General features: G+C 71.9%; 81 protein-coding genes and 1 tRNA gene (1 of these 82 only partly in view). 25 read left to right on the forward strand and 57 right to left on the reverse strand.

Annotation, left to right across the window (positions count from 1 at the left end; genetic code table 11):
• Nucleotides 1–78 precede the first annotated feature (78 nt).
• Nucleotides 79–1,308, forward strand: coding sequence for a YibE/F family protein (locus tag ACG83_RS01990; RefSeq protein WP_054565350.1), 1,230 nt, complete (start codon nt 79–81; stop codon nt 1,306–1,308).
• A 29-nt stretch (nt 1,309–1,337) separates the two neighbouring features.
• Here the strand turns inward: ACG83_RS01990 and ACG83_RS01995 are convergent, their stop codons facing one another.
• On the reverse strand, nt 1,338–2,186 hold the full coding sequence (locus ACG83_RS01995) for a DNA polymerase beta superfamily protein (protein WP_054564435.1): 849 nt from the start codon (nt 2,184–2,186) through the stop codon (nt 1,338–1,340).
• Between the two features lie 783 nt (nt 2,187–2,969).
• On the opposite strand from ACG83_RS01995, the gene ACG83_RS43795 reads away from it, so the two are divergent.
• The 3 genes from ACG83_RS43795 to ACG83_RS02010 all read left to right on the forward strand — a co-directional run bounded on the left by ACG83_RS43795 (nt 2,970) and on the right by ACG83_RS02010 (nt 6,143).
• Nucleotides 2,970–3,488 carry a hypothetical protein gene (locus ACG83_RS43795; protein ID WP_152991232.1) on the forward strand — a complete coding sequence of 173 codons (519 nt, stop codon included), beginning with the start codon at nt 2,970–2,972 and terminating at the stop codon, nt 3,486–3,488.
• A gap of 100 nt (nt 3,489–3,588) precedes the next feature.
• Nucleotides 3,589–4,896 carry a MoxR family ATPase gene (locus ACG83_RS02005; RefSeq protein ID WP_152991270.1) on the forward strand — a complete coding sequence of 436 codons (1,308 nt, stop codon included), beginning with the start codon at nt 3,589–3,591 and terminating at the stop codon, nt 4,894–4,896.
• Nucleotides 4,893–6,143 carry a VWA-like domain-containing protein gene (locus ACG83_RS02010; RefSeq protein WP_054564437.1) on the forward strand — a complete coding sequence of 417 codons (1,251 nt, stop codon included), beginning with the start codon at nt 4,893–4,895 and terminating at the stop codon, nt 6,141–6,143. The genes ACG83_RS02005 and ACG83_RS02010 overlap by 4 nt, the downstream gene beginning before the upstream one ends.
• A gap of 23 nt (nt 6,144–6,166) precedes the next feature.
• Here the strand turns inward: ACG83_RS02010 and ACG83_RS02015 are convergent, their stop codons facing one another.
• Together ACG83_RS02015 and ACG83_RS02020 are read right to left on the reverse strand one after the other, a co-directional pair.
• Complete coding sequence (locus tag ACG83_RS02015; RefSeq protein WP_054564438.1) at nt 6,167–6,982, reverse strand: class I SAM-dependent methyltransferase; 816 nt, start codon at nt 6,980–6,982, stop codon at nt 6,167–6,169.
• Nucleotides 6,979–7,464, reverse strand: coding sequence for a hypothetical protein (locus ACG83_RS02020; RefSeq protein ID WP_054564439.1), 486 nt, complete (start codon nt 7,462–7,464; stop codon nt 6,979–6,981). The genes ACG83_RS02015 and ACG83_RS02020 overlap by 4 nt, the downstream gene beginning before the upstream one ends.
• A 3-nt stretch (nt 7,465–7,467) precedes the next feature.
• Here ACG83_RS02020 and ACG83_RS02025 point away from each other — a divergent pair, with 3 nt between their 5' ends.
• Together ACG83_RS02025 and ACG83_RS02030 are read left to right on the forward strand one after the other, a co-directional pair.
• Nucleotides 7,468–8,013 carry a hypothetical protein gene (locus tag ACG83_RS02025; protein WP_054564440.1) on the forward strand — a complete coding sequence of 182 codons (546 nt, stop codon included), beginning with the start codon at nt 7,468–7,470 and terminating at the stop codon, nt 8,011–8,013.
• A gap of 18 nt (nt 8,014–8,031) precedes the next feature.
• The gene (locus ACG83_RS02030; RefSeq protein ID WP_054564441.1) at nt 8,032–10,224 is read left to right on the forward strand and encodes a DUF262 domain-containing protein; all 2,193 of its coding nucleotides are present in this window, start codon (nt 8,032–8,034) and stop codon (nt 10,222–10,224) included.
• Between the two features lie 440 nt (nt 10,225–10,664).
• Here the strand turns inward: ACG83_RS02030 and ACG83_RS02035 are convergent, their stop codons facing one another.
• Nucleotides 10,665–11,183 (reverse strand): hypothetical protein, encoded by a 519-nt coding sequence (locus ACG83_RS02035; protein ID WP_054564442.1) that lies wholly within the window; start codon nt 11,181–11,183, stop codon nt 10,665–10,667.
• Nucleotides 11,184–11,360: 177 nt separating this feature from the next.
• Entirely contained in the window at nt 11,361–12,002 is a 642-nt protein-coding gene (locus ACG83_RS02040; protein ID WP_152991233.1) for a hypothetical protein, read from the reverse strand.
• Between the two features lie 24 nt (nt 12,003–12,026).
• Here ACG83_RS02040 and fxsT point away from each other — a divergent pair, with 24 nt between their 5' ends.
• A complete protein-coding gene (gene fxsT / locus ACG83_RS02045; RefSeq protein ID WP_054564444.1) occupies nt 12,027–14,360 on the forward strand; it encodes an FxSxx-COOH system tetratricopeptide repeat protein in 2,334 nt (777 codons plus the stop codon).
• A 533-nt stretch (nt 14,361–14,893) separates the two neighbouring features.
• Here the strand turns inward: fxsT and ACG83_RS02050 are convergent.
• Nucleotides 14,894–14,966 (reverse strand) — tRNA-Lys (locus ACG83_RS02050).
• A 310-nt stretch (nt 14,967–15,276) separates the two neighbouring features.
• Here ACG83_RS02050 and ACG83_RS02055 point away from each other — a divergent pair.
• Both ACG83_RS02055 and ACG83_RS02060 read left to right on the forward strand, forming a co-directional pair.
• On the forward strand, nt 15,277–15,750 hold the full coding sequence (locus tag ACG83_RS02055; RefSeq protein ID WP_054564445.1) for a PPOX class F420-dependent oxidoreductase: 474 nt from the start codon (nt 15,277–15,279) through the stop codon (nt 15,748–15,750).
• 54 nt (nt 15,751–15,804) lie between these two features.
• Nucleotides 15,805–16,731: a ribonuclease BN gene (locus tag ACG83_RS02060; RefSeq protein ID WP_235497524.1), complete on the forward strand. Its 927-nt coding sequence runs from the start codon at nt 15,805–15,807 to the stop codon at nt 16,729–16,731.
• A gap of 106 nt (nt 16,732–16,837) precedes the next feature.
• On the opposite strand, the gene ACG83_RS02065 is transcribed toward ACG83_RS02060, so the two are convergent.
• From ACG83_RS02065 to ACG83_RS02080, 4 genes are all read right to left on the reverse strand, one after another.
• Nucleotides 16,838–17,662, reverse strand: coding sequence for a DUF3710 domain-containing protein (locus ACG83_RS02065; RefSeq protein WP_054564446.1), 825 nt, complete (start codon nt 17,660–17,662; stop codon nt 16,838–16,840).
• A gap of 147 nt (nt 17,663–17,809) precedes the next feature.
• Nucleotides 17,810–18,727 carry a TauD/TfdA family dioxygenase gene (locus ACG83_RS02070; RefSeq protein WP_152991234.1) on the reverse strand — a complete coding sequence of 306 codons (918 nt, stop codon included), beginning with the start codon at nt 18,725–18,727 and terminating at the stop codon, nt 17,810–17,812.
• A 199-nt stretch (nt 18,728–18,926) separates the two neighbouring features.
• Nucleotides 18,927–20,366 (reverse strand): PP2C family protein-serine/threonine phosphatase, encoded by a 1,440-nt coding sequence (locus tag ACG83_RS02075; RefSeq protein WP_235497525.1) that lies wholly within the window; start codon nt 20,364–20,366, stop codon nt 18,927–18,929.
• Nucleotides 20,367–20,801: 435 nt separating this feature from the next.
• The gene (locus tag ACG83_RS02080; RefSeq protein WP_054564449.1) at nt 20,802–22,667 is read right to left on the reverse strand and encodes a hypothetical protein; all 1,866 of its coding nucleotides are present in this window, start codon (nt 22,665–22,667) and stop codon (nt 20,802–20,804) included.
• 335 nt (nt 22,668–23,002) lie between these two features.
• Here ACG83_RS02080 and ACG83_RS02085 point away from each other — a divergent pair, with 335 nt between their 5' ends.
• Complete coding sequence (locus ACG83_RS02085; protein WP_083472971.1) at nt 23,003–25,045, forward strand: phosphatase PAP2 family protein; 2,043 nt, start codon at nt 23,003–23,005, stop codon at nt 25,043–25,045.
• A 46-nt stretch (nt 25,046–25,091) separates the two neighbouring features.
• On the opposite strand, the gene ACG83_RS02090 is transcribed toward ACG83_RS02085, so the two are convergent.
• Both ACG83_RS02090 and ACG83_RS02095 read right to left on the reverse strand, forming a co-directional pair.
• Entirely contained in the window at nt 25,092–26,225 is a 1,134-nt protein-coding gene (locus ACG83_RS02090) for a zinc ribbon domain-containing protein (protein ID WP_054564450.1), read from the reverse strand.
• A gap of 335 nt (nt 26,226–26,560) precedes the next feature.
• Entirely contained in the window at nt 26,561–26,950 is a 390-nt protein-coding gene (locus ACG83_RS02095) for a hypothetical protein (protein ID WP_054564451.1), read from the reverse strand.
• Between the two features lie 1,214 nt (nt 26,951–28,164).
• Here ACG83_RS02095 and ACG83_RS02105 point away from each other — a divergent pair.
• Complete coding sequence (locus ACG83_RS02105) at nt 28,165–31,539, forward strand: winged helix-turn-helix domain-containing protein (protein WP_235497527.1); 3,375 nt, start codon at nt 28,165–28,167, stop codon at nt 31,537–31,539.
• A gap of 9 nt (nt 31,540–31,548) precedes the next feature.
• Here the strand turns inward: ACG83_RS02105 and ACG83_RS02110 are convergent, their stop codons facing one another.
• The 15 genes from ACG83_RS02110 to ACG83_RS02180 all read right to left on the reverse strand — a co-directional run bounded on the left by ACG83_RS02110 (nt 31,549) and on the right by ACG83_RS02180 (nt 50,733).
• On the reverse strand, nt 31,549–32,067 hold the full coding sequence (locus tag ACG83_RS02110) for a phage tail protein (protein WP_054564454.1): 519 nt from the start codon (nt 32,065–32,067) through the stop codon (nt 31,549–31,551).
• A complete protein-coding gene (locus tag ACG83_RS02115) occupies nt 32,064–34,082 on the reverse strand; it encodes a putative baseplate assembly protein (protein WP_054564455.1) in 2,019 nt (672 codons plus the stop codon). The genes ACG83_RS02110 and ACG83_RS02115 overlap by 4 nt, the downstream gene beginning before the upstream one ends.
• On the reverse strand, nt 34,079–34,513 hold the full coding sequence (locus ACG83_RS02120) for a GPW/gp25 family protein (RefSeq protein ID WP_054564456.1): 435 nt from the start codon (nt 34,511–34,513) through the stop codon (nt 34,079–34,081). The genes ACG83_RS02115 and ACG83_RS02120 overlap by 4 nt, the downstream gene beginning before the upstream one ends.
• The gene (locus tag ACG83_RS02125) at nt 34,510–34,902 is read right to left on the reverse strand and encodes a PAAR domain-containing protein (RefSeq protein WP_054564457.1); all 393 of its coding nucleotides are present in this window, start codon (nt 34,900–34,902) and stop codon (nt 34,510–34,512) included. Before ACG83_RS02125 ends, ACG83_RS02120 begins: the two co-directional genes overlap by 4 nt.
• Before the next feature lie 65 nt (nt 34,903–34,967).
• Nucleotides 34,968–36,704 carry a VgrG-related protein gene (locus ACG83_RS02130; RefSeq protein ID WP_054564458.1) on the reverse strand — a complete coding sequence of 579 codons (1,737 nt, stop codon included), beginning with the start codon at nt 36,702–36,704 and terminating at the stop codon, nt 34,968–34,970.
• The gene (locus tag ACG83_RS02135) at nt 36,704–37,414 is read right to left on the reverse strand and encodes a LysM peptidoglycan-binding domain-containing protein (RefSeq protein ID WP_235497529.1); all 711 of its coding nucleotides are present in this window, start codon (nt 37,412–37,414) and stop codon (nt 36,704–36,706) included. The genes ACG83_RS02130 and ACG83_RS02135 overlap by 1 nt, the downstream gene beginning before the upstream one ends.
• Before the next feature lie 7 nt (nt 37,415–37,421).
• Nucleotides 37,422–37,904: a phage tail protein gene (locus ACG83_RS02140; protein WP_054564459.1), complete on the reverse strand. Its 483-nt coding sequence runs from the start codon at nt 37,902–37,904 to the stop codon at nt 37,422–37,424.
• A 38-nt stretch (nt 37,905–37,942) separates the two neighbouring features.
• Nucleotides 37,943–38,260, reverse strand: a complete 318-nt coding sequence (locus ACG83_RS41890; RefSeq protein WP_083472974.1) for a hypothetical protein — start codon at nt 38,258–38,260, stop codon at nt 37,943–37,945.
• A 2,609-nt stretch (nt 38,261–40,869) separates the two neighbouring features.
• A complete protein-coding gene (locus ACG83_RS02150; protein WP_054564461.1) occupies nt 40,870–41,259 on the reverse strand; it encodes a hypothetical protein in 390 nt (129 codons plus the stop codon).
• Nucleotides 41,256–41,696 (reverse strand): phage tail protein, encoded by a 441-nt coding sequence (locus ACG83_RS02155; protein WP_006539663.1) that lies wholly within the window; start codon nt 41,694–41,696, stop codon nt 41,256–41,258. The genes ACG83_RS02150 and ACG83_RS02155 overlap by 4 nt, the downstream gene beginning before the upstream one ends.
• A 65-nt stretch (nt 41,697–41,761) precedes the next feature.
• Entirely contained in the window at nt 41,762–43,396 is a 1,635-nt protein-coding gene (locus ACG83_RS02160) for a phage tail sheath subtilisin-like domain-containing protein (protein ID WP_054564462.1), read from the reverse strand.
• 193 nt (nt 43,397–43,589) lie between these two features.
• A complete protein-coding gene (locus ACG83_RS02165) occupies nt 43,590–46,229 on the reverse strand; it encodes a hypothetical protein (RefSeq protein ID WP_152991235.1) in 2,640 nt (879 codons plus the stop codon).
• A 392-nt stretch (nt 46,230–46,621) separates the two neighbouring features.
• Nucleotides 46,622–47,260 (reverse strand): DUF4157 domain-containing protein, encoded by a 639-nt coding sequence (locus ACG83_RS02170; RefSeq protein ID WP_054564464.1) that lies wholly within the window; start codon nt 47,258–47,260, stop codon nt 46,622–46,624.
• 216 nt (nt 47,261–47,476) lie between these two features.
• Nucleotides 47,477–50,044: an ATP-binding protein gene (locus ACG83_RS45920; RefSeq protein WP_054564465.1), complete on the reverse strand. Its 2,568-nt coding sequence runs from the start codon at nt 50,042–50,044 to the stop codon at nt 47,477–47,479.
• 8 nt (nt 50,045–50,052) lie between these two features.
• The gene (locus ACG83_RS02180) at nt 50,053–50,733 is read right to left on the reverse strand and encodes a DUF4255 domain-containing protein (RefSeq protein WP_054564466.1); all 681 of its coding nucleotides are present in this window, start codon (nt 50,731–50,733) and stop codon (nt 50,053–50,055) included.
• Nucleotides 50,734–50,898: 165 nt separating this feature from the next.
• Between ACG83_RS02180 and ACG83_RS02185 the strand changes: the two genes are divergently transcribed.
• Complete coding sequence (locus ACG83_RS02185; RefSeq protein ID WP_054564467.1) at nt 50,899–52,338, forward strand: NlpC/P60 family protein; 1,440 nt, start codon at nt 50,899–50,901, stop codon at nt 52,336–52,338.
• An 8-nt stretch (nt 52,339–52,346) separates the two neighbouring features.
• Here ACG83_RS02185 and ACG83_RS02190 read toward each other — a convergent pair whose 3' ends face one another.
• On the reverse strand, nt 52,347–53,195 hold the full coding sequence (locus ACG83_RS02190; protein ID WP_054564468.1) for a response regulator transcription factor: 849 nt from the start codon (nt 53,193–53,195) through the stop codon (nt 52,347–52,349).
• A gap of 86 nt (nt 53,196–53,281) precedes the next feature.
• On the opposite strand from ACG83_RS02190, the gene ACG83_RS02195 reads away from it, so the two are divergent.
• Nucleotides 53,282–55,387, forward strand: coding sequence for a dynamin family protein (locus tag ACG83_RS02195; RefSeq protein WP_063792965.1), 2,106 nt, complete (start codon nt 53,282–53,284; stop codon nt 55,385–55,387).
• Complete coding sequence (locus ACG83_RS02200; protein ID WP_054564469.1) at nt 55,384–57,099, forward strand: dynamin family protein; 1,716 nt, start codon at nt 55,384–55,386, stop codon at nt 57,097–57,099. The genes ACG83_RS02195 and ACG83_RS02200 overlap by 4 nt, the downstream gene beginning before the upstream one ends.
• A gap of 68 nt (nt 57,100–57,167) precedes the next feature.
• Here ACG83_RS02200 and ACG83_RS02205 read toward each other — a convergent pair whose 3' ends face one another.
• The 5 genes from ACG83_RS02205 to ACG83_RS02225 all read right to left on the reverse strand — a co-directional run bounded on the left by ACG83_RS02205 (nt 57,168) and on the right by ACG83_RS02225 (nt 67,861).
• Nucleotides 57,168–59,921: a PKD domain-containing protein gene (locus ACG83_RS02205; RefSeq protein ID WP_152991236.1), complete on the reverse strand. Its 2,754-nt coding sequence runs from the start codon at nt 59,919–59,921 to the stop codon at nt 57,168–57,170.
• 19 nt (nt 59,922–59,940) lie between these two features.
• Nucleotides 59,941–62,676 carry a PKD domain-containing protein gene (locus ACG83_RS02210; protein WP_054564471.1) on the reverse strand — a complete coding sequence of 912 codons (2,736 nt, stop codon included), beginning with the start codon at nt 62,674–62,676 and terminating at the stop codon, nt 59,941–59,943.
• The gene (locus tag ACG83_RS02215) at nt 62,676–65,051 is read right to left on the reverse strand and encodes a transglutaminase domain-containing protein (RefSeq protein WP_054564472.1); all 2,376 of its coding nucleotides are present in this window, start codon (nt 65,049–65,051) and stop codon (nt 62,676–62,678) included. Before ACG83_RS02215 ends, ACG83_RS02210 begins: the two co-directional genes overlap by 1 nt.
• Before the next feature lie 617 nt (nt 65,052–65,668).
• Nucleotides 65,669–66,841 (reverse strand): DUF58 domain-containing protein, encoded by a 1,173-nt coding sequence (locus ACG83_RS02220; RefSeq protein WP_054564473.1) that lies wholly within the window; start codon nt 66,839–66,841, stop codon nt 65,669–65,671.
• A 15-nt stretch (nt 66,842–66,856) separates the two neighbouring features.
• Nucleotides 66,857–67,861: a MoxR family ATPase gene (locus ACG83_RS02225; protein ID WP_054564474.1), complete on the reverse strand. Its 1,005-nt coding sequence runs from the start codon at nt 67,859–67,861 to the stop codon at nt 66,857–66,859.
• 225 nt (nt 67,862–68,086) lie between these two features.
• Here ACG83_RS02225 and ACG83_RS02230 point away from each other — a divergent pair, with 225 nt between their 5' ends.
• The 4 genes from ACG83_RS02230 (at nt 68,087) to ACG83_RS02245 (ending at nt 75,461) form a co-directional block, all read left to right on the forward strand.
• A complete protein-coding gene (locus tag ACG83_RS02230) occupies nt 68,087–69,652 on the forward strand; it encodes a fibronectin type III domain-containing protein (protein ID WP_054564475.1) in 1,566 nt (521 codons plus the stop codon).
• A gap of 3 nt (nt 69,653–69,655) precedes the next feature.
• Nucleotides 69,656–72,433: an Hsp70 family protein gene (locus ACG83_RS02235; RefSeq protein ID WP_054564476.1), complete on the forward strand. Its 2,778-nt coding sequence runs from the start codon at nt 69,656–69,658 to the stop codon at nt 72,431–72,433.
• A 365-nt stretch (nt 72,434–72,798) separates the two neighbouring features.
• Entirely contained in the window at nt 72,799–74,025 is a 1,227-nt protein-coding gene (locus ACG83_RS02240; protein ID WP_161934718.1) for a DUF3500 domain-containing protein, read from the forward strand.
• Nucleotides 74,022–75,461, forward strand: coding sequence for a nickel/cobalt transporter (locus ACG83_RS02245; RefSeq protein ID WP_083472978.1), 1,440 nt, complete (start codon nt 74,022–74,024; stop codon nt 75,459–75,461). Before ACG83_RS02240 ends, ACG83_RS02245 begins: the two co-directional genes overlap by 4 nt.
• A 187-nt stretch (nt 75,462–75,648) precedes the next feature.
• Here the strand turns inward: ACG83_RS02245 and ACG83_RS02250 are convergent, their stop codons facing one another.
• Nucleotides 75,649–77,007, reverse strand: a complete 1,359-nt coding sequence (locus ACG83_RS02250) for a jacalin-like lectin (protein WP_054564479.1) — start codon at nt 77,005–77,007, stop codon at nt 75,649–75,651.
• Nucleotides 77,008–77,377: 370 nt separating this feature from the next.
• Between ACG83_RS02250 and ACG83_RS02255 the strand changes: the two genes are divergently transcribed.
• Together ACG83_RS02255 and ACG83_RS02260 are read left to right on the forward strand one after the other, a co-directional pair.
• Complete coding sequence (locus ACG83_RS02255) at nt 77,378–78,034, forward strand: hypothetical protein (RefSeq protein ID WP_054564480.1); 657 nt, start codon at nt 77,378–77,380, stop codon at nt 78,032–78,034.
• Nucleotides 78,035–78,052: 18 nt separating this feature from the next.
• Nucleotides 78,053–78,586, forward strand: coding sequence for a DinB family protein (locus ACG83_RS02260; protein ID WP_054564481.1), 534 nt, complete (start codon nt 78,053–78,055; stop codon nt 78,584–78,586).
• Here the strand turns inward: ACG83_RS02260 and ACG83_RS02265 are convergent.
• The 3 genes from ACG83_RS02265 to ACG83_RS02275 form a co-directional block, all read right to left on the reverse strand.
• The gene (locus ACG83_RS02265) at nt 78,570–79,571 is read right to left on the reverse strand and encodes an LLM class flavin-dependent oxidoreductase (RefSeq protein WP_054564482.1); all 1,002 of its coding nucleotides are present in this window, start codon (nt 79,569–79,571) and stop codon (nt 78,570–78,572) included. The two genes, ACG83_RS02260 and ACG83_RS02265, sit on opposite strands and share 17 nt — an antisense overlap.
• Before the next feature lie 101 nt (nt 79,572–79,672).
• Complete coding sequence (locus tag ACG83_RS02270; RefSeq protein ID WP_054564483.1) at nt 79,673–80,359, reverse strand: VWA domain-containing protein; 687 nt, start codon at nt 80,357–80,359, stop codon at nt 79,673–79,675.
• Nucleotides 80,360–80,486: 127 nt separating this feature from the next.
• The gene (locus ACG83_RS02275) at nt 80,487–81,554 is read right to left on the reverse strand and encodes a dihydrodipicolinate reductase (protein WP_054564484.1); all 1,068 of its coding nucleotides are present in this window, start codon (nt 81,552–81,554) and stop codon (nt 80,487–80,489) included.
• Between the two features lie 1,168 nt (nt 81,555–82,722).
• Here ACG83_RS02275 and ACG83_RS02280 point away from each other — a divergent pair.
• Nucleotides 82,723–83,652: a ribokinase gene (locus ACG83_RS02280; RefSeq protein WP_054564485.1), complete on the forward strand. Its 930-nt coding sequence runs from the start codon at nt 82,723–82,725 to the stop codon at nt 83,650–83,652.
• A 211-nt stretch (nt 83,653–83,863) separates the two neighbouring features.
• Nucleotides 83,864–84,553: a hypothetical protein gene (locus ACG83_RS43805; protein WP_131831191.1), complete on the forward strand. Its 690-nt coding sequence runs from the start codon at nt 83,864–83,866 to the stop codon at nt 84,551–84,553.
• 208 nt (nt 84,554–84,761) lie between these two features.
• Here the strand turns inward: ACG83_RS43805 and ACG83_RS02285 are convergent, their stop codons facing one another.
• The 11 genes from ACG83_RS02285 to ACG83_RS02335 form a co-directional block, all read right to left on the reverse strand.
• Complete coding sequence (locus tag ACG83_RS02285; protein ID WP_054564486.1) at nt 84,762–85,952, reverse strand: LLM class flavin-dependent oxidoreductase; 1,191 nt, start codon at nt 85,950–85,952, stop codon at nt 84,762–84,764.
• Entirely contained in the window at nt 85,952–87,997 is a 2,046-nt protein-coding gene (locus ACG83_RS02290; RefSeq protein ID WP_054564487.1) for an ABC transporter ATP-binding protein, read from the reverse strand. The genes ACG83_RS02285 and ACG83_RS02290 overlap by 1 nt, the downstream gene beginning before the upstream one ends.
• Nucleotides 87,990–89,951, reverse strand: a complete 1,962-nt coding sequence (locus ACG83_RS02295) for an ABC transporter ATP-binding protein (protein WP_369812844.1) — start codon at nt 89,949–89,951, stop codon at nt 87,990–87,992. The genes ACG83_RS02290 and ACG83_RS02295 overlap by 8 nt, the downstream gene beginning before the upstream one ends.
• Nucleotides 89,944–91,776, reverse strand: a complete 1,833-nt coding sequence (locus ACG83_RS02300; protein ID WP_235497530.1) for an ABC transporter ATP-binding protein — start codon at nt 91,774–91,776, stop codon at nt 89,944–89,946. Before ACG83_RS02300 ends, ACG83_RS02295 begins: the two co-directional genes overlap by 8 nt.
• Nucleotides 91,773–92,771, reverse strand: coding sequence for an ABC transporter permease (locus ACG83_RS02305; RefSeq protein WP_054564488.1), 999 nt, complete (start codon nt 92,769–92,771; stop codon nt 91,773–91,775). The genes ACG83_RS02300 and ACG83_RS02305 overlap by 4 nt, the downstream gene beginning before the upstream one ends.
• A complete protein-coding gene (locus tag ACG83_RS02310; protein WP_054564489.1) occupies nt 92,768–93,727 on the reverse strand; it encodes an ABC transporter permease in 960 nt (319 codons plus the stop codon). Before ACG83_RS02310 ends, ACG83_RS02305 begins: the two co-directional genes overlap by 4 nt.
• Nucleotides 93,728–93,750: 23 nt before the next feature.
• A complete protein-coding gene (locus ACG83_RS02315) occupies nt 93,751–95,415 on the reverse strand; it encodes an ABC transporter substrate-binding protein (protein ID WP_235497532.1) in 1,665 nt (554 codons plus the stop codon).
• 62 nt (nt 95,416–95,477) lie between these two features.
• Nucleotides 95,478–96,701 (reverse strand): acyl-CoA dehydrogenase family protein, encoded by a 1,224-nt coding sequence (locus tag ACG83_RS02320; RefSeq protein ID WP_083472979.1) that lies wholly within the window; start codon nt 96,699–96,701, stop codon nt 95,478–95,480.
• On the reverse strand, nt 96,698–97,912 hold the full coding sequence (locus ACG83_RS02325; RefSeq protein ID WP_054564491.1) for an LLM class flavin-dependent oxidoreductase: 1,215 nt from the start codon (nt 97,910–97,912) through the stop codon (nt 96,698–96,700). The genes ACG83_RS02320 and ACG83_RS02325 overlap by 4 nt, the downstream gene beginning before the upstream one ends.
• Nucleotides 97,909–99,096 (reverse strand): LLM class flavin-dependent oxidoreductase, encoded by a 1,188-nt coding sequence (locus ACG83_RS02330; protein WP_054564492.1) that lies wholly within the window; start codon nt 99,094–99,096, stop codon nt 97,909–97,911. Before ACG83_RS02330 ends, ACG83_RS02325 begins: the two co-directional genes overlap by 4 nt.
• A 1,409-nt stretch (nt 99,097–100,505) precedes the next feature.
• A complete protein-coding gene (locus tag ACG83_RS02335; protein WP_131831190.1) occupies nt 100,506–100,988 on the reverse strand; it encodes a hypothetical protein in 483 nt (160 codons plus the stop codon).
• 325 nt (nt 100,989–101,313) lie between these two features.
• Here ACG83_RS02335 and ACG83_RS02340 point away from each other — a divergent pair, with 325 nt between their 5' ends.
• On the forward strand, nt 101,314–101,706 hold the full coding sequence (locus tag ACG83_RS02340) for a hypothetical protein (protein WP_152991237.1): 393 nt from the start codon (nt 101,314–101,316) through the stop codon (nt 101,704–101,706).
• A gap of 125 nt (nt 101,707–101,831) precedes the next feature.
• Here ACG83_RS02340 and ACG83_RS02345 read toward each other — a convergent pair whose 3' ends face one another.
• The 7 genes from ACG83_RS02345 to ACG83_RS02375 all read right to left on the reverse strand — a co-directional run bounded on the left by ACG83_RS02345 (nt 101,832) and on the right by ACG83_RS02375 (nt 109,374).
• On the reverse strand, nt 101,832–103,100 hold the full coding sequence (locus tag ACG83_RS02345) for a hypothetical protein (protein WP_152991238.1): 1,269 nt from the start codon (nt 103,098–103,100) through the stop codon (nt 101,832–101,834).
• Nucleotides 103,101–103,177: 77 nt separating this feature from the next.
• On the reverse strand, nt 103,178–104,350 hold the full coding sequence (locus tag ACG83_RS02350; protein ID WP_235497534.1) for an acyl-CoA dehydrogenase family protein: 1,173 nt from the start codon (nt 104,348–104,350) through the stop codon (nt 103,178–103,180).
• 2 nt (nt 104,351–104,352) lie between these two features.
• Nucleotides 104,353–105,213: an STM4011 family radical SAM protein gene (locus tag ACG83_RS02355; protein WP_054564497.1), complete on the reverse strand. Its 861-nt coding sequence runs from the start codon at nt 105,211–105,213 to the stop codon at nt 104,353–104,355.
• Complete coding sequence (locus tag ACG83_RS02360) at nt 105,213–106,508, reverse strand: STM4012 family radical SAM protein (protein ID WP_054564498.1); 1,296 nt, start codon at nt 106,506–106,508, stop codon at nt 105,213–105,215. The genes ACG83_RS02355 and ACG83_RS02360 overlap by 1 nt, the downstream gene beginning before the upstream one ends.
• Nucleotides 106,505–107,311 carry an STM4013/SEN3800 family hydrolase gene (locus ACG83_RS02365; protein WP_054564499.1) on the reverse strand — a complete coding sequence of 269 codons (807 nt, stop codon included), beginning with the start codon at nt 107,309–107,311 and terminating at the stop codon, nt 106,505–106,507. Before ACG83_RS02365 ends, ACG83_RS02360 begins: the two co-directional genes overlap by 4 nt.
• Before the next feature lie 21 nt (nt 107,312–107,332).
• Nucleotides 107,333–108,412, reverse strand: coding sequence for an STM4014 family protein (locus ACG83_RS02370; protein ID WP_054564500.1), 1,080 nt, complete (start codon nt 108,410–108,412; stop codon nt 107,333–107,335).
• A complete protein-coding gene (locus ACG83_RS02375) occupies nt 108,409–109,374 on the reverse strand; it encodes an STM4015 family protein (protein ID WP_054564501.1) in 966 nt (321 codons plus the stop codon). Before ACG83_RS02375 ends, ACG83_RS02370 begins: the two co-directional genes overlap by 4 nt.
• Nucleotides 109,375–109,874: 500 nt before the next feature.
• Here ACG83_RS02375 and ACG83_RS46425 point away from each other — a divergent pair, with 500 nt between their 5' ends.
• On the forward strand, nt 109,875–110,954 hold the full coding sequence (locus ACG83_RS46425) for an expansin EXLX1 family cellulose-binding protein (RefSeq protein WP_235497535.1): 1,080 nt from the start codon (nt 109,875–109,877) through the stop codon (nt 110,952–110,954).
• 362 nt (nt 110,955–111,316) lie between these two features.
• Here the strand turns inward: ACG83_RS46425 and ACG83_RS02385 are convergent, their stop codons facing one another.
• On the reverse strand, nt 111,317–112,525 hold the full coding sequence (locus ACG83_RS02385) for an ABC transporter substrate-binding protein (RefSeq protein WP_235497537.1): 1,209 nt from the start codon (nt 112,523–112,525) through the stop codon (nt 111,317–111,319).
• An 89-nt stretch (nt 112,526–112,614) separates the two neighbouring features.
• Nucleotides 112,615–113,391 carry an ABC transporter ATP-binding protein gene (locus ACG83_RS02390; protein ID WP_116437510.1) on the reverse strand — a complete coding sequence of 259 codons (777 nt, stop codon included), beginning with the start codon at nt 113,389–113,391 and terminating at the stop codon, nt 112,615–112,617.
• 233 nt (nt 113,392–113,624) lie between these two features.
• Between ACG83_RS02390 and ACG83_RS02395 the strand changes: the two genes are divergently transcribed.
• On the forward strand, nt 113,625–115,343 hold the 5' portion of the coding sequence (locus ACG83_RS02395; protein WP_054564503.1) for an ATP-binding cassette domain-containing protein. The gene runs 963 nt beyond the window's last position; only the first 1,719 of its 2,682 coding nucleotides appear in the window; it begins with the start codon at nt 113,625–113,627; the stop codon falls past the right edge of the window.

The following is a 115,343-nucleotide window of genomic DNA, read 5'->3' on the forward strand; positions in this document are numbered from 1 at the left end:
CCTATGGGACATGGGCATCACCACGGCGGAGGCGGCGGAGCCGGAACCGGTGAGACGTCGCGGCCAGCCACGATCGTCATGGCGGTGGCGGTCACGCTGTTCCTGATCCTCACAGGTGCCGGTGTGGTGATGCTCTGGCCGTCTGGCGGCGCCCACGAGACGCCGGAGGATCTGCGTGGTCTGGTCGGCGGTGCCGGCCAGCTCGTCGACGCCACCATCGAACGCGCCGGCCGGGGGCCCTGCCCCGACCTGGCCGGCACCGGGACGCCGCAGGGGACCTGCGACCAGATCGACGCCGTCCTGGACGATGCGCCGGAAGCCGACGCCCGGGTCCATCTCGACACCCTCGTCGACCCCACCGGCCCGGTCCTGAAGGCCGGGGACGAGGTCCGTCTCGCCGCCACGACGAACATCGCGGGCCAGGCGACCTACTATGTCGCGGACTTCCAGCGCTCCGCCCCCATCGGCTGGATCGCGTTCCTCGCCGCCGCCGTGGTCGTCGCGGTCGCCCGTTGGCGCGGGCTGGCGGCACTCGCCGGCCTCGTCCTCAGCTATCTCGTGATCGTCGAGTTCACGTTGCCGTCCCTGCTCGACGGGCATCCTCCCGTCGCGGTCGCCCTGACCACCGGCGCCGCCCTGGTCATCGTCCTGCTCTACCTCGCCCACGGTGTCTCGGCCCGCACGACCGCCGCACTGCTGGGAACCCTGGCCAGCATGGCCCTGGCCGGCGCCTTCGGTGCACTGGCGATCAGGTTCGCCCACATCACCGGGCTCGGCTCCGACGAGGACGTGATGCTCAAGGCGTTCGCCGGGCAGCTGAGCCTGCCAGGCCTCGTGCTCGCCAGTGTCATCATCGGCTCACTCGGCCTGATCAACGACATGACGATCACGCAGGCCGCCGCGGTCTGGGAGGTTTCCGAGGCGGCCCCGCACGCCTCGCTGCGGCACCTGTACCGCTCCGGGATGCGGGTCGGACGCGACCACATCGCCTCCAGCGTCTACACCCTGGTGCTCGCCTACGCCGGTGCCGCCCTGCCGACCCTGCTCCTGTTCACCCTCGCCGACCGCAGCAGCACGGACCTGGCCGGCACCGATCTCGTCGGGGCCGAGATCGTGCGAACCGCCGCCGGCACCGTCGCCCTGGTCGCCTCGGTCCCCCTCACCACCGCCATCGCCGCCCTGGCCGCATCACGACGCCCGCTACCGCCAAGCCCGGAATCCCCACCGCCGACCGACGCGGATACAGCCGACCCGGCCGGCGGCGGTCACCTCGATGCCGACACCCAACCCCTCACCCGCCGTCGATGACCGGTCGTCCAGCCCACCCAGAAGCGTGCTCAGGCGGCCCATCCCCAGGCCCGGCGGTGTGCCTGGGCGAGGTAGTCGTTGACCGCGTCGAGGTCCGGCCGCAGCGGAAGCGGGGACGACGCGGGGAGATCCGGGCTGTCGAGCAGGTCGGCGAGGTCTCGCGCCACCATGTCGATCATTTCGCGGGCGGTGGCCTTGTCTACGTCGCCGCGGCGGATGGCCATCACCTGCTCACGGTCCTCGTCCCGCATAGGCAGGGACAGCCGGCCGGTGGTCATCAGCTCGAACCCCTGCAGGCCCAGGCGGAGGGCCTGCGCGGCGTATTTCGTGTCATAGCCGTGGGCGGCGACGAGCTCCGGACGGTTCGGAACCCGGTTGCGCCGGCCCAGGCCGTCCATGCGTTCGGCCTGGTTCCTCAGGTAGCGGAGAAACCGCTCGCCGGCCTGCTGCGACACCACCGCGGGGGCGAGCGCGCGCAGCCGGTCCCCCTCCTCGGTGCGGACGATCAGGGCGTCGTCGGGCACCCAGAACAGCAGGAGCACCGACGGGTTCCCGGAGACGGCGAGGCTCAGCCACCGTCGCAGGCTGTAGATCACCAGATCGGTGTCGCCGGGGCCCGAGCGGGCGCCTTCCGGCTGGGTGCGGAACACGTAGCGGGTGAACGAGTCGTCGGTCGACCCGTTGTGCACATCCACGGCGTGCAGGCCGAGGGCGTACGCCGGGGGTTCGATCGAGATCCCCATCTCGTCCCGGTCGTCCTGGCCGTCCAGCGCGGTGCCGTGAAGTGTGGAGCCGACCAGGCCGCGGAGGATCTCGTTTTCGCGGGCGACCTCCCCAGGGCCGTAGTCGACGTTCGGACGGGCGTCAGAGCGGACCATCGTCAGTGTTCCGTTCAGTAGCAGAGCGATCGTCGCTTCGGGGCGTCGTGTTCGTCGATGTTTTTCCACTGCCGGCAGCGACGCTCGGCAGCCCCGCGGTGACCGAAATGGAGATCCGCTGCGTGGAAGATCGCCATGGGTGCAGCCTGCCATGGGGCAGGCGGACGGTCGATTGAATTTCCCTCGGAGCCTGACCAGGTGGGCTCTTCGAAAATGTCGTGGTCCGCGAGCCAGCGGCGCCGCAGCGAAATTATGAGCGACTTCTGGAATCTTGACTGATACGATCGCGCGGTGTGCCGGTACGCACAGCAGCCCTACAAGGTTCATTACGTCTGTGTGCGCTGCCGGCAGTCTCACAAGTCCCGGTGGGACAGTGCGGAGCACCTCTGCACGCGGTGCCGTGCGCCGATGGTGTTTGCGGGTCATGACTTCGCGGCGCCTCGCAGAACAGATGACGAGGGATGGGCGGCGGTCGCGGCCGTGCTCGGGTCCGGCCTGCGCTACGAGGGATTCCAGACATGTGGATGCGGCAGAGAGCCGAGGTATCGGCCGCGAAGCAAAGCTGAGGTGCGGGCGCAACAGGCGGAGGCTGCCCGCAAGGGCATCAATGACACCCAGGCGTTTTCGTTGCGTGATCTGGAGTAGCGCTCACGGGTCTCCGACCCGAGCGGACCCGGCCGCGGGCGGGGTCTTGACCGCCGCCGCAGGGCTGGCGGTACGCTACGCCGCGATGACTACCTCCAAGCACGGATTGGGGGCCTGGTTCACCGAAGGTGAGTGCTGATGCACTCACCGGTGACCGACGCCTTCCCGTCCGATCTGCCGCGGCCTGCGCGTGACCGTTCCGCTTCGTCGCCCCCCGTCGAGATCGCGAATGCCCCCGAGGGCGCCGAGGAGCACCTCGGTCCAGCCTCGGGGACTGTCTGGCATGTGGACTGCCGAGGCACCCCGCACCTGGTCATCCTGCTGGACGGTTTGCCGGTCGCGCTCGACCATGGCCCGGCGGAACTCCGCCGTGAACGGCTCCTCGCCGAGCTGACCGGCGCGCCGCTGCCGTGCGTACGGGTGCTCGACCAGGCACTTCGTCTGACAATCCCTGCCGGCGGCGTTCCGGGTGATCCGCCGGAGGCTGCTCCGGACGGCGCCGAACTGTTCGGCGCGGCGCCGCACACTTCCCTCCCCCGCCCAGCGACCTGGAGGGTCACCGGCAGATCCTGGCCATCGAGCGCACACGGGCGTCCCAACCGCCCCGACCGCCGGGCGCGCCGGGCCCGCCGGGCACACGCCCGACCTTCCCGCTGACCACAGGTCACCGCACGGCGGGCCACTGCCCGCGACCCCTTACAAGCTTCGCGCGGCCGACAGCCGCGCCCGCACACCCGCCAGGTGATGACGCATGCCCATGACCGCCACCCTGCCCGACGAGAACAAGCCCGACGGCAACGAACCCCTGATTCCGCTGACCACGCTGTCCTTCGATGCCGTCCACGACAGCGCGCAGCCACGCACCCCCGACCCGCTCGCGGTGGCCGACGAGCTGATCGCGTTCCTGTCCGAAACATCCACCGAACCGCGCCCCGACCCCCAGCTCGAGGCGCTGATGCTCGCCGTCGCCGCGGATCTTCCGGTCCTGCTCTGGGGTGAGCCGGGGATCGGCAAGACCTCGGCGATCACCCAGCTTGCCGAGGCCCTCGACCTGCCGCTGACCACGGTGATCGCCAGCGTGCACGAGCCGTCGGACTTCTCCGGGCTGCCGGTCGTAGGCGAGGACCCCGCCGTCCATGGAGTGCCGCTGGCACCGCCGGACTGGGCGGTGCGGCTCGTCCGGGAGGGCCGCGGCCTGCTGTTCCTCGACGAGCTCTCGACCGCCCCGCCGGCCGTACAGGCCGCGCTGCTGCGCCTCGTGCTGGAGCGCAGGGTCGGCGCGCTGAGGCTGCCCCCAGGGGTGCGGATCATCGCCGCCGCCAACCCGAAGGCGTCCGCGGCCGACGGCTGGGATCTCAGCGCGCCGCTCGGCAACCGGTTCGTCCACCTGCCCTGGGTCCACGACGCCGGTGTCGTCGTCCGCGGCCTCGGCGGCACCTGGCCACGCGCGGTCCTCCCGCGGCTCGACCCGGACCGGCTCCGCGGCGCGGTGGCCTACGCCCGTCGCGCCGTTTGCGGCCTGCTGACCGCCCGCCCGAAGCTCGTCCACAAGCTCCCGGACGGTGAGACCCGGCGCGGCGGGGCCTGGCCGTCGCCACGCAGCTGGGAGATGACGCTGCGCCTCGTCGCCTTCGCCACCGCTGCCGGCGCCTCCCGAGACGTGCTCTCGCTACTGGTCCGTGGCACCGTCGGTGACGGTCCCGGGCTGGAGCTGCTCGCCAGTCTCGACCGGCTCGACCTTCCCGACCCGGAGACACTGCTCGCCGACCCGACCGCCGCTGATCTGCCCGACCGTGGCGACCTGCGGCAGGCCGTGCTCGACGCCGTCGTCGACGCGGTCCGGCGCCGACCCGACAGAAGCCGCTGGGACGCCGCCTGGGCAGTGCTCGCCCACGCCCTGGACACCGGCGCCCCGGACCTTCTCGTCGTCCCCGCCTCGACCCTCGCCGCGCTGCGCCAGCCCGACTGGGACCTTCCCGAGGCGATCGACCGCTTCAACGGGGTCGTCGCGCTGCGCCGGCGCGCCGACTCCCTCACCGACTCCCCCACCCGGGGACGCCGATGAACGCCCCGCGCCCCGTCCCGGACCCCGCCGCGGCCATCGACGGCGAGAAGCTCTTCGCCGCCAGGCTGCACGCGGCCCAGGTACGGCCCTACCTCGCCACAGCACTCTTCGCGCTCTGCCCCGTGCCGTCCTGGCGGGTCCCGACAATGGGCGTCGACCGGCACTGGCGCTGCTACGTCTCCCCGCGGTTCGTCACCGAGACGCCGGTGGACCAGCTCGCCGGTGTCTGGGTGCACGAGATCTCCCACCTGCTGCGCGACCACCACGGCCGCAGCGACCGTTACATCGCCGAACACGGCGGGGACAGCCCGGCCGAGCGGCTGCGGATGAACATCGCCGCCGACTGCGAGATCAACGACGACATCTACGGCGACGGCCTCGCCCGGCCCCTGGACTGCGTCGACCCGGAATGGCTGCAACGCCCGCCGGGCAAGCTGATGGAGGAGTACCTCGCCGGCTTCCGGCTGACCACCTACAGCCGGACCCTCGCCTGGCTGGACTGCGGCTCCGGAGCAGACGGGCTCGACCGCCCCTGGGAGCTCGGCCCGGACGGCGCACACGGCCTGAGCGAACAGGAACGCGACCTCGTCCGCCATCGAGTCGCCCGCGGCATCATCGGCGCGCCAGGGACCATGCCGGCGGGGTGGCGGCGCTGGGCCGAACGGGTCACACACCCGGCCCAGCCCTGGCGGGCCCTCCTCGGCGCGGCGCTACGGGCAGCCATCTCCGGCGCGGGCGCCGGCGACGACTACACCTACACCCGTCCCTCCCGGCGCGCCGCCGCGCTGCCAGGAGTCATCGCGCCGAGCCTGCGCCGCGTGCCGCCCCGGGTGGCCGTCGTCGTGGACACCTCCGGCTCCGTGAGCGACACCGAACTGGGCAGCGCGCTCCTCGAGATCGCCGCGATCGGCCGAGCCGTCGGCGGCCGGCGCGACAGCGTCCTGGTCGTGCCCTGCGACGCCGCGGCCGGCCCGGTCACGACGCTGTGCCGCGGAGAGGATCTCCCGCTCGTGGGCGGCGGCGGGACGGACCTGCGAGCCGGCTTCGCCGCGGCACTCCGGCACCGGCCAGACGTCATCGTCGCGCTCACCGACGGCCAGACACCCTGGCCGCGCCGCCCGCCCAGCCGGACCGTGATCGGCCTCTTCGACCGGCCCGGAACCTGGTCCGAGAACAGCGAGTACGTGCCCGAGGCCCCGCCAGCCTGGGCCCGCCTCGTCCAGATCGGCGACCAACCCAGCAGATGATCTCCAACCCTCCGCGGCACCGGTCAGGGCAATCGAGCGTGCAGGGCGTACTCCACCGGGATCTCTCGCCCGGCGAGAAACAGCCGCCACCGGCCGTCCGACCCTCGGACCATCAGCTCCTGACGCCCCTGAGGGCCTTCGGCGTCGAGGTACTCGGAGAGCCTGGTGACACGCAGACCGGCCGCCGCGGCGGCTGTCACGATCTCCCCCAGCCCGTGGGGGTACTGCACGGTGTGTGTGGTCCGCAGGCGGGTCGCACTGTCGGCGTAGAAGGTCGTCGAGGGCAGGCGGTGCGCTGCGCCGCCCTGATAGGGAAAGTCGAACCGGACCGGCTCCGCGGTCTCGACCATCTGGGTCAGCGGATGCCCGTCGATCAGCACCATGGCCCCACCGGGGCGCAGAGCGGTGGCCGCGCTGTTCATCCAGGCGGCCACGTCCGAGATCCAGGGAAGCACCCCGTAGGAGGCGACCACCAGATCAAACGACGCGGCGAGGTCGCTGGGCAGCCGCTGCGCGTCCGCCTGGACGAACCGCGCGCCCAGCCCGGCCGCGGCGGCCAGGGCGCTGGCGCGCTCCACCGCGACACCGGAGAAGTCCAGCCCCGTCACGCGGGCACCGAGCCGTGCCCAGGACAAGGTGCCCAACCCGAAGTGGCATTGCACATGGAGCAGATCGACATCGGACAGCGCCCCGACCGCCGCCGTCACCTCGTCCCGCTCCCGGGCAGACAGCGCGCACCGCCCGGCGAGGAAACCTTCGACGTCGTAGTAGTCGTCCTGCCCGTGCAGACGAGCCAGTTCGTCCCACCGCGCCCGGTTCAGCTCCAGCGCCTCGCTCACAGCGTCGTCTCGTCAATTCTGAAAGGCGTATAGCCCGCCGGAACCTCCGTCACCGTCAGATCACTGAACACGAGTTTCAGGTTGTGCCCATTGCTGTCGATGTGGACTTCGTGAAAATTGATCCCGAGCGCGTTGGACCAGGCTCGGGCGCGCGGGGAATCATCGACGACGACTGCGCCGGGATACAGGGGCTGCCACCTGACACCCCAGACGTAGCCATCGAGATCCTTCCCGGTCTCGTAGTCGACGAGTTGGTCACTGAGCGACCTCTTCCAGGTCTCCGACGTGACAGCGGTCCGCACATCGACCTCAACGCAGTGACGGAACAGGTAGCGCAGGTGCGTCGGCGGGATGGCGCTGCGTGGTTCGGCACCGACGTACACGATCATCTCGTAGTCGCGCATGTAATCGGTGAAGGCGTGATAGACGATGGCGTCGTCGAACACGTCATCGAGGGCGCGCCGGATGGCGACAACATCCACCCCTTGGTTGTACACCTGGGTAGTCGCCTTGCCTCAGCCATCGGAGTCGTCGGCTGGACGCAGGAACGCGGCGGCAGGCGCTTCCTGGGCTACCTCGACTCACAGCTCGAGGCCGCCCATGCACTCCGCCTCGGCCTGCAGGGCGTCGAGCCGCTTCTCACCGGCCGCCTCGTCCGGCCGATGGAGTCACCGGACCGGGAGATGGTCCTCGCCGTTCGCCGCGGTGACGTCGCGAAGGACGCCGCACGGGCGGTGATCGTCAACACGCGGGAGCGTCTCGCCGAGCTCCTCGACAGTCCGCGCACGGCGGAGCTCTCCCCGCTGCGCTCGGCCCCCGACCTCTCGACATCGGACGACGCGTGGTCACATCACGAAGTTCACACATCGCAGCTGGTCACGGGGGTGGACAGGCTGACCGCCCGCGCCGACATGTCCACATCCGCCCATCTTGGCCGCATGTCTGTACAATTCCCCAGCCGCTTGGACTGCCACCCTCCCATCCCTAGTCCCAACGAGGGTCGGGCAAAATGGGTCGAATCACCGCGATGATCAGTATGGGGGCTGAGGATGAAGACTGACGTAGTCAAGCCGAAGGAGGTCTTCTACAACCCGACTCAGCTCGTCGTCCCCCTCTTTCAGCGGCCCTACGTCTGGTCGAAGGAGACGCAGTGGGAGCCGCTCTGGCAGGACATCGTTCGGCTCATCCAGGTGATCTCGGAGCACAACCCGTCGGCGACACACTTCCTCGGCGCGATCGTCATCCAGCAGGCGCCGACCACGCTCGGAGCCCTCCCGGCGTGGAATGTCATCGATGGTCAGCAGCGCCTCACAACGCTTCAGCTCCTCCTCGACGCGCTCCGCTCAGAGCTGTTGCGTCGCCAGTGGCCGGCCCTCGCCGAGCAGATCGAACCGCTCGTAGTGAATCCCCCCGCCTACCGCGAGACCGAGACCGACCGGTATAAAATTTGGCCGACGAACCGCGACCGCGATGGGTTCGCCTCGGTCATGTCCGCCGCCACCCCGGTCGATTACTCAAAGGTCGTGAAGTCCCGGCTTGGTGACGCCCACAGGTTTTTCGCCGAGTCCATCGCGGTCTGGCTTGGTGACGGAACGGCCGCTGAACGTCGTGCCCGAATTCTCGTCGCCACTATTATGGACCGGCTTGAGATCGCGAGCATTCGGCTCGACTCGAACGAGGACGCCCAAGCGATCTTCGAGACTCTGAACGCCCGCGGAACACCGCTCTCAGCCGCCGATCTCATCAAGAACTTCGTCTTCCAGAACCTCCCAGGCACCTCAGTCGAGATAGAGAAGGCGTACCTGAAATACTGGGCCGATTTTGAGACGCCATGGTGGGAGGCGGAGATCACCACCGGTCGGATCAAGAATCCTCGCGCCTCGCTCTTCCTCTGGCAGTGGCTCACCGCCCGCACGCTGCTCGACTTCCCGATCCGTGAGGTCTTTACACAGTTCAAGCACTACGTCTTCACTGTCGAGAAGAACATCGGCGCACTCCTCCCACAGGTCAAGGCCGCCGCCGACCGCTACCGGGCGATCATCGAGAACGCGGAGCGGCCGAACGGTCCGCTCGCCCGTGTGGAGCTGTTCAGCTACCGGGTCGGCACGCTCGACTCGGAGATCGCCCGCCCGCTCCTCATCTGGCTGGACGAGCCCGAACAGGCCACCGTCCCGCCGGCGGACCAGAACCGCATCCTTGAAATAATGGAGAGCTGGTTCGTGCGCCGCGCCCTTGTCAAAGCTCCGTCACAGGGCTCGAACCGCTTCGTCATCGACCTCCTCCAGCACCTCAGCGATCAACCCAAGGAAGCCCTCGCCAACGCAGCCGAGGCCTACCTTGTCAGTAACCACACGGCGGTCGGCTACTGGCCGGGTGACGGCGAGGTCCGCGATGCGCTGACGGGCGCCACCGCGTACAGGAAGTATCTGCGCGCCCGCCTCCGTATGGTGCTTGAAGCGCTTGAAGACGCCAAGCGTGGTTACCCGACCGGCGCGAAACTCGCGATGGGGCCGATCGCCCGGGGTAAGGGCAGCATCGAGCACCTCATGCCGCAGAAGTGGCGAAAGAACTGGCCGGCTTCGCTTACCCCAGACGAGGAGGCTGAGCGTGACCGCGTCGTGCACCAGCTTGGCAACCTGACCTTGGTAACGTCGCCGTTGAACGCCAAGATTTCGAACGGCCCGTGGAGAACAAAGAGGTTTCACCTCGATTTGGTCAACGACGTTCTTATCACGAACGAGGCGCTGAAGCTCGGCGATCCAGTGTGGGACGAGACGAAGGTCCAGCGGCGTACCACCCTTTTGATTGATAGGATCCTTCAGGTGTGGCCGGCTCCCACGGGACACGTCGGGCTCACGGCGGCAACGACCTCCGTGCCGAGTACGGTGACCGTCGATGTCGCGCAACTCGTCGCCGAAGGTTGGCTAGCGGCGGGGACCGTGCTCAAGCAGAGTTACCAGGCCGCATATATCGAGGATCGCGAAGCCGTGGCAGTCGTCGCGCAGGACGGGCGCATCTACATCGGTGAGAAGGCGTTCGGTACCCCCTCGGGGGCGGCCCAGTGGCTCAACGGTGGTCGTTCGATCAACGGCTGGTGGCTTTGGATGATTGCCGACTCCGGAAAACGACTTTATGACCTCCGTAACGAGTACCTGCAGAGCATCGGCGAGGGTGACGCGCAGGTCGTCGACGAGGTACCGCCCGATGCGGGGCACACGTTCGTCGACGAGGCGGTCGAGTGACATTCCCGCGCGTGCAGGTGATCATTTTTCACGCGGGTGCGTCGCCAGGGAATTTAACCCGAACCCGCAAATTTGGAGATCTTCGGCGTTGCATCGATCGGTGTCCCAGACGTCTCCTAGTGCAGGTCACGGGCTCGGTCTCATCCGCAGAGTCCCGTGGCCGTCCACCGTTGCCCGCCGCCTTGGCTACCAGCCTGGCCGCCTCACCATGCGTGCCGGCCAGGGCCGCGACCTGCAAGGCGTCCTGGCCAGCTAACCCCGTCGCAGCGGTGTAGGGGCCAGGCTGGTCGAGCTTGATCCGCAACTCACCGCCGACGCCGAGCAGGCCGCTCGTTCCGCCGGACTCGACCGGGCCGAGGTGCCGCTCAAACGCACCATCCTGTCCTCGCGAGGACGGCCGTGGTCCGCCCGCTCTCCCAGAGGGTCGCCGCCAGGGGGAATCACCGCTCGGGGAAGTCGGCCAGATTCTCCTCCCAGGCCACGGCAGCCGCCTGCAGGTCGGCGGCGGTCAGACTGAGGTCGAGGTCGCTGGCCGCCTGGCGGCGGCCGTCGGGCGAAGGTGGCGCGGCTTCGGCAGCCAGGTGAACCCGGAGGGTCAGGGTGTCGCGGCCACGGGCGGCGACGCTGAACCCGACGTTGGGTTCGACAAAGACAAGGCGATCGGCGGCACCGGACGTCCCGGTGAGGCGGTCAGCGACGGCCTCACGGAGCCAGCGCACCAGACGGCGAGCTCCGGTGGGGCGGTCAGCGGCGGCCTCACGGAGCCAACGCGCCAGATCGCGGGCCTCCCACGTCGTCAGACAGGGATCAACAAACAACCACGGCGCCCCGCTCACGGCACGCACGACGCCGGCGATGACGAGCCAGTTCCCGTCCCAACCCCCAGTCTTCGTAGCCGGGTACTGGTAGCCGACGACCCGCAACTCGACCGACGCGCCATCATCCGACGAGAGCAGCACCCGCCCAGCATTCCATGCGGATTCCTGTAGTCAGGCCGGTTTCCTTCCCGTAGCGATACCCCTGACGAAGGCGACGACGCTCCTGGCCGTCTTCTGGAGCCGTACCCGGGCGGTCCCCCTTGCGGCGAGGACCGCCGTAGACGCTCATCGCGCCAGCGAAGCGAGAGGCCCGCCGGCTCAGGTCTCATCTTGGTAGACGTTGATCATGGTTGGACTGAGCTCGTCCAGGATCGCCCATTCCGATCGACGCGCGATGGCCTGCGCCCAGTCGCTCAACTCGATGCTGTCATCGGAGAACCACCACTCGGAGTGCTTGCCGAGGGCGGCGAGATCGGCGCTTGGGGCGAACTGAATCTCAAGGTGCACCTGGATGTATTCGTCATCGTCGAAGCGGGCGAACTGCCGAACGGGCGCGAGGCGGAACGCGGATCCACCACCGAAGTCAAAGATCCCGAACTGGTAGAGCAGACCGTCGGCGTTCGGCTCGTCTGGGACGTCGAAGCGGACGGCAGCGAAATCCAGGAACACGGCCCACGCCTGCCGCACGGTGAGTTCGTGGGCAGCTGTTCTCTGCGCATCGACCTTGGCAAGCAACACCTGCGCTGCGTTCTCTGTAGGCACCGCCCGGGCAGACATCACCTGCACATCATTGCAGCCAGGCAACCGGCGGCCCGATGCGATGGTGGCAGCCTGGGACGCGCCGGGCGAGCACGGTGCGCCAGCGTCGCGCGGCGCGGTCCTTCCCTGGCGGCTTCTGGACACGGCGAGCGCGAGCCGACGAGGGATGATGTTCGTCTGGGTGACGGCTCGTGTCGTCATGGTGGGGCCTGGCGGGGGTGGCTGGTGGTCGAGGGTCTGAGCGGTGAGCAGGTGCGTGCGCTGGCCGAGGTGTTCTCGGATGAGCGGTCGGCGCGGTCGGTGCTGGAGCAGGCGGGGTTTGCGGCGGGTCGGTTTCCGTGGGGTGCATGGAACGCGGTGCAGTTCTGGTGGTCGGTGGCGGGCGAGCTCAAGGCTGGCGCGGTCGTCGGGGGCACGGCCCGTCTGCTGACGGCGGTGCGGGAGCTGTATCCGGGTAACGCGGTGTTCGCGGGCGGTGTGGGTGGCCGTGGGCCTGGTGGCCGGTTGGCGTGGAATGTTCCCGGCCGGCCGGTGCGGTTCGTCGGCCGGGAAAGTCTGTTGGAGCGGGTGCACGGGGCGCTTTCGGGGTCGGCGCGGGTGGCGTTGGTGGCGTTGGACGGGATGGGTGGGGTGGGCAAGACGTCGGTGGCGTTGGAGTACGCGCACCGGTATGCGGACGGGTTCGAGGTGGTGTGGTGGGTGCCGTCGGAGCGGGCGGAACTCGTCGGCCAGCATGTGGCCGGGTTGGCGGGGTCGCTGGGTCTGCCGGTCGGGTCGGAGCCGGGGACGGTGTGGTCGGCGCTGGGCCAGCTGGGGTCGTGGCTGGTGGTGTTCGACAACGTCGATGACGACGAGAGCGTCCGTGCGGTGGCGGGGTTCGTGCCGTCGGCGGGGGGCCGGGTGCTGGTGACGTCGCGGCATCGGGCGGTGCGGGGGCTGGGTGTGCCGGTGCCGGTGCTGGACCGGGCGGCCTCCGTCGAGCTGATCACCGGTCGGGTGCCGGGAGTGGACACCACGGCGGCGGGTCGGCTCGCGGAGCTGATGGGGGATCTCCCGCTGGGGGTAGAGGCGGCCGCGGGTTTCCTCGACGAGACCGACACCCCCGCCGGGGAGTACGCGGCGCTGTTGGCGGAGCGGCCGGGTAGTGCGGTCGAGGATGTGTGGGGGCGGTCGGTGGAGCGGCTGCGGGTGGGGATGCCGGCGGCGGTGGAGCTGCTGGAGCTGTGCGCCTGGTGTGACGCGGAACCGATCCCGCTGGACCTGTTCACCGGCCATCCCGACCGGCTCGGCGGAACGCTCGGCGGGCTGGCCAGGGATCGGCGGGGGTGGGCTGAGGTGGTCGGGGCGCTGGTCCGGTTCAGCCTGGCGCGTCGCGACGGTGACCGGCTGATCGTGCACCGCCTGGTCGGTGCCGCGGTCCGCGACGCGATGTCCGACACGCACGCCGCAGACACCGTGGCGCTCGTCGCCGGACTGCTCGTCGAGGAGCTCCCAGGAGACGTGTGGGGAGACCCGGCGTCCTGGCCGCGGTGGGAGGCCCTGCTCGCGCACGTGCTCACCGTGACCGACCGCGGCCGGCACCGATCGGCGGCGGCGTTCGGCGACCTGTGCTGGCTGGCGGACCGCGCCGCCACCTACCTTGAAGGACGAGGCCATCTCCCCACGGCGGTCGACCTGTTCGAGCGGGTCCTCACCGACCGGCTGCGGGTCCTGGGAACCGACCACCCGAACACACTGGCGTCGCGGAGCAACCTCGCCGGCGCCTACGAGACGGCGGGACGGGTGGGCGAGGCGATCGACCTGTACGAACAGGTGCTCACCGGCAGCCTGCGGATCCTGGGAGCCGACCACCCGGACACGCTGGCGTCGCGGCTCAACCTCGCCTACGCCTACCGGGCTGCGGGACGGGCAGGTGAGGCGATCGGCCTGTTCAAGCAGGTCCTGAGCGACAGCCTGCGGGTCCTGGGAACCGACCACCCGAACACGCTGATGTCGCGGCACAACCTCGCCTACGCCTACCAGATGACGGGACAGGCAGGTAAGGCGATCGACCTGTACGAACAGGTCCTCATCGACCGCCTGCGGATCCTGGGCCCCGACCACACGGACACGCTGACATCGTGGAACAACCTCGCCCACGCCTACCAGACGACGGGACAGGCAGGTAAGGCGATCGACCTGTTCAAGCAAGTCCTCACCGACAGCCTGCGGGCCCTGGGAACCGACCACCCGAACACGCTGGCGTCGCGGCACGACCTCGCCCGCGCTTACCAGGCGACGGGGCGGGTGAACGAGGCGATCGACCTGTACGAACAGGTCCTCACCGACAGCCTGCGGATCCTGGGAACCGACCACCCGAACACGCTGGCATCGCGGAGCAACCTCGCCGGTGCCTACGAGACGGCCGGACGGGTGGCCGAGGCGGTCGACCTGTACGAACAGGTCCTCACCGACAGCCTGCGGGCCCTGGGAACCGACCACCCCATCACACGCGTCATCAGCGAGAATCTGACCGCCGCCCGCACCTCCGACAACCCATCTCCCCCACCGCAACGGTGACCGCAGAAGAGCCATCCGTGCCGGACCGTACCGTTTGCCCCTGCTTCCCTGGATGGGTCGAACTGCGGTGCCTCTGGGACTTGCAGGGTGGCCACAGAGGGTGCCCCGGCTGACCGGCCAGGCGGGGCAGGCTGTGCGGTGAACGAAGCGACCTGGGATACGTGCATGGGCTTTGCGCCGGTGTCCGTTACTCGTTCTTCCGCCACCCGGCGTGCGCTGCGGCCGGCCGGCTTACGGGTGGACGGCGGTGCCTTGTCCCCGGACGCGGACCGCGTGGGCGCAGGGCGCCGGTGTCCGTGGACGTCCACCGGCGCCAGTCACGGGTTTGATCTCGTTCGCCGAGTCCGCCGTCCGCTGATGTTCGCAGGCTTGGCTGCCGCCCTGGCCGCCGTCCATTGCCACTCGCAACAGCCGTGAAGGCACACGAGAAACACACCCACGACTGTCCGTGAAATGCGGGGTATAAGCGGGATGGCCTCAATAGAAGCGAGACCATCTATCTTGTGAAAAACGCCCTGACCAGGGGCTACGGGTGCGCCGCCAGGGACTTGAACCCCGAACCCGCGGATTAAGAGTCCGCTGCTCTGCCAATTGAGCTAGCGGCGCATGCCTCCGCGTTTCCGCGGCGACGTGGACAACCATACCAGGCCTGCAGGGCGTTTGACGCCGAGGGGGCAACCAATTTTGTCGGCGGTCGATCGGAGGCCCAGGCGGCCTCGGATCCGGCCCCGGGTGCAGCCCGGGTGCGGCGTGTCGCCGGGGTTGGCCGATCGTTGAGGGCCTGGACGCGCGCAGTCGCAGGCGGCCCCCAGGACGGCTCCCCCCGGGTGCGGGACAGCCGGGACGAGGCGCGGGGCGCGAGCGGGCGGTCGCGGGTTGACCGAAGGTGCCTGGTGGCGGCGTTAGCATCGGGCGCGTGAGCCCGACCGCCGCACGTGATCTCGTTGTCGACCGGACCGCTCTGCTCGAGTTCGTCCGTCCTCGACACCATGGCATTCTCGTCACCACCCGAAGTGACGGAAGGCCACAGTTGTCGCCCGTGACCATGGGTGTGGACAGGGCCGACGACATCGTCATCTCGACCTATCCCGATCGTGCCAAGGCACGTAACGCACGCCGGGACGAACGGGCGTCGGTCTGTGTGCTGTCGGACGAGTTCAGCGGTGACTGGGTGCAGGTCGACGGAAGCATCACGGTGGTGGATCAGCCGGCGGCGGTGGAGGAACTCGTCGAGTACTACCGCTGCATCAGCGGGGAGCATCCGGACTGGGAGGAGTACCGCGAGGCGATGCGGCGCCAGGGCAAGGTGCTGCTGCGGCTGCGGATCGACCGCTGGGGGCCGATCAGCCGCGGCGGCTTCCCGCCTCACCTGCTCGCCGGGACGAACTGACCTCCGGGTATCCGTCCCGGTAGCCGCGGAACGCCGTCCGGAAGCCGTCCAGGAGTGACGTCGAACCGCTTCGGGCCTTTCGGGCGCGTCGGTGCGAGGATTCGCGACACGCTTCGCCTCGGTGTGGCGCGGCGGCGGATGCGGCGGGCGCTGCGTGGCGATCTGGCTTCGCGGCTCCGCGCGGCGGATCTGATCAACGGGGCGATGAACCTCGCCGCGCTGATTCTGATGATGTTCTTTCCGTTCGTGATCGCGTTGGCGGCGGCATCGCCTCTGGGTGCCGGCGGGGCGGCGGACATCATCATCAGGCGGATGGGCCTGAACCATGATGCGGCGATGGCCGTCGAGCGGCTTTTCACGCCGCGGGGTGGGACGACGGTCTCCGGTTGGTCCGTGCTGGGTGTGCTCTGGCTGGTGCTGGGTGGGGTGAGCCTGGCCGCGTCCATCCAGATGGTGTACGAGCGGGTGTTCCGGCTGAGCCCGGCGGGTCTGCGCGGTCTACGCCATCAGGTCATCTGGCTGTCTGGGCTGCTCGTGTTCCTGGCCGGTTCGACGGCGCTCGGAGCGGTGCTTACCGGCACCGCGGTCGGTCAGGTCGGCTACGCACTGGTCGTCGTCGTGATGACGGCGATGTTCCTGTGGGCGGGTGCCTGGGTACTCACGATGGGCCGGCTGAGCTGGCGGGCGGTCTGGCCGGTGGCCTTCTTCACGACGATCGGGCTGACCGGGCTGGGTGGGTTCAGCCGGCTGGCGTTCTCTGCGACGATCGTGTCGAACGAAAGCACCTACGGGCCGATCGGTGTCGTGTTCACCATCCTGTCCTGGCTGATCGGGTTCGGTGTGGTGATGATCGGTGGCGCGGTGGTCGGCAGCTGGTACGTCGAGGCGGGGGTTTCGGTCATCGACGTCCTGAAGCGGATTTCGACCGACAGCCGGCCACGGCACGGCCAGGCGCACGGGCAGAGACATCGAGAACCCTGATCCGGCGGGCCCCGGGCCGAGCCGGGCACCGCGGGACACCAGCCTCAGGTGCGGGCACCAGCCCAGGTGCGGACGCGAGCCACAGGCAGAGCTACAGGCGGCAAGGTCAGCCCCAGGTGGAGAGGTTGCGGCTCAGGGAGCCGGTGAAGACACCGGTGGACTCGTAGACGTCGCGCCGGCGTTCGAGGGTGCCGGTGCCGGCCGTGGTCGGCTCGTCCGTCCACAGATCGGACACGGCGACGCGGTGCTGGCCGGCGGGCTGGCGGTGGTCCAGCGGGAGGGCCGCTCCGGCCGGCATGGCGCCCGTTCCGCGCACGACCACCGTGCCGCGCAGGATCTCGTCCAGAACGGGCAGCGAGGTACCGGCGCCGGCGTCCGCGGCCTCGCCCTCCCCGGCCGGGGTGATGACGATCCGCAGGTACCAGCGCGGGCCTGAGATCCCGATCAGCCGGCTGCCGCCGCTGCTGAACTCCGGCCCGTACCGGCCGGAGGTGACGGTCGGCGTGCCGACCGGGGTGGCGCAGGCGGGTACGGCAGTCGTGCCGGGCGCGTCGGCTGCGCTGGGCACGTCGGCCGCGCTGGGCACGTCGGTCGCGGCGGTCGCGGCGGCCAGGTCGGCGCGGAATCCGTCCCAGGTGCCGCGGCTCTTCGGAGCGGCGAAGGCGGCCAGCCGAATCGTCAGCTGATCGGCCCGCAGGACGAGTTCCTGGACCTCGGGCCGGCCGGGGGCCGGCTGGATCTCGGCCGTCACGGCATCCGGCACGGCGACGCGCAGCGCGCCGTAGTCGACCAGCGGCGGCCAGTCCCACTCGGGCAGGCCGAGGTCCGGTGCGTCGGCCTCGTCGTAGGGGCCGGGGCCGGGCATGGGCGGCGCGGCCGGCGGGCCCGGGTCGGCGGCCCTGTCGCTCGCGGACCTGCGATGACCGAACATCAGCAACCTCCGCCGCGCCGGACCGTGATGGTCACAACCGAATCGTGAGCTCACTGGGAGTGTCACGCGGGACGTCCCAGGCCTGCAAGGCGTGCGTGCCTGTCGGCCACCGGACTCCGGCCGGTGCCCTGCCCTCGGATCGGTTCCTCAGATCAGCTCCTCGACGAAGTCCTGCGGCCGCGCGGTGACGAGCACGCGTTCCAGCTCCCGCGGGGAGTCGCCGTAGTCACGTACTCCGTAGTGCAGCAGGACGCGGTTGTCCCAGAGCGCGACATCACCGGCGGACCAGCTGAGTCTTACCTGGCACTCGGGCCTCGTGGCCTCGGCGAGCAGCACGCGGACGAGGTCCGCGCTGCTCGACCGGTCCCAGCCGACCACGACGGGGTCGAGCATGAAGCAGACGTAGAGGTGGCGTTCGCCGGTGCGTGGGTGTTCCTGCACCAGCGAACGCACGACGGCCGGGTAGTTCTGCCGGTCGATCGGCCGGCGCCTGGCCATGTGGGTCGTGTAGAGGTCCTCGATGGACTCCTTCACCGCCGGGCTGAGGCGGCGGTAGCAGTCGACGAGGTTCGAGAACACGGTGTCACCGCCGACCGGTGGCACCTGGACGGCGCGCAGCTCCGAGTAGTCCGGCGCGGTGACGAGGCTGCTCGCGTCGAGGTGCCAGCTGCCGGCGTCGTCGGGTTCCGGCGTGCGGTCGCGGTTGTGGACGAGATGTACGCCCGGCGTCGTGGGGTGGTTCGGGAGCACGGAGGGGAAGGAGATGAGCGAGCCGAAGTTCCGGCAGAACGCCACGTACTGGGATGTGTCGAGACGCTGGTCGCGGAAGACCAGGAGCTTGTGGGTGTCGAGAAGGCTCCTCAGGACGTCCACATCGAGCTGCGACAGGGGAACACGCAGGTCGGCGCCGTGGAGCTGCACGCCCGTCGTGGGGCCGATCATGCTCACCGACGCCCGCTCGAGCACTGTGCCCGCGGCCGGGCCCGGCACCGGTTTCCACGCCCCTGCGGAGGGCGTGGCCGCCGCGGAGCTCCGGTCAGCTGGTGGGTGTGGGTAGGCGCGCACGTCGTCCTTCACGGTCGGGGCGCGTAACGCGGGCCGCGAGTTGTCGACCGCTGGCCATCGGCCGCGCACGCACTGTCAGTGACCGGCCCCGGAGCTGAACCGGTCGGCGTGCGACGCCGCACGAGATCCGCAGACACGGAATAACCTTGGACTATAGACCGTATCTGCGGATATGCCGACGGTTTGTACGCCTTCGGGCTCAGGTCAGCGTGACGCCGAGGACGCAGACATCGTCCTCTCGTTCGCCCGGCCCGGCGATCTCGGCCAGCAGCGCGTCGCACAGCTGGTCGAGGTCGGTGCTGGCGGCGGCTGCGGCGATGTCCGCCCGATCGAGCGCCGGCTCGGACGGCACCCGTCCCGACGGCTTTCGTCCCGACGGCACCCGTCCCGACGAGTCTCGTCCGGCCACCCGGGCGGCGCTCGCGGCCAAGGCCTCGAGGCGCTGGGAGATGGAGACGTCACGGCGCTCGACGAGCCCGTCGGTGTACAGCAGCAGGCCCGGGCCGGCCAGCCGCAGGCCGCTCTGCCCGTACCGGTGGTCGGACAGCACGCCGAGCATCGGGCCGTGGACCTCGGGCAGGTAACGCGGGCGGCCGCCCTCCCCCGCGAGGTGCAGCGGCGGTGGATGACCCGCGCACGACCAGCTGAAACGCCCGGTGGCCGGATCGAGCTGGGCGATCACCGCGGTGGCCAGGATCTCGCTGCCGGAGCCGGCGAGGTTGGCCGACAGCTGGGTGGTGATCGCCGCGGGCGACAGGCCGTGCAGCGCATAGGCCCGGGCCGAGTGGCTGAGCTCGGCCATGAGCGCGGTGGCGCGCAGCCCGTGGCCGCCGACGTCGCCGACGGCGAGGGCCAGCGTCCCGTCGGGCAGGACGGTCGCGTCGTACCAGTCGCCGCCGAGGCCGACGTCGCGGCCGGCGGGCAGGTAGCGGGCGGTCAGCTGGACGCCGGGCACGACCGGCAGCTGCTGCGGCAGGATGGCGCGCTGCAGGGTCTCCACGGTGCACATCTGGCGTTCGTAGCGACGGGCACGCCCGATCGCCCGCCCGTAGGCGGAGGCCATCGCGCGGAGGAAGGCCTGGCAGTCCGGCCCGAACTGCCTGGGCTCGGGCCAGGCGAGCAGCAGCACCCCGAGCGGGCCGTCGCCGCCGTCGGCGACGACCGGGAGGCTGGCGCAGGCCTCGATGCCGAGCTCGGCGAAGACCTCGGCACGGTCGGGAAAGTCGCGCAGGTAGCGTGCCGCCGAGGTGTCGAAGCGGGCGCGGCCCGTCTGCATGACCTGGGTCGCGACGGCGGGGCCCCAACTGCCCGGAGCAGCCCAGGCGCGGTCGACGGCGGGTGGGCGGGGCCAGGTGATGACCCTCGTCCGCAGCGGCGCGCCCGGTGGGCCGCCGCGTGGGCCGAGGTCGCCGTCCTCCTCGAACAGCACCATGCCGGCGAAGGTGACACCGAGGCGGGTGACCGTCCCGAAGGCGACCCGGGCAACGTCCTCCACGGTCAGTGCCGTGCTGAGCCCGTCGGTGAAGTCGAGCAGTTCCAGGGATGCCTCCAGCGGCGACAGCGATCGGCCACCGCGGCATCTGCCCGCGTCATCCAGCGCCGCGCCCAAGGTCGGCACGGACTCGTGCCGGTCTGCCATCCCCGGCACCTGCACCTGCACCGGTTGCCCCATTTGTCGAATATCCCTCCGTGGACGAGACGGCCCCAGCCGGCAGCCGCCCGGCTCTCTTCAGGGGAACGAGCGAGCACCCGGGGGAATGCCGGTTGACCCCGCCGCGGCGCCAGAAAAGGGGTTACCGGACGAAGCCACCTCGACCGGGAGAGTGATGCGCCGCCGGCATGGGCCCTTGTAATGATCTCCGGAACGGAAAAGGGCCGGCGGGCGTAGCCCAATTCGCGAACCGACCGACGTTCGCCGCTGTAGGGGCACCTGACCGGAGCGTCACCCGTATCACCTGCCCCGGGCATTCTCGGCGGTTGACCAGAAGTCGCCCATGTCAGTCGTGTCTGTCAGGCATCGTGCTTGTCAGGTATCACCCAGGTCAGGCAGCACGAACAGGCGGCGGGACGACGGTCACGGACGTCCCCCGAGGGAAAGTCGCTGGCGCTCGGCGCGCAGGCCGACGGCGAGAGCGCCGACGGGTGGGCGCCGGGCCGGGTCCGGGTGCAGGGCGCGCGCCAGCAGATCGTTGAACTCGGCCGAATGGCCCGGCAGCGGCACGTCCGGCGCGGACGCGAGCCCACCGAGAGTCTCCCGGACCAGCGCCGCGACCTGGTGGACGTCCGCCGGTGGCCCGGGACGAGCCCCCAGGCCCCGGATGGGACGCGGGCTCAGGCTGCCGCCCGCCGGCACGGAATGGTGCCAGCGGCCGAGCCCCTGGTGACGTTGCTCGGGTGCCTGCCAGGGGCCGCCCTCGCCGGGGACCTCGGTCAGGCCGAGCAGGCCGAGATCGCGCAGCGCGACGGCCCGCCGGCCGCGGCCGGGGGCGGTGATGACGATCGCGTCGGGGGTCAGGCAGCGGTGCGCCTGCCCCTGCTGGTGCAGTGTCTGCAGGACGAGGCAGAGTTCGGCCGCCGCGGCGAGCGCCCCCGCGGCGGCGATGCGGTCCAGCCCGCCGACCGGCCCGCCCGCGCCGAATCCGCGCACACCGAACCCGCCTGGGACGGGACGGGTACGGGCCGGGCCGCCGCGGGTGACCGCGGAACGGGAGAGGCGGGAGAGGCCGGAGAGGCCGGAGAGGCTCGCCCCGGGGGTGTGGACGTCGCGCCAGGGCCGGCCGGTCGGCGCCGACAGCACCAGCGTCGCCGTGTCGCACCGGGTGAGCGCCTGCCGGTACCTGTGCTCGTGTTCGTACTCGTGTTCCTGCCCACGCCCGGGGCCAGGGCCGTGGCCATGGCCGTCACCGCTGCCGCTGCCGATGCCGCTGCCGTCACCGCTGCCGCTGCCGTCACCGCTGCCGCTGTCCTCACCGTTGCCGGCCAGGCCGTGCCGGGTGAGCGTGCGCGGCAGACCGGCGGCGCCGGCGAACTGGTCCAGCAGGTCGGCCTGGGCACGTAGGCCGGCGCGGCGGGCCTCGGCGTCAGCTGTCGGGCGATGTACCTGCAGGTGCCTGATCCGCACCGGCCGGGCCGTCGGCACCAGCTCCCGGGCGTCGGCGTCGTACTGCGCCCAGGACCGGTCCGGCGCGACGGTCTCGGTGACCGGATCATGCAGGAGATAGCAGGCGTGGCCGAGGCGGACCTCCGCTCCCCCGTACCAGCGACCGGCCGCCGGATCAGTCGCGTCGAGCGCCTCGTCGTCGTGGCGGGCACGCAACCGCGGCTGCCCGGTCGGGAGCCGCCTCCCACCGGTCGACGGCCACCCCTCGCCGGTACCGGCCGAGGGCCGTACCTCGCCAGTCGCCGGCTGCCGCTCGCCAGTCGACGTCCGCCGCTCGGCCTGGACGTCGTCGTAGTAAGCACGGCGGATGTCGTCGGTGTCGGGACGCATCAGCAGGGAGCGCAGGCGCGTCTCGTCCCACAGCTCGATGGCGATGTTCATCTCCCGCTGGCGGCCGTCGCGCCAGGCCGTCCAACGCCGGCGGGCTTCCGGCGGAAGGCTCACCGGGACGCACAGCACCCAGCTTTCGATCCCGTAGCCGTTCTCGCGCGCCGCCCGGCAGGCCCGCGCGAAGGAGTGCTCGACGTTGCGCAGCTGGTCGGCGGCCAGGCGGTCGATGACGTAGCGGACCTGCCAGATCCGGACCTGGCTGGTGAGATCGCCGAGGAAGACATCGACGCCCCGGTCGCCCTGGATCGGGGCGACGCCGTGCGCCGGGCCGTGCAGGCGGTCGACGAGTGAGGTCACCATCCGCTCGAACGCGGCCCGGCCGCCCTCGACGCCGAGCCGGGACCGGTGAACGTGGAAGTCGACGGGCCCGCCCCCCGCCGGAAGGTCCACGGCCGCACCCCCTCGCCGATTTCACCGGCTTCACCGAGCCCGGCTACTCCCGGCACAACACGAACTGTCGCCAGCGGACTCTACCCTCGCCGCTTTCGGTGAAAGCGGCGAATAGCGAAAGTCATCGATAGGCGGGCGGGTGCACCGGTCACTGCCCACCAGAATCCCCGATGCTCCCGGGGAACCGAAACAGTGACGGCTTCCGTTCATGTCGCAACAACGTTTCGTTCCGGCCGCCGTCGCAGATCATCTGCATACTGCCAGCTGCGGGTGGGGCGAGCACGGGGCCGGCGGCGCGTCCCCTTCTCCGAACCGGCCGGTGGAGCGCTTCTTTCATGCACGAGGAAAAGCACGACGCAGCGGTGGCGGACGGGGCGGCGGGCAGGGTGGCAGCGGACGGCCTGCGGGCACTCGACCGGCGGAGCGTTCTGCGCGGATCCGCGGCGGCCGCCGTCGGAACGCTGATGGCACCGGCCTGGCTCACGGCATCCGCCGGCACCGCCGCGGCCGCCTCCACCACGACCACCGGCGCCGCCGAAGGCACAGCCGGTGGCAGCGCAGCCGCCGCGTTCGTCGACGCCTACCGGACGAACACGACCGCGGACCTGACCGCGGCGGGCAACGCGGCCGTGCGGATCCTCGACGGGATGGCGAAGCTGTGGCAGACCGGGACGGCCTGGAACACCGGCAGCCCGCTGCGGCCGGACGTGCTGCGCGAGAACATGCGCTACACCGCCGAGGTGACCCGTCGGCGCACCGACGCGCAGGCCCGTGACGCGTTCATCTACGACCGGCAGCACCAGAGCTACGCCGTGATCGCCGCGCTCGGCCCGCTGGCCGCGCTGTACAAGGAGGGGGCGCTGGCCGTCACCAGCATCACCTCCGCTCCGGACGGCACCCCGCCCGCGAAGATCGACGATGCCGTCCCCGCGGGCGCGCCGGCCGGTTCGGCGATCGGGGCCGGTTCGGTGAGCTCCGCGCTGGGCAACGTCGTCACTCTCGTGAACACGGTGCGCGGCCCGTTCGCGTCCAGTAATCCGAGCAAGTTCAGCTACCTGTACCCGCGCCCGTGGCGGATGACCGAGCGCAGCGAGATCGTCGACACCGGCGCCGTCGACGACCTGGGATTCCCGGTGTACCGCTCGGAGGTGACGGTCGCCGCGCAGCTGTTGCGCCAGCGGTCGACGGTGCCCGCCGAGGACGGCGGTTTCCCCAGCGGGCACACGAACGCCTTCCACCTGGCCGCGCTCGCCCTCGCCTACGCCGTGCCCGAGCGGTTCCAGGAGCTGGTGGCCCGGGCGTACGAGCTGAGCAACACCCGGATCCTCGCCGGTATGCACTCCCCCGTCGACGTGATCGGCGGGCGGATCCTGGCGACCGCACTCGCCGCGGCGACGCTCGGCGACCCGGCCAACGCGGCGCTCAAGGTGGCCGCACGAGCCCAGGCCACGCAGTACTTCACCGGACGGACCGGCACGACCGCCGACACCCTGTTCGCCTACGCGCATACGGCGGCGCCCGGCACCGGCACCGGCACCGGCACCGGCACCGGCACCGATGCCTACGCGAGCCGGGAGGCCAACGCCCGCAGGATCGCCCCGTTCTACACGTACATGCTGCGCCGCAGCGGGCCGGACCGGCCGCTGGTCGTCCCGAAGGGCGCCGAGGTGCTGCTGGAGACCCGGCTGCCGTACCTGAGCGCGGACCAGCGCCGCGCGGTGCTGCGCAGCACCGCGCTCCCCGGCGGCTACCCGCTGCTGGACGGCACCGAGCAGTGGGGCCGGCTCGACCTGTTCACCGCGGCCGACGGCTACGGCGCCTTCGACGGTGACGTGTCCGCCGACCTGGACGCCTCCCTCGGTGGCTTCCACGCCCACGACACCTGGCGCAACGACATCGGCGGGCGCGGCGGGCTGGTCAAGACCGGCAGCGGCACGCTCGCGCTGACCGGCGCGAACAGCTTCACCGGCACCACCACGGTTCGGGCCGGCACCCTCACCGCCGGTTCGGCTGCGGCGCTCGGCCGCGGCGACGTCCGGGTGGAAGGCGGTGTACTGCGGGTCGAAGCCACGAAGACGGTGCAGGTCAGGGGCGACCTCGCGCAGACCGGCGGCGCGCTGGAGGTGACGGTGGGAGCCGCGGGAGCTGGGCGCGAGGCGCCGCTGCGGGTCGAGCGGGCGGTTCGGCTCGGCGGCGCGGCGACGTTGACGATCCGGCTGGATCCGGCGGTTCGTTCGCTGCCGCGAGGCTCGGTGCCGGTGCTCACCGCGGCGTCGGTGCGCGGCCGGTTCACCCAGGTGACGGTGCTTGCCGACGGTGTGCGGGCGGTCGTGGAGCACGGCGCCCGCGAGGTCTCGGTGCGGCTTCTCCCGGTCTGAGCCTGGCCCGGCCCCGGCCCCGGCCCCGGCCTGGGCCGGGCCGGTGTCATCCGCCGGTCGAGAAGTCGATCTCGCTGATCGCCACGAAGGTACCCGAGCCATTCGAATGGTCGAAGGTATCGACGATCCACACCCGCGCGATGCGGACATCCCGGCCGGCCACGCCCTTCAGCACCTGCGGTTCACCGCTGTCGCTGAGGTCCTTCGTCCAGCACTGGTCGTCGAGTTGGATCCCGATCTGTTTCGGCTGTGCCTGGACCGGTGCCTCCGGATCGTTCTTGGGCAGGCCGGCCCGGATCGAGACCCGATCGACACGAACCGCGCTGGTGAATCGCAGCACCAGGGTCGCGCTCCGGCCGGCGGTCTTCGGGCAGCTCTCACCGATCTCGGCGGTGGGGTCCCAGGCTGTCATCCAGGCCCGGTTGCGGGATCCGTCCACGGCACGTTGCGCCAGGTAGCCGGGCCGCTCGTCCATCTCCGGATCGACGCGCACCGAGGCGAACTCGTCGATCTCGCGGTAGGAACCCGGCAACACCGTCGAGAGCCGGTCAGCGGCCCAGCTCCGGGTGGTGGTGCTGGCCGACGCCAGCACCACCGCGATGAGGGCGACCACCAGCGTCGTCCGGAAGGCAACGACCCGTAGCGCGAGCGGTCGGCTGTAACCGGACCGCCCGGTCGCGGCGCGGCGCATCTCCCGGTCGAACCTGCGCCGCTCGCCGGCCCGTTCGAGGCTCGAGCCGAGCCCCCGCGACGGGACGGGCGCGGCGGCGGGCCGTGGGTCGTCCGGCCGCAGGTCGGACTGCGCGGGAACCAGCATCTGGCCGCAGCGGCAGAAGCGGCTCTGCGGCGGGCTCTCTCGCCCACAGTGGCAGCGTACCGGCGCGTCGGCCAGGCCGGAATCGCTCGGGAGCACGCGTGGGGCGGCCAGCGACTGGGAGGACGTCGCGGAGGACGTCTCCTCGCCGGGATGCCCACCACGACTTCCGTGCAGGGACGATTCGCCGGCGGCGTCGGTGCCGAGGAGCTGGGTGATGGGGATGGGTGTCAGGCCGTCGGGACGTGTGCCCCGACCGATCCGGATACGCCCCTGCGGTGTGCGCGAGGCCCCTGCCGGCGCGCCCGGCAGGCGGGGGGACCGATCCTGCTGACTGGCGCCGGGGCCGGCCGGAGGTGATGACATTGTGGTCTCCGGCCCCGGCCCCGGCCTCACCTCGTAAGCGGACCCGGTGCCCGCCCACCCGCCGTCGCGCTGAAGGTTGCGCGGAGCAGGACCAGGAGCCGGGGCGGGGGCTGGCGGCGGTTCCGCCCGAGGATGCCGCGCATTCGCGGCATCTGCCGGATTTGCGGGACCACCGCCCTCGCCTGACCGGGCAGCGCGCCCGGCCAGGCGCACCGCACCCGGACTGTCGGCCCGCGGCTGGGAGCCCTCGCCCCGCGCGGACCAGAGAATCCGACCGCACCCGGCGCAGAACTCGGCCGCGCTGTCGTTCCCCCGATGGCAGTGCGCACAGGTGGTCACCGAAGGACACCCCAGCCGCCGACCGCACCCCGGTACCCGGAGAGCAGGTCGTCGTGCCGGTCGACGGCGACAAGCTCGGGATCGGTGCCCTCCGTCAGGTCGACGTACGCCGCCGGGTCGGCCAGGCCGGCGAACAGGCCGTACCCGTCCAGCGGACGGCCGTCCGCCCCGGTGACCTCGACGTCGAGGACCGCCGACCTCGACGGCCCGCCACCGCTGTGACCGGCCACCACCGCCACCACCTGCCCGACGCGGACCCGGGAACCGCTCTCGACCAGCGCACGGACCCCGGCGAACCGGTATTCGCGGCCGTCATCCCCTCGCAGCGCCAGCTGCGATTCCGGTGGCGGCCAGGTGGTGACCGCACCGGCCACCACGGCGTGCACGGGTTCCTCGGCGCGGGCCGGGATCCGAACCGCTCGCCCAGTGCTGGGCGCCACCAGCAGGGCGCCCGACAACGGCTGGCACCGAGGTCCGCTGCACGGCTGCGGCTGCGGCTGCGGCTGCGGCTGCGACTGCGACTGCGACTGCGACTGCGACTGCGACTGCGGCTCTGGCTGTGGCTCTGGCTGTGGCTCGGCGCGGTTCGGTGAGCGCGCGGGGGACGGCGCCGACGGCCGGTCTCCGGGGTTCCGCTCCTGCGGCGGCCCGTCCGGCGGATGTGACCAGGCTGGCCCGCCCACCGGGCTCGACCCGCCCGCCCCGGTCCGGACAGGGGGCGAATCAGCGGACGCAGGGACGAGGCCCGGTTCCGAACCGGGATCCGCGCAGCCCTGCGCAACCTCCGCTTCCTCCGCCGGGTAGGAAGCGAACAGCGCCGAAAGTCGGTCATTGTCGTCCCCCCGCGGACCACTCGCCGTGACGTCGGCCCCCATCCGGCATCTCCCCCGTAATCACGAGTGGTGCGCGCGGCGTCACAGCGCATTCCGGACGGCGGCCGCACCTTGTATCGGCAACGGTATACCGCACGCACCGGCCACCCATCCGAAATAGTGCGTTGTTCCACGATGCCGGGATTGGACGAAGTCCACGCCCCGCCGGTCAGGAACCATGTCGGGCGGGATGGTGCAGTGCTACCAGGAGCACCACGTTTCTCGAACTGTTCGAACGAAAGGTGCGAGTTGGTGGCCGCGACCTCGGGTGCCACGGCCTCGGGTGCCACGGTCTCACCGAACCGTCATCCGCCACGAGCATCCTTGCGTACGAGCAAGTTCTCCACATCGGCGCCCCGCACCCCAGCCGGACAGCTCCCCCGACCCGGACTCCCTCGACACCGCACCGACCTCGGATGATCTGTCTGGTCCGCCGCCTCGACAGGTTTGCTTATCCGCTTCCGGCAAACCACCGAGAATCACCCGCCGGCCGGCCCACCCGGCCTGCAACGTCGCATCCGCAGAAAGGGACCACCTGGCGACCACCAGCACTGCAATAGTAGCGATGTCTCGGCCGGCGCGGACGCCGGTGCAGACAATGGCGTCAGGCCGGCGTATGGGCGCGGAAAGCGCCGGCCTGAAGGAACGCGGGGGGCGATGCGTCGCAGCATGGGCGTGTGCAGGTACGGCTGGCCGATGTTCAGGCCCGGCCAACGTCGGAGGGCGCTGTGACGGCTGAGAGCGCGCCGCCGCGGGTCATCCCGGCACGATTTCGTCCGCCGCCGGCCGCGAGAATGCGCCGGGAACGCCTGACCAGGGAGTTCGCCGGCTCGCCGGCCTACCGCGTCGGCCTCGTGGTCGCTCCGGCCGGAGCGGGGAAGTCCACACTCCTGGCCGAGATCGCCCAGCACCTGCGCCATCCCACCGCCTGGCTGACACTCGATGATCGGATCGGCACCAGCGGTGCGTTCCTCGCCCACCTCCAGGCAGCCGTCAGGAACGCGAGCCAGCCGGCAGCGGCACAGGCCTCTCCGGCGGCACAGCACACCCCGGCGGCGCGGGCGCCCTCGGCGGAGGGCACGACCCACGCCGGCCAGGCCACCGAGCGGCCCTGGACCGACATCGAGATGGCGATCACTGATCTCGAACAGCGGCTGCGGAGCGATCTGCTGATCGTTCTCGACGACCTGCACACGGTTCAGGGCCAGCCGGCCGAGGCCGCGGCGCAGACCTTCCTCGACTACCTGCCGTCCCACGTGCGGGTGCTCGTCTCCGCCCGGTGGCGTCCCGATCTCGACCTGCACCGGCTCCGGCTTGCCGGGCGGATCCTGGAGCTGGACGCGGACGCGCTGCGGTTCCGCGTCTGGGAGGTCGAGGAGCTGTTCCGGGACTGCCATGGGGTCCGGCTTCGTCCCGACGAGGTCGCCGCGCTCACCCGCAGCACGTCCGGCTGGGCCGCCGGGCTGCAGCTGTTTCACCTGGCCACGTCGGGGCGCCCGCAGCGTGAGCGGGCCCGGATCCTCTCCGGGCTGGCCAAGGCCAGAGTCGTCCGGGAGTACCTGACCACCCACGTCCTGGACACGGTCCGCCCGGAGGAGCGGGACTTCCTCATCCGGACCTGTGTCTTCGACCGGCTCACCGACCGGCGCTGCGATGACCTGCTCGGCCGCACGGGCAGCGACGCCCAGCTCGCCGGCCTGGAACGCCGCGGGCTTTTCACCGTCGTCGACGATGACGGGATCAGCTATCGCTACCACGAGGTCCTGCGGATGCACCTGCTCGCCCAGCTCGTCGACGAGCTCGGCGAGGCCGGCGCGAACGAGATACACCACGCGGCGGCCACCCTGTGCGAACGTGACGGAGCTTTGAGTGAGGCAGTGCTGTGTTACTGCCGATGCGGCGACTGGAACCAGGTCCGGCGGCTGCTCGAGCAGGGCGGCGAACGGCTGGCGGAGGATCCGGCCGACTGGTTCGAGCTGCTTCCGCCGTCGATTCGGGACTCCGACCCGTGGGTGCTGCTCGCGGTGGCACGCCGGCTGACCGCGAACGGATCACTGAACGCCGCGGCCGACGCCTACCGGGGCGCCGTCGCCGCCTTCGGCCCGCAGGCCCCCGTCTGGGTTGCCCGGGAGCAGGCCGGCCTCGACGACTGGCGCCATCCGGCTTTGCGGCGGACGACGAGCTGGAGCGGGATGATCCGGAAGGTGCTGGAGGATCCCGGTGCCCACATCGACCGCCCGGCCGACAGCCCGCACGCCCTGCTCACCAGCGGGATCGCCGCCTTCGTCGGCGGCCGGATCCCGCTGGCACGCCGCCGGTTCGACCTGATCACCGACGGAGCCGACGGAGCCGACGGAGCAGGTGGAGCTGGAGGAGCCGGTGGAGGCCCGGTCGTCGAGGCTGTCGCCGCGATCGGCAGCGCCGCCTGCGCCATGCTCATGGCGGACGAACGAGTCCAGCCGGACGACCGCGGAGGCAGGACGCCGGACGACGTCGTCGACGCGGCGATGGCAGCCGCCGAGCGGCTCGGCTATCCGGCCTTCCTGCGGGTCGCAACCGGTATCCGGGCGATGCGCCTGCCTACCGGGCACCGCCGCGTCCTGCACCTGCTCAACGCCGCCGAGGTCGCCGATGACCAGTGGGGTGCAGCGATACTCCGCCTGATCGGCGCGCTCGTCACGCTGACCGCGCCTCCCAGCGCTGACGACGGGGCCGACGCGGGGAGCGAGCAGGCCCTCGCCGCCCTCGCCCTGGCGGCCTCGGTGCGCCACCCGGCCATCGGCGGGCTCGGCGAAACGGCGCAGGCCCGCACGCGCGCCAGGCCGACCGGATCGTGGGCCGCCCAGCAGGCGGCGGCGACGTTGGAGACCGCAGCGCGGGACTTCGACGAGCTCTCCGCGCCGGCACTGGCCACCTGGGCCCGCGTCCTGCGACTGATCGCGGGACGCCACACCGGAACAGCGCTGCCCGAACGGGAGACGGCGCGGACCGTGCGGGCGGCGGCCCGCATCGGCCCAGCCCCGTACGCGCTCGCGCTGGCCGGCAGCGCACCATCGCGCGGCGCCGGCCACCTGCCCGACGGGCCCGGTCACGCCTCCGCGGACGAGATGGCCGCCCGGATCGCGGCCGACGCCGGTATCGGCCCCCTGCTCCGCCGGCTCACCGGGGCGCACGACGAGCACGGGGGCACCCCCACCGACGTCGTGCGCCCGGCCGTCGGCCCGCCAACACCCGCGACGAACACGACCGCCGACCGGCCGGCCAGAAACCAGCCAACCGCCGAGCGGCCAGCCGCGGACCAGCGCGCCGCGGTCGAGCCCGGGCCGCCGAACCCGCGGACCGCAGCCGCGGGCCGGCTGACCATCCGTTGCCTGGGCGGCTTCGAGATCAGCCGCGGTGGCACGGCGATCAGCCTCGACGGGGTGCAGCCACGCAACCTCGAGCTTCTCCACATCCTCGCGGTCCACGCGGACCGTGCCGTATCCCGGGACCGGCTCACCGAGCTGATCTGGCCGGACGCATCACCCAGCCGCGCCAACCACAGTCTGCAGGTGGCCATCAGCGCGCTGCGCGGCCTGCTGGAGCCGGACGTACCACGAGAACAGCGCCGGCTGCTGCGCCGCGCGGGCCAGGGGTACCTGCTGGTCGTCACCGACCACGCCGACCACGATCTTCTCCGGTTCGGGCAGCTGCTCACCGCGGCGGACGAGGCCCGCCAGCGCGGCGATCGCGAAACCGAGGCCGACCGCCTGATGACGGCGATCGAGCGCCACGGCGGTGAGCTGCTTCCGGCCGGCCGGCCGACGGACTGGTTGCTGACCGAGCGAGAACGCCTTCGCGTCGTGCTCGCCACCGCCTGCGAGCGGGTCAGCCGCCTCCTCACCGAGGCCGGTCGGCACGCCGAGGCCGCTCGGCTCGCCGAGCGCGGGCTCGACGTCGACCGGTACCGGGACGGGCTCTGGCAGGTGCTGGCACTCGCCCTGCGCGCAGGCGGGCAACCGGCCGCGGCCGCGCTGGCCGAGGTCCGCTACCGCTCGATGCTCGCGGAGCTGGGGGTCAGCGACGGTCCCGGAGACGGTCCCGGCGGCGGCGGCGGTCGGTGACCAGCGGCGTCAGCCGGTCTCGATCCGGTGTGGGACGTGCGCGGGTTTCGCACCGCGCACCGCCGCCTCCACCGCGCGCAGGTCGGCGTCGCGCGGCACCCGCACCCGCAGCAGCGGCGCCCGGCTGCCCGGCGGGATCCCGTACGGGCGCGGCGACCACTGCGTCCCTCCGCTGTCGATGACCTCGGCCTCCACCTCGGCCAGCACCCTGACGGCGGCGATCACCCCACGCACGGTGCCCCGCCAACGCAGCAGCTCCGGGGTGTGCCGCAGCACCCTTCGGACGTGCTCCGGTGGCCACCGGTCGTCCACCGCGACGCCGAGCCAGCCGGCAAGCCAGCCGAGGAAGTCCGCCGGGGTCAGATCCGGGTCGAGGTAGGCGTCGATGTTGTCGATCGTGGCCAGTGCCGGTGCGAGCACCTGGTCGAACGCGGCGAGCAGATCCCCGAGCGCACCTGCTTCGAGCAGCACTCCCGGCACTCCGCGGGCCAGCGGGAACGGCGTCGGCAGATCGGCGGCCTGCCTCATCGGATGACATCCACCTGATGCTCGAAACCGATCACCAGGCCGTTCGCCGGCACGTCGATCCGCTCTGTGCGGACGGGCCGCTGCTCCGCGGCCGGCGAGTTGGCCCGGGCGATCGGGTTGGCCCGGTAGAGCCGGACCTCCTCCAGGTAGGCGACACCGGGCACCGCCTGGAGCACACCGTGGATGTCACCGATGGTGACCGCCCGGCCGAAGGGCCATCCGGTGCCGTCCGGCCCTCCGGTGACCGGGTGCAGGCGCCGGTGCAGCAGGCGAAGCGCCTCGTCGCGCACCTGCTCGGGGGCCGCCGTGGCGGTTGCCCGCACCCGGGCAGCGACGGTGAAGCCCAGGTAGATCGGGGGTTCCACGACGAGGCGCACCCCGATGACCCGGCGGGCGTCGAGGTAGCGCCGCACCGCCTCACCGGTGCGGTCCGAGACGAGGAGCCCGGTGGGGTCGAGCTGGCCGTCGGCGGCGACGTCGGCGACCCGCGGGACGAGCAGCACGCGCACCACACCCGCGTTCTCGCCGGACTCGTCGACGACGCAGCGCGCCCGGGCGATCTCCGGCGCGGCCTGGCGGGCGAGGATCTCGTAGTCCTCCGTGGTCACCGCGCGGTCGCGGTGGCGCAGTGTCAGTGGGCCGCGAACCCTGGCCTCCTCCACGGTCTCCCCGTCCTGGCCGCCGGCGGCCGGCTCCCGGTTGTAGACCGCCGCCACGTAGGGGATGGAGGTGCGCAGGGTGTTGAGCGACCGGGCCACCACGTTGCCGTCGCGCCCGCCGCCGGTCTGGTAGGGACGAACCCGCACGGTGGCGCCCTTCGCCGGCACCGCGCCGAACGTGCGCACCGTGCCGTCGGCCAGCCGGACCAGCGGCCCGAAGCGGATCTCCCCGGAAGTCGGATCCACGGTGACGTGGTGGTCGGCGGGCCCGCTGGCCGCGAACGACTCGACGGCCTCCCACACCGTCCATTCGAGCTCCGGGGCAGGCTCGGGCAGCGCCTCGGGAGCATCGCCCGGGGCCCGCCGGGCGGCGCCGACCTCGACGACGATCGGCTCCGAGGTCGTCGGCACCGGCGCCTGGCTGAGGGTGAACGCCTGCCCGGCCACCCCTTCGGCGAGCCCGAGGATCTCACCGGGTACCTGCGCCCCGTGCACGGCGTCGACATCTCCGCCGACGGCCATGCCGGTCACCGACACGATCTTCGGCGAATCCCGGTAGCCGCGCACGCCTCGGCGCTCGACGACCCGGCAGCGCACCCAGGCCGCGGACCGCCCGCCGATGTCCCGGACGGCATGGCCGCGGGGCAGATGGAGTTCGATCACACCGGAGGTGTTCAGGCCGTTGGTGGTGTCCTGTTCCTGCGGGCACCGACGCCACCGCTCGCCGTCCCAGGCCTCCCAGCGCAGCGGCGGGTTGTCCGGGTCGATGCCGTGCCCGCTGACCGTGCAGGCGAAACGCAGCAGGACGATCAGCGACGGGGCCGGCCGGTCGAAGCCGATGTACAGCGCGTCGCCCGGCTTCGGGTGCTGGTCGAAACAGGCGAACCCGGTGCCCAGGCCGAGCTCCTCGGTGTGGTCACGCCACGTCTGGCCGTCGATGACGGACCCGACCCGTACCGAGCGGGCGGGCACCACGTCGAGGTCGACCATCGTGGTGAACTCGATGGCCGGCTCGGTGGCGGTACGCCGGGTGGAGACGACGGTCCCCTTCGGGATGCGCACCGTGGCGTCCTGCGGCGCGGACAGCCGGAACGACACCTCGGCCCGCGCGGCGACCGGCGGGAACAGCCGGACCCCGACGAGGTCGAGGAAGCGCAGGTAGTTGCGCTCGGGGACCCGGTTGAGCCGGTACAGCATCAGGTCGGTCATCCAGGCGAAGGTCTCGACGAGGGTGATGCCCGGATCGCTGACGTTGTGGTTCGTCCACGTCGGGCAGCGATCGGCGATGAAGCGCTTGGCGTCGTCGACGAGCTGCTGGAAGGTGCGGTCGTCGAGATTCGGTGCCGGCAGGGTCATCGGAGGGCCTCCGTCTCGTCGTCGGGGATCACGTAGAACGGGACGACGAGGTTGCGCCGGTCGTAGTCGTCGCGGATCCGGTAGGCGATGTCGATCCACAGCGTCGACGCGGCGACGTCCGGCGTGACCACGACCTCGAGGACCTCGACCCGCGGCTCCCACCGGGTGAGCGAGCGCTGCACCTCGTAGGCGATCAGACCGGCCGTGTTCGCGTCGGCCGGCGCGAACACGTGGTCGGCGAGCGGGCACCCGAACTCCGGGCGCATCGGCCGTTCCCCCGGGGTGGTGCTGAGGATCAGGTACATGGCCTGCTCCACCTCGGCGGCGCCCGTCGTCATCGCGAACGCGCCGGCCGCGTCGACCGCCACCGGCCAGCGCCACCCGGCTCCGAGGAAGCCACCCGCCGCGGGGCCCACCGGCTGCACCGTCATGGCCCCACCAGCACCGTCGCGCCCGAACCGACGATCATGGCCGTCATCTGCGCGCACTGGGTGACCGGGCAGCCCGAGTAGGCCACGCCGCGCCCCTCGACGCGGACGGTGCCGCTGCCGGAGAGCACCCGGCCCTGCTGTGTGGCCGGCACAAGGTAGGGATCGGAGACATGCAGGCCGACGTGCGGCGGCAGGTTCGTGCCCGTGGACGACTCCAGCGCCACCGGCTTCCCGCCGACGAACACGGTGGCGGAAAGACCCATGGTCAACGGCGCCGAGAACGGCAGCGGCGCCGGTGAGAGGATCGGGGCACCGGCGGGCCCCGGTATCTGGTGGACCGCGCACATACCGGTGATCTTGTCCCCGGCGACGACGACGGGAGCGCTCACCGAGTCACCTCCCTCACGCCGATCTCGGATTCGTCCATCTCGCCTGCCGCCCGTGGCCCGCGAGGTCAGTTCAACTTGATCTGGGAGCCCTGCACCGTGACGTCGGCGCTGCTGGTCACCGCGACGCCGCCGTCCGCCGACAGCGATGCCGAGCCACGCGCGGAGATCTCCAGATCCCCGTTGGCGGTCATCCGCAGATTTCCCCCGGCCCGGATCTCCACGTCGGAGTCCGTCTCGACGGTCAGCCCACCGGCGTCGTGGTCGAGACGGATCCGGACCCGGCCGTCCCGGGTGCGGATCTCGACGTGCTCGTCACCGTCGGCGTCGCTGATCATGATTTCGTGGCCCTGGCGGGTCCGCAGCCCGCGGCGCACCGCCAGGCCCGTGGCGGTGTCGACCCCGCCCTCGAACGGCGGCGCGTCCACCCCGTTGTAAAGGCCGGCGAGGACGAAGGGGCGGCGGGGATCGCCCTGCTCGAAGGCGACCAGCACCTCGTCGTCGACCTCCGGCGGGATGAGCAGGCCGCGGTCCGGGCCGGCGCCGGCGAACGCGACCCGCGCCCAGTACGTCTCGTACTCGGCGGACAGCCAGGGCAGGCGGACCCGCACCCGGCCCCGCGCCTCCGGATCGTTGATGTTGGAGACGATGCCCGGCACCACCCCGGGGATCGTCGGGTTGCCTCCTCGTGCGCCGCCCGCCGCGGCGACCAGGCCGAGCAGCGAACGGTCATGCCCACCCGCGACGGTGAAACGGGTCCGGTAGCCGGAATGGTCGAAGACATGCTCGGCGTGTGAGACCGTGAGCTTCCCGTCGAAACGGCCACCGGTGCGCCCGACGCTGAGCGCCACACCGGCGAGGATGCGCGGGTCGCCGTGGGCCACCCCCTCCGCGGCCGCCGAGGTACTGGCGATCCGCTCGGCGAGCGCGGCGACCATCGCGTCGCATTCGGCCTGGGTCGCCAGCGGCCTTGCCGCGGCGGTGAAGCGGGCGTTGGCGTTCCCCGCGCCGAGCGTCGCCGGCTCGTCGGGAAGCTGTGCCGAACTCGTCCGTGCCCGGGCCGTCGCCACCACCTCCTGCTTGGCCCGGTCGTCCCAGCCGCGAACCTCCACCTCGGTGACCTGCTGGGCCGCGGTCACCCGGGCGGTGAACACCTCCAGGTCACCACCCGGGGTCAGCTGCAGATGGTCCCGGCTGTCGAAACCACCGGGGCCCGGCGCCTCGTCGGCCGGGGCCGGCCGGTCGAACTCGAGCCGGTTCCCGCGGACCCGCAGCACGTAGCCGATCTCACGGGCGCGCCGGGTGAGGAAATCCCAGTACGTCTCGCTGATCTGCCCGACGTGGTCGTGCACGACGGAGGTCGCCGCGATCGTCCCGGTCTCGATCCCCGCCTTCCCGGCGATCATGGAGACGAGATCGGAGTCGGTGACGTTGTGGTAGGTCGCGGTGTGGACGCCGTTGAACAGCGCGTACGAGCTGTCGAACGCGACGATCACGGTGTGTGAGCCGAGCTCGTCGTAGGAGATCCCGAGGCTGTAGACGCGCCCCTCGAACAGGGTCGTCTCGGCCGCGGCGCCCGTCGGGTCGGCCGCCGGCGGCGCGGTGACCCGCAGCGTCTTGTGGAAGTCGAACCCGCCGACGGTGAGCAGCTCACGGCCCGGATCGTCGAGGACCACCCGGCAGGCGTCCGGCGCGGCGAGATCGCTGTCGATGACCACCCGGCGGATCGCGGTGATGACCGCGGGTGGCACCCTGGCCGAGTCGAGGTAGAGAACGGGCAGCGCCCCGTAGGTCTCCGCCGCCATCACCGACCACCCCGCCGGCCCGGCCCGGGCGTGAGGTCGGCGCGGTCCGGCAGCAGCAGCCGGGCGCCGGAGGTCAGCCGGGTCGGATCGTCGAGCCCGTTGAGCTCCGCGATCGCCCGCCAGCAACCGGCGTCGCCGTAGGTGCGGTACGCGATGCCGGCGAGGGTCTCGCCGTCGATCACCCGGTGGGCGCGGCGCGCGCTCACCCCGCCCGAGGTCGGATTGGTCCCCTTCGGCTCCTCCGGGACAGCCCTCATCGCCAGCGACACCTCGGCCCTGGTGGGCGCCCCGCTCGGCGCGAACAGGTTGCAGGTCGCGTCGACGCTGGTGAGCAGGCCGATGAACTGGCCGCTGGCGCCGAGCTTGAACTCACCCCAGGTGAACATCAGCACCGGCGGGCTCGGTGACGTCCCCTCACGCGAATCCCTGGTCGGGTTCGTCCACTCCAGCAGCTGCTGGATCTCGGCCAGCACCGATCGGTCCTGCCCGCGGCCGGCATCGAGCAGGAGACTGAACTGGAGATCGGCGGCCCGGGCGCCGAGGAAGGTCGGACGGGACGACTCCCGGGCCGCCTGCGTGGGCTGCTCCCGGTACTCCGCCCGTTTCCCGATCTTGATCGTGGACGGGTTGAAATGGAAGGTCACCCGCGTGTTCTGGTTGTCCTGCTCGCACAGCCGGGCCCTGACGAAACTCCCGCGCGCCGGGCTCACCGCCCGATCACCGGCCCGGCCACTGCGCCCGGAACCCCTGGTGGGCGAACTCCAGGGTCTCCGTCGCCACCTTCGCGTCGGCGCTGGAGAAACGCGGCCCCGAATAGCGGACCGGGCACACCCCGACCATCGTCCACTCGGCGATCCGGCGCAGGTTGTCATCGAACGCGGTGATCGTGGCCGTCGTCTCCCGCCCATCGCCCTCCCGCGCGAAGGTGCTGAACCAGCCGCTGAGGTTGCGGCTGTCCGCGTCGATCGGCCGGGTCAGCTTGACGTTCTGGTAGTGGACGCGCCCGAGGAGCTGATGCTGGAAGCCGTTCTGGCCGCCCTCGTCGTAGGTCTTGATCTCGTAGCTGGCATCCAGGCCCTCGATCGCGGTGAAGGCACCGAGCTCGAACGCGCCGATGGTCACGTCGAAACGCAGCCCGTTGGCCGGCCCGGGCCTGGATGGCCGGGGTCTGGCCGGCACGGGTCTGGCCGGTACGGGCATCGGAGTCCTCCTCTGCTGCAGTGACGACGACGCGGCGTTCACAGCGGGTCCGCCAACAGGCCGCGACGTTCCCGGTCGGCGAGCAGCTCCGCGCGTAGCCGACGGGCCAGATACTCGTAGATCCGCTCGGCGAGCCCGGCGATCTCGGCATCCGGAATCCGCCCACCGCTCCCGCTCCCGGTCCCGGCTGTGGCGCCCGCGGCTCCGGCTCCGGCAGGTTCTGGGGCTGCCGGCTGCTCATCCGCCGTCACCCTGGCCACGTTCGGCGCGGATGCGCTGAACCTGGTGACCAGCGTGGATGGTGCGGCCGCCGGCGGCAGGGATGCACCGGCGGCCGACTCGGGCTCCCGCGACACGGCGATCTGCTCCGGGTGGAGCGACCGGGCTGGCTGGAGTGCCGGGAAGGGCTGGAACGCTGGGATCGGCCGACGTTGAAGGGGCTGATGCGCCGGCCCGGCCGGATCCGATGCCACCCCCGCAAGGCGTGCCACGGACGGTGCCGACAACGGGGCGGGCGCCTGTGCGGGCCCAGGCGGGCGCCCCCACGCCGGAACGATCACGGGTGGCGTTCCGCCGGCACCGTCGGCACCGTCCGACGCGGACGCTGCGGAGGCGGCACCCCCCCGTCCGAACGCAGGGGACGTGCCAGGGCCACCACCGCGCTCGGCCGGCGCGGACCACACCGTGTCGGCCGGGCCGCCGGAACGGGGCGGATCGGAGACACCGCTGTCTGCCCGCGCCGCGGCACGAGCCACCCGCTGGACGCGCGGAACCAGCGGGACCGGGCCCGCCAGCGGAGGCTGGACGACACGTGCCACCGGACGGTCCCTCGACGAGGTCGTGGCTCGCTGCTGCGGCGTCCCGCCGGTGGCCCTGCCCGCCATTCCCGTCAGGTCCGCCGGCCCGCTCGAAGCCGCCCGCCAATCCGACTGTGCCCGCCCATCCGACACCGCCCGGCCGTCGGACACCGCCGGCGCCCCCGGCATGGCTGGGAAACCCGGAGGCAGCGGCGGGGCGTCCCGGAACACCGGAGCGTCCGGGGGCGGCACAGCCGGGACGTCCAACGCCGGTGCGACGCCTGGCAGCGGTGGAACGTCCAGATCCGCCGACACGGACGGTGCCGGCGGTCGTCCCACCGATTCCGGTGTGGATGTGGCCGGTGACAGGGGTTCCGCGGACGGGACGACGTCCGTGGAACGCGCCGCCCGGCTCACCGGTGGCACCGATCTGGCGGGTGGCCGCGAGGGCGGTGACAGGAGCTGCTGCTCCGGGAGCCCGGCCCGCCACACGGCGGACGTGCCCCCCGCGCTCTGCGTGGGCGGCGTTCCTCCAGGCGTTGCGGTCAGCTCCGACGGCGACGGAGCGCCGGGCTGCCGCCCACCGCCTCCAGAATCAGACCCGCCAGTGCCACCGCCTCCCGGACTCTCGTTTCCGGGGCCATCGCCTCCAGAGCCGCCGCTTCCGGAGTCGTTGCCTCCGGAGTCGTTGCTTCCGGGATCGACGAGGGGGCGGCGCGAGACCGGCAGGCCGAGGCCGGCCCGGCGGGCAGCCGGACGGCCGCCGGGGCCCGTCCCCTCTGGGGAACGGGTGACTGACGGCGTCTCGATGACCCGACCCCGCCGTGGACGATCATCTCGTGTCGGCCCGATCGGGACACCGAGGCCACGGCGCCCGGCGGGCGCGTCCGGCGATCCCACGCCGGACGGCGCCGCCTCCGTGCTGGCCGACGACGGTGGCGGCGGGTTCGTAGCCGCTCGTGCCACGGGCATGGCCGGCCACCCGCCGGCGTCACTGCCGTGATCGCCGAGACCGAGGTCGCCCCCGCCGCTGCGAGGCATGTCTGACGACAGGCCGTCGTTCTCGGCGGTCGTGCCTTCCCGCGGCTGCGGAGTGCGCGCACCGGCACCGATGATGTCCCCGTCCGCCGCGGTGGCTGGCTGCGGCCGGCGCAGCACACGGACCACCGGGGGCGGCAGCTCGGCGGCAAGGCGCATGGGCTGTACCGACCCGGTGCTGGCAACCAGCCGGCGGGGCGGCGGCGTGGGAGCAGCGGGTACGGATGCCGGAACCGACACCGGCAGCGGAGCCGCGGCGAACGGAGTCGCGGCAGGCGGAACCACACCATCCGACGTCAGGCCGCCGGCAACCGCCGCACCGGGCGCCCCGTCGGGTGCCGAGGACGCGGAAGGTGCGGTCGATGATGGCGGGGCGCCGGTCGACGGAAGGTCACCGACCGATCGGGCGAGCCGCTGGCGCCGCCAGCCGAACGAGGCCTGACCAGCCGGCGGCATCGCCTCGGCGCCCGATCCGACGGCCGTCCTGCCGATCGACTCGCCCGTCGATCGAGCGACCGCGGGACGGTCGGCGACCGGCGGTGGCGGGGTGACCGGCGGCGGTGTGGCGACTGACGGCGGTGTGGCGGCTGACGGCGGTGTGGCGACTGGCCGCGTGGGGATCCGCGCCGCGGAGGCCGGCCCGATGGGGCTGGGCCGGAATGTTCCGGACGGCGCGAGCGGGTCCACGCCGTGGGCCAGGGCACGCAGGACGATCGGGGCCGGGCTGCGACTTCCGAGCCCCCGGGCGAAGCCGGTGGCATCGGCGGTCACCGGATGGTCCGCGGGCCGGATCGGCGGTAGCGAACGCCACGCGGCCGGTGCTGGCAGGGCAGCACGGCCCGAAGCCTCGCCTGGGCCGCTGCCACCGGAGGCGGTCTCCCCCTCCGTGCTTCCATCCCCGCCGACCGCACCGCCCGACGAGGGGCGATCCGATCGACGGCGCAGCCATGCGCCCAGGCCCGAACCCAGCATCGCCTAGTCCAGCCCTCCGGATTCGTCGGTCAGTTTCGTCAGCGCGGTGAGGAAATACCGCCGGTCGGGATGCTCGAGGTCGAGGATGTCCGCGAGCGACCAGTGGTAGCCGGCGGCCAGGTACGCGACCTCCTCGAGCAGGTCCTCGGCCGCGTACGTCAGGATTCCCCCGGTGCACCACCTGCCACGTCGACCGTGAAGGCGTGCTCGCAGGAGGGGCAGCTCACCGCGGCGTGGGTGTGCCCCTCCTGGTTGATCCGGCGGTAGAGGTCCTGCAGGAACGCGAGATCAGGGGCGAACAGCCCCTCGACGACCGCCGGGGTGATCGTGGTGAGCGATCCGAGGCGGGTGATCACCCGGGACAGCAGGAGCACAGTCAGGTACGCCTCGTTGTCCCGCACTCGCGGATCACGCAGCGGGAGGATCTCGTCCCGCGCCGTCGCGAGCCGCATGACGCCTTCGCGGTGTAGCTGGCCGTCGGCGTCCAGATAGCCGCGCGGCAGCGCGAAGGCGAACTCGGTGACCAGCCCGGCGGCGCCTGTGGTCACGCCAGCTCCAGGCCTTCGTGGACGAGCGTGACCTCCTCGATGGTGATCTCGCTGCCGCCGGCCTGCAGGCTGCCGATGCTCACCTTGGACGGCCAGGCGTTGATGAAGTTGAAACGGGCCTTCTCACCGCGGGTGTAGTCGTAGAGGACCACCGAGCCGTTCTTGCGCGCCTCGTCGATCTTCCCCTCCTGCACCTGCTTGATCCACTTCCACCAGCCCGGATCATCGGTCTTGCCGCGCTTGAGCTGGATGTCGCCCCATTTGCGGGCCCCGGGCAGTTTCTTGATGACCGGGATACCGCCCTTCTTGTTCTCCTTGTGCTCGATCACCTGGATCTCCGCGCTGAGCCCGGAGACCTCCTTGAACTGGGCGATCGCCACACCGTCGATCTCGATCTGGTAGGCGTAGTTGCCGAGCGCGTCCTCGCCGATGGGCACGACGTCTCTCCTGTCCGGGTTTCCGGTGAACTCGTCGGGTGGTCAGGTGGCCGGGCGGCGGCCGGTTATTCGGCGCCGAGGGTGATCTGGGCGACCTTGAACACGACGAACTCGGCCGGCTTCACCGGCGCGACCCCGATCTCGATGATCACCTGGCCGGAGTCGACGACGCCCGGCGGGTTCGTCTCCTCGTCGCACTTGACGTAGAAGGCCTCGTCCGGGGTGACCCCGAAGAGCGCACCGTCCCGCCAGAGGCCGAGCAGGAAGGCCGACACCGTGCGCCGCAGCCGCTGCCACAGATCGAGGTCGTTCGGCTCGAACACCGCCCACTGGGTGCCACCGAGAATCGACGCCTCCAGGTAGTTGAACAGCCGCCGGACGTTGACGTAGCGCCAGGCCGGGTCCGAGGAGAGGGTGCGCGCCCCCCACACCCGGATGCCTCGGCCCGGGAACGCCCGGATCACGTTGACGCCCACCGGGTTGAGCTCGTCGTGCTCCACCTTGGTGATGTTCAGCTCCAGGCCGAGCGCGCCGCGCACCACCTCGTTGGCCGGCGCCTTGTGCACACCGCGGGTGTCATCGCTGCGGCTCCAGATGCCGGCCGCCGAACCGGACGGTGGAACGAACCGGCTGCGGCCCTCCACCGGGTCGAAGACGGACACCCAGGGCCAGTACAGGGTGGCGTACTTGGAGTCGAAGTTGGCCTGCTCCCGCCGCCAGTCCCGGATGGCCTGGGCGTTCAGCCCCGGGGGCGGGTCGAGGATGGCCATCCGGTCACCGGCGCTCTCGCAGTGGTCGATGACCGCCCGCTGGACGGCCTGCACCACGTCCAGGCTGATCTGCTGCTGCTGGAAGGCGAACCACAGGTCCGGCACCAGCACCATGGTCACGTCGTCGCAGGCGGCGAGGCCGGCGACGCCGGTGCGCTCGGCGACCTTCCCGATGAAGTCGTCGGCGCCGGCTCGCGGCACGGGCGACGGAGCGGGCGCCTGCAACGCCACCACACCGGACGTCGGCGCCCGGTCGAGTGCCGTGACCCCTTCGAGCTCGGTCACCCGGACGAGCTCCGACCCCTCGTTGACGACGGTCGCCAGGTTGCGCCGCCCGCGCCGGGTGGTGACGTCCTCGAAGACCTCGACGTGCTCACCGTCCCGGATGACCGTGACGGTGAGATGCCGGCCGGCGTCCCCGGCACCGCCGCTGGAGCCGGCTCCCGTGGGGCCGTTCGCACCGGATGCCTCCGCGCCACCGCCACCGTCGGACGCGCCGCCGTCAGGCCCGGCGGACGTCTCCTGGGCAGGCCGGCCAGCCGGAGTGATCTGCACGGACAGGCTGCCACGCACGTCCGGGTCGACCGCCTCGATCCGGTAGACACCCACCCCGGGCCTGCTCGCGCTGGTCAGCTCCGCGACCGGCCCGGCGGCGGCGCCCTCCCCGCCGGAGCCGACGCTCACCACGTAGCAGGCCCCACCGCCGTTGTTGAAGTACTGGAAGACCGCCAGCGGCAGGTACGCACCGGGCACGAAGTCGCCGAAGTTCTCGACGTACTGCCCCCAGTTCGCCAGCCGGATCGCGGTGTTGCGCGGCCCGCGCGCGGTGAAGCCGATGAATGCCGCCACCGCCGTGCCGACGCCCTCGATCGGCCGGGACCCCGCCTCGACCTCCTGAACGTAGACGCCGGGCGACCGGTAGTTCGGCATGCCATGCCCTCCTCGACCTGACCGGGAATGTTCCGATCATCACCGGCCGGCAGGTTGGAACCAACGTCCGACGGCGCATCGTCCCGGGCACAGCCCGTCGCCCGATAGGGCAGCCGGGAAGGCGGCCGGCACCGGACGCCGCCAGAGGCCAGCCGGGCGGGCAGCGCCTGTACGGCTTTCCAACCGGGCCCGTCTACCTGGTTCGGGCCTCGCGGGCTGCGCGCGCTTCGCGATCACGTCTTTCCCGGATCTCGCTCCTGATTCTCGCCGCCAGATCCACCGAACGCCCGACCATGCGCCGGTACCGGGCTTCATCCGAGCCGAAGAGACGCCATCCGCTCCATGAGCCCCAGGGGGTGTCACTTCTCGTGCCGTTGGCACGGGCGTTCAACGGAGCGAAGTTGTCGAGCATGTTGGCGACCTCAAGCTGCGATGCGGGGAGCAGCTCGACGAAGCCTGGCATGTTGACGATCTCGATCAGCGGCACGATGTGATCCGCTTCGAGATCATCGACCGGCGCACCGAGGCAGTCCCGCTGGTCGTCGGCAGCCGCGAGTGCGCGCACATGCGCCCTCGCAGCTCTGTCCGGGGAGAGGTTCCCGCCCCGGATGCGGGCGTAGGCCGCGCTCGGCGCCTCGTGGGTCAGGAGCCGCGCATCATCTCCCATGTCTCCCAACAGGTTCCGCTCGGCATCCTCGATCCCGGCGACCAGAGCGGCAAGCTGCTGGTTGAGCTCCCGCGCTCGGGTGTTGTCGTTGGCGTCGAGCGCCGCCTTGCGTTCGGCGGCAGCAGTCAGCACCGCCGCACGATCGCGCAGTACGCGGGCGACCTCCGCGTTCCAGGCCGGCCAGCGCGCCTCGATTCTGGCCTGGGCGGCGCCGACCCGGTCACGGAACGCCCGGTCGGCCTCGTCCTTGCGCCTGGCGGCTTCCGACAGCTTCCGAGGCTTCGGAGCAGCGACCAGCAACGCGTCCGCGCGGGTCTGGGCGGGAACGGGCCCGGTCTCCGAGTCCTTCTCGGGGGCCTCGGCATCCAGCCTGGCGGATGCCTCCAGGTGGCGCCCGACCTGCCGCATCAGTTCCTGGACCCTCGGGTCCGAGAGACCTCGCAGCTCTCTGATCTCGTTGACCTTCGCGATCAGCTCGCGGAGCTCGGCCCTTGCCTCCTCGCTGGCGGTCAGTTCGGCGCTTGCCCGGGCCGCCGGCAACGCCCTGACCTCGCTTCGCTGGATGTGGACATCCAGGCCGGACCCCGCGGTCACGGCACGTCCGCTGTAGGTGTGACCGGCCGCCGTCACGCTGATCGAGGCGACAACGCGACCATCCCCAGCGGCATCCGGGGAAGCCACGGGTTGACCACCTGCCGTGGCGCCGGTCGGAACGGCGGCGCTGGTCTGGCCAGCCGCGCCCTCCGCACCGGGCCCGTCCGTGGAATCACGCCCGGGACGAAGCCGGCCGAGGATGCGCCGGCCCAGGGAGGCCAGCCAGTCGGCGACGCGGTCGAGGGCGCCGTCGACGACACCGCGGACGCGGCCGACGACGTCCCGTACCGGGCCGGCGATGTCGCCGAGGCCGAGCAGGCGGGCGAGGAAGCCGAGGACGACCGGGACGCTGCGGGCGAGCGCCTGCTCGACGGCGTTCGCGGCGTCCCCGATCGAGCCGGCGGCGATCTTGGCGATGGAGTCGAAGACCGAGCTGGCGAAGGCGGCGAGCTGCTGGGCTCGTTCGATGAAGAACTGGACGGTGTTGTACGCGGCGATGATCGCCTGGATGACGGCGCCGGCCGGGTTGAACATCGAGATCAGCCGGGTGACGGCGGCGCCGACCACGGAGCGGGCCACCCAGTCGCGGATGCCGCCGAGCACGGTGTCGAGCAGGCCCGTCGCCGATTCCATGATCTTGTCGACGACGGCGCCGAGCCCGCCGGTGATGATCCGCTGCACCCAGTCGACGGCGGTCTCCATCGCGCGCACGACCCGCTCGCCGAGCAGCCGGACCAGCCGGGTACGCAGCGCCGACCAGCTCAGCCCGAGCAGGTCCAGCACCACCGAGACGATGCCGTTCAGGTCGAGGCGGGCGGGTATGCGCACCGCGCCGCGCAGGGCGCCTGTCAGCCAGCCGAGCAGCCCGGACTGCAGATGCGTCCCGATGTTGCCGACGAACTGCCCCAGGCCGGTGCGTACGGCGGCGGCGAGGTTGCCGGCGAAGCGCACCGGGTCGTTCACGATCGTGCCGAGTACGTCACCGGCGCGCCGGATGATGGCCATCACCTGCTCGCCGGCACCGCCGGCCAGCGCGAGCGCGCCCTCGAAGACGAACTCCATGACCTTGCCGGCCGCCGAGCGGGCGAAGCCGAGCAGGGCCTGCAGCGGCGGCCCGAAGACGCCGGCGATCTTCGCCCAGGCACCGGCCGGGTCGGCGAGGTCGGTGATGTCGAGCGCGTCCCAGGCCCGGCTGAACAGGGCGCGGATCGCCTCCCAGCTGAGCCCGAGCTTCGGTACCTCGGCCTCGAACCAGGCGGACGCCCGCTCCAGCGCGCCCGACCGGTTCAGGTTCTCGAAGATCTCCTGGCCGCGCGGCACCAGCTCGAGGAAGCCTCCGACCACGGTTGCCGCGGAGCGCGGCACCTCCGCCCCGGTGAGCACGTCCCGGCCGAGGACAACACCGAGCAGCTTGTAGCCGGGCATCCGGTGCGCGTAGGACGTCAGCCCGGACAGTGCCCTGTCCCGCGCCCCCGCCGCCAGGTCGGACACTCCGGCGGTCACGTCGTCGAGCAGGCCGCGCGACACCGTCACCGCCGCGCCGTTCGCCGCGGGCGCCGGCCGGCGGGACACCGCCGGATCCCGGGACACCGCCGGTTGGCGGGACGGTGAAGGCCGCCGAGGTGCCGTAGCGGGCTGGGACGCCGAGGAGTGACGGTACGCCGACGGCTGGCAGGAAACCGGCGGCTTTGCCACGGCCAGCCCCGGCACCCCGGTGCGAAGCCGCCCGTCCGAGTCTGCCTGCTCGCGCTGCTCACGCAGCAAGGTGGCCGCCGCCCGGTTCCCGGCGCTGCGCTGCAGGCCGAGCAGCGGATGCCCCGGGGGTGGAACTGACCGGGGTGATGCCAGCCGGTTGGCAGCCGGCCCTGGCCGGTCAGCCGCCGGGTGCCGGACCGCTGCCGGGTGCCGGCCGGCTGGCGAACGCCGGTCAGCCGCGGTGGGCGGCATCAGAGTCGATGCCGTGGTCACATGCCCTCCGCGGGCTCTTCCTCCTCCGGCAGCGGAGCGGCCTCACGGGCCACCTGGGCGCCGACCGCGGCGGCCTCCCGCTCGGCAGGGTCGTCCGGATGGCTGACCGTGCCGCCGGGCCCGCCGGCACCGCTCGTCTGCTGCACGACGTGGGTGAGCTCGTGGGCCAGCAGACCGCGCCCGGTCGGCGAGGTCGGGTCGTACCGCCCGGGCGAGAAGAAGACGTCGGAGCCAGTGGTGAACGCCTCCGCCTGCACCGCTCGGTTCAGGGTCGCCGCCGCGCCGTCGGTGTGGATCCGCACGGCGGACAGGTCGGCACCGAGATGGCCTTCCATCTCCGCCCGCACCGGCTCCGGAAGCGGTGAGCCGGCACCCCGCCGCGCCTCGATCGCCGCTCCGATCTCCGGGTCCAGCGGACCGGCGCCCTGCGAGCGCAGGGCACTGCGCAGCACCGCCATCGCGGCCCCGGATGACCGGCCGCCCTCGACCAGCGAGGAGCCGGCCCGCAGCATGTTCCCGACCGCCGCGTTACCCACCTGTGCGTGGAGGGCTGCCGGAACCCGCTCCCGGCCGACCGCGGCGGGCCGACGCGCGGCCGGCGCCACCGAGCGGCCGTCAAGCTGCTCGTGTTCCATGGAAGGCTCCTCCCGGAGACGGACGCATCGATCGGTTCCCACGGCAGGCAGCGCCGTCCCGCGCGCGGACAATGGACGTCCAGAAGGCGGCCGGCTTTCCGTAGGCCGACATCTCCACCGAACAGTGTGGCCGTTCTGCCAGCACGCGAAAACCTCGGTGCCCGTCCGCACGCCGGAGGATGCCCGAACGGGCAGCCACCGGTTCACTCGCGGTGTTCAGCGTGGGATCAGCGGGAAATAAGGGCCGAACTCGTCGGCGAGGCAGAGGCGGCCGAGTTTGCGGTATTCGAGCGCGACCGCGGTGACGATCTCGCGCATGTCCACCACCTGGCCGTTCGCCGCGCCCAGGTAAGCCGCGGTCACCGCCGCGTTCCGGATGTCGCCGCCGGCCAGCCCGAACGCCTTCGCGCAGAACTCCAGGTCGACGTCGGTGGCCAGCGGCACCCCGGCGAGCATCCGCCGCCACAGGGCGAGGCGCTGCTCGGCGTCCGGCCGGGTGAACTCCGCGACCACCGACAGCCGGCGGCGGAACGCGTCGTCGAGGTTCGCGGCCAGGTTCGTCGCCAGGACGGCCACCCCGTCAAACGACTCGATTCGCTGCAGCAGGTAGGCGACCTCGACATTGGCGTAACGGTCGCGGGCGTCGGAGACCTCGGAACGTTTCCCGAACAACGCGTCGGCCTCGTCGAAGAACAGCACCGCGTTCAGCCCCTCCGCGCCGACGAAGATGCGTTCCAGGTTCTTCTCTGTCTCGCCGATGTACTTGTCGACGACCCCGGACAGGTCGATGACGTACATGTCGACACCGAGGGCGCCCGCGACGACCTCCGCGGCCATGGTCTTACCGGTGCCCGACTCTCCGACGAAAAGTGCGGTGACGGCCTCACCTCGCCCACCGCCGCGACGCAGCCCCCAGTCGTCGAGAACCCGGCCGCGGTGGGCCGCCCGTCCGGCCAGATGGCGCAGGGTGGTGAGGGTGCGCGGCGGCAGCACCAGATCATCCCAGCCGACCGCCGGGCTGATCCGGCGGGCCAGCCGCTCCAGACCGGTGGCGTTCTGCGCCCGTGCCGCCGCCACCAGCCACTCGACCCGCGGCGGCGCGGCCGGCCGCGCCGCCTGCGACCCCTGTCGCTCCGGCGACGGCTGCGGCTCCAGCGGCTCCGGCAGCTCCTGCAGCTCCGGCAGCTCCTGCAGCTCCGGCAGCTCCGGCAGCTCCGGCAGCTCCGGCAGCTCCGGCAGCTCCGGCGAATCGTGCTCCGGGCCGCCTTCCAGGACGCGGGCGGACAGCCGGGAGGCGGCGACCGCCCGGCGCACCTGGCGGGGCGCGAGCCGCAGGGACGCGAGCTCGGCGGGCATCGGCGCGCCCAGCTCGGCGGCCCACACCGCGGCCTGCGCGCCGGCCCCCAGCGCGAGCACGTCATCGATCAACGGCACCGGTCCGGGGGTCTCCGGATCCCACGCGCCCCGCCCGTACAGCACCACCGGCAGCGGCGGCAGCGTCCCATCGCCTCCGGCCGCGGCGCGGACCACCAGCCCGCGCGCCGCGGGGTCGAGCATTCCGGTTGGGCCGGCGACCAGTACGGCCCCGGCCAGTCGTGCCTCCCGGACGGCGGCAGCGAGCGTCGCCGCCACACCGCCGAACCGGTCGGCGGCCGGCACGGCACCGGAGCCTGAGCCACCGCCCGTGCCGATCTCCCCGCCCTCGCCCGCCCCGACGTCACCGCTGCCGGTGGCCCCTCCGGCCGGGTCCGCGACACGGGCCAGGCCCGGCGCGGAGAGATCCAGGCCGAGGGCGCGGCGCCCGGCCCGGCGGCAGGCGGACAGCGCGGCAGCGAGGCCGTCCGCACCGGGCGTGGTCCGCAGGTACACGAGCCTCGGGTCAACAAGCCCGGCGTCAACATGCCTGACGCCGTCCGGCCCCGCTTCGTCCAGCCCGGTGTCGGACGGCCGGGCGTCGGCCGCCGGACGATCCTGGCGCACCGGCGGGTCCGGCGGGCTCGGTGGGCTCGGTGGGCTCGGTGGGCTCGGTGGGCTCGCTGGGCTCGGTGCCGTGCTGAGGAAACGGGCCACCCGCCGGACCACCGGATCGTCGACGTCCGGTGCGTCGGTCAGCACCTCGGCCAGCGCCGGGCCCGGGTCATCCACGCCGAGCAGGTGGGCGGTGACCCGGTCCGGCACGCGCAGCGACCTGGTCAGGAACGGGCGGTCGGCGTCCTCCACGACGAGCAGCCCAGTGGCGAGCAGCGGGGCGCCGGGCGCGCACCGGGCGCGGGCCGCGCCGTCGAGCGGCGAACGCCCGCACAGTTCCAGGGCGAGGCCGGGACTGGCCCGGCGGCGGGTCACGTCGTCGTGCAGATAGCCGTAGAGCTTCTCGAACCGGGCGTCCAGGTCCGGGGCCAGCGCGACCAGCAGGATGTCGACATCGAGCCCGCTCAGCCCGCAGCTGCCCGCGAGCTCTCGAAGCCGCAGCCGGCTGCCCCGCTCCCGCGCCGCCGCGGCGGCCCGCTCCACCTCGGCCGCGAGATCACCCGAACCCGCGTTCTGATCGCCTGGAGCGGGAACGGCCGGATCGGCCGGGCCGGGTGCTTCCGGCGGAGCTGGCGCGGCCTGGGCCGGGGTGCGGAGCAGGAGGGCGTCGATGTGGCCGTCGCTGAGGTAGAGGCCGCGGAAGGCGTCGTCGGGCTCCGGGTCGACGGCGCGCCGGGCGGCGACGGCGCCGCGGACCCGGGCCTCGACCACGGCGAGCCGGCCCAGCAGATCGGCCAGCGAGTCGTCCCCGTGCACGGTGGCGCTCAGAGCTCCTGGACGCGCCGGGTCCGCGGACCGGCGCCCGCCGGCCTGCTCCCGGGCGGTGGCGGCACGGCCGGCGCGCGCGGGTCGGTGGCCGAGGCGCGCAGGTGCACCTCGGGGTCGGCCGCGACCAGCCTGCGCACCGGTTCGACCCGGGCGGGGTCGAACGGCGCGACCACGACGAGGTCCAAGGAGGGTTTGAGCTCACCACCGAGGGCGTTCCACACGTCGGCGATGCCGCGGTCCGCGCCGGTGGGCAGCGCGAGCTGCAGCAGCACCGGGATCGGCTGGTCGACCAGTGCCCCGCGCAGGTACTCGGCGGGCACCGCGTCGTGCCGCAGCAGGGCGGCGAGCAGGACGGAAAGGAGCCGGTGCTCGTCCTCCGGGCGGGACGTCCACGCGGTGAGCAGGTAGGACAGCCGCAGCCGGCGCGGCGGCGGCCGGCGCGCGACGATCCGGCCGGCGCCGTCCCGGACCTGCTCGAAGGCGATCTCGCGGCGCGCCACATCCTCCCGGATGTCGTAGAGGAACGCGTCGATGCACGGCCCACCGCGCCGGGCCGCCCATTCCCGGGTCGGAGCGTCGAAGAGGACCTCCGTGTCACCGCCGGCCACGGCTTCGGCGGCGAGCAGCGCGGCGAGCGTCGCGTCCACGTCATGGATCATCGCCTCAGACGGTGGCATCCGGGCACCGACCGCCGCAAGGACGCACCCGGCCCGTCCGCGCTGCCCGTTCGGGCTGCGTCTTCGGGCTGCGTCTTCGGGCTGCGTGTTCGGGCAACGAGACGAGGCGAAACATCTGCGCGTGCGACGGTTCCGCCCGCCGCGTGATCGACGTAGCGTCGGCTCATGGCGAGGTACAACGCCGCGGACATCTACGGCTACGCCCGCGCGGCGGGTTTCACCCCGGACCAGGCGGTGACGATGACCGCCATCGCCCTGGCCGAGTCGGGCGGTGACAGCTCCGCCCACGCGACCCGCGGGGAGGACTCCCGCGGACTGTGGCAGATCAACATGGACGCCCACCGCCAGTGGGCCGACCAGAAAGCCTACGACCCCGCGGTCAACGCGAAGCTCGCCTACGAGGTCTCCCGCGGCGGCCGGGACGTCTCGCCGTGGACCACCACCCACGGCCTGGATGACGCCCGTTACCTCGACTACCGGGCCCAGGCCGAGCGGGCGGCCCAGCTGGCCGGTGAAGGCGAGGCCCACGGCAACTGGGCCGGGACGGCCGGCTACGGCCATCAGCTCACCGCCGCCGGGGACGCCGGCGGCGGCCACCTCGACGAGACGACGGCCCGTTTTCTGCAGGCAGCGCTCGCGCAGGCCGGTGACAAGTACGTCTACGGGGCCGAGGCGCACCTCGACGACTCCGACCCGACCGCGTTCGACTGTTCGGAGCTGACCCAGTGGGCGGCCGCGCAGGCGGGTGTCGAGATCCCCGACGGGGCCGCGGCCCAGTACGAGGAGCTGCGCACCCACGGGCAGGAGATCTCCGTCGACGACGCGCTGCGCACCCCGGGCGCGCTGCTGTTCCGCGCCGACCCGAACGGCTACATCAGCCATGTGGCGATCAGCCTGGGTGACGGCCGCACGATCGAGGCGCGCAACTCGCGCCTGGGGGTCGGTGTGTTCGACAACCGCGGTGACTGGCTGAACCGGGCCGCGGTGCTGCCGGGGCTGTCCGGCCCGGTCGGCGCCGGGGCACCGCCCGGCGGGTACTCGAGCAGCTCCCTGGCCCTGGCCGGCGGGGTCGGCACCGAGGCCGGCGGGGCGGACAACGACGGCGACGGCCTCACCGACGCGCTGGAGAGCCAGCTCGGTACGGACTCCGCTGCCGTCGACAGCGACCACGACAACCTGTCGGACATCTACGAGCTGCTGCGCGTGGGCTCGGACCCGACGTCCGCCGACTCCGACCATGACGGCCTGCCCGACTCCGCCGAGCTCGCCCTCGGGAGCAGCCCCACGAACCCGGACAGCCTCGGTGCCGGTCACCTCGACGGGGCGACCGGGCCGACGGCGACGCTCGACAGCGATCACGACGGGCTCAGCGACGATCTGGAGCGGGTGCTGGGGACGGATCCGAGCCGGATGGACTCCGACGGTGACGGCCTGCTCGACGGCGCGGAGCACCAGCTCGGCCTCGACCCGCTGGCCTTCGACCACCTCGACCCCGCCGGCACCGATGCCGCCTCCGGTTCCGGTTCCGGTTCCGGAAGCAGTACATCCCTCACCCATCATGTGGACACGGGTACCGGCGGCCTCGACGGACACACGGTCCTTTGACTCGCCAGTCAGAGCAGGCCCTGGCGGAGGGCGAAGGCGACCGCGTGGGAGCGGTTGCGCAGCCCGAACCGCCGCGTGACGTCCTGCAGGACGTTCTTCACGGTCCGTTCCGAGTAGTTGAGGCGCCGCCCGATCTCCTGGGTGTCGTGCCCTTCGGCGACCAGGCGCAGCACCGTCAGCTCACGTTCGGAGAGCCCGGAGAAGGTGAGCCCGCGCGGCGCCAGCACCTGCGTGGACACCTGCTGGACCTGTCTCAGCAGCGAGCCGAGCATGTCCGGTGGCAGGTAGCCCTCACCGGCGGCGGCCCCGCGCACGGCGGCCAGCACCGCTTCCGGGGTGGCGGTGGCGCGGCGCAGAAGCCCGACGACGCCCGCCTCAACGGCGGCGGTCAGGTCGTGAGCCTCCAGCTCCGCGACGACGAGCACGACGGGCACCCCACCCTGCTGCAGCTCACGCACCATTCGCAGGGTGCGCTCGTCGGTGCCCTGCGCGCTCACCAGGACCACGTCGGCCGCCCTCGGATCACCGCCGGCACCGGACGGGTTCGGCCCACCCGGCGCCGCACCGTCGTGGGCCGGCCGCACCGGTGTGGCGCCATGCTCGCGGCCCCGATCGGGTTCCGCGGTGAGCTGGACGGGACGCAGGTACGACGGCCGCCCAGCCGCACCCGGCCCGGCACCGCCGGCGCCGGCCACGGCCACCGCCGCCTCGGAACCACCCCCACCCGCGCTCACGGCGACAGCTCCGGGCAGCCTCTCGACGATCTCGATGTCCGGGCAGCCACCCAGCTGGGCCGCCAGACCGGCCTGGGTGATCGGATCGCTGGCACGGAGCAGCACTCGGATGCGGTGGGGCATGGTCCGTCCTCCCTGTCGTTGACGACCACGTATCGCACAGCGCACTCAAGGTCGGCTCGTCCTCACGAACCGCTCAAGGAACGCTCATGACGGGCCTCGGCGCGGACTCAAATCCGGCGCGTCCGGCATCGGCACGTCCGGCGCACCCGGCGCACCCGGCACACCCGGCCGCCGGCGGGCCTTCGGCCGCGATCCGGCTGCTCGACGCGGTGGCCGCCGAGGCCGGGCGGCGAGGCCGGCCGGACCTGCAGGTGCGGCTTGCCCGGGAACGCGGCCGGCTGGTCACACCGGACGCCCTGGTGGTCGTCGCGGGCGAGTTCAAGAAAGGCAAGGGCACCCTGGTCAACGCCCTGCTGGGGGCGGCGGTGTGCGGCACCGACCCGATCTCGACCACGCTGGTGCCGACCGTGGTCGGCTACGCCCCGCACCCGGCCGCGACGGTGCGGCGCGCCGCCCGATCCTCCCCGGGTGACGCACCGACCGGCGGGTCACCGCCCACAGCGGCACCACCGGCCGAGGCTCGGTCTGTCGAGGAGCCGTCCCTCGAGGCGGTGTCCATCGAGGCGCTGCACGACCTCGTCCAGGGCCCGCCGGCGGCGACGCGCCTCGCGATCGGCTCCAGTTCCGGCACCGGCACCGGCCTTGGTACCGGCCTCGGCTCCGACACCGGTCCGGTGAGTTCGGCGCAGGTCGGGGTCCCGCGGCAGCTGTTGGCGCAGGGTCTGACCCTGCTCGACACCCCGGGGCTGAACGGCGGACTGGCCGACGGCCACGCGGCGGCGACGCTGGACGCGGCCGTCAGCGCCGACGCCGTCCTGTTCGTCTCCGACGCCGGGCAGGAACTCACCGCCCCAGAGCTGGACCTGATCCGCCGGCTCGTCCGGCAGGGCGCGACCGTGCTGCTCGCGATCACCAAGATCGACGCCTGCCCGCACTGGCGCCGTGTGGTCGCGGCCAACCGGGAGCATCTGCGGCGCGCGGGTCTGGACCTCACCGTCTTCCCCCTCGGCGCGCCGCTGCGGCTGCGCGCCCTGCGCGACCACCGGCCTGATCTCGACACCGAGTCCGGCTACCCGGCGCTGGTGACCCATCTGCGCCACGAGATCGTCGCACCGCGCCGGGCCCGCCTTGAACGGCTGGCCCGCGCCACCGCCGCCGACGCGCTGCGCCAGCTGCTCACCGAGCTGGAGACCGAACGGACAGCACTCGCCGATCCGCGGCATGACGCGGGCGACCGGGCGACCGGCCTGGCCGCCGCCGTCCGCGACGCGAGTCGGATGGGTGAGCCCGCCGCGGTCTGGCGGCAGGAGCTGTCGCAGCAGTACCCGGAGATGACCCTGCGGTGCAGGGACGGCCTGGCGGCCAGCATCCGGACGTTGCACGCCAGAGCGGAGGAGAAGATCACCGCGAGTGATCCGTCCGAGCAGTGGGACGAGCTGCGCAGCTGGCTGTTCCAGGCGGTCAACGAGACCCTGCTGGACCACCGCCAGCAGATCCGCTCCGAAGGCACGACTCTCGTCGACACCGTCACGCAGGCGTTCGAGGCCGCCGCCGGCCCCGTCCGGGAGCTGCTGGCCACGGCGGTCGACCGGCCACTGCCCACGGTCGAGGACGTCCGCGGCCTCGAGTTCACCCAGTCGACCGGTTTCGATCTGCTGGCACAGGGCGCACGCGGCGGGAGTGTCGGGATGGTCATCGTCTCGGCTGGTGGGGCGCTTGCCAGCATCGCCGGGCTCGCCGCCCTCACAACGGTGCTCGCCCCGGTCGGAATCGGGGCGCTCGTGATGCTCGGGCGGCGCACGATCGCCTCCGTCCGCGCGAACGAACGCCGCGCCCACCAGGCACATGCCAAGGAAGCCGCGCGGCAGTACATCGAACAGGCTGGAAGGATCATCGCGCAGGACGCGACCGTCGTCTGCGAACAGCTCCGCGTCAGCCTGCACCAGGCCCTGACCGGGCTGGCCACGGAGCTGACGACCGAGGCGCGGCGCAATCTGGCGGCCGCCGAGCGGGCCGGTCGGGAGACCGAGGAATCGCGCCAGGCCCGGCTCGCCGTGCTGGACAGGGACATCGCCCGGCTGCGCGCCGTGACGGAGGCCGCCGGCGCACCCGGCGCCGGCGACCCGGCCGGCGCCGCCCGAGCGGCCCGAGCGGGCAGAACGGGACGGGCAGGACGGGGAGCTGCCAGGTGACCGGCCACACCGGTCACACCGGTCACACCGGTCCAGGCGACCCCGCCGGCCGCCCTGGGAGCCTGCGTGCGCTGGTTCGCGCTCTGCTCCTCGACACGCTCGACGCCTGTCAGGGATGCCCCGCCGAACCGGTCCTGCGCGAGGAGGTAGACCGCTTCGACGGGCCGCTGCGGGTCGCGCTCGCCGGCCGGGTCAAGGCCGGCAAGTCCACACTGCTCAACGCCCTCGCGGGCGAGCAGATCGCGGCGACCGACGCCACGGAGTGCACCCGGATCGTGACCTCCTACGCCGCCGGTACGCGCGAGGCGGCCTGGGCCTACCTGCGGGACGGGTCGGTGGTCGAGGCCCGGCTAAGCCGCACGGCGGGCAGCGCACATGTCGACCTGGCGGGGCTGCCCGGTGGGGCCGGTTCCGCGGGCACGGCAGCCCCCGGAGCCGGCGCGGCCGGTCCCGGCGTGGAGGCTCTGCGGGTCGAGCTGCCGGGCCCGCGGCTGCACGGCCTCACCCTCATCGACACGCCGGGCATCGCCTCGTTGTCCGTGGAGCTCTCCCGGCGCACCGAGAGTTTCCTGACCAGGGGCGCCCGCCGGCCAGCGGCCCGCCGGCCCGGCGGCAGGCCTGCTGGCGACGTGCCCCCCGGTCTCGGCACGGCCGGCTCCGGAGCCGCCGGCCCCACACTGGCCGGTGCGGACGCGATCATCTACCTGCTGCGTCACCTGCACGCGGCCGACGTCGACTTCCTGGCCTCGTTCCGGCGGACCGGGCTCGGCGAGGCCACCCCGGCGCATGCCATCGGGGTGCTCTCCCGGGCCGACGAGATCGCTCCCGGACGCACCGATTCCGTGGACGTGGCCCGCCGGGCCGCCGCCGCCATCGGCCGCGACGAACGGGTCCGCGCCCTGGTGCAGACCGTCGTACCGGTCGCCGGCCTGCTCGCCCAGGCCGGCACCCGGCTGTCGGGCGACGAGCTCGGCCAGCTGCTGGCACTCGCCGCCGAGCCCGCCGCGGACACCGACGACCTGCTGCTGTCCGTCGACCGGTTCGTCGCCCCGGCCGCGTCGACATCCGTCGCCGCGCCGGTGCGGGCGCTCCTGATCGACGGCCTCGGCCTCGCCGGCGTACGTCTCGCCGTGGCACTGGCCCGGCTCGGGTACGCCCGTGACCCGGCCGAGCTCGCCGCGGAACTCACCGCGCGCAGCGGCCTGCCCGAGCTGACCGAGCTGCTCCGCGGGCAGTTCACCGACCGCGCCGACGTCCTCAAAGCCCAGCATGCGCTGCGCGTCCTGGACGGAGTTCTCGGCGAAGGCGCCACGGGCGAGGCCACCGGCGCGGACGGGCCGGTGGGCCCGCCGCCCCGACTGCTGGCACTGTTGCGGGCCCGCCGCGAGCAGATCGAGGCCGGCGCGCACGAGCTCGCCGAGCTGCGCCTGATCGGCGAGCTGCGCACCGGCACGGCCGACCTGCGCGGCCTGGACGGTGGGCGGCGCGACGAGATGGAACGGTTGCTCGGCGCCGCCGGGGTGGACGTGCGGACCCGACTCGGCCTGCCCGCCGACGCCGACGCCGCCGAGATCCGGCCGGCGGTGCTGGCCGTCCTGGGCAGCTACCGCCAGCTGGCGGAGAACCGCCTGCTCCCCCAGCCGACCCGCCGCGCCGCGGCCATCCTGCGCCGCACCTGCGAGGGCCTGCTGCACGCCACCACCGGCGGCTGATCCGCCGTCGTCCACCCGACGCCCGCGCGCCGTCGGCGACGGCGACGGCGACGGCGACGGCGACGGCGCTATTCGACCCGGGGGTTCACCCAGGCAGCCCAGTCCTGTGCGGCGTCGCCGAGCGCATCCACCCGGATAACTATCGCGGTGGCGCCGCTGACACCGGACAGGTCGACGTCGACGGTCGGCATGTAGCCGTCGGACTGGATGTCTTCCTGACTTACCAGCGAGGCCGAGACCCGGCCGTCCGGATAAACGGCTTTGACACTGAACAGGACGCGGCCGACATTACCTTGCTGAGCCTTGACGAATCCTATCTGGGCACGGAATCTCTGGCCGTCGACGATTGCCTGCGGAAGGTCGAACTGACCGGTTATCCAGCCGTCCGAAGCCCAGTTCGGATGCGTTGCCATATAGGTCGGGGAGGTGTTGTTCTCCAACAGGTACCCGCCGTTGCTGACGTTGACATCGCCCTGGGTCTGGCCCTCCTGTCCGAACGCCGGCGTGCCCGCGCCACTGCGCCAGAGTGCGCTGCTGGCGTGTGGAATCAGCTCGAAGGGCTCCGGGCGGGCGACCGTGACCACGACGTCCTGCGAGGTGTCCGTCGCGGTCAGCCCCGCCGTGTCGGTGACCTTGACCGTGACCCGGTAGGTGCCGGCGGCGGGAACCGTGAACCGCGCGGTGTTCACCCCCTGCGGCTGCGCGCTTTCGGGCGATCCCGCGGGGGCGATGCTGAACTCGTAGTCGCGCAGCGCCGCGGTGCCCTGGGTCGCGGCGGCGGTCGCGTTCACCACCAGCTCTCCTGGCACCGTCGAGGCTGTGACCTGCACCGTCGGCGCCACCGACGCCGCGGCGACCGTCACCGGCCGCGTCACCGAATCACTCCGGCCGGCCCGATCCGTGACGGTGAGCCGGACGGTGTAGGTCCCGGCGGCGGCATAGCGGTGGGTACCGGTCCGCGAGGTCGCGACCGCGCCGTTGTCGTCGAAGTCGATCCGGTAGTCGCTGATCGGCTCCGAGCCGGCTGTCGATCGGGAGGCGTCGACGTTGACGACCAGCGGCGCACCGCCCGAGGCCGGTGTCACGGCCAGCACCGCCGTCGGGCCCCGTTTCCCGTTCTCCTGCGTCTGCGTCGGGCTGGTGGGGAGGGTTGGAACGGTCGGGGTGGTTGGGATGGTCGGGGTGGTTGGGATGGTCGGGGTCGAGAGGTGCGTGGGTGGGGGCGTCGGGGTGGGTGTGGGCTGCGCCGTGACGGTGATTCCGGCGACCGGTGCGGCCCTACGGCCGTCGGCGAGGGTGACCTGGGCCGAGACCGTGTACTGCCCGGCTCGTGACCAGCTGTGCGACACCGCGGTGCCGCGGCCCCCACTGTCGTCGCCGAAATCCCAACGCACGGCGCTGATCCGGGCCCCGTCCGCCGCGACCACCCGCAGTGCCACCGGCTTCCCGACCGCGACCACGCCCGCCGACCGCTCGATCGCCACGGCGCCGCTGGCCGGATCTGACGGGCGCCGGGTGGGCGAGGGCGTCGAGGGCTGGCTCTGCGCCGGGGTGGTCGGCCCGCCCGACGAGCCGGGCGACCCCGACTGCCCTGACCCCGGCGGCCCCGGCTCGCTCCCCTGGCCGTTGATCAGGTCGACCTCCGGCCGGTCGGGGTCGTACTTGTTGATCGAGGTCGTCGTGCCGTCGATGTGGACCACCCCGGACCGTTCGCTGGCCGGATCGTTGTAGAACACGAACGAGCCGCCGGGTACGAGCTCGAAGCGGGTGCCGGGCGGCAGGACCTTCGCCCGGCGCGGCTGGTCACGGGGCCGGCTGAGATCCACGACGAAGATCTCGCCGGTGGTGAAGTCCGGCACGAACACCCGGCCCGCCACCTCCAGCGGCGGGCCGAGCTCGTCATCGGCCGCGCCGAGATCGGCCGCGACGTCACAGGACCGCCGGGCCAGGTCGCTGACCAGCAGCACACCACGCCGCCCCGAGGCGGTGTAGAGGCGTGCGCTCTCCGGGGAGCCGGTCACCACGGCCGTCGTGTCGGCGGGGTTCTCCGCCAGGCAGGTCGCCGCCCCGAGGCTGCCGTCGGCCTCCAACGGCCGTACCGAGCTCCCGGCGACGACCACCGCCCTGCCGCCGGCGACCACCAGCCGGGCGCCGTCAGGGTCGACCGCCGCGGCCCGGCGGTCCGCCTTGCCACGATCCAGCCAGACCAGGTCACCCGAACCGGCCTCGATCAGCCACAGCCGGCCGGATCCGTCCACCGCCCCGCCGCCGGGCACGATCCTCGAAGCCAGAGCCTGGCTCGGCCGGGGCTGCAGTGACCGGCTGTCCGCCGCCGTGACCAGGCCGGACTGTTCGGTGAAGGCGAACAGTCCGGCGCCGTCGCCGCTGGGAAAGAGCTTCATCCGCTGGCCGGGCTGGGCGAACCTGACCGGCTTGGACGGCTCGTAGGTGATGCCGTCCACGCGTACCACGCTGCCGGTGACGCCGTCGGCGACGAAGGCGTCGGCCCCGGCCTGAGCCGAGGTCAGATCCGCGTTGGCTCCGGCGACCGGCACCTGCGTCACCACCTGCGCGGACGCCCCGTCGATCAGGGCGGCCTGCCCGACCTTCGACGACACGAGCCAGGCCGCGCCGTCCTGCAGCGACACCTTCACCGTGCGGTCACCGCGCCCCGACAGGACGACCGCGACCGCGCCGAGAACGACCACGAGCGCGAGCAACGTCGATCCCAACCGCGCCGGTCCCAACCGCGCCCAGACGACCCGCGCCGGCCCAGGGCCGGCGCGGCCTGGGCCGCCGAAGGATCGCCGCCGCGTTGTCATTCTCGGTATCCCCCGAGCGTCAGCAGCATTTGACGTAGATCGACGTCGTCGCGGACTTCTCCCGACCCGAACTGTCACGTACGGTCACCGTCGCCGTCCAGCTGGTGCCCGGCGGGCCCTCCGTGTTGTAGGCGTGCCGCGGGGCCCGCGAGCTCGTGATCCATCCGGTGGATCCGGTGCCGTCGCCGTAGTCGAAGTTGTACGAGACGGCGCCACTCGACGCCGACGCGTCGAGAACCGCGTAGATCGGGCCGTAGGGTGGCAGCGGCGAGCCGTCGTCCACCCATCGCAGGGACGCCACCAGCGAGTCCACGAACGTCGCCGTCGCGGAACGGTCGCCGCCGGAGAGCGTTACGGTGCAGCTCTGCGTGCCGGAGCAGTCGCCGGACCAGCCGGTGAAGTCGCCGCCGTCACCGGTCGCCGTCAGGGTGACCTGCGTGCCGTCCGCGACGGAGACCGAGCAGGTTCCCGGGCAGGAGATGCCACCGCCGGTCACCCGGCCCGGTCCGTTGGCCGTCACCGACAACGTCCGGTTCGGCGTCGGCTCGGCGAAGGTGGCGGTCACGCTCATATCGGGGCGATTAGGAACGACCGTGCAGGTGAGGCTCTGGCCGGTGCAGTCACCGGACCAGCCGACAAACGTCGCTCCGGAGTTGGGAACCGCGGTCAGTGTGACCGTATCGCTCAGGTCCCAGGTTCCCCTGCACTCCCTCGCCCCCGCCACGAGGCACATCTGGCCTCGAGAATCCCTGACTCCGCCGGGCCCTTCGGGGGTGATGGTGAGACCGAAGGACGAATCCCGGACGAGGATGGTGCGGGTGGTCTCGGCCGTAAGGCCGGCGGTGTCGGTCACCCGAACGCCGATCTGATAGGTCCCGTAACCGTAGACCTTGCTGGCTTGCGGGGCCGACTGGGGTGCCCCGAAAGTCCCGGTGAAATTGAAGGCATAGCTGGCGATCTGCTCGCCGGGCACGTTCGATTTCGAAGCGCTCGCGTCGGCGGTGACAGTGCCGGCGTACTCGGTCAGGGAGAGTTCGGCGGTGGGCGGTTCCGACCTCGGTGTTGTCTGGGACGGGGTCGGCCCGGTTGATGTGATGGTCGGGTCGGGTTGGCCTGACCCGCTCGATGTCGGGTCCGGCCGCGATGTCGGATCCGGCCCTGGCGTCGGTGTCGGGTCCGGCCGCGGGATGCCGGCGACGACGGTGATCCGGGCGGTGGGGGCGGCCTGTCGGCCGTCGGCGAGGGTGACCCGTGCCGTGATGGTGAACTGCCCTGCCCTCGACCAGCTGTGTGAGACCTGGACGCCGCCGCCGGCGGAACCGTCGCCGAACTCCCAACGCACGGCACCCAACCGTGTGCGGTCGGTCGCCACAGCCCGCATCGTCACCTGCTCGCCGATGGCGGCCCGATCCGCCGACAGCTCGATCGCGACCGTCCCGGTGGTGCCGGGGGTCGAGGGGGTGGGGGTCGAACGGGTCGGGGTCGGCGTGATGGTGGGCGGCGCGGTGGTGGGCGGAGTGGTCGGTGGTGCGGATGACGACCCGGATCCGCCCGGCCCGGAGGACGGGCCCGATGCGCCGCCGCCGGGGACGAGCCCGGCGTCGGGCCGCTCCGGGTCGTACTTCTGGATCTCCACCGTGGTCCCGTCGAGGCGGATCACCCCGGCCCGCTCGCTGGCGGGGTCGTTGTAGAACACGAACGACCCGCTCGGAACGAGCTCGAAGACCGTCTCGTCCCCACCGGCCAGCACCTCGGGGCGGGCCACCACCCGGCCGCTGGCCAGGTCGATCACCGCGACCTCGCCGGTCGTGTAGTCGGGGACGAACACCCGGCCGGCCGCCTCCTGTGCCGGGCCCAGACGATGGCGGGCGGCACCGAGATCCACCGCCCGGTCGCAGGACCTCCGGTCCAGGTCGCTCACCAGCAGCACACCGCGATCACCGGACACGGCGTACACCCGGTCCTGTGTCGGCGAGCCGGTCACCGCCGCCTCGTCGCCCTGGCGGACGTCCAGGCAGGTCGCCGGCCCAGGCACGCCGTCGGCGCCCACCGGGCGGACGGTCCGCGCCGCGGTGTCCACCACCGCGACCCGCCCGCCGGCCAGCACGAGGGTGGCCGCGGCGGGGTCGGCACCGGACGGCTTCGGGTGCTTGCCGGAGTCATCGACACGGATCAGGTCACCGGAGTCACTGTCGATGAGCCACAGCAGCCCGGCACCGTCGACCAGCGCGGCACCCTCGCGGACCCGGGCGCCGAGTGACTGCTCGGGTCCGCGGACCTGCAGCGTCGCCGGGTCCGCGACTGTCACCAGCCCAGCGGTCGCGCTGACGGCGTAGAGGGCTGACCTGCCGGGGAACAGGGCGAGCGGCTCGCCGGCCCGCCCGAGCGGCGCGGGCGCCGTGGTCTTGCGGTACGTCGCGCCGTCGATGCGGGTCACGCTGTTCGCGGTGGCGTTGGCGACGAACGCGTCCGCGCCGGAGCGGGCCGCGGTCAGCTCACCGCGCCCCACCGCGACCTGCGCCACCACCTGGGCGGACGCCCCGTCGGTCAACGCGGAGGCGCCGTCGAGCAGGGCTGCCTGGCCGACCGCCGAGGACACCAGCCAGGTGGTGCCGTCATCAAGGGCCACCGTGCGGGCCTTCGGTCCGTCGGCGGCCGTGACGACCACCGCGGCGGTGCCGAGCAGGACGGCGCACAGCGCCCACCAGACGGCGGGTATGCGGACCACCGGCGGCCAGCCGCCCGTTCTGCTCATCAGCGGCGACGTCGTGGCAGCAGTGGCACCGGGCTGAGTGTCGCGGTGACCCGGCGCCGGACGCCGTCACTGCGGCGCAGCTCGCGACTCGCCGCCGCGGTGAGCTCCCAGGCCCGGCGCGCATCGGTGTCGTCCGGCTCGGTCGCGCCGAACAGGGCGGTGCCGACCAGCGGGGCCAGCAGCGCGAGCTGGTCGCCGACCAGCGGACCGCGCCGCGCGGCGGCCAGGTCGGCGACCTGGTCCGCGGACAGTGACAGGGAGCGGGCCAGCCCGCGTTCGGCGAGCCGGTCACGGACCTCGCGCCAGGCACCGGCCACCCGTGCCGCGGGTGGCCCGGCCCGCGCCCGGCGACGGCGGCGCCGGGCCTTCTCCCCCACGATCCCGGCCGGCACGGCGACGGCCACCACGAGCAGCACCAGCAACAGCACCCACCACAGGCTGCTGGCGCCGGATCCGCCGCCGGTGGCGCCGAGGTCCGCGGACCGGTCGAGCTCCGGGCGGACGACGGCGTCCGCCGCCTGGGCCTCGGGGGCCTGAGCCGCGCCGTCGCCGCCGGTCGGGTCGTCGGGGTCGGGCGGGGGAAGCCGATCCTTGAGTTTGGAGATGTCGGTGGGGTCGAAGGCGACCCAGCCGATTCCCTCGAGGGCGACCTCCGGCCAGGCGAACGCCTGACGGGACGTCACGGTGAACTCTCCCGCCTGTGACGAGGTGCGCCCATCGAGCAGATACCCGACGGCGATCCGGCTCGGCAGGCTCTCGATCCTGGCCAGCAGCACGAACGCGGTCACGAACTGCTCGACGTAGCCGTGATGGTCGGCCTTCACGCCGCCTGGATCAAGGAACCTCTTCAGCGCGCCCAGGGAGTGGCCGGGACGGGCGTCGAGGTCGACCGGGAACATCGTGGAGTTGTTCAGGTAGGCGGTGAGCGAGGTGATCTTGCCGAACGCGGTGGTCTCGGTGCCCACCGCGTCCGCGGCGGCGTAGGTGATCTCCTCCGGGATGTTGGCGGGCAGCGCCAGGTAGGGAAGTATCTCCGTGCCGCGGGCGACGTGGGCGTCCGGGAGTCTGGGGTCGTCCGCGACAGGTACCTGGGCGGTGAGCACGTACCGGTCGCCGGCCCGCAGCGGGTCCGTCGCGGCCAGCGACCCGGAGCTGGGCTGGTACGCGTAGCTGACGGTGGCGTCGCGGATGCCCGTCGGCTGGCCGAGCGTGGGCAGGAACGGGCCGCCCGGGGCCTGGGCGGTGACGTCCATCTGGATCTCGCGGCCGGTCGTGGTCACCGGGGTGTCGTCCGTACCGAGAACGCTGCCGGTGCGGACGAAGACGCTGTCGTCCCGCCAGGTCGCACCGTCGAAGTCCGTGAGCACGGCGGTGCGGATCCGGTCGGTGACGACCTTCCCGTCGTTGCTCGGCAGCCGCACCGTGAAAAGCTTCCGCTCGGCGCCGCCGCGTGCGGACTTGACCTGGACGAGCGGGTTGAGCGTCGAGGTGATGTCGACGGGCGGATGCCGGTGGTCGCGCGGGTCGAACCTGTCGTTCCCCTCGGCGATCGGCGACAGGACGGCGAGGCCGGTGCCGAGCGCCGCCATGAGCGCCACCGCCGGGATCCCGACGGCCAGCTGGCCGGCTCGCGGCCGGCGCCAGGACGGAGCACCGGCCAGCGACCGGGACCGCAGGCCGGACGGTGACCGTCCACGGCCTGGCCGGCTGGTCGGACCACTCGCGTCACTGCCCGCCTGGTCCGCCTCGCCCGAGGCCCCGGCGCCGCCTGGAGCACCCGGGCCGTCCTCGGTCAGGCCTACCGCGACCGCGGCGATCCGGCCACGGCCGGGCAGTTGGGCCGCGCGCACCACGGCGAGCGCCAGCCCGACGACGGCGATCAGCCCGGTGAGCACGAACAGCGAGCGGCCACGGCTGGCGACCAGCAGCAACGCGACGATGTAGCCGAGCAGCGGCGGAAGGAGCGGGGCAAGCACCGCCTCGGCCCGCACGACCAGCACCGCCGCGCTGAACGCCGCCAGCCACACCAGGAGTACGGGCAGCAACAGCAGATCGCCGTCGGGGGCGGCCGGCAGGCCTACGGTGAGCAGCCGCGCCCAGCCGTCCCGGGCGGCGGCACCGAAGTCGGTGACGACTGACGCCCCGTCCGTGAGCCGGCCCGCGAACAGTACGAGAACGCTGAAGGCGAGCGCGCCGGCCAGCCCGGCCAGGCCGACCAGCGGCGCCGGCCGCAGGCGCGCGCCGGCCAGGCAGCCCAGTGCCGCGGCGCAGGCCGCCGCCGCGACCAGTTCGAGGGCGGCGCGCCCGGCCGGGCCGCCGGCGAAAAGCCCGCCGAACGCGAGCCCGACCAGGGCGGTGAGGACCCCGGCGAGCACGACCTGGGCCGGCCGGAAGGACCTGACGGCCGGCGGCGGCGGACGGAAGGTGGTCCGCCGGGCAGGGCGCGGGCGACGCGGGCGCAGCCCCCGCCGCGCCGGGCCGCCCGATCCGGATTCCTCCGGCGCGCCCTGCTCCGGGGGGACCGGTGGGACTGGCCGATCACCCGGTGGGCCGGGCCGGGCAGGCCGCGCGGCCTGAGCCGGAGCCGGAGGCGCAGAGCCGGCCGGCGCCCCGTAAGGAGCCGGTGGAGCGTACGGCGCCGGTGGGGCCGGTGGGGCCGGTGGGGCGAACGGAGCCGGCGGGAACGCCGGCGGCGGGGCCGATGGCGCGGACCCGGCGGCCGGCCGGGTGGGCGGCGGAGCAGCCGGCCGCGGGCGCTGCGGCTGCCCCGGGCCCTGCGGCTGTCGCGGACTCGGCGCCGGCGGAGGGGCCTGTGCCGGCCGCGGGCTCCGCGGGGGCGAAGGCGTCTGCGGTTGGCGGGGCAGTGGTCGGGGTGCGCGGGCCGGCTGTGGCGGTGGCGCGGGGGGCAGATTGAGCACCGGGAGTGGCTGGGTCGTCTCGGCCAGTGAGGGCTCGTCCCGCCGCCGGCCCGGTGGCGGGGTCTCCTGGCCGCTCACCGCCGGACCCAGGAGTTCCAGACCGCGGCGAAGTCGTCGCTGGTCCGCACGTTCACCGTGAGCGCCCCGCGGACGGGTAGCCCCGGGCGCCCGTGCTCCTCCCCGACGCACACCACGCTCGCCATCGCGAACCGCGACCGCACTGCGGACACGGCGCCGAGCCTGGCGCCGGGCGGCTGACCGGTGACCACGCCGAGGACCATGCCGTCCTCACCGGGCGTCATCCGGGTCAGTTCGGCGAGCCCCGGGTCGTCGTCGGCGGGCGCTACGGCGGCAAGCAGGTCAAGCAGGCCGGCCACATCGCGGCTGCTCTCGGCGGCACCACGCCGCCCACCGGTGGTCCACAGCTCCACCGGGAAGCCGTGCTGGGCGCCCGACACCGCCAGCGACGCGGCGACCCGCACCGCGTCCTCGAAGTAGTCGCCCGCGTAGGGGGCGGCGCTGGTGTCGAGCACCACCGTCATCCGCGGTTCGTTGGGAACGACGTTGTGCCGGACCATCATCTTTCCGGTGCGTGCGGTGGACCGCCAGTGGATCAGCCGCAGGTCGTCCCCGCGGACGTACTCGCGCAGGCTGTGGAACGCGACGCCGCCCAGCGGCGAGGTCGCGCTGGTCGGGCCGTCCATGTCCGGCGAGCCGCCGGTCGGCAGCGGGTCCACCGTGTGGATGCGGGGATGCACCCGCAAGGTGGAACGGTCCGGGAAGGCCCGCCCGACGTGCAGCAGGCGCAACGGGTCGGTGTGCCCGACGACGAGCGGGCCGACCTCGAACACCCCGCGTCGGTCGGTCGGCAGCGGGTACGCCGCCTGGAACCGGGCGCCGGGCGCGAGGCTGGGCAGCGCCACGGCCACGGTCTGCTCCCCCACCGTCTCGGCCGCCAGGATCGGCGGGCTGCGCCGCCGCGCCGCGTTGGTGACGGTGACCAGGGCCCGGGCGCCGTCACCCTGGAACACGCTGGGCGGGTGGATCTCCCGGATCAGGGTCACGTCCGGTGTCACCGTCATCCAGCCGGCGGCACACAGCAGCGCCACCCCGGCCACCAGGCCGAGGGCGAGCAGCTCCGGGTAGTCCAGCACCAGCCCGGCCGCGATGAGCACGGCGGTGGCCGCCGCCATCGCGACACCGGAACCGGTGATCCGCGTACTGCCCGTTGCCTGTGAGGACCCCATCGGTTCCCTGCCGGGCTAGTAGGAGGACACGCGCTGGTCGGGAACCGGCATCGAGGTCATGATCGCGCCGAGCAGGCTCTCACTCGTCGCCCCGGACAGTTCCGCCTCGGGCCGCAGCAGCATCCGGTGCCCCAGCACATAGGGGGCGAGGGCCTGCACGTCCTCGGGCTTGACGAACGACCGCCCGGCGGCCGCGGCGTGGGCCTGAGCGGCGACGGCGAGGGCCATCCCGCCGCGGGGGCTGACACCGAGGCGCAGCTCACCAATCCGCCGGGTCTCCGAGACGATCATCACGATGTAGCCGAGCAGGGCCGGCGCGAGGTGGATCCGGCGCACGATCTGCGTCATCCGCTGGACGTCCGCGATGCTCACCACCGGCGACAGCGACCGGGGGGTCACCCCGCGGGCACCGTTGGCGAGGATCTCCACCTCGGCCTCGTACCGCGGGTAGCCGATGTGCAGGCGCGCCATGAACCGGTCGATCTGCGCCTCGGGCAGGTCGTACGTCCCGCCGTGCTCGACGGGGTTCTGGGTGGCGATCACGATGAACGGCCGGGGCACCTCGTACGGGATGCTGTCCGTGGTGGTGACCTGCCGTTCCTCCATCACCTCAAGCAGCGCGGACTGCGTCTTGGGCGAGGCCCGGTTGATCTCGTCGGCCAGGACGACGTTGCCGAACACCGCGCCCGGCTGGAACTCGAACTCCCGGCTCTCGGCGTTCCAGATCTGCACCCCGGTGACGTCGGTCGGCAGCAGGTCGGGGGTGAACTGGATGCGGCGCATCAGGCCGCCCTCGATCGAGCTCGCGATCGCCTTCGCCAACGAGGTCTTGCCGACTCCGGGGACGTCGTCGATCAGGATGTGCCCTTCGGCGGCCAGGCACACCAGCGCAAGCCTGATGACCTCCGGCTTCCCCCGGACGAAACGCCCGATGTTGCCGTGCAGTGCTTCGAAGCACTCGCGGAACCAGGTCACCTCGGCGTCTCCCGCCGCGGCGCCGGCCGCCGGGGGGCTGGTCATGAGCCGCTCCGAACGATCACGCGGCGAACGCTAGGGGAGGTCGAGCGCCCCGGTAAACGGCCTCGCGGTTGTGGTCCCGAAAGGGCAGCACACCCCGCCCTGGCGGGCGATCTCCGGATACCTGCGGGCAGGCGACGTCCCGCGCCGGCCCCGCTGGCCGTACCGGCCGTACCGTGCGGGACGTCACCGGTGCGGAGCACACCGTACGGACGCGGGCGGAGCGTGATGGATCCGGTTGTGGAACTGCGGGACCGCCGGCTTCAGGTCCGTCCCGGGGAGACGGTGCAGACATCCGCGACGGTGCACAACGCCACCGATGTCATCGCCCAGTACACGTTCGAGGTCCTCGGCCCGGCCGCTGCCTGGGCCGAGGTCGTCCCTCCGACGGTCTCCGTCGTGCGCAACGGGCGGAACACCGTCCAGATCCGGTTCCGGCCGCCGGTCGGGCCGGTGGGGAGCGTGCCGTTCGCGCTGCGCTGCGTCTCCCAGGATCATCCCGACAGCGCGGCGGTCGACGAGGGCGAGCTGGTCGTCGGGGCGATCCACGACATCGTTCCCACGGTTACCCCGACCATCTCGCGCGGTCGCTGGACCGGCCGGTGGACGGCGCGGTTCGAGAACCGGGGCACGGTCGCGGCCCGGCTGCGGGTGACGGCGTCCGACAAGCGCCGCGAGCTCGGATTCGCCCTCGCCCCGCACGAGATCGTCGTCGATCCCGGCCAGACCGGCGAGGTCTACCTGAAGGCGCGGGCCAGCGTGCCGACGCTGCTCGGCACCGTCACCCCCCGACCGGTGCAGCTGACCTACACCAGGGCCACCGGCCCGGACGAGAAGGCGGACGAGGGAACCGTCGAGCTGGTGTTCGAGCAGGTCCCCGTACTCTCACGGGCCGTCGCCGCGGTCGGCGCGCTGGCACTCGTCGGCGGTGCCGCGGCCGTCCTCCTGCTGGCCCGGGCCGCGCCGAGCGACAAGCTCGCCTCGGACAAGGTCTCCCGGCCGGACCAGCCCACCGGGCTGACCGCCGAGCCCGCCGGAGCCGGCGCGATCAGCCTGAACTGGTCGGCGGTGCCCAGCGCGGAGAACTACCTGCTCTACAAGCTGGTCGGTGCGGACGCGGACGGAGCCGCCAACGAACTCCATCCGGTGAAGGCCCCCCTGACGGCGCACACCTGGGAGGGACTGGCGGCCGGGGCCCACACCTGCTTCCGCCTCGTCGCCTCCAACGAGGGCGGTGAATCCAAGGCCTCCGAGATGGTGTGCCAGGACGCCGGGGCCAGCCCGGCCACGCCGGAGCCGACCGGCTCGTCGACCCCACCGACGACGCCCACACCCGACCCGAACGTCACCGGCACCACTCCCACCGACCCGGGCGGGAAGACCGGGCAGGGACGTGAGCCTCAGGGCTTCTACGTCGTGCTCGGCAGCTTCTGGAAGGAGGACAAGCAGGAGCAGGACGCTCAGAAGCCACTCCTGCGCAAGACGGAGATCGACCGGGCGCTCGGCGTCACGACGGTGCTGGCGGACGCGGACGCCTCGAAGCGCCTGGGCAGCCAGTTCCCAGGGCAGGTCATCATCTACCTCGACGGGCAGTTCGCCTCCTGGGCAGAAGCCGACGCCTACTGCACGGAGAAGAAGGCCAGTGGGCTGCTCGGCCGGGACCCGGTCTGTTTCGCTCCGCTGGAGGCCGGCAGCGCCACCGTGCGTCCCGTGCCGTCACCCACCCCGGCAGGCAACGGACCGCCGTCGGGGACGCCCAGCGCGCGGCCGACCTCGCTGGTGTTGGGCCGGTAGCCGATGGCCTACGCCCTGGGCATCGACGTCGGCACGACCTTCACCGCCGCCGCGGTCTGGCGTGACAACAGGGCCGAGACGGTCGGCCTCGGCGACCATTCCCCGGTCATCCCCAGCGTGCTCTTCCGGCGGGAGGACGGGCTGATGCTCGTCGGCGCGGCCGCCGAGGCGCGGGCCGTGACCGAGCCCGACCGGGTCGCCCGCGGGTTCAAGCGCCGGCTCGGTGACGACGTGCCGATCTGGCTCGGCGACACGAAGGTCGACGCGACCGACCTCACCGCCGACATGATCCGCTACGTCGTCGCCAAGGTCACCGAGCGGGAATCCCAGGCTCCGGCACACGTGACGTTGGCCTGCCCCGCGACCTGGTCCACGCACCGCCGCGGCCTGCTGGAACAGGCCGCCAGTCGCGCCGGGCTCGGCGAGCGCACACATGTGGGCCTGCTCGACGAGCCGACCGCGGCCGCGGTCTGGTACGCGGCACAGCCGGACCGACAGCTCGGCCCCGGCGAACTGCTCGCCGTCTACGACTTCGGCGGTGGCACCTTCGACGCCACCGTGCTGCGGCGGACCGTCGACGGATTCGAGCTGTGCGGGGCTCCCGGCGGCGAGGACAGCATCGGCGGCGCCGATGTCGACGACGCCGTCCTCGAGCACGTCGCCCGAGCCGTCGGCCCAGGCTGGTACGAGCTGGACGTCGCCGACCCGGCGACAGCGCGGGCGATGGCCGCCGTGGCCGCCGCCGCGGTGACGGCCAAGGAGCTGCTCTCCGACGACACCCGGGCCGAGATCCCGGTCATCCTGCCCGGGGTGAACAGGGTCGTCCCGATCACGCGGGACGACCTGGAGGACTCGGTGCGGGTCCTGATCCTGCGCACCGTCGACGCGTTGCGCAGGACGATAGCCGCGGCCGGGTGCCGGGAGACCGACCTCACCCAGGTGCTGCTCGTCGGCGGGTCGAGCCGCATTCCGATGATCGGCCGGCTGCTGGCGGACCACCTCGGGGTGACCGTCACGGCCGATGCGCACCCGAAGCTGGCCGTCTGCCTCGGTGCGGCGATCTCCGCGGGTGCCCGGCTGGCCGCGGCCTCCGTCCCGGATCAGGCAGCAGCGCCGCGCCGAGACCCCGCGGCACCAGGCTGGCACGACGGCGACTGGCACGACAGCGGCTGGCACGACAGCGGCTGGCACGACGGCGCCGAGCCCTCCCGCACCGCCCCACCGGACGAACTCTCCCGCACCGCCCCACCGGACGAGCTCTTCCGCACCGCCCCGCCGGACGACGTCCCGGTGGAATCCACTAGTACGACGACGGGCGGGTGGAGCAGGACCGGTCCCGGCAGCCAGGTTGATCCCCCGGCGGAACAGGAGGCCCGTCGGGCCGCCGACCTGATCGCCCCGGTACACGGCGGCCCGGCACCCGCCGAGGCCGCGCCCGCGGCGGTGAGCCTGCGGGTCGATCTCGACCGGGCTGGTCTCACCGCCGCGACCGACCAGCTGCTGCGCCCCGCCGCGAGCGTCCCGCGACGGGTCCCGCTCGCCGATCGGGACGCGCCGCTGGTGGTGCGGACCGCGGGCGACAGCGACTACCGAAAGGCCGGTCGACGTGGCGCGGTCGTGTACGCCGCCGTCGCGGCAGTGGTGCTCCTGGTCGCCGTCATCGTCGGGGTCGGCATCGGCCTTGGCGGTGCTACGGGCGATCCCAACCTGGCCGGTGGCGCTCCGCCGTCCACCAGGCAGGGAACCGCCGGCGCCGGTGCCGGCACGGCCCTTCCGGCCACCGAACAGGTCGCCCGGCTGACCGGTGGCCCGTTGGCGGGAGCGGGCATGGGCCCAGGCACGGGCTCGGGCACAGGTGCTGGCACAGGCGGACAGGCAGGCGGCTCCGCGCGCGGAATCGCCCCACGGCCGGGCGGCGGCTGGGTCGCGGTGGGGAGCGAGATCGGCTCAGGCTCGACGGACGAGACGCCCGCCGCCTGGTGGACCGCCGACGGGGCAACCTGGCAGCGCGCCGCGACCGCCGGCTCGGGCGGTGGCGTCACCGGCGGCCTGGGTGCCGTGACCGCGACGTCCGATGGCGCCCGGCTGGTCGCGGTCGGCTGGGACGACAGCGCCGCGGGCGTGTTCACCGCCACGGCCTGGACCTCCACGGACGGGCGAAGCTGGCAGCCGGCCTCGGTCGAACGGGCGTCGAACGCCACATTGCGCGACGTGGTGGCTGTCCCCGGTGGCCTGCTGGCCGTCGGCCAGGATCTCGCGCTCGACCGTGAGGGCGACGGCACCGTATGGACGTCGTCCGATGGCACGTCGTGGAGACGGCTGACCGTCACCGGCGTCGACGGGTTGGGCGTCCAGAGCCTCGACCGGGTCGCCCGGCTTGCCGATGGCAGCCTGCTCGCGGTGGGCCGGGAACCATCCGGGGCTGGCTCGGTGAGCCGGGTCCGGCGTTCGACGGACGGCGGGGCGGCCTGGGCCGCCGTCGAGACGGATCTTCCTGACGGGGCCGAAGTCACCGGCCTGGCGGCACTCCCCGGCGGACGGCTCGTCGGCACGGGCTCCACGCCGGCCGCGGGGCACCGCGAGCCTCGCCTCTGGGTGACCGACGCCGGTGCACGGCGATGGACGCCGCAAGAGCCAGTCGTCGCCGGGAGCACCGGAGGCACCGCGGACGCCGAGGTGGACCTGCTCGGGGTGGTCGCGCCCGGGGCGGTCCTCGCGACCGGAACAGTCGCCGGCTCGACGCCGGCGTCGTGGACGATCGACCTCGACCAGCCCCGCTGAGCGCACCCGGCGCGGGTTCCCCGGTTGCCGTGCTCACCTCACGCTTCCGCCAACATTTATCCGGTCACGCTGCGTCCATATCGGGTCCGACGCCGACCGGAAATCCACAGAATATTCACAGCTACGATCATCCCCTCTCGCGCAGATTCATCGGCGACGTCGAGCCGGGGCGCCCACCTGTGCATCTGATATGAGTTTTCCGGTGATGCCCCGACATTCCGCTAGCATTTGGCGAAGCCGGTCACCGGGGAGAGCCCGCGAGGACCGCGATGCAGCTTTTTCGAGGTGGGAAGGTGCCCCAGATTCTGATCCGTCCAGCCTTCGGCGACCGGCCGCGTCGGCCACTGCGACGAGCAGTGGCGACCGTGGGAGCCGTTGCGGCCCTGCTCATCCCGTCCGCCTGCTCGTCGTCCGACGGCTCCGCGGACCCGTCGGCCACAACGGCCGCGACGGCGCCTGCCGGGAAGTCGGTGACGCCCGAGGTCACCGCCGCGGCGAAAGAATTCCTCGCCACGCTGGACGACTCGAAGAAGGACACGGTCTCGTTCGAGTGGAGCGACGACGAGCAGAAGAAGAAATGGTCGAACTTCCCGGCCGCTCTCTACTCACGGTCGGGTCTTCGCTGGGGCGACATGAGCGAAACCCAGCAGAAGGCCTGGCTGAAAATCATGAAGGTCTCGCTGAGCACCGAGGGCTACAACCGCGTCCTGAGCGAATGGGACGCGGACGAGGCGCTCGCGAAGCAGACCGGCCAGACGGACCAGTACGGCAAGCAGTACTACTACCTGGCCGTGATCGGCACGCCTTCGGACAGCAGCCCCTGGATGTGGCAGTGGGGCGGGCACCATGTGACCGTCAACGCCACCATCGCCTCCGGCGTCGTGTCGGTGACCCCGAGCTTCATCGGTGACCAGCCGGCCTCCTACACCGACGCCGACGGAAAGACCGTGCGCCCGCTCGGCGACATCGAGGACGAGGCCTTCGCTCTGGTCGACTCGCTCGATGACGACCAGAAAAAGGCCGCCGTGCTCGGCGACACGCCGATCGACCTCGTTCTCGGCCCCGGCGAGGACGGCAAGACGATCGCTGCGGAAGGGCTTGCCCTGTCCGAGCTGAACAGCGACCAGCAGGCCGCCGCGCTGAAGGTGATCGGCCACTACACCGGACTGGTCGACGACACCGATGCCGCCATCCGGATGAACGAGGTCAGGTCCGTGCTCGACCAGACCTACCTGGCCTGGTATGGACCAACCACCAAGGGCAGCGCCGCCTATTTCCGCTTCAGCGGCCCGAACCTCGTCATCGAATACTCGCCGCAAGGGGGAATGGCTGGCGTGCCGGGGGCCGGCGGCAGCCTGCCCGGCGGCGGGACCCCGCCGAGCGGAGCTCCGCAGAACGGTGGAACACCGCCGAGCGGAGCTCCGCAGAACGGCGCCGGTCTGCCGAACGGCGGGACCCCGCCCAGTGGCGCCCCGCAGAACGGTGGCGCGGCCGGCCAGAGCGGAGGGCAGACCTCCGGAGCCTCGACAAACCACATCCACGGCGTCTACCGCGACCCGAGCAACGAGTACGGCGCGAAGTACACGTCATGAGCCCCGCGGCCGGTGGCCATCCCGCCCGGAGGGCATTGGCCCGGCTGATTGTGCTGGGCCTGCTGCTCGGCGCCGGCGTGGCGGGGCTCGCCGCACCCGCGTCGGCACATCCCACCGACGAGATCGTCCAGCAGCTCTACGTGACGCCGGAGCGGCCCGGGCTGGCCGTCGAGCTCGACATCACCCCGGGTGTGCTCGTCGGCGCCGCGTACGTCCAGCAGCTCGACAGCGATGGCGACGGCACAATCGGCCCGGCGGAAGGCAACGCGCTGGCGGAGGCCGTCCGCGCCGACCTGTCCATCCAGATCGACACGGCGACGGTCGAGCTCAGGCAGGTCGGCGTCCGCGTCCCCGAGGCGGAGCTGCTCGCCGCGGGAGTCGGCACGATCCAGCTTTTCTGGGCCGCGGATCTGCCGGCGGGCTCCCGCGGCCTGCGCATCCACGATTCCTACGATCCCGGTGCGGTGCCCAAGGTCCAGATGAGCATGCTCGTCGGCGCCGACGCGGTGCCGGTCGGCGCCATCCAGCACACCGACGGCGGGCGCACGATCAGCGCCGCGCTCAACGAGGCCGCGACCGCGGCCGGCGACAGCAGCTCGGGGACCTCCACCGACGATCGCGACGGGCGCGGCGGGCCGGGCGGCGCGACGATGATCGAGGGTCTGCGCCGCCCGCTGACCAGTCCGTGGGCGCTGGTGAGCCTGCTGGGCGCCTGCGTGCTGCTGGGTGCGCTGCACGCTCTCACCCCCGGCCATGGGAAGGCACTGCTGGCGTCCTACCTGGTCGGCGAGTCGGGAACCGGCCGGCACGCGGTCGGCCTCGGCGTGGCCATCACGTTCACGCATACGGCCGCTGTCCTCACCTTGGGCGTCGCGGTCCTGGCCGCGGGCAATCACTTCGTTCCCGGGGCGGTCGTGCCCGCGCTGACGGTCGCGGCCGGGCTGTCGGTACTCGCGCTCGGCGCCCGCCTCGTCCGCCGCCGTTGGCAGTCCAGCCTCGCTCCCGTCACCGCCACGCACGACCACTCGCACGGGCAGGACCACCACCCCGGCCACGCGCACACGCACTCCCACGGGCGCGGGGACGGAAATGGCGCGGCGGGGCGGGCCGGTGGGCCGCGCGGGGTGTTGGCGATGGGCTTCTCCGCGGGTCTCATCCCCTGCCCGGAGGCGTTGAGCGTGATGCTCCTCGCCGCCGGGCTTCACCGCGCGGCGCTCGGCATCGTGATGATCATCGCGTTCAGTGTGGGCCTGGCCGGGGTACTCGTCGGGATCGGGCTTGCGCTTGTCAGGAGCGCGCCCCTGCTGGCCCGCGTCACCGACCGCGTCCCGGCCCGCCTCGGTCGAGCGGTCCCGCTCCTGTCCGCGCTGGTGGTGTCGGCGCTGGGTGCGGTCATGGCGGTCACCGGGGCGACCCAGCTCGCCGTCGCCATCTGAACTTCGCGACCAGCGCTACCGCCGTGAACCGCGGCGCCTGGTACTCCTACAGCTGACCGCAGCTCCCCAGCCAACCGAAAACAATCCCGATGACGGAATTTCTGGACAACAGCTGCCAATGGCAGGGCCGGGACGGTGGAAACCGTCCCGGCCCTGTTTTTTCATGCGTGGTGGTTCCGGACCGCGCTCAGCGCTGGGTGTAGAAGACGCCGATCTTGTCGTTCTCGGTGGCGGCACGGCCGTGGAATCCAGCGATCTGCCAGCCGGACGGCGCCGTGTACGTGACGCAGGTGGACGTCGTGGCCCCACCGGCGAGGGTGCGCCCGAGGTTGGTGGTGAACCTGGTGTAGAAGACCCGGGTGCTGCTGTCCTTCACGCCTGAGCACAGGTAGACGGACGTCAGGTACTCACCGCTGCCCAGGGTCAGCGACTGGGCGGTTCCGCCGGTGCCGCCGTGGTTCAGTGTGGTGCCGTTCGTCAGGGTCAGGCCGACCTGGTCGACGCGGGAGCCGGAACGCAGGCGCACGGTGCTTACCGTGGCGCCGGCAGGAATGGCGTTGATGTCGGTGTAGGCCGTGCCACCGGAACCACCGAACTGGTCGCTGGCCTGGTAGGCGCTGTTACGGGTCCAGCTGAAGTCGACGGCGATCGGGAAGTGGTCGGAAAGCATGACGCCGGCGGAGTTCAGGAAGTCGGCGTTGCGGTTGGCGTAGCCGGTGGCGTTGAGGGTGACGAAGCTGCTGCTGCGGTACAGGACCTTGTCGACGACCTCGCAGGTGTCGGTGGGCGCAGCCTCGTCGCAGACCAGCGCGGTGCTGCCGGTCGCGGGTGCGACCCCGCCGCGCTCCAGCTTCACCCAGGCGTCGGTCAGTCCGTTCGCCGCGGCGAAGGCGGCGATGGTGTCGCCGGTGCGGGTGTAGCGGGCGTTGGTGTCACCCATCACCACCACGGCGTTGCCGGCCGAATGCGACGAGATGTACGAGGCCAGCTGGCTCAGGTTCGAGGCCCGGGCGCTGGTGTCCGCGCTGGTGGTCCCGGCGTCCGCGTGCAGGTTGTAGAAGTCGACGTAGACGCCCTCGCCGAGGCGGATCCGCTTGAAGGTGAAGCCCTTCGGCGTCAGGCAGTCGGCGCTGTCGAAGGTGCTGCAGTCATCCCAGGTCACCCGGTCGAGGTCGCTGTAGCTGACCTTCGAGAGGGTGTTGAGCCCGCTGCCGAACGGGACGCCGCCGCTGGTCGGCGTCCGGTACGCGTGGGTGGTGTCGCCGTCATAGAGGTAGGAGTGGTAGTTGAAGTCCTCCTGCACCTGGACGATGTCGTAGGGGCCGAGGCGCTGGCCGATGGTGGTCGTGCTCTCCGCGCGCGGGGTCTCCGCGCTGGAAAGCGCTTCGGGCAGGCCCGCGATGTTGTAGGTCAGGGCGGAGAAGGAGCCTCCGGCCGGTGAGGCGGCGTTCGCGGCCGGAGTGGCCACAGCTGCGGCACCGATCGCGAGTGGCAGGGCCAGGGCAGCCGCGAGCAGGGCACGGCTCGGGCGGGAAAACAAACGCATCAGTTCTCCGCATCGGCAGATGTCGGACGGAATCTGGCGTCGGAAAACTATGGCCCGCGTTACAGAACGGTCAACGGTCCACAATCGAAACAATCAGGCAACAATTGACAACCCGCCAGCGGCGATACCACACAAACCCGCACCCAGACCTGACGGACGTACTCGTCGAACTCGGGGCACCCGGCGACGGTGAACGGCATTCCGCTTTCGACCTCTATACGCGTTCACCCCGTCACGCTACGCTCATATCACGAGCTCGCCTGTTCCACACTCGCCGCCCCCGGCTCCGGACGGTGCCACCCCCAGGGGCAGGCAGTGGCCGGCAGGAGGAGCTGCAATGGGATGTTGCTGCGGAGGCGGGAGCGAGCCGGTGAAGAATCTGTCCGCCCCTGCCCTTGCCCTGCTACTGCTGCTCGCGCTGAGCGCGAGCGGGATCTCGGCCGGCGACTCCACCGCCACGCGCCCGGCGTCCGGGTCGGTGCACAGCCGGCAACCACAGCCGTCCGGCGAGAGCGGCGAGGCCACCGAGCCCGGCGAGGGCAGGGTCGCCGAGGCCGCGGGTCGCACCGACGAGATCCGGAAGATCGAGCGGATCGAGAACAGGTTCCGGCGGAACCATCTCGGCACCCAGAGCCGATTCCAGGCCGATACGGACGGCTGCGCGGCGCATTCCTACGGCGAGGTCCACGTCTTCTTCCTGCAGCAGCCGTGCTCCGCGCTGAGCCGGGCGCAGTTCACGATCACCGACGGCAGGGGAAACATCGCGCTGGTCGCCGTCTCCTGGGTGGAGATGCCCGATCTTGACAGTGCCCGGGCCTTCCAGGAACTGGTCGACGACGCCCAGGGCACGGGGAACATCACCGAACTCTCGCGAGAGGCGGGCCCCTACCAGGCCGTCGCGTACAGCGGCGACGCCTACGGGTCACGCCGCCGCGGCCTCGTCGTCACGAGCGCTCAGGCCGAACCGGTCACTCTCGGCTGGGCAGGAATCCCACTCGCCACGGTCGCCGCCGACGCCGTCCGCTGACCGGCCATCATTCTCGGTATGGAGCTGTGGGGTGCGGCGCTGTACGGGGATCCTTGTGGCGAATGCCAGTTCGACTGGCGGATCGACATGGTGCACGCTGTCGTGCTGGTAGCGGCGTCACCCGCCGAGGTCGATCGACGGTCCAGGGATGCGGTTGGCGGCGAGCGGCTGTCCGCCGGAGCGTGGAGCGTCGCCGAGTACGTCAGCCACATGGCCGACAACCTGCGGAACTGGGCCGAACGGGTCCAGGGAGCGCGCCTGGCCGGCATCACCGACATCGCGGGGTACGACCCCGATGAGCTGGCCCGTGCCCGCCGGTACGACAGCGTTCCGCTGGCGGCGGCCCGGTGGGCCCTCGGGATCAGCGCGCCCGCCTGGGTTGACGTCATGCGCGCCGCGCTCGCCGAGGGCGTCGTCGTCCGCCACGCGACGCGCGGTGAGCAGCAGGCGGCCGACATCGTGCGGAACAACGCCCATGATGTGTGGCATCACCTGTGGGATATCGACCGTGTTCTCGGCCGGAGCGCCGCCGGGGTCAGTCGCCCGGGGTAGGTGCGGCGAGGCCGGCTGCCTTGGCGGTCAGTTCCACGGAGCGCAGGCGCTGGGCGATCGTCGGGGACTGGTGGGCGACGATGAGCTCGTCGGCGTCGGCGTGGGTGGTGAACCAGTCCAGGTACTCGCCGACCGTGTCCGGGGTGCCGGCGGCGGTGTACTTCATCATCTGGACGAGCTGCTGCCCCTGCGGTGCCGCGAGGATCTCGTCCGCCTCGGCGTCGGTGAAGGTCTGGCCGCGGCCGAGCAGCCAGCTGACCCGCTGGCGGCGGATCGTGCGCTGCTGGTCCTGTGCGTCGTCGGCGGTGTCCGCGGCGATGACGTTGACGCCTGCGATGACGTACGGCTGGTCGAGCTGCGCCGACGGCTGGAACAGGCGGCGGTAGAGGGCGACCGCGTCCTGCAGGGCGTTCGGGGCGAAATGCGACGCGAACCCGTAGGGCAGCCCGAGCGCCGCCGCGAGCCGGGCCCCGAACAGCGACGACCCGAGGATGTACAACGGGACGTTCGTGCCCTTGCCGGGGGTGGCGTCGACGCCGGGGATGAGCGACCGGCCGGCCAGGTAGCCCTGAAGCTCCTGGACGTCCTGCGGGAACCGTTCGGCCGAGCGGTCGTCCCGGCGCAGGGCGTACATCGTCTGCTGGTCGCTGCCTGGGGCCCGGCCCAGACCCAGGTCGATGCGGCCGGGGTGCAGCGTCGCCAGCGTGCCGAACTGCTCGGCGATGGTGAGCGGCGAGTGGTTCGGCAGCATGACACCGCCGGAGCCGAGCCGGACGGTGCTCGTGTTCGCCGCGACATGCGCGATGAGCACGCTGGTCGCGGAGGACGCGATCCGCGGCATGTTGTGATGCTCGGCGTACCAGATCCGCTGGTAGCCGAGGGACTCGGCCAGGCGCGCGAGCGCGACGCTGCCTTCGAGGCTCTGCTGCGCGGTCTCGTCGACGCCGATCGTCGCCAGGTCGAGGATGGAGAGCGGTACTGTCATCGGTTGAGCCCTTCGTCATCGGCGTCGTCACCGCCGTCGCGGTCGCCGCCGTCACCTCCGTCGCCGGGGCGTGCCCTTCAGGCAGCCCGACAGGTGCAACGTCAGGTGAGCAGGCCGGCCTTCCTGGCCTCGTCGAGCCACTGCGGGTACTCCGCCAGCAGGAGATCGAAGACCTGCCGGTCGTCGAGGGCCTCGATGTCGTCCGGCTCGACGAAGTGCGCGTTGTCCACTGGACGTCCACGCAGGTCGTCGAGGCGGCGCAGGAAGTCGAAGGGGCCCTCCCCCACGCCGAGGAACTTGTAGAAGATGTTCCGCTGCGACGCGGTGACCAGCTCCTGCCTGGCGGCGGTCCGGCTGTTCGGCGCGCCGTCGGTGACGAACAGCACGTATACCGGCAGCCCGTCGGCCGGAAAGTGCTCGCGGACGAGCGTCATCGCGGCGGCGTAGTCCGTCCGGCCCATGCGCCGGCCGGTGCGCAGCCGGTCGATTCCCCCGGCGTAGTCCGCGAGGGTGAGCTCGCCGGCGTGGACGGCGCCGGTGTCGAAGATGAACACGTCGATGGCGCCGTCGTCGTCGAACTGGGTCGCGAGCGCCAGGGCCCGTTCGGCGATCCGCTGGACGACGCCCTTGACGTACAGGGCCCGCATCGATCCACTGTGGTCGACGCACAGCGCGACCTTCGCGCGGGCGGTGTCCAATGCCTGTGCCGACAGCCGAGAACGCGCCTCCTTGACCAGACTGAGCAGCTCAGGGGCCTGGGCCTCGATCTTCTCCAGCGATATCGGCATGGACCACACGCTATCGGGCCGCTCCTGGGCGGCCGGCCGAGCAGCCGGGCGGAGCGGCCCGGTCGCGGTGGGGCCAGCCGGGTAACGCGGGTCAGCCAGGTGAGCTGGCTCAGTTAGGTGAGCTGGCTCAGCGCTTGACGACCAGCTGGGAGGCGACGGTCGGCAGGTCCGCGTAGGTGACGATGCCCGGCCGTGCGGCGACCACGGCGGGAATCGCGTTGACCACCGGCAGAGCTGTGATCATCGAGCCCATGGCGCTGATGTCGTCCATGGTGAGGTTGGTGAGGTCGGCGGGGAGGACCTCGACCCGCAGGTTGATCTGCGGAGTGCCGCGAACCTCCATCAGGTAGGCCATCGCGATGTCCCAGGCTGGTTCGATGTCGGCGGCGACCGTCCAGCGGACCTGCGCCTCCACCAGATCGGTGCCGGCCACCGAGCCGATCCAGCGCGCGTCGATCCCGGCGACGCTGCCGGCCCGCACCGTGCGGCCGGGGACGTCGGCGTCGGTGGTCGCGTGGGCGAACTCGACCTCGCAGCGGATGTCGTCCAGCTCCAGGCCGAGCTGGTGGGCGATCGACTCGACGGCGTCACCGAACACCGCGGTGGCCTTGCGGATCTCGTCGGCGTGGCCGGGGTCGCCGGCGGGGCGGCCCCAGCCGAGCTCGTTCTGGTTCGCGTCGCCGGCCCACAGCCCGATGTTGAACGACTCGGTGACCCGGATGTAGTTCACCTCCCGGCACGGGCCGGTCGCGACCGCGGCGAGGTAGTCGGCGAAGCCCGGGTTGATACCGCTGCCGAACAGGCTGGCGTTGCCGGCGCGCGCGGCCTCGTCGAGCGCGGCCCGGCTCTCGGCACCGTAGGCGCGGCCGGTGATGAAGCCCGCGCTGGAGACGACGTTGATACCGGCCCGCAGCAGCCGGGTCAGGTGCTCGACGTCGGGGTACAGCGGCATGTAGATCACACAGTCGGGACGTAAGGCGATCAGCGCCTCGACGTCGTCGGTCGCGGTGACACCGAGGTCACGGTCGAGGCCGGCCAGCTGACCTGCGTCCTTTCCGACCTTCTCCTTGCTGAACGCGAACAGCCCGACCAGCTCGAGCAGTCCAGGACGCTCGACGATCGCCTTGATCGACTCCTTCGCGACGTTTCCCGTCGTCCATTGCACGACGCGCACCGGCCGGGTCGCCTCAGTCATTGTTCTTCCTCAGGTACGAAGTTGTAAGGAACCGTGCGCGCACACGGACAAGGCCGCCAGTTCATCGTGGGCGCGAGTGAAAGTGAATTTTCGTTGGGCACTTGCTCAGCTTTGCTGCGAGCTTTCTAACACACCTTTCTCCGGCCCGGCAAGGTACCTCGTTTACCTCGCGGGGCGGGGGGCCGGTCGCCTGCCGCCGGCCACGAACACCCGACCACGGACACGGCCACCGGTCGCGGGCGCCGGGCACGGAGGCCGGACACGGGCGAGGCGCGGTCGCGCCCTGCGTCGTCGCGTTGACGCGGCGCAGGACAGAGGTTCGGCGCCGGGTCAGACGGGCGGCCAGCCTGATCGATGTTCGGGAGCTTTCTGACAGCCATGGTCAGCTTCCAGTGTTCGCATGGTTGTCGCGTACCCACACATAAAAGGCTCCTTGTGGTCTCTCACTCAAGCTTCTTGACGCCCATGTAGCCACAGATTTCGCAAGCCTTCGGGAGCACTATTTTTGATCGGATACCGAGAGCTCTTTACCCCGATTTTGGGCTACCCGCGGATCTTGGCAGGGCCGGGACTTTCTCGCCCGTAGGCCTGAAGTCGCCCCTGGAGTTACCGAAAGCGCTGGTCACGGCGGTAGTTCGGATTTCACCGGCTCCCCCTGTGCCACTTCGGGCCGGCAATACCGGACGGACGGGTCGTCCAGGCGGGATTTCGACACCATTCGACAGCGCACGATCCGCGGCAAATTCATTCAATACATTGATCGAATCCCCGTTTCAGACATTAATGTCACCCTGGCCGCGCGTGGGTCGCACTCGGGGAAGCCGACGACCTCGACGCACGGCAAGGCGGCAACGGCGATGGCGGGCGGCAGGGGCGGGGGCTGGTGCGCGGGTGGTAGCTCGTGGCGGCAGGCAGCAGGGCGGCTCGTGGCGGCGGGTAGCTCGTAACGGCAGGCAGTTGGTGACTTCTGTTGGCAGGCAGCAGGCGGCTCCAGACGGCTGGCGGCCGGTGGCGGCACGCGGTGGATGGCGGCGTGCGGGTTCTCCGTGGCACGGTCGGGTAACGTCGGCCGGCGGCTGGAAGGCATCTGGCAGGCGCGGGAGTACCAGCCCCGTGCCCGGCGGGTCCACCTGTGCCTCCGGCGTTCAGGCTCCGGAGCCAGGGAGGCGTGCTGAGCAGAGTTGTGGTGGTCGGCTCGGTCAATATGGACGTGCTGACCCGCTGCGTGCGCATGCCCCGGCCCGGTGAGACCGTCCCGGGAGGCTCCGTGAGTCTTCTGCCGGGCGGGAAGGGCGCGAACCAGGCGGTCGCGGCACGCCGGGCGGGTGCGGCGACATCCATGGTGGGTGCCGTCGGTGACGACGACTTCGGGCGGATACTGCGCGACTTCCTGAAATCCGAGCATCTGGACCTCGGCCGGCTGACCGCGGTTCCAGGGCCGTCCGGTACCGCGGTTATTCTCGTCGACGGGTCGGGCGAGAATGCCATCACCATTGTTCCGGGTGCGAATGACCGGGTGCTGCCGAATTCGCTCGACGGCCTCCCTCTCACCCCGGGCGATATCCTGCTGTTGCAGGACGAGATTCCCGAGGCAACGAACATTGCGGCGATCGCCCGGGCCGGGGAAGCCGGTGCGGTAACGGTGCTGAACCTCGCCCCGTATCGGCCGACGCCGCCTGGCGTGCTGCGCGACGTCGATTATCTGGTCGTGAACGAGACCGAGTTCGCCAATGTCACCGGTGTCGGGGCGGACCTGGCGGCGGCGATGACGTCCGATCGGGTGGAGGGGCTGCTGGCTGACGGCGCGGGGGTGGCGCCCAACGTCGTCGTCACCCTCGGCGCCGAGGGCCTGTTGGCCCGGCTCGACGGCGCTGTCCTACGGGTGCCCGGCTTTCCGGTGACGGCGGTGGACACCACCGGCGCGGGCGACTGCTTCTGCGGCGCGTTCGGCGCGGCCCTGGCCCGAAGCGAGGAGCCTGAGCAGGCGCTGCGGTACGCCAGCGCCGCGGCCGCCCTGTCGGTACGCAGCCACGGGGCCGGGCCCTCGATGCCCACGGACGCCGCCATCAACCATTTCCTCGGCTCACCGGCTCGGTAGCCGAGGGCTGCGGCCTGTTGGGGAACGAACCAAAGGCGGCCGTGCGACGCCCCGGGCAGGCCAACGGACACGTACCTGCGGCGGACATGCCCGTCAGGTCACGTTCCTTGATCGGAAGGGCAGCACTTCATAGGCTGTCGGGCGGCGTGATGAAGACCGGGTCAACAGCATCATGTCTCTGTATTGGCCTGGTTGATGAACCGGGGGTGGCGTGACAGACAACGGGGGAAGCGGCGATGGCGGTGACCGTCGCCTGCGGCTTGGCCTGGAGATCGCAGGCCTTGTTGTCGCCATTATCGGCGTAATCGTCGGGATCAGGGCGTACCAGAACGGGAGTCCACAGGCATCGCCTCCCGGCGGCCCGGCCACGGTGCGAACCACCGCGAGCCCAGATATCACCGACCTGCTGAGCGGCGGCGGCCAAACGCAGGGCGCTCTGCCGCCCTATCTTTCTCCTTCGTATTCTGCACTTCTGGGCGTACCGACCTACACGGGGCCCACGGAGACCAGGCCAGAGCTTCTGAGCGTTCCCGAGTCCTTCATCGGCCGGTGGCAGGGCGTGGTTTCATCGGCCAGCTCGAGATCTCCCGTAAATATTACGATCGCCGGCGGTCGGCTGGGCACGACGGTGGGCACCGCCGACTATCCGAAGTTGCAGGCCGCCGACGGTTCACCCTGCGTCAAGACCCTGGTCCTCCTTGCAGCTTCACCAGACCAGCTCGAAGTATCGGAGGAGCTCAGGGACTCCCCCTACTGTTCCGACTACAGTTTTCTGTCAAACAACATCATCATATCCCGGTCCGGATCGACGCTTTCGGCCAGGTGGTACCCAGGCGGATTCGCCCCCACGGGGAAAGCAGTCAGAGAAGCCGTCATACAGAAGGTCAATTCATTCTCGTAGCCGATGACGGCCGCCACGCCGCAGGCGGCAGCGCAACAGCGAGAGAACGGGCGAAATCCAGCCAGCATTCGCACTGCAGGTGCAGAGCAGTCTCTCCACCGAGGGTTTAAGCCGTCGTTCGGACCCACATTTCGTCGGCCTTTTGCCAGGCGGCTCGGTGCGCGACCACGATTTGGGGCGGCGGCTGTCGAGAGGTGATGACCGGGTGCTATGACGTCCGACCGCCGGTGGTCGGTGCCCAGCCGAGGCTCGGGGCCACGGTTGTGGCGATGTCCTCCAGCAGGCGCAGGTTCTCCCGGAGGCCGAACGCGGGCGGCAGGAAGGCGATCAGGTCGTCGGCGAGCGCAACGCTGGGGTCGGCGAGAAGCTGGTCGACGACCTCGTACGGATCACCGTGGTGGACCGGGCTCATGGTGAACCTGGCGGACGAACCCGGCGTGAGCTGCGTGGAAACCGGCGTGCCCACCCCACCGGCCCGGGAAGCCGACGGAGCCAGCAAGGTCGACGAGGTCAGCGAGGTCGGGGTCGGCCGCGCCAGCGGGGTCGGCCGCGCCAGCGGGGTCGACGGGGCGAGCGGGGTCGCCCGAGCCAGCGGGGTCAGTGCGCCTGGCGGGCGGGATGCCGCCGGGCCCTGGGTGCGTCGTTCCTCGTCGTAGGCGGCGTAACGGCGGCGGAGCTCGGGGGATGTGGCCGGCAGAACGGAGCGGGCCACCGCCACCTGCGCCGGGGACGTCGCCGGGTGGACGGAGCGGTAGGCCCTGATCGCGCGGGCGAGCTCGGCACCGTAGTCGTCGATCTGGCCGCTCAGGATGGTGCTGAGCAGCAGCCGCAGCCCCTGGCGTCCGACCCGTTCGGCGGAGGCCACCGAGCCGGCGCCGTACCAGACCCGGTCCGCGAGGCCGGGGCTCGTCGGCCGCACGGTCAGCTCGGTGCCCGCGGCCACCATGCCGGCGAGGTCGCCCACGACTCCGACCTGTTCACCGCGGACGGCGCGCAGGAAGGCGGCGAGCCGGGTCTGGGACTGTTCCCGCCCGTCGTTCGGCTCCTGGCCGAAGACGCTGTCGAAGCCGCCCTGGCCGGTGCCGAGGCCGAGCTGCAGACGTCCGGAGCTGAGCAGGTCGGCGGTCGCGGCGGCCTCGGCGAGCAGGATCGGCTCCTCGTAGCGGACGCCGATGATGGCGGTGCCCAGGCCGATCCGGTCGGTGTGCTGTGCGACCGCGGCGTGGAACACCAGCGGGGAGGCCAGGTAGTTGTCGAAGTGGCGCTGGTAGACCCAGCCGGTGTCGTAGCCGAGCTGTTCGGCGACGCGGAACAGCTCGATGCCGTCGCGCAGGGCCTGCGCGGCGCCGCCGGTGGGGAAGGAGATCCGCGCGTTGAAACCGAGCCGCGCCGATGTCATCAGGTGCTCCTGTCGTTCCGGAGGGTGTGGCGCGACGCCGATTCGCGGTGCTCGTCGCCGTCGCCTTCCGTCCGTTCCTCCCGTGGGCGGGGGACGTGGTCGGCGGCGACGGTGTGGTCGACCCAGACGGCGTGTAGGTCCGCGTAGCGTCCGGGACGTGTGACGAGGTCGGCGTGGCGGCCGTTCTGGACGATTCGGCCGTCGTCGAAGACGAGGATGCGGTCGGCGCGCTCGGCGGTGACCATGCGGTGCGCGATCGAGATGGTGGTGCGGCCGACGGTGAGCGCGTCGAGGGCGTGTTGCACGCGGACGTCGGTGGCCGGGTCGACGCCGCTGGTGGCCTCGTCGAGCACGAGCAGGTCCGGGTCGACCAGCGCGGTGCGGGCGAGCGCGACGAGCTGGCGTTCGCCGGCTGACAGCCGCGCGCCGCGCACCCCGACGCGGGTGTCGATGCCGTCGGGCAGGGTCTCGATCCAGGGGCGCAGGCCGAGCGAGTCGACGATCTCGTCCAGTGCTTCCCGAGCCTCGGGGGCCCGGGTGTCACCGTGGACTCCGGCGAGGATGTTGTCGGCGATCGTGGCGTCGAACAGGAACGGGTCCTGCGGGACTATGGCGATCCGGCGTTGGAACGACCGGTCGCCGACCTGGGCGATCGGGATGCCGCCGAGCAGGACGCGCCCGCGCCGCGCCGAGAGCTGGCGGGTCAGCAGCCGGGCGAACGTGCTCTTGCCGGATCCGGTCTCGCCGACGACGGCGACGTGCTCCCCAGGGTCGATGCCGATGGTGACGTCGCGCAGCGCGAGCAAGCCGTCTCCGGCGGCGACATCGCCGACGTTGGCGGCGGAGTCCCCGCCAGCCGAGCCCCCGCCGGCGGCGAGGCCGGCGTTGGCAGTGACGCCGACGTTGGCGTCCCCGTAGGAAGCGGCGACGCCGTGCAGGTCGACGGCGATCGGGCCGGGTGGGAGCTCGCGGGCGCCCGGCCCGGCGACCACCGCGGACGGGGTGGCCAGCACCTCGATCGCCCGCCGCCAGCCGGCGACCGCGCTCTGCACCTCGCCGAGCATCGTCACCAGCAGCTGAAGCGGGCGGACGAAGAAGGTCACCAGCAGCAACAACGCGACCAGCTCACCGGCGGACAGCTCCAGCCCCGGCTCCCACCAGGTGTTGTCCACGGACCACCGGACACCGGCGATGACGATGAAGGTGGTGATGAACGAGATCGCCACCTCGCCGAGCGCGGTGTTGGTGTGCAGCGGGACCAGGGTGTGGCGCTGGGCGGCCGCGACCTGTTCGATCGACTCGTCGGCGGCGGCGCGGCTGCGCCGCTCGGTGCCGGTGGAGCGGATGACGGCGATGCCGATGATGGCTTCGCCGATGACGGACTGCATCGCCGACACCCGCTCCCGCACGACGCTGAAACGACGTCCGACGACTGCCTGGATGCGTCGCATGACGACGAGCAGCAGCGCGGCCGCGGCGAGCACCGGCAGTGCGAGCTGCCAGGAGTAGATCGAGATGAGAACCGCGGCGATCACCATCTGGGCGGCGTTGACCAGCAGCAGGACGCCGCCGTTCTGGACGAAGGTGGTCACCGTGTCGAGATCGCTGGTCAGCCGGCTGACCAGGTCGGCGCTGGGGATCCGGGCGAACCGCTCGTAGGAGATCTCGTGGATGCGGGCGACGCCGTCCGCGCGCAGCTGGGCGAGCGCGGCCTCGGTGCGCCGGAAGACGCGCCGGTTGAGCCATCCGGATGCCGCCGCCGCCAGCACCGTGGCTCCCGCGCCGACGCCGACGGCGCGCAGGACGACGTCCGCGGTGCCGGGGTGCGGGTGGAGCAGGCCGTGGTCGAGGGCGTACTGGACGGTGAGCGGCGTGACGATGCGCCCGGCCCCGGCGACGAAGGCGAGCAGCAGGGTGAGCGCCAGGCCGCTGGTCAGCATCGGGGTGGTGGTGCGCAGCAGGTGGATGAGTGTCCGTCCCCGGGCCCCGGCGAGATCGGCCAGCCGGGCGGGGGCGGGGCCCGAGGCCGGGTTGGTGCTACTCATGGCCCGAGCCCTGGTCGTCGCCGAACCCGTGGTCGGGGCGGCGGCCGTGGTCGGTGCGGCGGCCGTGGTCGGGGCGGCGGCCGTACTCGGGATGCCGGCCGTGCTCGGCGTAGGCGTGCAGGATGCGCCGGTACTCGGGCTCGGTGGCCAGCAGCTCGGGGTGGGTGCCCACGGCGGCGAGCCGGCCGGCGCGCAGGAACGCGACCCGGTCGGCGACCAGGACGGAGCTGGGGCGCCCGCCGACGATGAGCACCGTCACCCGTCCGCGCAGCTCGGCGATCGCGGCGAGGACGTCGCGTTCGACGGCCGGGTCGAGCGCGGATGTGGCGTCGTCGAGCAGCAGCACGCCCGGATCGCGGACCAGCGCGCGGGCCAGGCACAGCCGCTGGCGCTGGCCGCCGGACAGCCGGGCACCCCGCTCCCCGACCCGGGTGTCGAGGCCGGCGGGCAACGCGCGGACCACGTTCGCGGCGCCGGCGGAGGCGAGTGCCCGCCACAGCTCGGCGTCGGTGTACGGGCGGTGCTCGCGGGGATGCCCGTCGAGCTGCAGGTTCTCCCGCACGCTGCCGGCGAACAGCCACGGGCTCTGGGAGACCACAGCCAGCCGCGCGGCGATCTGCCCACGGCCGAGCTCGGCGGCCGGGACACCCCCGATCTCGACCACACCCTCGGACGGATCGAGCTGGCGGCCGAGCAGGTCGACGAGGGTGCTCTTGCCCGAGCCGGTCGCCCCGACCAGCGCGACGATCTCCCCGGGGGCGATGTCGAGGTCGACGTCCGAGAGCAGCTGGGTCCCGCCGACCGCGTAGCCGGCGCCCCGCGCCCGCAGGCCGATCCCACCCGGCTTCAGGGGGCTGGCCAGGGTTCGGTCGCCGTGCTCGGTGGTTTCGGTGGAGTGGATGACGGCGGCGACCCTGGTCCGCCCGGCGGTCGAGATCGGCAGCATGGACAGGAAACGGCTGATGACGTTGAGCGGGATGGAGATCGTGAGCAGCAGGTAGACGACCTCGACGAGCACGCCGACGCTCAGCTCTCCGGACTCGACCTGGTGCGCGCCGACGGCGAGGACGCCGAGCACGGCCACCGTCGGCAGCAGCTCGATGACCGGGTCGAACACCGAGCTGACCAGGCCCATCGCGAGGTTGGCGTCCCGCAGGCCGTGCGCGGCGGCGCCGACCCGCGCGCGCTCCCGGTCGGCGAGGCCGAGGGTCCGCACGACCTGGCCACCGTCGATGCTCTCCAGCGCGAGCGCGCCGAAGACCCCGCGCTGCGCCTGGGCGGCGGCGGCCCGCGGGGCGAGCACGCGCTGGTAGAGCAGGTTGAGGCCGAGCACGGCCAGTACCAGCGCGACGCCGACGAGGCCGAGGGCGGCGGCGCGCAGGACCATCTCGATGATCGCGACGACGAGCATCACGACCATGCCGACCGTGAAGTAGAAGTTGAGCATCGGCAGCCACAGCGCGTCCACGTCGGCGACCGCGGTCGACAGCAGCTGGCCGGGGGCGTGCCGGCGGTGCCACGACAGACCGAGATGCAGGTAGCGGTCGACGACCGCCCGCCGGACGTCCGCCTGGGAGCCGTGCTGGACGAACCCGGTGGCGATTCCCCGGGCGATGATCGTCATCCAGCGTACGGTGGAGACGCCGACGATCGCCCCGGCCGCGATCCACCAGGCGGCACGCCCGACGTCGTCGCCGGCCAGTGCCGGGACGATCAGGTGGTCGGTGGCCCAGCCGATCGCGATCGCACCGAGGATCATGGTCGTGCCGTTGATGATCCCGGTGACAGCCGCGAGCAGGGCTGGCACCGGGTGGGCGAGGGAGCCGTCCAGCATGGTCCGCAGTCCGGGCCAGACCGTCGCCTCCCCGCCGCGGACGTCCCGAGCAGGGGCGGCGCTGGGACCGGCGGCGCTGGGACCGGCAGCGCTGGAGCCGGCGCCGCGCCGGTCAGGCATGCACGGGCACGCCGGCTCCGGCCGAGAGGGCGGCGCTGCGCTGGCCGGGGATGGCCTCGATCAGCTCCCGGGTGTATTCGCTGCGCGGCGAGCCGAAGACCTCGGCCACGGCGCCCGACTCGGCGACCTTCCCACGATTGAGCACTGTCACAGTGTGCGAGATCTGGGCGACGATGGACAGATCGTGCGAGATGAACAGGTAGCTCAGGCCGAGGCGTTCCTGCAGGTCACGCAGCAGCGCGAGGATCTGCTCCTGCACCGAGACGTCGAGCGCCGAGACGGGCTCGTCGAGCAGCACCACCTCGGGTTCGAGGGCGAGCGAGCGGGCGATCGCGACCCGCTGGCGCTGCCCGCCGGACAGCTCCGCGGGCAGCCGGTCCAGGTATGAGGCGGGCAGCGCGACCTGGTCGAGCAGTTCCACCGCGCGGGCGCGGCGGCTGCGGCGGTCACCGATCCCGAACGACGCCAGCGGCTCGATGATGCTGCGGCCGATGCTGAACCGCGGGTCGAGCGAGGCGAACGGGTTCTGGTGGACGAGCTGGACCTTGCGCCGCAGCGGACGGGTCTGCCGCCAGCCCTGGTCGGTGATGTCCACGCCGTCGAGCAGGACCCGTCCGCCGGTGGCCTTCTCCAGGCCGAGCGCGAGGCGCAACGCCGTGGTCTTGCCAGAACCTGACTCGCCGACCAGCGCATGGGTGCGCCCGCGGGCGACCTGCAGCGACACGTCGTCCAGGGCCAGGAAGGATCCGGACTGGTGGCCTGGCAGCGGGTAACGCTTGGTCAGGTTCTCCAGCCGGATCACCGGGTCGGGCGTGGCGACCTCGTCGGGACGCAGCACCAGGCGGGGCACGATCCGGCCGCCGTGGGCGAGGCCGGGGGCGGCCGCGATGAGCCGCCGGGTGTACTCCTGCTCGGGGTTGACCAGGATCCGTCCCGGGACGCCCTGCTCGACGATCGAGCCATCCTGCAGGACGAGCACCCGGTCGCTGCGGTCGGCGGCGACGGCGAGGTCGTGCGTGATGATCAGCAGCGAGATCCCGGACTCGCGGACCAGCCCCTCGATGTGGTCGAGGATCCTGCGCTGCACGGTGACGTCCAGGGCGCTCGTCGGCTCGTCGGCGATGATCATCTGCGGCCGGCCGGCCAGCGCGATCGCGATGAGCACCCGCTGGCGCAGGCCACCGGACAGCTCGTGCGGATACTGGCGGGCCCGCAGCTCGGGGTCGTCGATGCCCGCCTGCGTGAGGAACTCCAGCACCTCCGCACGGACCTGGTCACCGCTCACCCCGCGCAGCCGGATGCCCTCGGCGACCTGCGCGCCGATCCGGCGGGTGGGGTTGAGGCCGACCATCGGGTCCTGGGGCACCAGGCTGACCACCCGGCCGCGCAGCCCGCGCAGCACCCGCTCCCGCGCCCCGACCACCTCGACCCGCCGGGCACCGTCGCCGTCGCCGCTGTCTCCGCTGTCGCCGTCGCCGCCGCTGTTGCGGCCGAGGTCGAAGGTCACGGTGCCGCCGGTGACGCGGGCGTTGTCGGGCAGCAGACCGATGAGGGTGTTGGCGATCGTTGACTTGCCGGATCCGGACTCGCCGACGAGTGCGACGGTCTCACCGCGGGCGATGGTCAGGCTGACCCCGCGCACGGCGGGCACCGTCCGGCGCCGCCGCACATAGCCGACCTCGAGGTCCGTCACCGTCACCAGCGGACCGGTCGGCGCCGCGGAACCGCCTAGTACGGAGGAACCCGGTTCCGCGGAACCGCCGGCCGGCGCCGCGGAACCGGCCGGCCCGGCCACCGCGGCCGACGCGAGCGCGTCGTGCGTCATCGTTCCCGCTCCTGGATGGTCTTCGAGACGTGGTTGAGGCTCAGCACCGCCGCGGCGACGAAGAGCCCGGGCAGCAGTGACACCCACGGGGCGGTGACCAGGTAGTTGCGGCCGGCGGAGATCAGCGTCCCCCACTCGGCCGCCGGCGGCGTTGCCCCGAAGCCGAGGAAGCTCAGCGAGGCGATGTAGAGGATCGCCACGCCGGTGTCGAGGACGGCGAGCACCCCGACCGGTCCCCACGAGTTGGGCAGCACATGGGTCAGCAGCACCCGCGGCCACGACGCCCCGCCCGCCCGGGACGCCTCCACGAACGGCAGGGTCTTGACCCGCAGCACCTCGGCGCGGGTGGTGCGCGCGAACGCCGGCATGATGCCGACCCCGACGGCGATCGCCACCGGCACGGTGCCGAACCCGAGGGCGGTGACGATGGCCAGGCACAGCAGCAGCACGGGTATCGCGAGCTGGACGTCCACGATCCGCATGAGCAGGGCGTCGAAGAAGCCGCCGGCCAGCCCGGAGAGCACCCCGAGCGCGAGGCCGACGACGATCGCGATGCCCACCGCGATGAGCGCGGCCTTGATCGTCAACTGGGAGCCGTAGAGCATCCGGGTCCACAGGTCACGGCCGAGCTCGTCGGTGCCGAACAGGTGGTTCAGGCTCGGCGAGTCCAGCCGCTCCGCCGGCGCGGTCGCGTACGGGTCGCGGGAGGTGAACAGCCCCGGCGCGAACGCGGAGACCACGACGAACGCGATGAACAGCACGGCGAGCACGAAGCCGGGCTTCACGGCGAGCGTGCGGGTCGTCGCGCGCAGCCCGACCCAGCGGCCGCCCGGCTCCGAGTCGGCGATCACGCGCTCGCTGAGCAGCGTGTCGCCCGCACCCGATGCCGCCCGCCCCGCGGCCGGCTTCGCAACCGCGACCGGAGCTGCGGCGGCGGGAGCTGCGGCGGCGGATACCTCCGTACCGGTCGCCTCCGGAACGACTGACGTGGTCATATCGTGACCTCCTTCCGCTGGCCTTGGACGATGCGCGGGTCGAGCAGCGGGTAGAGCAGGTCGACCACGAGGTTGACGACGACGAAGACCGCGGCTGACAGCGAGACGATCGCGAGCACGACCGGGACGTCCTGGGCGAGCACCGCCTCCTGGGCGAGCTTGCCGACGCCGTTTCGGGAGAACACCGTCTCGACGACGATCGAGCTGGTGACGGTGAGGCCGACGAGCACGCCCAGGACCGTCGTCGCCGGCAGCAGCGCGTTGCGGAACCCGTGATGCCACTGCACGGCGGCGCGGGAGAGCCCCTTCGCCCGGGCCGTGACGATGTAGGGCTGGCGCAGCGTGTCGTCGAAGCTGCGCATCAGCACCGCGGCGAGCTGGGATGACACCAGGATCGAGATGGTGATCGTCGGCATCACCAGCGACTTCCAGCCCCTGATACCCGTGGCGGGCAGCAGGCCGAGCTCGAACGAGAGGAACTGGATCAGCACCAGCGCGATGAAGAACTGCGGGAAGGAGGCCCCGAACGACGGCAGCCGGGTGAGGACCAGCCGGGCCGGCCGCCACCGCACGTAGGAGGCCAGGTAGGCGAGCGCCGTCCCGGCCAGCAGTGCGACGACGGCGGCGGCCAGGCTCAGGGTGAGGGTCGGGGCCAGCCGGTCGCCGATCAGGCTGGCGACCGGCTGCTGCTTGGCGATCGACTCTCCGAGGTCGCCGCGCAGAAAGCCCCACAGGTCGGAGAAGTACTGCTCCAGGATGGGGCGGTCGAGCCCGTACCTGGCCTTCGCCGTGTGCAGTTCCGCGGGGGTGAGGCTGTCGGTCTCGATCCCCGCCGCTCCCAGTTGCAGGGCGACCGGGTCGCTCGGCAGCAGGTAGAGGACCGCGAAGGTCACGGTGTAGGCAGCCCAGAGCACGCCGAGTGCCTGGACGAACCGACCGAGGATGTACCGCGTCATGACTCTCCTCCCCCGCGGCCCGGCTACTGCTGCTTCCAGACGTCGTTGAGCTTCAGGAAGCTCTCGGACGTGAAGGCGAAGCCGTGGACGTCCTTGCTGACGCCGGCGAACTGCACCCGCTCGTACTGCGGGAAGGCGACGCCCTCGTCGATGAGCAGGGCCTGCAGGTCGGCGTAGGCCTGCTTGCGCACCGCGTCGTCGGTGGTCTCACGGGCCTTGGCGAACAGCGCCTGGATCTTCGCCGTGGTCTCCGGGGCCGCCGCGTTGGTCGCCAGCGCCTTCGAGGTGGCGTACTTCGGGTCGAGCAGGAACTGCAGCGCGCCCGGGTCGGCCCGGGTGAAGTAGCTGCTGGCCAGGTCGTAGGCGCCGTTCTTGTACGTCGCGGGGAGCTCGGCTGCGGGCTTCACATCGATCTTCAGCTCGATGCCGACCTTCTTCAGCTGGTCCTGGATCAGCTCGGAGCTGACCGACAGGGAGCTGGTCGGGAACACCACGGTGAGGCGCTTGCCGTCCTTGTAGCGGTAGCCACCCTCGCCCGGCTTCCAGCCGGCCTCCTCCAGCAGCTTGATCGCGCCGTCGGGGTCGTAGGCCAGCTTGCCGGCCTGGGAGGCGTAGAACGGCGTCGTGTTGTCGAAGGCCCCGCCGACGACCGGGTAGTCGTCACCGAAGCTCGTCTTCGCGTACGTCGCGAGGTCGATGCCCTTATAGAGCGCCTGGCGGACCTTGAGGTCCGACAGGACGTGGCCCGCGCTCGCGTTGGGGTAGTACGCGGAGGCCACACCGGGCAGCGACCGTGACTCGATGACGCCACCGGACTTCTTGATCAGCTCGCGGTCCTCGACCGTGATCGGGCTGCGCGGCCAGGAGATGTCGATCGCACCGCTGACCAGGTTGCCGGTGCGGACGCTGTCCTCGGCGACGTAGCTGAACTCGACCCGGTCGAGGTGTGCCTCACCGGTGTTCTTCGACAGCGCCGAGCCCCAGGTGTAGCCGGTGCGCTTCTGCAGCACGGTGAGCTCGTTCGGCTTGTAGCTCTCCAGGGTGAACGCCCCGGAGCCGACGTACTGGCCGAGGCAGCGCTCCTTGGCGGTCTTCCTGTACGAGTCCGGCGAGATGATCGCCAGGTTCGTGGTGGAGCTGGCCTGCAGGAAGGACGAGTTCGGTGCCGAGAAGACGACCTTGACGGTGAGCGGGTCCACCACCTCGGTGTGGTCGAGGCCGAGGATGTAGCTGGACCCGTAGGCGGTGCCGCCGGTCTCCTTGACCACGCCCTGGGCACCGTCGAAGTTCGCCTTGACCGCGGCGGCGTCCAGCTTGGTGCCGTCGCTGAAGGTCACACCGTCACGCAGGTGGAAGGTGTATTCCTTGCCGTCGGTGCTGACCTCCCAGCTCTTGGCCAGCCAGGGCTTGATCTCCCCGGTCTTCGGGTCCTGGTCGGTCAGCGAGTCCGCGACGTTGCGGATCACCGTGCGGTGCTCGATCCAGTAGGTCTGGAACGGGTCGAGGCAGGTGAACTGCGGGTTGTCGGGGAAGAAGGCGACCTTCAGGGTCCCGCCGGCGACCGGTTCGGCCGCCGTGGAGGTTGCGCCGCCCTCGTCGTCCGAGGAGCCGCACGCGGTCAGGCCCAGCGCTGCCGTGACGGCCAGGGCTGTCGCGGCAATGCCGCGCCGGGACATACGTCTCGTCATCGAATTCTTTCTTTCTCGTCTCTCGTGGGAGATGAACTACGAACCCGGGGTGAGTTGAGGAGCTAAAGGCCGAGCAGGCGGCGGCCGGAGGCCAGCAGGGCGGTGTCCTCCTGGGGCGGATGAACCCGCACGCACAGGACGTCCCGCAGCAGGCGTTCGAACGGCAGATGCCGACTCAGCCCCGGATTTCCCAGTACGGCGACAGCGGTGTTGACCGCCGCTATCACCGAACGCGCGATCTGGACCTTCAGCACCGAAAGCTGCGGCAGATGGTCGGTGTCACCGCTCTGCGCCCGCAGCAGCACACCGAACAGCAACGTCTCGGCCTGCGCGATCTGCGCGTCGATCTCGCCGGCCGCCGCCTGGATCCGGTCGGTGGTGGCGATCGGGCGTCCCAGCGCTGTCGGCACCCGCTCCTGCGCGTACCGCACGAACGCGCTGCGCGCCGCCCGGGCGACCCCGATGTACAGGGCCGGATGCCCGAACAGGCCGATCGAGGCCATCGCCGCCGGGTCGCGGTAGACCCCGTCCGGACCGCGCGGGATCTCGACGAAGGCGTCCGCCGGCAGCTCGACGTTCGTGTACTCGACGTCGTGGGTGTTCGACGCCCGCAGGCCCAGGTGGTCCCAGGTGTCGATCCAGGTGATGCCGGGCAGGTCACCCGGGACGACCACGTGGCCGACCCGCGGCCGCTCCGGGTCGCCACCCGGTTCGTCCGCCACCACCCACACCACGTGGTAGGCCAGCGCGGTGCCGCCCGTCGCGTACGCCTTGCGGCCGTTGAGCACCCAGCCGTCCGCCGTGCGCGTCACCGTGGTCTTCGGCAGACCACCACGTGCCGGCGCGCCCAGCTCCGGTTCGGCCCGCACCGAGTTCGCCAGCGCCACGCCCGCCACGCTGCGCCGCAGCAGATCGGCGTAGTAGGCCGGCGGCCAGCTGGCGGCCAGGCCCTGAATCTGATGGGTGCCCAGGTTGTTCGCGGCGATCAGGCCGACCGAGGCGTCGCCCTCGCCCAGCGCGATCAGGATGCGCGCCATGTCGACCTGCCCGACGCCCGGCCCGCCGAACTGGGGCGCCACCGTCGCGGTGAGCAGCCCCGCCCGGTGCGCGGCGGTGAGCCCCGGCAGGGGAATCTCACCGGTGCGGTCGTACGCGCCCGCGGTGGACGCGATCTCGGCGGTGACCGCGGCGAGCGCCTCCGCCGACAGGTCCGGCACCGGCAGGCCCGCAACCGGAAGGCCCGCGCTCGCCGCGCTCGGGGCCGGCTCCCCCACCACCGCCGTCATCGGGAGGCCGCCGAGGTGGCGAGGTCGAAGCCGGGAGCGAGCGCCCCCGGATGGTCGGCCTGCAGGGTGCCGCGTTTCCCGGTCGCGGCCCGGTGGGCCAGCTCCTGGCGGACCAGCGGCACGATGTAACGGCCGTAGTCGATGGCGTCGGCGAGGGTGTCGTAGCCCCGGATCGACACCAGGCTCGCGCCCTGGTCGACGTAGTCCAGGATCGCCGCCGCCACCGTCTCCGGGCTGCCGACCAGCGCCGTCGACGCGCCCGCGCCGCCGGTCGCCGCCGCCGTCCTGGTCCACAGGGCACGGTCGTAGACGTCCGACTGAGCGGCGAACTCCAGGGCCCGCTGCGAACCGACGTTCTGCGGGCCGGTGGCCGTGCCGAGGTACCGCTTGTGGTAGTTCCCGCCCTTGAACGTACGTTCGATCTTCGCCACGTAGTCGTGGGCCTTCTCCCAGGCCAGCTTGTCGGTCTGGGCGATGATCGGCCGGAAGGTCACCCAGATCCGCGGGCGGTCGGCCCGGCCGGCCGCCGCGGCGATACCGTTCACCCGGTCGATCTCGCTGCGCAGGTCGGCGAGCGGCTCACCCCAGAAGCTGAAGATGTCCGCCTTGGCTCCGCCGACTTCGAACGCCGCGTCCGACTGGCCACCGATCGAGATCGGGATCGTCTTCCCGTACGGCGCGAAACCGGGGCCGAAGTCGTCGAACTTGTAGAACTCGCCGGAGTGGCTGAACGGGCTGGTTTCCGTCCAGGCGCGGCGGAGCAGGTCGATGAACTCGCTGGTGCGGTCGTAGCGGCGGTCCTTGGGCAGGTAGTCGCCCTGGCGGGCCTGCTCGGCGTCGCTGCCGCCGGAAATGAGGTGGACGACGGCGCGGCCCTCGGTGAGCTGGTCGAGCGTCGCCAGCTGCTGGGCGGCCACCAGCGGGAAGGCGGTGTTCGGCCGCACCGCGACGATCGGCCGCAGCCGCTCGGTGAGCTGCCCGACCGCCGAGGCGATGACGAACGAGTCGGCGCTGTTCGAGCCGTACGGCAGCAGCGTGTAGTCGTAGCCGGACTCCTCCAGCCAGCGCACGTACCGGCGGAAGTAGGCCAGGTCGATGCCGCGGCTGGGCACCGGGTTGAGCTCCGTCGACGGGTTCAGGTGCGACAGGCTGATGAACTCGACCTGCGGCGACGCGGTGGCGGGCAGCTCAGTCGAAGAAGGCTCGGTCATCGGGCGCTCCCGGTGGTGTCAGCGGATGCCGCGGCGGCGAGCTCGGGCGCGCGGTGGTAGCCGGCGTCGGTGGGGACGATCTCGCCGCGCCGTCCGGTCGCCTCGCGGTGCGCGAGCTCCTGGCGGACGAGCGGAATGATGTGACGGGTGTAGTCGAGCGCGTCGTTGAAGTTGTCGTAGCCGCGGATGGAGATCAGGTCCGCGCCGAGGTCGACGTAGTCCAGGATCGCCGCGGCCACCGTCTCCGGCGTGCCGACCAGGGCCGTCGAGGCGCCGCCCGCGTTCGTGGCGATCGCCGGCGCCGTCCACAAGGCCCGGTCGTGCAGGTCACCGGCGCGGGCCGCGGCCAGCAGCCGCTGCGACCCGACGTTGGGCGGCGGTGCCTTCAGGTCCTGCCGGAGCCCAGGGGTCCGCGCCACGCCGGCGTTGGTCCGCAGCGCGTCCAGGACTCGGGCGGCCTTCTCCCAGGCCAGCTCCTCGGTGGCGGCGATGATCGGCCGGAAGGTCACCCAGATCCGCGGCCGGTCGGTGCGCCCGGCGAGGCGCGCCTGCTCGCCGACCGCGTCGATCTGCTCCTTCGTCTCCCGCAACGGCTCGCCCCACAGGCCGAAGATGTCGCCCAGCGCGCCACCGACCCGGTACGCCTCCGCCGACGAGCCACCGACGGACACGGGAATCGTCCCGTTCGTCGGGCGGACCACCGAGACGAAATCCTCGAACGAGTAGTAGGTGCCAGAGTGGTCGAACGGTGTCGTCGAGCTCCAGGCCTTGCGCAGGATCTCGATGTACTCGGCCTGCCGGAGGTAGCGCTCGCTCTTGCTGAGCCGGTCCCCCTCGCGGGCCTGCTCCTGGTCACTTCCGCCGGCGATGAAGTGCACCACCACCCGGCCGCCGCTGAGCTGGTCGATCGTCGCGAGCTGCTTGGCGGCGACGGTCGGGTACATGGTGTTCGGCCGCAGCGCGATGATCGGCTTGATGTGCTCGGTGAACTGGGTGAGCGCCGCCGCCACCGTGAAGGGGTCGTGGCCCGCCGAGTGGTAAGGAACCAGCGTGTAGTCGAAACCACCCTCGTCGAGCAGCCTGGCGTACCGCTTCAGATAGGACGGGTCCAGCCCGCTCAACCGAAGCTGGTTCAGCTCGTTGGACGGATTGACGTTGATGGCGCTGATGAACTCGACGGTCACGAAATACCTCCGCGAGGCGGGACAGGCGTCCACGCCTGGACTGACTGCCAGAAGCGAGGGCTGAGGGCGCACGGTTGGGGGCGCAGGGCTGAGGGCTGAGGGTTGGGGGCGCGGGCCGGGGGCTGACGGAGAGACGGGCTGGCGAAGAAACGGCCGGAAGGCGGGCACGCCTGAGCGCGCTTGGACGCGGGCAGGCCACCGGCCTGATCTCGGCCGCGAGGCAGCCCGATCGGCTTCCGGGGCACACCGGTCTGCCTGACGCACGCGGCTTTCGCGGCCTGGGCCCGTGCCGGGCCCTCGGCCTCGACCCGTCAGCGGCGAATCGCCGGGTGCACTCCAGCGATGGCGGCGGACGAGCGATGGTGGCGGGCGAGCGATGGTGGCGGGCGAGATAGTGGCGGACGAGGTCGATGCGTTCGGTGTGCGCGGCATCGGCGGCCGGTGCGCCTGGCCGCTCAGCAGGGACGACAGCAGGCCGAGGTGAGAATTCCGAAGTCGACGAACCGCCGCCGGGTCAGCGCCCGCCCGACAACCGCCGGACCTGTCGGACGATGGACGGCAGCACACGCACGACGCGTCCCGCGCGTTCCCCCCTCAGAGCTCCCCACCATGTCCACCAGAATGGTGGGAAATATGTGCGGTGTCGAGATCGGATTCCTGATCACACCGATAAGGAATCGCGATAGATCGTTCCGCGGAGCGCTCGGCGCCCGTCGGCCGTAGCACTCGCCGGCCTCGCCACCCGCGGACCACACTGCCAACCGATCCCACCGCCCGCCGCCCGCCGACACCACCCATCTCCACCCCGCAGCCCCTGGCCGTGCGCCGCAGAGCACACAGCAAGGTCCCGGGCTTCGGGCTGCGACTGCCGGCTGCGACCGCGGGCCGCGACCGCCGCCAGGCAGGAGTTGAGGATCGCGGTCATTCTGGTTTCTGGATCCGGTCACGGATCGGCACCGATCAAGATCGCCAGCCGGTTTGCGGGGAGGTTCGCACTCCATGAACTCGGCCGGACCTCCGGTAGCCCAGCCGCCCGGCAACCCCGGCCGCCCGGTTTGACGAGTCGCAAGAGTGAAGGATTCTGGTCGTTCCGACGACCAGAATCCTTCACTCTTGCGGGCCGCCAGGCGAATCTTTGCCCCTTTGGCCCCTCTTGGGATGAATTGCCGGTGCCGCGTGGCAGTGCGGGATCCTCGGTGGGTGGTCGTGCGACCGCACGTCGCCTCGCTGGACCCGTCGTCACACCTGCGCGAACGGGAAGGCGTGGCGCGATGCGGTGTCGACTCGGCCACACGACGGAGAGGGGCGACGGACGCATGCCCGCCCCCCTCTTCGCAATGGTTAAATCCGGCGGTGGCTCTCCACCGGGCCGTTTATGTCGTCGCCGGCGTCTCAACTACCGAAACGAGTTATCGCCGGCAGTTGATGTTGACGGCCGTCGTGGTGAGCTTGCGAGCGTCGTCGGCAACGCCGATGACATCGACATCGACGATGCTGCGCCATCCGGTCAGACCGGTGGTGATACAGCCGGCGCGCTTGTTCGCTCGCCGGTAGGTGCCGGAGGCGAGCGTGGCGCTGACGGGGCCTCCCACGTTCCGCCACTTTCCGTCGCTGTAGAACTCCTGCAGCTGGATTGTGACGACCGCCCTGGTGGCCTTGCAGCTCCGGTTGACCCACCAGCCGTGCCCGGAGGCCTCACCGGCGGTGACGTGGACCCAGTCACCGCGCGTTTCGAATAGGCAGATAATGGAACGGCCGCCGTCAACAATCGTTGATTCGTTCACGATGTCGGTGCCGCCACCGCCGGTCGGCGCGGGCCCGGGGGCAGCAGCAGCCGCGTTCGCCGCCGTCGGCGATATCCCCAGCAGCACAACCACGGCCGCCGCCACCACGATCGACAGCTTACGGAAAAAGCGTTTCAAGACCTACCTCTTCCCAGACCCGCCCAAAGAACACGGTCGTCGCTTTCGCCGAAAACGAGAACGCAATGCCCATTCTGTGGCGAATTCTCGATGTCGGCATCATTCCGCGAGCGTTCAGCGAGAGTCAAGCAGAAAAATTCAGTGCACGGACTACAAATCAGGTAGGCGAGATGCGCCGCGACAGTTATTTGCGCTGTGCCAGAAAATCCCGCCGAAGGCCAGATGAACGGGCGCGAGCACCGTGGTGAGGCCCGACACCGGGTACCAGCAGGGCAAATGGTCTACGGTCGACACCGTGAACGCGACGGTGACCGGCCTGGGAGCCTGGTGCGACTACGTGCCCGAAAACGATCCCCGGGTCCTCCGCTTCCAGGTCGAGGAGTTCGCGGTCCTTTCCGACGGGCGCCGCCTGACGCTGACCGCGGACCGGGGCTGGAGCAGTTCGCTCGCGGGCAGCCCCACCACTGACGACGCGTGGAGCTATCTGACCCTCGCCGAGGTCACGGAGACGGTGCTCGTCGTGGTCGGGCCGGACGAGGGCGACGAGGCAGCCGGCGCGCACCCCTGGGTGCTGTTCGCGCAGCGACTACGTGCCCAGGATGTGGACACCACCCCGGAGGCCCTTCGGGACCTTCCGTACGAGGTCGTCCTCAGCGAGCGTCTGCAGTCGAAACTCTCGGGCGCCTAGCCGGAAGCCGGTCGGCGGTCCGAACATATCCGGAGGATATGTTCGCGCGGTGCACGGAATGCGAGCGAGCGGAAGAAGCGGGCATCCCGGATCCCCCGGTGGAAGGTTCGTCGGTGACCTGCCCGCTACATTTCGACTCTGACCTCGACGAAGGACCGGCGAACGTTGTTCTCGTCTCCGTACTTGGAGTTGGCGGTGCTGATCACGACGTCGGACCGTGGGTCCCGAGACCGGTCGAACGCACGCAAGCGTAGCCGCACGTTGCCATCCCAGTCGAAGCCCTCGATCCGGCGCCGCAGCCGTACCGGGATCTCGTGGTGCCCGATGTCGTGGAGCAGCTGCTGGTCGCTGACGAACAAGCCACCTGCTGCGGCGACGTACCCGACGACCCGGTGACGATCGGGAACCGGTCCACCATCGGTCGGGAAGCGGACCTCCATGTCCAGCTGCCAGTACTCCTCAAGGGTCAGCGCCTCCTCGCTCGACCAGAGCTGGTCAAACGCCTCGTTGACGTATAATCCGAGCCCACCGAGAGTACTCGTCTCATAATGGCGGACGTTGCTGCCGTCGCGGCTGTCCGAGTCTCCGAAGAACGAGCAGACTACTTTTCTTCCAGCGAGGTAGAGCCGTGCCGGTGGCAGCGCGCTGAAGATTTTGATCTCCAGGTGGTTCGCGGTCCTCCTGGAGAGCGTGTCGACCCACGCCTTGAACGCAAGCAACACCTCGTGAATAGTTTCCGAAGCGTCGCCATTCCGCATATCAGAGGTCCGTTGCTGTGCCGCGCTGCTGGCGGGATCCAGGATCAGGATCTGAACCGGTACACCCGAGGCCATGGCCTGTTGGAGGACCGCCAGGTAGCGCCCGCGGTACGGCGGTTCCATTCCGTAGGGCCAGGCGCCCATGATCCGGATCCTGCCGATGGCGCCAGCGGCGGCGTCGAGGAAGAGCTCGTGCGGGAAGGTTCTGTGGACGACGACTTCAGGTGTCTGCGACCTGTCAATCAATGGTTCCAGGATCGACGCCGTCGCGACCGCACCGAAGATGGTTGCGCCCAGGTTCATCAGAAGGTCCCCACGGAACGTCTCAGCGCTCTGGGCCGCGAGCAGGAAGATGACGAGGCTGGCCGCGGTGAGAAAGCAAATGGTAGCAGCGTACCTAATCCTGCGGCGCAAGATCGAAGAGAAATATCGTCGCAGCGTTCTCATGGATCTCCGGTCGACTTTCGTGAGCGTCATCGCGGCGAGGCGGGGAGCGAAGGTCACCCATGAAGGCATGGTCGCATAGGAAGCACAGCCCTTGTCGGGAAACGAATGATCGGCTCTGTACCGACCATGGCCGGTGCGGCGCATGTAGTCCGTACCGGCCGCGCCGATACTCGGTGCATTCGGCGCCACATCGACCTCGGGCCTCCGCGGCACACGCAGTCGTGTCCACCCCGCCGACTTGGGTCGATCCGATGACCAGGAATGGTCTACTGGCCGAGCAGTCGGCGGCCCGCCGCCAGCAGCGCGGTGTCTTCCTGCGGCGGGTGGACCCGCACGCACAGGACGTCCCTCAGTAGACGCTCGAACGGGAGATGCCTGGTCAGGCCCGGGTTGCCCAGCACTGCGACCGCGGTTTCGACCGCGGCGATCGCCGACCGCGCGATCTGGACCTTCACCAACGGCAGCTGCGGCAGGTGGGCCGTCTCGCCGGCCTCGGCCCGCAGCTGCACCCCGAACAGGAGCGTCTCGGCCTGCGCGATCTGCGCGTCGATCTCCCCGGCCGCCGCCTGGATCCGCTCAGTCGTCGCGATCGGACGCCCGAGCGCGGCCGGCACCCGCTCCCGCGCGAACCGCGTGAACGCACTGCGGGCGGCCCGCGCCACCCCGACGTAGATCGCCGAATAGGCGAAGTTCGCCAGGGTGGTCATCGTCGACGGATCCCGGTACACACCGTCGGGCCCGCGCGGGATCTCGATGAACGCGTCGGCCGGCAGCCGGACGTCGACGTACTCCACATCGTGGGTGTTCGACGCCCGCAGGCCCAGATGGTCCCAGCTGTCACTCCAGCTGATGCCGGGCAGCTCCGCCGGGACGATCACCTGGCCGACCCGGGGCCGCCGCGGGTCACCGCCGGGTTCGTCCGCCACCACCCACACCACGTGGTACGACAGCGCCGCGCCGCCGGTGGCGTACGTCTTGCGGCCGTTGAGCACCCAGCCACCGTCGGGGTGGCGGCTCGCCGTGGTCCTCGGCAGCCCACCGCGGGACGGTGACCCCAGCTCCGGCTCCGACCGGACGGCATTGGCCAACGCCGGCCCCTGGACGCTGCGCCGCAACAGGTCGGCGTAGTAGTCCACCGGCCAGCTGTCGGCCGTCGCCTGCCGCTGATGGACGATGAGGTTGTTGGCCACGAGCAGCCCGACGGAGGCATCCCCCTCCCCGAGCGCGACCAGGATGCGCACGGTCTCCAACGCCCCGAGACCCGGACCGCCGTAGCGGGCGGCAACGGTCGCCGTCAGCAGCCCGGCCTGATGCGCCGCCTCCAACCCGCGCACCGGAATCGCCCCCGTGCGGTCATACTCCGCCGCGTAACCGGCGATCTGGGCCGTCACGGCCGCCAACGCCTCCGGCGAGAGGTCGGGCACGACCAGGTCAGGCACCCCTACATCATCGCGCCCTGAGGCCAGAGGGCGGGGATGCGTTCCAGGACTCCGCCGGCGAAGGTCCGGTACAGATCAAGCGTCTCCAGATGGACGTAGCCGATGTGGCAGTCGCAGACGTCCAGAGGGCACGGCCGGGGCCGCAGCGCCGGGCGGAACGAGCCGTCGTACAGATTCCCCAGCACGGCCGGGACGAAGTGGCAGCGCCGGACCGTGCCGGTGCCGTCCACGGACACGACGGTCTCGCCGGTGCGACAGGGCAGGCCACGGCTGGGGTGTGGGGTGCGGCTGTAGGCGAACAGCGGGTCGATCTGAGCCCAGTCGGCGGCCTCGCTGTCGGTGTAGGTGTGGCCGCTGGCCGCGTTCACCCACAGGTACATGTGCCGGGGCAGATCGGCGCGCAGGCGGCGGGCGGCGTCCAGATGCTCGGGCTGGCCCACGATGCCAGCGCTGAAACGCACCCCGCGGGCGGCCAGGTCGACGCAGCGGCCGAGGAATCGTTCGTAGGGCACCTGGCTCGGGTGGTACGTGGCCCACAGCGCGAGCCGGGACGGATCAGCTTCGCTCGCCCAGTCGACGCGGTGGCTGAGGTTGGTCTGGATCGCGACGCGCTCGACGTGCGGGAGGTGGCTGAGCTCCACCAGCGCCCGCCGATACCAGGAGCGGGTGAGGCCTTCGCCCCACGGTGTGAACAGCACCGAGACGCCGTGCTTCTGCTCCCGGACCCAGCCGGTGAAACGCTCCAGCGCCGCCCGGTCCGCCCGCAGCTGCGCCGGGGTGTCGCGGCGCTTCGCGAACGGGCAGTAGGAGCAGTCGTAGTCGCAGCTGGCGAGCGGTCCGCGGTAGAGGATGGTCAGCTGCATCAGCGTGGGGTGTAGCTGGCCATCAGGGTCTTGACCCGGGGTGAGAAGAGCGCCGGGCCCAGGGCGTCGGAGTGGGCGAGGCCGTCGGGGGTCAGTCGGAGGCTGGTCGGGGTCTGCTCCAACCAGCCGCGGTCGGCGAAGGCGGTGAGGTCGAAGTCCGCGGTCACGTCGGTGTGGAAACGCTCCCGGTAGGCGACGCGGTCCAGGCCCTCGGCCTGCAGCAACGACTGGATCAGATGGCGCCGACGGCGCTCGTCGCCGGTGAGGGTGAAACCGACCCGGGCAGTGGTGAAGTCCGTCTCGTGCAGGTAGTCGTCCAGGATCGCGCGCACCTGCCGGGTGCCCACCGCGTATTCGAACGAGTAGTGCAGATCCGAGGTGTAGGAGCGGGCTCCGCAGCCCAGGCCGACCATACCGTCGGTCTGGCAGCAGTACGCCAGCCCAGACGCGCTGTGCGGGGCGGGCTGTTCGTCGGTCGGGCGGCGGAACATCCGCATGGAGACCTGCTCGTAGCCGTGGGCCAGCAGGTGGTCTCGGCCGAGGCGGTACAGCCGGATGCGCAGGTCGTCCCAGTCGGTCTCGCGCCGGGCCAGGCCGGTCAGGGGACGGATGTACAGCGGGTACAGGTAGAGCTCCTCCGGGCGCCAGCCCAGTGCCGCGTCCAGGGAATGCAGCCAGGTGGCCGCGGTCTGGCCGTCGATGCCGTAGATGAGGTCGATGTTCAGCGTGGGGAAGCCGGCTCGGCGGATGCGTTCCAGGGCCGCCTCGACCTCGGCCCGCCGCTGGGGTCTCCCGGCCGCGCGGGCCTCGGCGTCCAGGAAGCTCTGCACGCCGATCGAGATGCGGGTGGTGCCACGTTCACGCAGGACGGTGAGACGGTCGGCGGTCGCGGTGGCCGGCGAGGTCTCCACCCCGAACGGGACGCTGCCCAGCGGTGCGAGGCGGGCGCTGATGTCGCAGAGCCGTTCCAGCTCGGGGGCGGCCAGGTAGGTGGGTGTGCCGCCACCGAAGGCGACGGTGGCGAACGCGGCGTCGCCCAGTGCGCCCGTGACCGCCGCGGCCTGGCGTTCGAGCGCGTCCAGGTAGGCACCCGTGAACTCCTCGGACGCCCCCGTGCGGGTGAACAGGTTGCAGAAGCCACAGCGCATCTCGCACAGCGGGACGTGCAGGTAGAGGAACAGCGCGGACCGGTCCTGCGCGGCCCACACGTCCCGCAGCGGGGGGCGGGGCGACAGCGGGCGGTAGGCCGTCTTGTGCGGGTACGCGTAGACGTACTGCTGGTATGGACCGATCATGCCAGCACGAACTCCCCGTATGGGACGGTCCAGACGACCTCGTGGCCGAGGCGGTGGCCGTGATGGCCGTCCTCGCCGTACGCGGTCCCGTGGTCCGAGCAGACGATCACGAAGCAGGGGCGGCGCATCAGCGCGAACAGGCGGCCGAGCTGCCGGTCGACGTGGCACAGCGCCGCGGCGTGGGAGTCACGCGAGTCGCCCTGGTCGCGGGTGGCACCGGCCAGGTAGAACCAGTTGGGCTGGTGCAGCGCGGCCACGTTGAGCAGCAGGAACAGCCGCCGGTCGGGAGGAAGGCTCCGCATCACCTCGCCGACCCGGTCGATCTGGTGGGCCAGCGAGTCGGGGTCGGTCACGCCGAACCGGGGCTCCCAGTGGCTTTCGGTGAACAGGCCCGGCAGCACCGAGCCGAGCGGGCTGAGCTTGTTGAAGAAGCCCACACCGCCCACGCAGACAGTGTGATAGCCGATCTTCGCCAGGCCGGCCGGGAGGGCCGGGGCATCGAACACCCAGGTGCCGGGTGCGGTGGTCTCACTGCCGGGGAACCGCGCGGCGAACAGGCGTGGGTGTGGGTGTGGGCCGGGCCGCGCCGGTGTCGGCAGGAAGCCGGCGAGCATGGCGGCGTGTGCCGCGTAGGTGAAGCTGCCCGGGGTGTGGCGGCGTTCCCAGCGGCCGCCGGGCAGCAGGCCGCGGAGGGTGGGTGTCCGCCCGGCGGCGGCGAGTTCGGCCGCGACGTCGTAGCGCAGGGTGTCGAGCGTGACCAGCAGCAGATCGTGGGTGCCGACGGCCTCTTTCATGTCACGCATGCCGCCGTCGCCCCCGGCTGCTCATGCCGCCACCGCGTGTGCCGCCAGGGCCGCATGTACCTGAGCCGCGTAGGTGCCCAGGCCTTCGGCCCAGGTGCCCGGCAGCCCGGTGATGCCGGGCAGCAGATCGCCGAACGCGTTGACCTCACCGACCGCGACCCGCCGCCAGCCGATCTGCACAAGCAGGTCGACACCGACCATGAGGCTGCCGGGAAAGCACGCGGCGGCCCGCGCACACACGTCGAGCGCGCGCTCCCAACCGGTGGAGCCGAGGGCGTCGCGCACCGCGCTCACCGATCCCCGCGCCCCGCCGAGGTGCAGGTTGGTCATCGGGGAGCGGCTTGTCCGCACGACCACATGAGTCGGCTCGCCGGCGATCACCACCACCCGCAGGTCGAGGACACGCCCGCCGAGCGCGGCCTTGGGCAGCCACCGCTCCACGTGCAGCCCGTCCGGCGCCAGCTCGTCGATCAGCTGGGCCACCTCAGGCTCGGTCTCGTAGGCCCGGACCCGCAGCGCGTTGACGAGGCCGGTGCCGATGCGCGCGGCGGAGGTGACGGCTCTGACCCGCCCGCCGCGCGCGGCCCGCAGCGCCACGACGCCGGATGCGGACGAGCCGTGCGCCGGTTTGACGAACGCCTGGCTCATGCCCGCCTGCGCCATCCGCGCCCGCAGGTCGGCATAGTCCTGGACGGGTGGCAGTGCCTCGGGGACGGGCACGCCCGCCGACCGCAGCCGGGCGTGGCAGCGCCTCTTGTCGCACATCACGGCGATCTCGTCGACGTCGCCGAGCGGCCGGGCGCCCGAAGCCGTGGCCGCGGCGGCGACGCGCCCCAGCCCCGCGGTGAAGGACGCGTACCACCGCGCGCCCCCGCCCACCCGGGTCGGATCACCGGGCCCACGCAGCAGTCTGTCCACCTCGGGGTCATCTCCCGGTGAGTCGATCCGCAGCAGCGAGCCGGGCACGATCCGCGGCTCGCCGCCGTGCAGCACCTGTGCCCAGCCGACGACCCGGGGTGCGGCCAGGCCCGCCGAGCGGCACGCGGCCGTGAACAGTTCGGTGCGCCGGTCGCCCGGGGCCCCCACCACGGTGAACATCATTCGGAGACCGCGGTGTAGAACCAGTCGTCCTCCGCCTCCTCCTGCTGACCGAGGTCGATCTCGACGCCGGGCAGCGCGGCGCCGACACGGTTCATCGCGGCGTCGGTCAGGAAGTGATGGCGCAGGTCGAGCCGCTCGAGATGGGTGAGCGGCTGGCCGGACAGCAACGACTCGGCTCCCCGGTCGGTGAGGGTGCCCAGGGCCAGGCTGAGCGACGTCAGCCGCGCGACGATCGGCGCGCCCGCGACAGCCGCGGCGACCTCGTCCGCGATCTGGGCGTTCTCCAGCCCCAGATGCCGCAGGGCGGGCAGCCGCTCGCCGCCCAGGATCCCGGCGAGGTCGGCCACGGTCGCGTCACCGCCGTAGTTGTCGGTACCCAGCCACAGATCGAGACGTTCCAGGGCGGGCAGGTCACTCCCGCCGACGGCCCGCACCACCGAGGCGGGCAGCCCGCCCGTCTCGAAGCGCAGCGTCCTCAGCGTGCCGCTGCGGACGGGGCTCAGCGCCAGCCCGTCGCTCCCGCGGACCCCCAGGTACTCCAGCGCGGGAAAGGCGCCGAACAGGCGGGTGACATCGGACTGCTCGATCCAGGAGATCTCCGCCTCCTCCAGCACGATGTCGCCCAGGAACAGCGCGCGCAGCGCGGGCAACCGGTCGGCCGCACCCACCAGCAGGTCCACCGGGTCGACGGTGTTCTTCGTGTCGTAGGACGCACCCCAGTAGCCGATGACCAGATGGGTCACCTCCGCGGGCGGGACCTCCGCCAGGAACTTCCCGAAGACGTCGCCGAAGCCGGGGCCCTCGAACCAGGTTCTGACCCGCCAGGCGACGTCACCGGTCGAGGCTCGCGTGCCCGGGTCGCCTGACCCGAAGTACCGATCCGACGACTCGCCTTCGTGCTCGTGCCGAAAATCGACCACCGGCCTGCCGGCGAGCTCGGTGAGATGCTCGTTGATGGTCATCTGGCCCCCTTCGCGGTGACTGTCGGGAACCGTCCTATCAGCTGCCACCGACTTGATCGGGCCGCCGGCCGCCCCGGCAGACCCGTCTGAGGCTCGAAGCCGAGGTCACGGGCACAGTCCCGCGGACACTCAGGACACAGGATGATCCGGGAGACGGCGAGATGTGGCGCCACACCGCTGGCCCGGCCACAGCCGCCCGGCCCGCACCGAGGCGGCGGTGCGCGGCGCCGCGACACGGCCGGCGGTGATGACGGCGGGTCCGGAACGCACCGGGTTTCCGTAGAAATGCCGAGCTCGTGGACGTCCTCGCCCGGCAGCGGGGGCCCACCGCCAGCTGAACACGACCCGCACCAAAATTCTCACCCAAAGCGCCAGCCTGGGCACCGATGGTGCTCGACGGGGTGGATGCGGCAGGCTATTGTTCCGATCTCGGGAGGGGTCCCATCGCGTCGAGTCGTCCCGAATCGTCTCGACACCGCGGTCACGGAGGTTCCTCCCTGATGCTGCTTTCGTCCCCCTCCCCCTCTCCTTCCCGTGCTGCCGCGGCGCTTCTTCGCCGGGCCGTGATCGGCACGGCGACGACGGCGGGTGTCGCCGTCATGATCACCGGGTGCTGGTCCCTCGGCGACGGCGCTTCCGGCCGTCCCCTGGCCGCCGCCACCGCTGCTCCTGCTACCGGCACCGCGGCCGCGGTGCCGTCTTCGGACTTCGGTGGGCACGCGCCGACGACCACTCCCGGCAACTCGGCGGGGGCCACGGGCGCGGTGCCGGGCTCCGATCCGGCGCTCGGTTCGGGGCAGCCGGCAGCGCCACCGGCCGGTGCCACGGCGACCGGTTCGACCGGCGGGCGGCCCCCCTCGTCCCCCGGCAGCGGTGCCGGTACCGCCATCGCCACCTCGACACCGGCGGCGGCAGCACCGGCGCAACCGCCGGCCCCGCCACCGGCGCAGCCGCTCGCCGCCCCGGCTTCCGGGCGGATCCAGCCGGGCACCGTCTACCGGGGCCGCGCGACGCACTACGGCGCGGACGGCGGGGGCAACTGCATGTTCGACCGGCTGAACGACCCGGCGATGCCGGTGGTGGCGATGAACGAGGCCGACTACGAGACCGCACGCGCCTGCGGCGCCTACATCCAGGTCACCGGCCCCGGGGGAAGCGTGGTCGTCAAGGTCACCGACCGCTGCCCCGAATGCGCCCCGGGGCAGCTCGACCTGAGCGAGCAGGCGTTCGCCCGCATCGCCGGCGGCGTGCCGGGGCTGGTGGACGTCACCTGGCGCCTGGCCAGCCCGTCGGGCCTCGGAGCCGTGCAGTACAAGGTGAAGGAGGGTTCGTCGGCCTACTGGCTCGCCCTCCAGGTCCGTCAGCACCGCAACCTGGTCGCCTCGCTGGAGGTGCGGGTCAACGGGGTGTGGACGCCGCTGCGGCGCGAGATGTGGAACTACTTCATCGCGCCGAACGGGCTCGGGCCGGGACCGTTCACGGTACGGATCACCGATGTCTTCGGTGAGCGGCTCGTCCACACCGTCAACCTGTCGCCGGGTACGACCCAGCAGGCCACCGGCCAGTTCGCCCAGCACTGAGTCCTGTCACAGATTGCGGCCGGGATCTGGTGATGATCTCCGATGACCCCGACGGGCGCCGCTGCCGGGCAAGATCTGCCCCATCGAGGATCTCGCACCGCCGCGCAGCACTGCCCTTTCACCTTGAAATGGACAAAGGGGGCGTCGATGCACCTGGCGACCCGCAAGAAAGAAGGGTTCTGGTTGTCGGCACGACCTGAATCGTTCACTCTTGCGACTCGCCAAACCGGGCAATCGGGTGCTCGGAAGTCCGGCCGCGGTGGTGCAAGCGGCAGCCCCGGCCCTCCGCCGCGGTCGGCGCCCGGAAGGCGGGTACGACCCGCTTTCCCAGCGCCGACCCGGCGGTTCGCGCCGGCGTCACCTCAGGAGGACGGGGTGAGCTCCTTGCCGGTGCCGAACTCGCGGAGCTTGCCGTCCCAGCTGATCTTGCCGTCCTTCACGTGGGCGGTGGTGTAGGCCGGGTTGTAGATCGCGGCGTAGGGCAGCGTGCTCTTGGCGGTGAAGTCGACGGGTGCGGTCAGCCCACCGGTCTCGACCTTGTTCAGCTTCTTGATCCCGGCCAGGATGGACGCTCTGTCCACGGTCTGGACCGAGGACGCCACCTGCGCGAAGATCTTCACGCCGAGCCAGCTGTTGAGGCTGAGCTCGTCCACCTTCCCGTCGGGCTCATAGGCCTTGATGTCCTCGTTGAACTGCTTTCCATACGGGGTGGAGGTGTCCCAGGCCGGCGGGAGAACCAGGCCGATCGTGGCCGGGCCGTCGGCGCCCATGGTCTTGAGCTGATCCTGGTCGAAGGCACTACCCGCGAACGCGACCGTTCCCTCGTACCCGGTGGCGCGCAGCGCCTTGACGGCCACGCTCGTCTGCGCGGCGAAGGTCAGCCACACCACCGCGTCCGGGGAGTTCTGGGTGGCCTGCTGGGCCGGTGCGCTCAGATCCGCCGTGGACGGAGCGAGCTGGACGTTGTTGACCACCTCGACACCCGCCTTGCTGAAGACGTCGTTGACGGTCTTGCGGATGACGTCGGCAGTGGGGATGTCCAGGGTGACCAGGCCGATGCGCTTGGCCCCGCTCTTCACGACGTCCTGTGCCAGGCCGTGGAAGCCGACGACGACCGCGCCGTTGACGTTGAAGGCGAGCGAGTTGGTGAGGTCGAAGCCCGACACCGGGTACTGCCCGATGATCGGCATCTGGGCAGCCTCGATCTGGGCCTTGGTGGCGTCGTGGTAGTTGTCGGACCCGCCGGCGATCGCGACGATGTCCTTGTCGGCGAGGATCTCGCGGTAGCAGTTCGCCGAGTCGGTCGCGTTCTGGTGGTTGTCGCAGAGCTTCAGCTCGAGGGGCCGGCCGTCGATCCCGCCGTTCTTGTTGATCGCCGCCACCGCTGCCCGGGCACCCGTGGCGTACTCGGGGTTGCTGCTGACCCCGCCGCTCAGGCCCCCGATGGCGGCGATCTTGATCGGCTGACCGGTGAGGCCGCCGGATAAGTCGGCCTTCTCCTCGTCGTCTCCTCCGCCGCCGCAACCGGCCAGCACCGCCACGAGTGACAGCGCCGCCGCGAACGCGGCCACGGGCGTCCTCGCGCTTCTTCCGAGCATTCCTATCCCCATTCTTGTGGACGAGCGAGGTGGTTCAGCAGAGATGGTTCGGGTGAGGTGCTTCAGGAGAGGTAGAGGGCGGCCAGGCCGTCGAGGTCGGTGAGCCACCTGCTCGCGGGGCTTTCATCGACAATCTCGCCGCGGCGCATCACATAGGCCCGGTCCGCTCGGCTCAGCACTGACCGTGCGTTCTGCTCGACGACGACCACCGCGACGCCACGGTCGGCCGTCTCCCGCACGGTGTCAAGTAGGCGTTCACGTACCAGCGGAGCGAGGCCGAGTGACAGCTCGTCGATCAGCAGCAGCCGCGGAGCTCGGGCGAGCGCCAGCGCGAGGGCGAGCATCTGCTGCTCGCCACCCGACAGCAGCGCGGCGCGGTGCCGGGAGCGGTCCGCGAGCGCCGGGAACAGCTCGATCGACTCCGCGCCGCCCCGGACGAGCCGCAGCGACTGCCGGACGGTCAGCCCCGGGAAGACATGGCGCTCCTCGCCCATGAAGGACACGCCCCGGCGGGCACGCCGATAGACGGGAACCCGGTTGCACGGCTCCCCGAACAGGCGGATCTCCCCGCTCGTCGGCCTGCTGTACCCGGCCAGCGTGCGCAGCAGGGTGGTCTTGCCCGCGCCGTTCGGGCCGAGCAGCGCCACCACCTCGCCGGGGCGCACCTCGATGTCGATGTCGCGTAGAACCGGCACCCGCCCGTAGCCGGCCGACAGCCCGCGCGCCTCGATCGCGGCCGAAAGTCCGGACTGCGCCGAATCCGCCTGGGACTTCTCGGGAATCGTCGACACACCACCGCGGCCGCCGCTGCGGCCGCCACCCGGGCCACCATCACCCATCCGTCATCCTCCGCACTCTGAGAGTAAGTGGCAGCGCCGACACCAAATAGCCCGCGGAAAGGGCCTGCCGGGCCGTCGACGTCCGCCCACCGCCGCATCCCACGGGGTCTTGCGAGTGAATGCTCACGACCTTACGCTGCCAAACAGGGGTCCGCAATGGCCTTCGTGGTGGCCGGCCGGCCGAATGCGCGCGGCCGGCCGGCCACCACTCGTTCCTGAGCTCTGGGGGTGTCATGGATCCGCGGACCATCCTGCAGTTCGCGTTATTAGGCCTCGGCGTCGGCGGCGTCTACGCGGTCAGCGCGGTCGGAATCGTCGCGATACACCGTGGGTCGCGAACAATCAACTTCGCGCACGGCGGCATCGCGCTGTGGGGCGCGCTTCTCTTCTACTGGATGCGCGACAGTCACGACATACCAAGCATTCCGGCGGCGGTGCTGACCCTGCTGGCGGCGGCGGTGTTCGGCGCCGGGGTCTACCTGCTCGTCATACGATTCGTCCGGCACCGGACGCAGCTGTCCCGCATGGTGGCGACCCTCGGTCTGCTCGGGCTGCTGATCGGCCTGGCGCACACCGTGTTCGAGAACGCCCCGCGGGTGCCCGACAGCGCCTTCCCCTCCGGCGGGGTGGACGTGTTCGACCAGAAGATCCCGTACGAACGGATCATCATCTTCCTGATCGCCGTGGTGGTCGTCCTGGGGCTGGCGGCCTGGTCGGCGAGCGCCCGGCTGCCGCTCATGACCAGGGCGATGGCGGAACACGAGTCCGCCGCCCAGGCACTCGGCGCGTCACCGCACCTGTTGGGCAGCCTCAACTGGGCGCTCGGTTCGGCGCTGGCCGCGGCGAGCGGCATCCTCGTCGCGCCCATCGTGGGGCAGTTCGACACCGCGATGCTCCAGGTGATGGCGTTCGCGCTGGCCGCGGCCCTGCTCGGGCGATTCGACAGCTTCGGGCTGGCGCTGGCCGGCGGTGCCGCGCTCGGCGTGGGCGAGAGCGTGGTGACGCACCTGGTGGCGGAGCATGTGCCGAGCCAGTTCCAGCTGGGCTGGCCGCAGACGGTGCCGTTCGTCGCCGTCATGGCGATCCTCGTGCTGCGCCGGGACGGCGCGAGCAACCGGCTGCCCGCGGTGCCCGCGGCTCCGGTCGCTGCCGGGCTGTTCCGGCCCGTCCCGGCGGTGATCGCGCTTGCCGGGGCGGTCGCCGTACTGCTGTTCGGCAGCGCCCAGTGGCAGGACGCGGCGATCCTCTCCGTGGTCTTCGGAATCCTGGTGCTGTCGCTGGTCGTCCTGATCGGCTACGCCAACCAGATCAGCCTGGCGCAGATGACCGTGGCCGGCCTCGGCGCCTACGCCGCGGTCCGCCTCGATCTGGACATCCATCTGCCGTTCGTGCTCGCCCCGATCGCCGGTGCCGTGGTGGGAGCCGTCGCCGGCCTCGTCGTCGGCCTTCCCGCGCTGCGGGTCCGAGGTATCAACCTCGCCATCCTCACCATGGGCCTGGCCGTCGCGGTCTCCGGAGTGCTCTTCGACAGCACCCACTACACCGGTGGCATCGCCGGTTCGCAGCCACACCCCCCGACGCTCTTCGGCCTCGACGTGGACGCGGCGCGCCATCCCGACCGGTACGGGCTCGTCGCGCTGTTCTGGCTGGTGGTCGCGGCCGGCGTGGTGGTCGCCGTCCGGCGCTCGGGGCTGGGGCGCCGGCTGCTCGTCGTGCGGACCAACGAACGCGCCGCCGCGTCCGTCGGGATCAGCGTCGCGCGGGCCAAGCTGTCCGCCTTCGTGATCTCCTCGGCGATGGCCGGCGCCGCCGGTGTGCTGCTCGGCTTCCGCAGCTCCTCGGTCACGTTCACCCAGTTCTCGTTCCTGGAGTCGATCAACCTGGTGAGCCTCGCCGTCATCGCCGGCGTCACCGCGGTCAGCGGCGGTCTGCTCGGTGGGGTGCTGGCCTTC

The organism is Frankia sp. R43, assembly GCF_001306465.1.
Taxonomy (GTDB): domain Bacteria; phylum Actinomycetota; class Actinomycetes; order Frankiales; family Frankiaceae; genus Parafrankia; species Parafrankia irregularis.

Excerpts from the sequence above, each read along its gene's own strand:
- ACG83_RS01990 (WP_054565350.1), top strand. The coding sequence starts at position 79 with ATGGCGGTGGCGGTCACGCTGTTCCTGATCCTCACAGGTGCCGGTGTG.
- ACG83_RS01995 (WP_054564435.1), bottom strand. The coding sequence starts at position 2,186 with ATGGTCCGCTCTGACGCCCGTCCGAACGTCGACTACGGCCCTGGGGAG.
- ACG83_RS43795 (WP_152991232.1), top strand. The coding sequence starts at position 2,970 with ATGCACTCACCGGTGACCGACGCCTTCCCGTCCGATCTGCCGCGGCCT.
- ACG83_RS02005 (WP_152991270.1), top strand. The coding sequence starts at position 3,589 with ATGACCGCCACCCTGCCCGACGAGAACAAGCCCGACGGCAACGAACCC.
- ACG83_RS02010 (WP_054564437.1), top strand. The coding sequence starts at position 4,893 with ATGAACGCCCCGCGCCCCGTCCCGGACCCCGCCGCGGCCATCGACGGC.
- ACG83_RS02030 (WP_054564441.1), top strand. The coding sequence starts at position 8,032 with ATGAAGACTGACGTAGTCAAGCCGAAGGAGGTCTTCTACAACCCGACT.
- ACG83_RS02040 (WP_152991233.1), bottom strand. The coding sequence starts at position 12,002 with ATGACGACACGAGCCGTCACCCAGACGAACATCATCCCTCGTCGGCTC.
- ACG83_RS02065 (WP_054564446.1), bottom strand. The coding sequence starts at position 17,662 with ATGTTCGGTCATCGCAGGTCCGCGAGCGACAGGGCCGCCGACCCGGGC.
- ACG83_RS02075 (WP_235497525.1), bottom strand. The coding sequence starts at position 20,366 with ATGGCAGACCGGCACGAGTCCGTGCCGACCTTGGGCGCGGCGCTGGAT.
- ACG83_RS02085 (WP_083472971.1), top strand. The coding sequence starts at position 23,003 with ATGCACGAGGAAAAGCACGACGCAGCGGTGGCGGACGGGGCGGCGGGC.
- ACG83_RS02090 (WP_054564450.1), bottom strand. The coding sequence starts at position 26,225 with ATGTCATCACCTCCGGCCGGCCCCGGCGCCAGTCAGCAGGATCGGTCC.
- ACG83_RS02110 (WP_054564454.1), bottom strand. The coding sequence starts at position 32,067 with ATGAGGCAGGCCGCCGATCTGCCGACGCCGTTCCCGCTGGCCCGCGGA.
- ACG83_RS02115 (WP_054564455.1), bottom strand. The coding sequence starts at position 34,082 with ATGACCCTGCCGGCACCGAATCTCGACGACCGCACCTTCCAGCAGCTC.
- ACG83_RS02120 (WP_054564456.1), bottom strand. The coding sequence starts at position 34,513 with ATGACGGTGCAGCCGGTGGGCCCCGCGGCGGGTGGCTTCCTCGGAGCC.
- ACG83_RS02130 (WP_054564458.1), bottom strand. The coding sequence starts at position 36,704 with ATGGCGGCGGAGACCTACGGGGCGCTGCCCGTTCTCTACCTCGACTCG.
- ACG83_RS02140 (WP_054564459.1), bottom strand. The coding sequence starts at position 37,904 with ATGCCCGTACCGGCCAGACCCGTGCCGGCCAGACCCCGGCCATCCAGG.
- ACG83_RS02160 (WP_054564462.1), bottom strand. The coding sequence starts at position 43,396 with ATGCCGAACTACCGGTCGCCCGGCGTCTACGTTCAGGAGGTCGAGGCG.
- ACG83_RS02170 (WP_054564464.1), bottom strand. The coding sequence starts at position 47,260 with ATGGAACACGAGCAGCTTGACGGCCGCTCGGTGGCGCCGGCCGCGCGT.
- ACG83_RS02180 (WP_054564466.1), bottom strand. The coding sequence starts at position 50,733 with ATGCCACCGTCTGAGGCGATGATCCATGACGTGGACGCGACGCTCGCC.
- ACG83_RS02185 (WP_054564467.1), top strand. The coding sequence starts at position 50,899 with ATGGCGAGGTACAACGCCGCGGACATCTACGGCTACGCCCGCGCGGCG.
- ACG83_RS02190 (WP_054564468.1), bottom strand. The coding sequence starts at position 53,195 with ATGCCCCACCGCATCCGAGTGCTGCTCCGTGCCAGCGATCCGATCACC.
- ACG83_RS02195 (WP_063792965.1), top strand. The coding sequence starts at position 53,282 with ATGACGGGCCTCGGCGCGGACTCAAATCCGGCGCGTCCGGCATCGGCA.
- ACG83_RS02205 (WP_152991236.1), bottom strand. The coding sequence starts at position 59,921 with ATGACAACGCGGCGGCGATCCTTCGGCGGCCCAGGCCGCGCCGGCCCT.
- ACG83_RS02210 (WP_054564471.1), bottom strand. The coding sequence starts at position 62,676 with ATGAGCAGAACGGGCGGCTGGCCGCCGGTGGTCCGCATACCCGCCGTC.
- ACG83_RS02220 (WP_054564473.1), bottom strand. The coding sequence starts at position 66,841 with ATGGGGTCCTCACAGGCAACGGGCAGTACGCGGATCACCGGTTCCGGT.
- ACG83_RS02225 (WP_054564474.1), bottom strand. The coding sequence starts at position 67,861 with ATGACCAGCCCCCCGGCGGCCGGCGCCGCGGCGGGAGACGCCGAGGTG.
- ACG83_RS02230 (WP_054564475.1), top strand. The coding sequence starts at position 68,087 with ATGGATCCGGTTGTGGAACTGCGGGACCGCCGGCTTCAGGTCCGTCCC.
- ACG83_RS02235 (WP_054564476.1), top strand. The coding sequence starts at position 69,656 with ATGGCCTACGCCCTGGGCATCGACGTCGGCACGACCTTCACCGCCGCC.
- ACG83_RS02245 (WP_083472978.1), top strand. The coding sequence starts at position 74,022 with ATGAGCCCCGCGGCCGGTGGCCATCCCGCCCGGAGGGCATTGGCCCGG.
- ACG83_RS02250 (WP_054564479.1), bottom strand. The coding sequence starts at position 77,007 with ATGCGTTTGTTTTCCCGCCCGAGCCGTGCCCTGCTCGCGGCTGCCCTG.
- ACG83_RS02260 (WP_054564481.1), top strand. The coding sequence starts at position 78,053 with ATGGAGCTGTGGGGTGCGGCGCTGTACGGGGATCCTTGTGGCGAATGC.
- ACG83_RS02265 (WP_054564482.1), bottom strand. The coding sequence starts at position 79,571 with ATGACAGTACCGCTCTCCATCCTCGACCTGGCGACGATCGGCGTCGAC.
- ACG83_RS02270 (WP_054564483.1), bottom strand. The coding sequence starts at position 80,359 with ATGCCGATATCGCTGGAGAAGATCGAGGCCCAGGCCCCTGAGCTGCTC.
- ACG83_RS02275 (WP_054564484.1), bottom strand. The coding sequence starts at position 81,554 with ATGACTGAGGCGACCCGGCCGGTGCGCGTCGTGCAATGGACGACGGGA.
- ACG83_RS02285 (WP_054564486.1), bottom strand. The coding sequence starts at position 85,952 with ATGACATCGGCGCGGCTCGGTTTCAACGCGCGGATCTCCTTCCCCACC.
- ACG83_RS02290 (WP_054564487.1), bottom strand. The coding sequence starts at position 87,997 with ATGAGTAGCACCAACCCGGCCTCGGGCCCCGCCCCCGCCCGGCTGGCC.
- ACG83_RS02295 (WP_369812844.1), bottom strand. The coding sequence starts at position 89,951 with ATGCCTGACCGGCGCGGCGCCGGCTCCAGCGCTGCCGGTCCCAGCGCC.
- ACG83_RS02300 (WP_235497530.1), bottom strand. The coding sequence starts at position 91,776 with ATGACGCACGACGCGCTCGCGTCGGCCGCGGTGGCCGGGCCGGCCGGT.
- ACG83_RS02305 (WP_054564488.1), bottom strand. The coding sequence starts at position 92,771 with ATGACCACGTCAGTCGTTCCGGAGGCGACCGGTACGGAGGTATCCGCC.
- ACG83_RS02310 (WP_054564489.1), bottom strand. The coding sequence starts at position 93,727 with ATGACGCGGTACATCCTCGGTCGGTTCGTCCAGGCACTCGGCGTGCTC.
- ACG83_RS02315 (WP_235497532.1), bottom strand. The coding sequence starts at position 95,415 with ATGACGAGACGTATGTCCCGGCGCGGCATTGCCGCGACAGCCCTGGCC.
- ACG83_RS02320 (WP_083472979.1), bottom strand. The coding sequence starts at position 96,701 with ATGACGGCGGTGGTGGGGGAGCCGGCCCCGAGCGCGGCGAGCGCGGGC.
- ACG83_RS02325 (WP_054564491.1), bottom strand. The coding sequence starts at position 97,912 with ATGACCGAGCCTTCTTCGACTGAGCTGCCCGCCACCGCGTCGCCGCAG.
- ACG83_RS02355 (WP_054564497.1), bottom strand. The coding sequence starts at position 105,213 with ATGCAGCTGACCATCCTCTACCGCGGACCGCTCGCCAGCTGCGACTAC.
- ACG83_RS02360 (WP_054564498.1), bottom strand. The coding sequence starts at position 106,508 with ATGATCGGTCCATACCAGCAGTACGTCTACGCGTACCCGCACAAGACG.
- ACG83_RS02365 (WP_054564499.1), bottom strand. The coding sequence starts at position 107,311 with ATGCGTGACATGAAAGAGGCCGTCGGCACCCACGATCTGCTGCTGGTC.
- ACG83_RS02370 (WP_054564500.1), bottom strand. The coding sequence starts at position 108,412 with ATGATGTTCACCGTGGTGGGGGCCCCGGGCGACCGGCGCACCGAACTG.
- ACG83_RS02375 (WP_054564501.1), bottom strand. The coding sequence starts at position 109,374 with ATGACCATCAACGAGCATCTCACCGAGCTCGCCGGCAGGCCGGTGGTC.
- ACG83_RS46425 (WP_235497535.1), top strand. The coding sequence starts at position 109,875 with ATGCTGCTTTCGTCCCCCTCCCCCTCTCCTTCCCGTGCTGCCGCGGCG.
- ACG83_RS02390 (WP_116437510.1), bottom strand. The coding sequence starts at position 113,391 with ATGGGTGATGGTGGCCCGGGTGGCGGCCGCAGCGGCGGCCGCGGTGGT.